Genomic DNA, 112904 nt, shown 5'->3' with positions numbered 1-112904 from the left:
CGCCTTCTCCCCGGGCGCGAGAGTCGCGGCGAGCACCGCTTCGAGGTCGTCCGCCAGGGCGTCGGTGGTGCACGCGGGGCTCGCGGGGCTGCGCCCGTGCCCCCGCTGGTCGTAGGCGATCACCCGGTGGTCGGTCGCGAGGTCGCGTATCTGCGCCGCCCAGAAGGCCGTCGAGCAGGTCCAGCCGTGGGAGAGGACGACCGGGGGCGCGTCCGCGGGCCCGTGCACCTCGACGTGCAGCCGCGCGCCGTCGGCGGAGACGGCGGTGAGGGTGCGGGCCGGGACGGGCGGGGCGTAGGGGCCGGTCGTGACGGAGGCGGTGCGGCTCACGCGGCGGCCTCGCTCTTGCGTCCGGACACCGGTGCGGGCGTGCGGATCACCTCGTACTCCGCCAGGTCCACCCGCCGGGTCGCGCGCCGGAACTCGGTCGTGGTGCCGGGCCAGACGGTGGTGTTGCGGCCGTTCTCGTCCAGGTACCAGCTCGTGCAGCCGCCGGTGTTCCACACGGTCCGCTTCATGCGCTCCTGGACCTTGCGGTTCCAGGCGTCGACGGCGGCGGGCCGGGCGACGAGGGCGGCCCGGCCGCCGAGCACGTCGAGCTGGCGCAGGTAGTCGGCCATGTAGTTCAGCTGGGACTCGATCATGAGGATCATCGAGGAGTTCCCGAGGCCGGTGTTGGGTCCGATGATCGTCATCCAGTTCGGGAACCCGGCCGCCGAGGCGCCGCGCAGCGCCTGCATGCCGTTCTTCCAGGACTCCGCGAGCGTGCTGCCCTCCGCGCCGACCACGCGCTCGGCGATCGGCATGTCCGTGACGTGGAAGCCGGTGCCGAAGACGATCGCGTCGACCTCGGCCTCGCTGCCGTCGGCCGCGACCAGTGTCGATCCGCGGACCTCGGCGAGTCCGCTCGCCACGACGTCCACGTTGGGCCGGGCCAGCGCCGGGTAGTACGTGCTGGACAGCAGGATCCGTTTGCAGCCGATGCGGTAGTCCGGGGTGAGCCGGGCGCGCAGGGCGGGGTCCTTGATGGAGCGGGCCATGTTGCGCTTGGCGAGCTGCTCGACCAGGCCGAGTTCGTCCGGGCGCTTGGTGAACGCCTGAACCTGGAGTTCCCGGATGCCCCACAGCAGGCCGCGCCGGGCCTGGGCGGTGAGGGGCAGCCGCCGGTGCAGCCACCGCTCGGCGCCGCTGATGGCGCGGTCGACGCGGGGCATCACCCAGGGCGGGGTGCGCTGGAAGAGGGTGAGCCGGCCGACCTGCGGCTGGATGGCGGGCACGATCTGGATGGCCGAGGCGCCGGTGCCGACCATGGCGACCCGCTTGCCGCGCAGGTCGTAGTCGTGGTCCCAGCGGGCGGAGTGGAACACCTTGCCGGGGAAGGACGCGAGGCCCGGGATGTCGGGGATCTTCGGGTCCGACAGCGGTCCGGTGGCGGAGACGACCACGTCGGCGGTGAGCGTGCCGCGCGTGGTCTCGATGTGCCACCACAGCTTCTCGTTGTCCCAGCTCATCAGCTTGACCTCGGAGTCGAAGCGGATGTGCGGGCGCAGTCCGAACAGGTCGGTGACGTGCTCCAGGTAGGCGCGGATGTGCCGCTGCCCGGAGAAGGTGCGCGGCCACTCGGGGTTGGGCGCGAAGGAGAAGGAGTACAGGTGCGAGGGCACGTCGCAGGCGCACCCGGGGTAACTGTTGTCCCGCCAGGTGCCCCCGACGCTGTCGGCCCGTTCCAGGACGACGAAGTCGGTGATCCCCTCGCGGCGCAGCCGTACGGCGGCGCCCAGCCCGCCGAACCCGGACCCGATCACCGCCACCCGAACATGCTCGTGCTCGGCCATCCGAAGCCTCCACGCGTCACCTAGTAACTCTGCCAGTGAACACTGGCGCAATGGGACTGTAGAGCAGCTCCGTACCGAGCGGTAGGGGCGGGGAAAGGAAAGTTACCCGCGGTACACCATAGGCTTCGGGCGTGGCAGAGGACGCAGAACACCCCGGGGCCCGGCGCGAGTACCGCATGGAGGAGCTGGCCCGGCTGGCCGGCATCACCGTGCGCACGCTGCGCTTCTACCGCGAGCGCAAGCTGCTCCCGCCACCCCGCCGCGAGGGCCGTATCGCCTGGTACGACGAGCACCACCTGGCCCGGCTGCGCACCATCGCGGCCCTGCTCGAGCGCGGCCACACCCTGAACGGCATCGCGGAACTCGCCGAGGCGCTCGACCAGGGCCGCGACGTCGCCGACCTGCTCGGTGTCGGTCCCCCCTCCGAGGAGGAGCCGGTCCGCCTCACCCCCGAGGAGCTCGCCGCCCGCTTCGAGGGCGAGGTCACCCCGGAGAACCTCGCGGCCGCCATGGAGCTGGGCTACCTCGGCACCGACGGCGACGAGATCGTCCACATCAGCCGTCGCCTGCTGGACGTCTCCTCCGCGCTGGTCCGCGAGGGCATCCCGCTGGCCGAGGTCCTCACGGCCGCCGCCCGCGTCCGCGAACACGCCGACGCCCTGGCCGGACTCTTCACCGACCTGATCCTGCGCCACGCCCCCGAGGAGGACCTCCAGCGCCTGCGCCCGCTGGCCCGCAGCGTCGTGGAGGCGGAACTCTCCCTGGCGCTGGACCGCCGGGTGAACAAGCGGCCCTGACCGCCGGCCGCGGCAGCGCCCTCAGAGGTCGTAGACGACCGTGACCGGGGCGTGGTCCGACCAGCGCTCGGCGTGGGTGGCCGCGCGCTCCACGAAGCCCTTGACCGCCTTGCCGGCGAGCCCCGGCGTGGCGACGTGGTAGTCGATGCGCCAGCCGGTGTCGTTGTCGAAGGCCCGCCCCCGGTAGGACCACCAGGTGTACGGGCCCTCGGCGTCCGGGTGCAGGGCGCGGACGACGTCGACGTACCCGCCGTCCCCGTCCGCGAACACCCGGCCGAGCCAGTCCCGTTCCTCGGGCAGGAAGCCGGAGCTCTTGGTGTTGCCGCGCCAGTTCTTCAGGTCGGCCTGCCGGTGGGCGATGTTCCAGTCGCCGCAGACGAGGACCTCGCGCCCGTCGGCGGCGGCCCGCTCGCGCAGCTCCTTCAGGTGGACGAGGAACTCGCCCATGAAACGGACCTTCTCGTCCTGCCGCTCGGTGCCGACCTCGCCGGAGGGCAGGTAGAGGGAGGCGACGGTGACCCCGGGCAGCTCGGCCTCGACGTAGCGCCCGCCGCCGTCGAACTCGGCCGAGCCGAAACCGACCCGCACCCGGTCGGGCTCGCGCCGGGTGTAGAGGGAGACGCCCGCGCGGCCCTTGGCGGCGGCCGGGGCGTGGACCACGTGCCAGCCGGCCGGCCGGCGGACCTCCTCGGGCAGCTGGTGCGGCTCGGCCCGCACCTCCTGCAGACAGACGACGTCCGCCTCGGTCCCGGCGAGCCACTCCACGAAGCCCTTCTTCGCGGCGGCCCGCAGTCCGTTCACGTTCACCGAGGTCACAGTCAGCACCAGGGCACGATACCGGCACACTGGTCGGGGTCCGCAAAATGCGGGCACCCCACCGACTGCATAGAAGTACGATACCCAGCATGATTATACGCCGTGTTCGTTTCGATCATCCCGACGCCGTGAAGCTCAACGACGAGGTCCAGGCCGAGTACCACCTGCGCTACGGCGACGGGGGCGACGCCACGGTCCTGGACGCCGCCGACTTCCTCCCGCCCCGGGGCGTGTACCTGATCGCGTACGACGAACACGACCGCCCGGTGGCCACCGGCGGCTGGCGCAGCCAGGACGAGAACGGCGAGGGCAACCAGGACGGGGACGCCGAACTCAAGCGGATGTTCGTCGTCGCGGAGATGCGCGGCCGGGGCCTGGCGCGCCGCATGCTCACGGCCCTGGAGGACGACGCCCGCGCGGCCGGCCGGACCCGCATGGTCCTGGAGACGGGCACCAAACAGCCGGAGGCCATCGCCCTGTACACCTCCAGCGGCTACACGCCGTGCGCGAAGTTCGGCTTCTACCGCGAGTACGAGGACAGCCGCTGCTTCGCCAAGCGGCTCTGACACTCCCGGGCATGGGAGGCACGGTGCGGGCCGCGACGGCCGGCCCGCACGCTGTGATCTCCGCCACCGGCCGTCCCGGCCGGGTCGTGGAGACCGTCGACACCCTTCCCCGGAAACGACGAAGATCCCGTCCGATCGTGATGATCGGCGGGATCTTCGCTCACCGTTTCCGAACTGACTCGGAAACAGTCGTGCGTGGACCTGAGGGGATTTGAACCCCTGGCCCCCTCGATGCGAACGAGGTGCGCTACCGGACTGCGCCACAGGCCCTTGCAACGAGTGAAACTCTAGCATCCCGATCGCGGTGCTCGGAAATCCGCTCCCTGACTGGTCAGGGCGTCGGTGGCCGGAATCGTCACTCGTTGGCCGCGCGCGGGCGGTCGCCGTCCTCGTACTGGTCGAAGAGAGGCGTGCGTCCGCGTTCCCGCGACCGGCGCGCGGAAGCCGCGCCGGAAGCGCCGCCGCGGGAGCGCGTGCGCGTACGCGGGACCCCGTCGCCGCGGCGGTCCGCCGGCTCCTCCCCGGGCGCGGGCTCCGGCCCGCCGGCCGCGGCCTCCGCCGCGGGGCCCGCCTCCTGCTCCGGGACGACCGCGCTGGACCGTGCCGAGCTCCAGGTGTCGGGCGCGCCCAGATCCACGTCGGAGGTGGCGCGCGGCGCGACCGGCGCGGTCACGTACGTCGGCAGGGGCACCGGCACCGGGTCCCAGCTGTCGCCGTGCCCGGGCCGCCGCTGCCGCTCCCGCTGCTGGTCGACCCACTCGGCGTGGTCGGTCTGCTCCACGAGGGCCCGCCGGTCGGCGGCGAGCGCGGACAGACCGGTGCCGGTCTCGGGGCCGCTCCCCTCCTCCGCTTCGCCCGCGGCGGGATGCGCGTCGAGGGGCGGGCGGCGGCGCGGCTGGCGCTCCCTCAGGCGCTGGGCCGCGGCCTCCGCCCGCCTGCGGTCCATCTGGTACGCGAAGCGACGGCGCTCCTGCGCCCGCAGGTAGGCGATGTAGGCGCTGAGCAGTACGGCGGGGGCGGCGGGCGCCCACAGGAAGGCGAGTCCGCCGACGGCGGCGACGACGGCGCCCAGCGTGAAGGCGAGGAAGAGCATCACGGTGGTACGCCGGCGACGGGCGAGCACCTTCGAGCGCCGGGCACGCGCCGCGGCCGCCTCGTCGGAGGGCGCACGCCGCTCGACCGGCTCACGCTGCTGCGCGGGCACGGTCCCGGACTGTTCCGGCACAAAGCTCTGGTCGGGTACCGGTTCGGCGCCGCCGGGTGCCTCGGGCCCGGCGTCCGCGCCGACCTGACGGCGGGTCGGAGGCACGGCGAAGGCCCGGACGTCCACCGAGTCGGTGACGGCGTCCGGATCGCCGGCGTCCGGCTCCCCCTCCTGGGCGGAACGCGCCCGCAGGTCCCTGGCGTACCGCCGCTCCATGCCCGCCCGTCCGGACAGCAGCCGGATGGCGGTGCTGAAGCGTTCCGTCGGACGGGCCTCGTTCAGCTCGTCCTGCCTACGGAGCCACATCGGCACCAAGTAGGCGGCCCAGGCCCCGACGATGACTGCGTAGATGAGGCCGCTGCTGCTCACGCCTCACACGGTAGAGGGGTTTGCACGAGGCCATCCGCCAATTGAGCCGGTGTGTCGCACGATCCGGCTGATATTTCCAGCATTTTTTGGGACCGATGCGATCGAGGGAGGCCATCCGCGGCGCATTTTCAACGCTTCGAGACGGTCGTCATCCGATCAATTTCGAACACATATTTCATTTACGGGCGCTCGGCGGGATTGCCCGGCACGTTCCGCGCCTCGCGCGAGGCGTCCGGCGTTCCCGGCACGTCACCGCCACCGGCCGGCGGCCCGGCGTCCCGGGCCCCCCGGGAGCGTGCCCGCCGCCACCGCGCCAGCAAACCGTCGGGCACCTCTTCCGCGGTGAGCGCGTAGACGAGGTGGTCGCGCCAGGCACCGTCGATGTGCAGATAACGCGGGCGCAGCCCCTCCTCGCGGAATCCGAGTTTCTCCACGACCCGGCGGCTCGGCCGGTTCTCGGGGCGAATGCAGACCTCGACGCGGTGCAGGCCGACGGTACGGAAACAGTGGTCCACCGCGAGCGCCACGGCCGTCGGCATCACCCCGCGCCCGGCCACCGCCTCGTCCACCCAGTAGCCGACGTGCCCCGAGCACATCGAGCCCCAAGTGATCCCGGCGACCGTCAACTGCCCGACGAGCCGACCCTGGTACTCGATGACGAACGGCAGCATCCGGCCCGCGCCCGCCTCGGAGCGCAGGTGCCGGACCATCTGGCGGTAGGTCGGCCGGTGCGTGATCGGCCCGCTCGGCGTGGGCGGCGGGATCGTCGCCTCCCAGGGGCGCAGCCAGTCGCGGTTGCGCCGGTTCACCTCGCGCCAGGCCCGCTGGTCGCGCAGCTTTATGGGGCGGAGGACGACGTCGCCGTCCGCCAGCACGACGGGCCAGGAAGGGCTGTTCAGCTCGCACCCCCGCTGCTGCCGGGTCTGGGGTGGTCACCGCCGCGGATCTGGTCGACCGCGTGGCCCAGCAGGGGCTGGAGGACGGCGAGGCCGTCGCGGACGCCGCCGGTCGACCCGGGCAGGTTGACGATCAGCGTCCGCCCGGCCACTCCCGCCAGGCCACGGGAGAGCGCGGCGGTCGGCACCTTGTCCCGTCCGTGGGCGCGGATGGCCTCCGCGATGCCCGGCACCTCGTAGTCGATCACCGCGCGGGTCGCCTCGGGGGTGCGGTCGGTGGGTGAGATGCCGGTGCCGCCGGTGGTGACGACGGCGTCGTACCCGGACTCGACGCCCGCGCGCAGGGCGGCCTCCACGGGAGCGCCGTCGGGGACGACCCGGGGGCCGTCGACCTCGAAACCGAGGCTCCTGAGGCCGTCGGCGACCAGCGGGCCGCCCTTGTCCGCGTAGACACCGGCGGCGGCCCGGTTGGAGGCGGTGATCACCAGAGCGCGGTAGCTCATGCCCGGCTCCAGTCGCCCGACTTGCCGCCCGTCTTCTCCTCCACCCGTACGTCCGTGATGACGGCCCCCTTGTCGACGGCCTTGACCATGTCGATCACGGTGAGCGCGGCGACCGTCACCGCGGTGAGGGCCTCCATCTCGACGCCCGTGCGGTCCGTGGTCTTCACGGTGGCCAGGATCTCCACGGCGTCGTCCGCGACCGACAGGTCCAGTTTCACACCGGACACCGACAACGGGTGGCACAGCGGGATCAGATCCGGGGTGCGCTTGGCACCCATGATCCCGGCGATGCGGGCGGTGGCGAGGGCGTCCCCCTTGGGCACCCCCTCACCGCGCAGCAGCTCGACCACGCGCGGTGACACGAGGACGCGGCCGCTGGCGCGGGCGGTGCGCGCGGTCACGTCCTTCCCGGACACGTCGACCATGCGGGCCGCACCCGCCTCGTCGATGTGCGTCAGTCGGTCCTGCACAGGGCGTCCGGGGGTCTCCCCCCGGGAAGGCACAGTCATGGTGTGGCGCTCCCGGTCCGGGCCCGGCGCGGTGCGGAGCGCGGGCCTGCTGTGCGCGACACGGTACCGCCAACCAGCGGGGCTCAGGCGAGCAGGACCACCTCGACCTCGGTGCCCGGCGCCACGGACTCCACGTCCTCCGGGACAACGATCAGGGCGTCCGCCTGTGCCAGCGCCGCGACCAGGTGGGAGCCGGCACCGCCCACAGGGGTGACCTCGCCCTCGGCGTAGGTCCCCCGCAGGAACTGCCGGCGCCCCCGGGGCGAGCGCAGTGCCGCGTCCGCCTTCAGGGCGGCCCGCACGCGGGGCCGGTGCAGGTCCGTGAGGCCCATCAGGGCGCGGATGGCGGGGCGGACGAACAGCTCGAAGGAGACGTACGACGACACCGGGTTGCCGGGCAGGGCCAGCAGCGGTGTGTGGTCGGGGCCGATGGAACCGAACCCCTGGGGCTTGCCCGGCTGCATGGCCAGCTTGCGGAACTCCACCCCACCGCCCGCCTCGTCCGCGTCCCCGGCGTACGACAGCGCCTCCTTGACGACGTCGTACGCCCCGACGCTCACCCCGCCCGTGGTCACCAGCAGGTCCGCGCGGATCAGCTGGTCCTCGATGGTGGAGCGGAGGGTCTCGGCGTCGTCGGCGACCGCGCCCACCCGGTAGGCGATGGCGCCCGCGTCCCGCGCGGCGGCGGTGAGGGCGAAGCTGTTGGAGTCGTAGATCTGGCCGGTGGCCAGGTCCTCGCCGGGCTGGACGAGCTCGCTGCCGGTGGACAGCACGACCACGCGCGGACGCGGGCGCACGCGCACCGTGCCGCGGCCGATGGCGGCGAGCAGCGCGATCTGCGGCGGGCCGAGGATCGTGCCGGCCTCCAGGGCGAGGTCCCCGGCCTTCACGTCGCTGCCCCTGGCCCGCACGTGCGCGCGCGCCCCGGCGGGGCGGTACACGTGCACATGGCCCTCGGCTCCCTCGGGAGCCAGGCTGCGGGCCCGCATGCCGCTCACCGGGCCCTCGCCGAGCCCCCCGTCGGTCCACTCGACGGGGACGACGGCCTCGGCGCCGGGCGGCAGCGGTGCCCCGGTCATGATGCGGGCGGCCTGTCCGGGGCCGACCCGCACCGGATCGGCCGCGCCCGCCGCGACGTCCCCGACGACCTCCAGGGCGGCGGGGAACTCCTCGCTGGCGCCCGCGACGTCCGCGACCCGTACCGCGTACCCGTCCATCGAGCTGTTGTCGAACGGCGGCAGGGAGACCGGCACCGTGACGTCGTCGACCAGGACGCAGCCCTGGGCGTCGAGCAGTTGGAGCTCGATGGGTTCCAGGGGGCGGACGGTCGAGAGGATGTCCTCCAGGTGCTCGTCCACCGACCACAGGTCGTCCGGGCCGGCGGGGCGGGTCGCGGCGCTGCTCAAGATTGCTGCATCTCCTCGGCTACGTAACTGCGGAGCCAGGCCCGGAAGTCCGGGCCCAGGTCCTCACGTTCGCACGCGAGTCTGACAATGGCACGCAGATAGTCGCCACGGTCCCCGGTGTCGTAGCGGCGGCCCTGGAAGACGACGCCGTGCACCGGGCCGCCGACCTTCTCGTCCTGCGCGAGCTGCTGGAGGGCGTCGGTGAGCTGGATCTCGCCGCCGCGGCCCGGCTCGGTCTTGCGCAGTATGTCGAAGATGTGCGGGTCGAGGACGTAGCGGCCGATGATGGCGTAGTTCGACGGGGCGTCCGCGGGGTCCGGCTTCTCGACCAGTCCGGTCACCTTCACGACGTCGCCCTCGACGGTGGCCTCGACGGCGGCGCAGCCGTACAGATGGATCTGCTCCGGCGCGACCTCCATCAGGGCGACCACGCTGCCGCCGTGCTGCTCCTGGATCTCGATCATGCGCCGCAGCAGCGGATCCCGCGGGTCGATCAGGTCGTCACCGAGGAGGACGGCGAAGGGCTCGCGGCCGACGTGCGGGGCGGCGCACAGCACCGCGTGGCCGAGGCCCTTGGGGTCGCCCTGGCGCACGTAGTGCATGGTGGCCAGGTCGCTGGACTCCTGCACCTTGGCGAGCCGGCCCGCGTCGCCCTTGCGCTGCAGCGCGGACTCCAGCTCGTAGTTGCGGTCGAAGTGGTCCTCGAGGGGACGCTTGTTGCGTCCGGTGATCATGAGCACGTCGTCGAGCCCCGCCGACACGGCCTCCTCGACCACGTACTGGATCGCGGGCTTGTCGACGACCGGCAGCATCTCCTTGGGAGTGGCTTTGGTAGCCGGCAGGAACCGGGTACCGAGACCGGCCGCGGGAATGACAGCCTTGCTGATCCTGGGGTGGGACTGAGTCATGCCCGCAACCATATCCGGTGCCTTTGAGGGGAATCTGGGGCTCCGGTTGCTTGACCCTCATATGACCTGCATTGAGAAGGGTGCGAGAACGACCAGTGGAACACGGCGGACGTACGGGCGAGCCTGACAAGCGCATGTTGCGGCGAGAGTTCCTCGCGGTGAGGAACAGGTTGACGGCGGATGACGTCGAGGAGGCCGGCCGCGCGCTGGCGGAACGCGCCCTGGAGCTGCCCGAGCTGGCGCGTGCGCGCACGGTGGCGGCGTACGTCTCCGTGGGGAGCGAACCGGGCACGCTCGCGCTGCTGGACGCGCTGCGCGCGCGGGGCGTCCGCGTGCTGCTGCCCGCCCTCCTGCCCGACAACGACCTGGACTGGGGCGAGTACGCCGGCCCCGGCTCCCTCACCCGGGTGCAACACGGCGGGAAAATGGCGCTTTCCGAACCCTCCGGCGCCCGCCTCGGCCCGGACGCCGTGACGGCCGCGGACGTCGTCCTGCTGCCCGGTCTCGCGGTGGACGCGCGCGGGATGCGGCTGGGGCGCGGCGGGGGGTCGTACGACCGCGTGCTGGCCCGGCTGGAGCGCGCGGGCGTCCGTCCCCGGCTCGTGGTGCTGCTGTACGGCACGGAGGTGGTCGGGCACGTCCCGGCGGAGGCGCACGACAAGCCGGTGCACGCGGTGGTGACGCCGTCGGGGGTGCGCCGCTTCCCGAGCCCCTGACCGGCCGCCCTCACGAGCAACGGCCCTCCACGCGCGCGTGGGGGGCCGTTGCGGTGCCGTGTGCCGTCAGCGGGTCACGGCTGGAGGACGAGCGTGTCGCTCGTGCTTCCGTCCACCGCCTTGTCCGTGAACGACCAGGGCAGCAGCTCTCCGGCGGCCCACTTGCCGGTCTGGTCCGTGTAGTGCGCGCTGAAGGCGTGCCCGGAGGCGCCCGAGAGGTTGATCCACTTGGACTTGTCGAGGTCGGCCAGGTTGACCACCATCCGCATCGACGGCACCCAGACGACGTTGTAGCCGCCGGCGGCGTTCCAGCCGGAGGCGTTCACCGTGGCCTCGCCGCCGCTGAGCTTCCAGGGGCCGCGGTTCAGGAGGTACTGGACGACCTTGGGGCCCTCGGTGCCGAGCGTCTGGTTCTTCAGGAACAGCCGGTGCAGACGGCCCCAGCTCCAGCTCTCGATGTCCTTGCCGAGCTTGGCGGTCAGCTCCCAGCGGGCGTCGATCATGGCCCGCGCGAAGAGCTGGTCGCGGTTCTCGGCGCCGGGCCGGGTGCCCGACTTGGGCGTCTTCCACCAGTCGCTGTCCGGCTTCTCCATCAGCGTGCGCACGACCTCGAACCAGCGGTCGCCGCCGTCCGGCTGCGCCTGGTCGGCATCGCGCTGACCGCACTCGCGCACCTTGGTGTCGTCGTCCACCGGGCCGGTGCTGTCGATCTTGTCGACCCACAGGCACTGCCCCTTGACGCGCACCTCCTTGGGGAGCTTGTTGCCGAACGCGAGCTTGACGATGTTGCGCCAGACGGCGTTGAAGTACGCGGCCGCCGCGGAGTCGGCGTCCTGGGTGTAGTCCCAGCCCTCCAGCAGCTTCTGCGCCTCGCGCACCTCCGGGTCGTCGAGGTCGAGCTTCAGCAGCTTGGGCACCAGCAGCTTGGCGATCTCGCTGCTGTTGTCCAGCTGCATCTGCCGCATGTCGTCGGTGGAGATCTTGCCGCCGTCCTTGATCTTGGACTCGATCAGGTCGGCGATGCGCTGGCTGCGGGTGCCGTAGCCCCAGTCGGTGGTCAGCGTGTACGGGTACTTCTCCGGGTCGACCACGGCCTGGTTGGCGGTGACGATGTAGCCGCGCTCGGGGTCGTACTCGTAGGGCAGCTCGTCCTGCTGGATGAAGCCCGTCCAGCGGTACTTCGAGTCCCAGCCCGGCGCCGGGATGGCGCCCGCGTCCTTGGCCGAGCGGGTGGGGATGCGGCCGGGCAGCGTGTAGCCGATGTGGTCGTCCGTGCTGGCGAAGATCAGGTTCTGCGAGGGCACGTCGAACTTGGCCGCCGCCGCGCGGAAGTCGCTCCAGTCCGCCGCCCTGTCGAGGGCGAACACGGCGTCCATGGTGGTGCCCGGGTCGAGCGCGGTCCAGCGCAGGGCGATGCCGTAGCCGTCACCGCGGTCGGGTGCGGCGGTGTTCACCGCGGCCTTCTTGCCGACCTGGACGAGTTCGTCGTCACGGTCGGACAGCAGCGGCATCCCGTCCTGGGTCTGGCGGACGACGATCGTCTTGGCCTCGCCGCCGGCGACCCGGATGGTCTCCTCACGGGTCTTGAAGGGCCGCACCTTGCCGTCGTACAGGTAGCCGTTCGCGCTGACCTTCTCCAGGTACAGGTCCGTGACGTCGACGCCGGAGTTGGTCAGGCCCCAGGCGATCTTCGCGTTGTGGCCGATGACCACACCGGGCATGCCGGCGAACGTGTAGCCGGTGACGTCGTACTGGCACTTGGCGGAGACGGTCCGGCAGTGCAGGCCCATCTGGTACCACACGGACGGCAGGGACGCCGACAGGTGCGGGTCGTTGGCCAGCAGCGGCTTGCCCTTGACGGTGTACTTCCCGGCGACCACCCAGGAGTTGGAGCCGATGCCCTGGCCGTTCACGCCGACGGCCGTGGGCAGGTCGTCCAGGGCCTTGTAGAGGCCCCCCAGCTGGCTCGTGAGGGCCGACCCGGTCGTGGTGGCGGCGGAGGAGCCGGCCGTGCCCGTCGTGCCGGTCGTGCCGGTCGTGCCGGTCGTGCCGGTCGTGCCGGTCGTGCCCTGGGAGCCGCCGGCCGTGCCGGCCGTGCCCGTGGAGCCGGTCGTGGTGCCGCCGGCCGTCCCCTGGGCGGCGCCGGTGGTGCCGCCCTGCCGGAACGCCTTGGTCAGCTCGTCGTACTGGCCCTCCTGCACGATCGGCTTGTGGCGGCCGTACGGGTACCTCGGGTAGAGGTCCTGGATCTGCTGCGGGCCGAGGCGGCCGGCCATCAGAGCGCGGTCGATCTCGTCCTGCATGTTGCCGCGCAGGTCCCAGGCCATCGCCTTCAGCCAGGAGACGGAGTCGACCGGGGTCCACTTCGCCGGCTTGTAGTCGTTGGTGAAGCCCAGGGCCGCGTACTCCAGGGAGATCTCCTCGCCGTCCTTGCCCTGGAGGTAGGCGTTGACCCCCTTGGCGTACGCCTGGAGGTACTTCTTCGTGGAGTCCGACAGCTTGGTGTCGTACTCCTTCTCGGCGATCCGGTCCCAGCCGAGGGTGCGCAGGAACTCGTCGTTGTCGACCTGGCTCTTGCCGAACATCTCCGACAGACGCCCGGAGGTCATGTGCCGGCGCACGTCCATCTCGTAGAACCGGTCCTGCGCCTGGACGAAGCCCTGCGCCATGAACAGGTCCTCGTCGGAGGAGGCGTAGATCTGCGGGATGCCGTAGCCGTCCCGCTTGACGTCGACCGGTCCGGAGAGGCCGTCGAGCTTGATCGTCCCCGTGGTCTGCGGGAAGGAGGCGCGCACGGTGCTGATCGACCAGTACGCCCCGTAGGCGATGCCTCCGATGATGGCCAGGACCAGCACCAGCACGACCAGCCGGGCTTTGCGCCCCTTCTTCCTGCCGGACGTGCCGGGCGTGGCACTCGCACCCGTGGTGGCGGTGTCACCCGTTGTGGCGGTGGTGTTGGGGGGCATCGCTGTCCTTGCTGTCCTAACGCGAGCGGCAGGTCGGGCTGTGACTTTGAATGAGCGCTGGAGCAACCATAGGCGCAGGGCCCCGTCCGCCTTGACGCGGAGTCGGATACCAGCGCGCACGAGCGTTCGATCTTGCCTCGGCGAACGTCAAGAAAGCGTCAAGAGTTAGGTAAGGTAACGAAGTAACCGGAAGGATTCGGAGGAGGGACGCCCACTGACTGTCCAGCACCTCAACCAGCTCCTGCTCGTCTGCTCCGTCGTCCTGCTCGTCGCCGTCGCGGCCGTCCGGATCTCCTCCCGCAGCGGGCTCCCCAGCCTGCTCGTCTACCTGGGGATCGGCGTTCTGATGGGCCAGGACGGTATCGGCGGGATCCACTTCAACAGCGCCGAAGTGACCCAGGTCATGGGATACGCGGCCCTGGTCGTGATCCTCGCCGAGGGCGGTCTCGGCACGAAGTGGAAGGAGATCCGGCCGGTCCTGCCGTCCGCCTGCGTGCTGGCGACGGTGGGGGTCGCGGTCAGCGTGGGGGTCACGGCGGCGGGCGCGCACTACCTGGTCGGGCTGGACTGGCGGCACGCGCTCATCATCGGCGCGGTGGTGTCCTCGACCGACGCGGCGGCGGTCTTCTCGGTCCTGCGCAGGATTCCCCTCCCCGCGCGCGTGACGGGCACGCTGGAGGCGGAGTCCGGCTTCAACGACGCCCCGGTGGTCATCCTGGTCGTGGCGTTCTCCACGGCCGGCCCGGTCGAACACTGGTACGCCCTGCTGGGCGAGATCGCCCTGGAGCTGGCCATCGGCGCGGCCATCGGGCTCGCGGTGGGCTGGATCGGCTCCTGGGGACTCAAGCACGTCGCCCTGCCCGCCTCCGGCCTCTACCCGATCGCCGTGATGGCGATCGCCGTCACGGCCTACGCCGCCGGCGCCCTGGCCCACGGCAGCGGCTTCCTGGCCGTCTACCTGGCCTCGATGGTGCTCGGCAACGCCAAGCTGCCCCACTGGCCCGCCACCCGCGGTTTCGCCGAGGGACTCGGCTGGATCGCCCAGATCGGCATGTTCGTCGTGCTCGGCCTGCTGGTCACCCCGCACGAGCTGGGCGACGACGTCTGGCCGGCCCTGGTCATCGGGCTGGTGCTGACCATGGTGGCCCGGCCGCTGAGCGTGGTGCTCAGCCTGGCGCCGTTCCGGGTGCCGGGGCGGGAGCAGGCCCTGATGTCGTGGGCGGGCCTGCGCGGCGCCGTGCCCATCATCCTGGCGACCATCCCCATGGTGAACGGCGTCGACGGCAGCCGCCGGCTCTTCAACATCGTCTTCGTCCTGGTCGTCGTCTACACGCTCGTCCAGGGGCCGACCCTGCCCTGGCTGGCCCGCACCCTGCGGCTGGGCGAGACGGGCGAGGCGTCCGACCTCGGCATCGAGTCGGCGCCCCTGGAGCGGCTGCGCGGGCACCTGCTGTCCGTCTCCGTCCCCGAGGGCTCCCGGATGCACGGCGTCGAGGTCAGCGAGCTGCGGCTGCCGCCCGGGGCGGCCGTCACCCTCGTCGTACGCGAAGGAAAATCGTTCGTGCCGCTGCCCTCGACGGTGCTGCGGCGGGGCGACGAGCTGCTGGTCGTGGCCACCGACCCGGTCCGCGACGCGGCCGAACGGCGCCTGCGCGCGGTCGCCCACGGCGGCAAGCTGGCGGGCTGGCTGGGGACCGACGGGGCGGGCAGCGCGCGGTAGACGGGGCCCAGGCGGCGCGCGTGGGCCCGGGGCCGGCGGCGCGTGGTGGACCGGCGGGCGGCGCGTGGTGACCGACGGGCGGCGCGCGGTGACCGACGGGCGGCGCGTGGTGACCGACGGGCGGTGCGTGGTGACCGACGGGCGGTACGTGGTGGACCGGCGGGCGGCGCGTGGTGACCGACGGGCGGTGCGTGGTGACCGACGGGCGGCGCGTGGTGGACCGGCGGGGACATCGCGTGTCAAAGGCGTGTTTCGTCCCGTTCACACCCCGTGGAATCCCAGGTCGCGGCGTGAATGGTGCTCGTTTTCACAGCCCGGCGAGGGGTGATCCCTGTACGATTGGGGCGCACCCTGATCGAACCAACTCTGCCTGACGCAGAGCTGGCGCGACCGTATGGCGGCCGGGTCGCCCCCACACCCGCAGTGGGCGCCGGCATCTACCGCAGTCCGCGCAAGAGGACAGCTCTCGGCGCCATGGCCCGCACCGGGCCGGCGCTACCAGGCGGCAGAAAGGCACGGCCGTGGGATCCACGGTCACCACCACCGCACCGGAGAAGACCTCGCCGGCACCGGCATCCTCCCGTCCGGGTTACGGACAGCTGCTGCGCACCCGCGGCGCCTGGACCTTCCTGCTCCCCGGCTTCGCGGCGCGACAGCCGTTCGCGATGCTCACGCTCTCCATCGTGCTGCTCGTCCAGCACACCACCGGCTCGTACGGCGCCGCGGGCGCCGCGGCGGCCGCCACCGGTGTCTCGATGGCGCTGTTCGCGCCGTACAGCGGCCGCCTCGCCGACCGGTACGGCCAGCGCGCCGTGCTGATCCCCGGCGTCCTGGTGCACACGCTCTCCGGCCTGTCCCTGACCGCCCTGGCGCTGGCGCACGCGCCGCTGTGGGCGCTGTTCCTCGCGGCCGTCCCGACCGGCGCCTCGGTGCCGCAGGTCGGCCCGATGGTGCGTGCGCGCTGGGGCGTGAAGCTCCAGGGCTCGCCCCTGATGACCACCGCGGCGGCGTTCGAGTCGGTCACCGACGAGCTGACCTTCGTCGTGGGCCCACTGCTGGCGACCGCCCTGTGCACCACCGTGACGCCGGCGGCGGGCCTGGTCACCGAGGCCGCGCTGACCCTCGTCGGCGGCCTGCTGTTCGCCGCGCAGAAGAGCACCCAGCCTCCGGTGACCGGTGAGAGCGGGCACGCGCGCGTGAAGCAGACCTCCGCGCTGCGCATCCCCGGCGTACGGGTGCTGATCGTGACCTTCCTGGGCATCGGGTCCGTCTTCGGCGGCATGCAGGTGTCGCTCGCGGCGTTCACGGAGTCGATCGGCGAGCCGGGTCTGAACGGCGTCCTGTACGGCGTCTTCGCCGCCGGCAACATGCTGTCCGGCATCGCCTGCGGCGCGATCGCCTGGAAGGTGGCGCCCCAGCGGCGCCTGCTCGTCGGCTACACCGGGCTCGCGCTGGCCGCGTCCGCCCTGTGGACGGCGCACTCGGTGCTGCTGCTCGGCGCGCTCGGCCTGCTGGTCGGCATGTGCATCGCGCCCGCGCTGATCACCGGCTACACGCTGGTGGAGGACCTGGTCCCGGCCGGCGCCCGCACCGAGGCCTTCACCTGGCTGACCGGCGCGGTCGCGCTCGGCCAGGCCGCCGCCGTCACGGTCGCCGGACAGCTGGAGGACCGGCTGTGGGACGGCGCCGGCTTCCTGGCGCCGATGGCCGGTACCGTCCTCGCCCTCGCGACCCTGGTGGCGCTGCGCTCGCGGCTGGTCGCGCGCCGGCCGAACCAGACGGTCGCGCGTGGCGTCGGTCACCGCGTGCCCGTCACGGTGGACTGATCCCCGGGAATACGTCACTATGGATCGTCGTTAGCACTCATCGAGTGAGAGTGCCAGGAGGAAGACAGTGCCGACCTACCAGTACCAGTGCACCGAGTGCGGCGAGGGCCTTGAGGCGGTGCAGAAGTTCACCGATGACGCCTTGACCGAGTGCCCCGGCTGCCAGGGCCGCCTGAAGAAGGTGTTCTCCGCGGTCGGCATCGTCTTCAAGGGCTCCGGCTTCTACCGCAACGACTCCCGCGGCTCCACGTCGAGCAGCAGCCCGGCGTCGAAGTCGTCCGGCTCGTCGTCGGACTCGAAGACGTCCTCGTCGACTTCTTCGTCGTCGACTTCTTCGTCGTCGGCGTCGAGCTCCACCAGCAGCTCCGCCGCCTGACACTCCTCACCCGGACCCTGCCGTCGTGCGACGGCAGGGTCCTCGGTGTTCCCCGGCACGGTCTCCCGGGCTCTTTCCGGGCCCGCTAGGGTGCTGGTCATGGCGAACGCAGAGATCGGCGTAATAGGCGGCTCGGGTTTCTACTCCTTCCTGGAGGACGTGACCGAGGTCCGGGTGGACACCCCCTACGGAGCGCCCAGCGACTCCCTCTTCCTCGGCGAGGTCGCCGGCCGGCGGGTCGCCTTCCTGCCCCGGCACGGCCGCGGCCACCACCTGCCGCCGCACCGCATCAACTACCGCGCCAACCTGTGGGCCCTGCGCTCGGTCGGCGTCCGCCAGGTCCTCGGCCCCTGCGCGGTCGGCGGGCTGCGTCCCGAGTACGGCCCCGGCACCCTGCTCGTACCGGACCAGTACGTGGACCGTACGAAGTCCAGGGCGCAGACGTACTTCGACGGGCTGCCGCTGCCCGACGGCACCGTGCCGAACGTCGTGCACGTGTCCATGGCCGACCCCTACTGCCCCACCGGGCGGTCGGCGGCGCTGAAGGCGGCCCGCGGCCGGGACTGGGAACCGGTGGACGGCGGCACGCTGGTCGTGGTGGAGGGGCCGCGCTTCTCGACACGTGCGGAATCGTTGTGGCACCAGGCGCAGGGCTGGTCGGTGGTGGGCATGACCGGCCATCCCGAGGCGGCCCTCGCCCGTGAGCTGGAGCTCTGCTACACGTCGCTGACCCTGGTCACCGACCTCGACGCGGGCGCCGAGACCGGCGAGGGCGTCTCGCACGAGGAGGTGCTGCGGGTGTTCGCGGCCAACGTGGACCGGCTGCGCGGCGTCCTGTTCGACGCGGTGGCGTCCCTGCCGGAGACCGGGGACCGGGACTGCCTGTGCGGGAGCGCGCTCGGCGGGATGGATCCGGGGTTCGAGCTGCCGTAGCCGTAGGGGGCGGGGTGGGGGGCGGCAGAGCTGGGGCCAGGGAGCTGGGGACGGCGGAGCCGTGGCCGGGGCCTGTGGAGTCGGTGAGCGGGGCGGGCGGAGCGGCTCGTTCGGGTGAGGGAGTTGTCCACAGTCCGTCGGTGATCCACCGGGCCCGGCGGGATTTGGCGCGAGGCGCCATCGTGGCAGGGCATCCCGAACTCCTCGTCGCAGGCGGTGATTCCCATGTCCACACCCCCGTCGTCCCCGGGCTCCCCGACCCCTCCCCCGGCCCGTCCGTCCGCCCGCTCCCCCGTCCCGCCGCCCCTCCGGCTGCCGCGCCCGCCGGGCACCGACGCCCCGCCGACCTGCGAGGTGCCCCCGTTCGATCCGGTGCGGCTGCGCGGCGGGCGGTACCGGCTGGAGCGACTCGTGCGGCACCGCCGGCGGGCCGTCGCGGCCGGTCTCGCGGTCACCGCGGCGGCGCTCGTGGCCGCCGGCCCTGGGACCGGGCCGGAACCGCACGGAGCGGAGCGGCCCCACGGGCACCGGGCCACGGAACCGGCCCGGCGGCAGGTGACGGCGGAGCCGGTGGACATGGTGGCGGCGCCCGTGCGGATCGCCGACGCGGCGACGGTGCGGCTGCTGCGGCCCGGCGACCGCGTCGACGTCATCGCCGCGCAGGACCCGCCGGTTGGGGGCGGTGTCCACGTGCCCGGGGAGGGTGTCCGGGTGTCCGGGGACGGTGTCCGCGTGCTCGCCCGGGGGGTCCGGGTGACGAAGGTGCCGCGGCCCCCGGACGGCTCGGCCGGGACCGGGGCGGCCGGAAGCACGGCGGGCGGGAGCCTGGTCGAGAGCGGGGCGCTGGTCGTGCTCTCCGTGCCGCGTACCGAGGCGGCCCGGCTCGTGGGTGTGGGGGCCACCGCCCGCCTGGCGGTGACGCTGTGCTGAACCGGTGGGGACCGCTTCTCGACGGCGCGCTGTCGGCCGCCCCGATCGAGCTACGGAATTGGACACGACGGCCGCACCGTGTCGTAGGTTGCGGAGCGTTTCGTTCCACACCCTGTACACGCGAGGAGAGTCCCCGAGGTGAGCGCGAAGAAGGAACCGAGCGTCTGGCACGGCTTCAAGGCCTTCCTGATGCGCGGCAACGTGGTCGATCTGGCGGTCGCGGTGGTCATCGGCGCCGCGTTCAGCAACATCGTCAACTCGGTGGTGAAGGGGATCATCAACCCGCTGGTCGGAGCGATCGGCACGAAGAGTCTCGACAGCTACAGCTCCTGTCTGAAGGACCCCTGCCAGGTGTCTGCGGACGGCACGGTCAAGAGCGGTGTGCCGATCCTGTGGGGCTCCGTCCTGGGCGCCACGCTCAGCTTCGTGATCACCGCGGCGGTGGTGTACTTCCTGATGGTCCTGCCCATGTCGAAGTACCTGGCCCGGCAGGCGGCCCGCAGGGCGGCGCGGGAGGGCACGAAGGAGATCGTGGAGGTGACCGAGCTGGAGGTGCTGAAGGAGATCCGCGACGCGCTGGTCGCGCAGCGCGGGCCCGTACGCGACGAGCGTTAGCGGCACTGCCCGCGCAGGCGCTTCCCGCGCAGGCGCTTTCCACGCAGGCGCTTTCCGCGCAGGCGCTTTCCACGCAGGCGCTTTCCGCGCAGGCGCTTTCCGCGCAGGCGCTGGCGCTGCCCGGCTCAGAGGTGGTGGGGCGGCTTCTCGTCGAGGAAGCGCCTCAGGTCGGCGGCGCTGTCACCGTCCGGGCGCTCGCCCCACCCGCGGTCGGTGTCGTCCGAGGACTGCTGGTCCAGGGGGTCGTCGAAGACCAGCGCGGGCTTGCTCTCGCGCGGCTCGGGCTCGGGGGCGGTGCTCATGCCACCAGGGTACGGCGCGCACCGGACCGGCCCCTCAGGGAGCCGGGTGGTGCGGTCCGGACATGCCGGCCGGCGTCCGGGTCCCCCCTGCCGAGCTCGGCGTTTCGCCGTACCGGCGCCCCCTCGACCACTTGTGAAGCCGTTCACAAGATATTGCGGCGGTTTTCTGCTGTCCTGGGAACCATGACGTCGAGTTCCGCTCCGCCGCCCGCCCCGCCGGGCGCACCGCAGCCCTCCGGCCCGCTGCGACGGCTCACCGCGCGCGGACGCGACGAGGCGCACCGCGTCGCCTCCCCGCTGGAGCTCTTCTTCGACCTGTGCTTCGTCGTGGCGATCGCGCAGGCCGGTGCGCAACTGGTGCACGCCGTCGCCGCGGGGCACGCCGGCCAGGGGATCCTCGACTACGCGATGGCGTTCTTCGCCATCTGGTGGGCGTGGATGAACTTCACCTGGTTCGCCTCGGCGTACGACAACGACGACGCGCTCTACCGGGTCGTCACCCTGGTGCAGATCGCCGGCGTGCTGGTGCTGGCCGCCGGGATCTCGCGGGCCTTCACGCACCATGACTTCCTGCTGGTGTGGCTCGGCTACGTGATCATGCGGCTGGCGATGGCCGCGCAGTGGCTGAGAGCCGCGAGATCGGCCTCGGGCGCCGAGCGCACCACGGCGCTGCGGTACGCGGGCGGCGTACTGCTGTGCCAGATCGGCTGGCTCGGCCTGGTGGTGCTGCCCGAGCCGGCCCGGCCCTGGGTCTTCCTGGTGATGGCGATCGCGGAACTGAGCGTGCCGCTGTACGCCGAGAAGGACCGGGAGACGCCCTGGCATCCGCATCACATCGCCGAGCGGTACGGCCTGTTCACCATCATCGTGCTCGGCGAGACCATCGCGGCGGCCACGGTCGCCGTGAAGTCGGCCGCGGACGAGCACGGCGCGCCGGCCGAGCTGCTGCCCATCGCGGCGGGCGGGCTGCTGCTCGTCTTCTCCGCGTGGTGGATCTACTTCGTGGTGCCCATCCACGGCCATCTGCGCTCCAGCGGCCGGGCGTTCGTCTGGGGCTACGGCCACTACCTGGTGTTCGCCTCGGCGGCGGCCATCGGCGCGGGGCTGGAGGTGGCCGTGGAGCAGGCGGTCGGCACGGCACACATCTCCACCCTGTCCGCCTCGGCGGCCGTCACCCTGCCGACGGCGCTGTACCTGCTGACCGTGTGGGCGCTGCACTCGCGTCACTTCAAGGTCGGCCTCGCCCAGCAGCTGGTGCTGCCGGTCACGGCCCTGCTGGTGATCTGCTGCACCTTCCTGGGCGACTGGGCGGTGCCGGCGGCGGGACTCGTGTGCTCGGCCGCGGTGGCGACCGGGGTGACCCTGACGCACCGTACGGCCACCCGGCGACGGGAGACGGGCGCCCCCGCGGCCGCCGGCTGAGTCCGCCGGGCGCCGCGCCGGGCAGGGGGCCCGGCTGGGCCACACTGGCGCCCATGACAGCTGACGGATTGACGGATGTCGCCGGGCTCCGGGTGGGGCACGCCACCCGCACCGGCGAGGGCCGGCTCACCGGCACCACGGTCGTCCTCGCGCCCGAGGGCGGTGCCGTCGCCGCCGTGGACGTGCGCGGCGGCGGACCCGGCACCAAGGAGACCGACGCGCTCGACCCGCGCAACGTGGTGCGGAAGGTGGACGCGGTCGTGCTGACCGGGGGCAGCGCCTACGGGCTCGACGCGGCGTCCGGGGTGATGGCCTGGCTGGAGGAACAGGGGCGCGGCGTACCGGTGGGGGCGGACCCGGCGCACGTCGTGCCGGTGGTGCCCGCGGCCTGCGTCTTCGATCTGGGGCGCGGCGGCGACTTCCGGGCGCGGCCGGACGCGGCGACCGGACGCGCGGCGGTGGAGGCCGCGGCGGCGAGCGCGCCGGGCGCGCGGGTGCCGCAGGGGTGTGTCGGCGCCGGCACGGGCGCCGTCGCCGGGCAGCTCAAGGGCGGGGTGGGCACCGCGAGCACGATGCTGGCCTCGGGGATCACCGTGGCGGCGCTGGTGGTCGCCAACGCGGCGGGATCGGTGATGGATCCGGAGACGGGGGTGCTGTACGGGGAGTTGCTGCAGGGGCGGGTGGAGTATCCGGAGGAGCACGTGCACGCGGCCGCGCGCCGGCGCCTGGACGAGGCCGCCGCCCGGAACGCGCCGCCACCGCTCAACACAACGCTGGCGGTGGTCGCGACGGACGCGGACCTCACCAAGGCACAGGCGCAGAAACTGGCGGGTACCGCGCACGACGGGATCGCGCGCGCGGTGCGGCCGGTGCACCTCCTGCACGACGGGGACACGGTGTTCGCGCTGGCGACCGGCGGGCTCCCGCTGCCGGCGCACCCCCTGGCGCTCAACGACATCCTGGCCGCCGGGGCCGATCTCGTGACGCGCGCGATCGTACGGGCCGTGCGCGCCGCCGAGCCGGTGACCGGGCCGGGAGGGGTGTGGCCGTCGTACCGGGAGCTGTACGGGCAGGCATAGGGGGAGGCGGGCCACGCGAGGGCGCAGCGGGGCGCGGGCACCGGGAGGACGGAGGGAGCAGACGGGCAACCCGGGCCCGCGGACGGGGTCTTGCGCGCTGGATTGTCGCGGTTCTGTCACGTGATGGCGTTCACGGGAGTCGGAGGGAACCTTCCCCGGCGTCCGTGCCCTCTTCCTCCACGCACTGGAACGGACCACGCACATCACACCAACCTGGAGCAGCCCGTGACAACGCCGGACATTGCAGCGCGGCGCGCACTCGGGGCCTGTGCCGCCCTGATGGTCGGCGCCCTCACCCTCACCGCCTGCGGCGGCAGCGCCAACGCGACGGACGACGACGGCAAGGGCGGCAAGGACTCCCCGAAGACGTCGACGGCGAAGATAGCGATATCGGCGAAGGACGGCTCGACCGGCGCGTCCATCAACGCCACCGGCGTGAAGGTCAGCGACGGGAAGCTGACCGACGTGAAGATGACCGTGTCGGGGTCGGACCAGGCCGTGCCGGGGGCGATATCGGCCGACGGCAGCACCTGGAAGCCGAAGGACCAGCTGGAGCGCGGGACGAAGTACGAGATCAACGCGACCGCCAAGGACTCCGAGGGGCGCACGGCGGCGGCCAACTCCATCTTCACCACCGTCACCTCCTCGAACAGCTTCATCGGCACCTACACGCCGGACGACGGCGCGACGGTCGGGGTGGGCATGCCGGTGTCGTTCACCTTCGACAAGTCGATCACCGACAAGAAGGCCGTGCAGTCCCACATCAAGGTCGACTCCAGCAGCGGCCAGCAGGTGGCCGGGCACTGGTTCGGGGACCGGCGCCTCGACTTCCGGCCGCAGGAGTACTGGAAGGCCGGGTCCAAGGTCACGATGACCATCGACCTCGACGGCGTCCAGGGCGCGAAGGGCGTCTACGGGGTGCAGAAGAAGACCGTCTCCTTCACCATCGGGCGGTCGCAGGTCTCCACGGTCGACGCCGACACGCAGACGATGACGGTCGTGCGGGACGGCAAGACCTTCAAGACGGTGCCGATCTCGGCGGGCAGCCCGCAGCACACGACGTACAACGGGCAGATGGTGATCTCCGAGAAGTTCGTGCAGACCCGGATGAACGGCTCGACGGTCGGCTTCGGCGGGGAGTACGACATCCCGGACGTGCCGCACGCGATGCGGCTGACGACCTCGGGGACCTTCCTCCACGGCAACTACTGGTACAACAAGGGCAACCCGCCCTTCGGCCGGGCGGGCACCAGCCACGGCTGCGTCGGGCTCGCGGACGTGCAGGGCGCACAGGGCGACACGACGGCGAAGTGGTTCTACGACAACTCGCTCATCGGTGACGTCGTGATCGTGAAGAACTCCCCGGACACGACGGTCGCCCCGGACAACGGCCTCAACGGCTGGAACATGTCCTGGAGCGCCTGGACCTCCGGAAGTGCCGCCTGATCAGCGGATTTTGACGGTACGACGGGCCGCGCGGGAATCTTTCGCGCGGCCCGCGCGTTTTCCCGGCGTACGTTTTCTCGGTTCCCGGACATGATGTCCGACCGAGGGGCTACGGTATGCACCCACAAGGTGACATGCAGCAACGCCGGGAGATGTCTTGAGCGTTCCGTACGAGACCGCAGCGTACGAACCAGCCGAGTCGCCCGAGTCTCCGGAGGAGCATCTCGCGCGACTCCTCGGTCGCGCCCTGAACTCCTTCGAGCTGCCCGACGAGGTGATAAGGCGGCTCGACTGCGCGCTGGCGTACGACAGTTCGCTGCACTCCGCGTACCACAGCGCGGGGCTGCACCGCGAGACGTACCGGCACACCTGGCTGCTCGCCGACGGGTCGGCGGTCACCCTGTGGGAGCTCGTGCACAATCCCGCGCCCGGCGCCGCCTCGGAGCACGAGCTGTACGCCGACGAGGAGGAACTGCACGCCGCCTCGGAACAGCTCGGGCTGCCGCCGGAGACCCGGGACTTCGAACTGCCCGCGCTGATGCGGCTGTGGGCGGTGCCCGAGCCCCGGCACGTGTTCGCCTCCGACGACTCGGCGGACCACGCGCGCCGGCTGCTGCGCCGGGCGGAGAATCCCGACCGGCCCGGCGCGGAGACGGCCGCGCTGCTGGCGACCGCGACCGCGCACGAGATCACACAGGCCTTCGGCCGGCCCGGCCGGGCCGGCCGGGTGGGGCTGAGCTACGCGCTGTACGAGCACGCCTTCCTGCTGCCGGACGGCACCGAGATCTCCCTGTGGGAGGTCGAGCACACGGCGACGCCCGACGGGCGGCACATGTGCGAGGTGTACATGTCGGAGAACGCGGCCCGGGACGCCATGGAGCGGCGCGCCGCACGGCAGGGGTAGCCACGGCGAGGCGGCGGAGGCGGGACGGCGCGGGAGCGCCGGGGGCGCGGGAGCGCCGGGGGCGCGGGGGCGCGGGAGCGCGTCCGCCGCGTTCGCCCTGACGCGGGGCGGGTGAGGCGGGAGCGCCGGTGGTCAGCGGGAGCGCCGCCGGTCAGCGGCCGCCGAGGCGGCGTACCAGTCCGGCGAAGGCGTCCTGCTCCGCGGGGGTCAGCTCGACCCGCTCCAGCGGGGGCCCGGCCTGCGGCTGGGCCGGGAAGGCCGGGAGGTGAGCCGTGTGAGCAGCCGGGAGCTCTCGCAGGGCCCGCGCGCGGAAGCGGCGCAGCAGGCGCAGCACCACGACCGCCCAGGCCGCACCGGCCAGGGTGAGGAAGACCGCGCCGGCCCACTGGAGAGTCGAGACATGCTCTGGCATACCCCCCAGTACACACCACGGTCCGGACGTTGAGCCCGGACCGTGATGTATCTCGCAGGTGCCGTGAACAACTCACAGCGCACCAAAGGGACAAGGCGCCGTACGCGCCGTACGCGGCGGTCAGGCCGCTATCGGCTGCCCGGTCCCCTTCCGCGCGGTGCCGGGGTCCGCGGCGGGGCCCGCGGCCGTGGGCTCGGGGGTCTGCTTGCGCATGCCCTTGAGGAGCACCACCAGGGCGGTGGTGACGCAGACACCGGCCGCGATGGCCACCAGGTACAGGAACGGGTTGCCGATCAGCGGGACCACGAAGACACCGCCGTGCGGGGCGCGCAGGGTGGCGCCGAAGCCCATCGACAGCGCGCCGGTGAGCGCGCCGCCCGCCATGGCGGAGGGGATGACCCGCAGCGGGTCGGCCGCCGCGAACGGGATCGCGCCCTCGGAGATGAAGGACGCGCCCAGCACCCAGGCGGCCTTGCCGTTCTCGCGCTCGGCCGGCGTGAAGAGCTTGCCGCGCACGGTGGTGGCCAGGGCCATCGCCAGCGGCGGGACCATGCCGGCCGCCATCACCGCGGCCATGATCTTCATGGCGGAGTCACCGGGGTCGGCGACGGCGATACCGGCGGTGGCGAAGGTGTAGGCGACCTTGTTGACCGGGCCGCCGAGGTCGAAGCACATCATCAGGCCGAGCAGGCCGCCGAGCAGGAGGGCGTTGGTGCCGGTGAGGCCGTTCAGCCAGTCGGTCAGCCCCTTCTGGGCGGTGGCGATGGGCTTGCCGATCACGACGAACATCAGGAAGCCGACGATCGCCGAGGAGATCAGCGGAATCACCACCACCGGCATGATGCCGCGCACCGCCGCCGGGACGTGCACCCGCTGGATCGCCATCACCACGCCGCCGGCGATCAGACCGGCCGCGAGGCCGCCGAGGAAGCCGGCGTTGATGGTCACCGAGATCGCGCCGCCGACGAAGCCGGGGACCAGGCCGGGCCGGTCGGCCATGCCGTAGGCGATGTAGCCGGCCAGGACCGGGACCAGGAAGCCGAAGGACACCACACCGGTCTGGTACAGCAGCGCGCCCCAGCTGTCGGCCTGCGTCCACAGGAAGTGGTCCATCACCGAGGGCGCCTTGTTGATCTCGTAGCCGCCGATCGCGAAGCCCAGCGCGATGAGGAGACCGCCCGCGGCGACGAACGGGACCATGTAGCTGACGCCGGACATCAGCCACTTGCGGAGCCGGGTGCCGTAGCCCTCGGTGGAGTCGCCCGCGCGCTCGACCGGCGTGCCGGCCGAGGCGCGCGCCGGGGCGCTCGCCTCACCGCGCGCCGCCTTCTCGCGGACCTCCGCGATGAGTTCGGCGGGGCGGTTGATGCCCGCCTTCACGCCGACGTCGACGGTCGGCTTGCCCGCGAAGCGGTCCTTGTCGCGTACGGCGACGTCGTGCGCGAGGATCACGCCGTCCGCCGCCGCGATCACCGCCGGGTCCAGCCGGGTGAAGCCGGCCGAGCCCTGCGTCTCGACGACCAGCTCGACACCCGCGTCCCGGCCGGCGTTCTCCAGGGACTCGGCCGCCATGTAGGTGTGGGCGATACCGGTCGGGCAGGAGGTGACGGCGACGATGCGGAAGGGACGCCCGCCGGAGCCGGGGGCCGCATCCGGCGCCGGTCCGGACCCGTCCGAGGCGGCCGCGCCCGGAGCCTGCTCTGAGCCCGGGGCCGCGGCCGGGGCCGGAACCGCCGCCGGGGCCTGGCTGCCCGCCGCGGCGCCGGCGGAGGCCGCCGCCGGCGTCGCGGCGGTGTCCTGTGCGGCGCCCGCGCTCGCGCCCGCGCTCCCGGCGGCGTCCGGCGCTTGCGCGCGCTCGCCGGGCGGCGTCTCGTCCCCCCGGATCAGTGCCGCCGTCGTCTCCGCGTCGTTCGCCGTCCGCAGGGCGGAGGTGAAGTCGGCGTCCATCAGCTGGCGGGCGAGGGAGGAGAGGATCGTCAGGTGGGCGTCGTCGGCGCCCGCGGGGGCCGCGATCAGGAAGATCAGGTCGGCCGGGCCGTCCGCCGCGCCGAAGTCGACGCCGGCGGCGCTGCGGCCGAACGCGAGGGTCGGCTCGGTCACATGGGCGCTGCGGCAGTGCGGGATGCCGATGCCGCCGTCGAGCCCGGTCGGCATCTGGGCCTCGCGTGCGGCCACATCGGCCAGGAAGCCCTCCAGGTCGGTCACCCGGCCCCGGGCCACCATGCGCTCGGCGAGGGCACGGGCCGCCGCTTCCTTGGTGTCGGCGGACAGGTCGAGGTCGACCAGGTCCGCGGTGATCATGTCGCTCATCGCGGGCTCCTATGCACGCGTTGTCGCCCGGGGAGAGGAGTGGGCGGAGTGGGGACGGGGGTGTGGTGGGGGGAGGCGGTGGTGCGGGGAGGGGAGGCGGGAATGGTGCGGTGGGGGGAGAAGGGGGCGGAGCGGTGGGGCGAGGGGTGGTGCGGGGAGGCGGGGCCGGGGAGACCCCGCTTCCCGGGGACCGGGCGGTGGCTCAGACGGCCGTACCGGTGCCGAGGGGGGCGGCGAGTAAAAGGGAGCCGCGCCGTTTGGGGGCTGGGGGCGTGGCCGTGCCCGGACGTGCGGGCACGGGACGCGCGCCCAGGTGGCGGGTTCCGGGGCGGGTGCCCCGCTGCACGATCGAGATCATGACACCGGCTCCATCAGTTCGCGGTCGAGGGGGAGGTCGGCCGTCACCGTCACCGCCGCCGGATCCAGGTCCGCGGGGGCCGGCATCAGGCTGCCGGGGAGCTGGACGGCGGCGGCGCCGTGGGCGACGGCGGAGGCCAGGGCCTCGGGGCCGGTGCCGCCGGCGATGAGGAAGCCGGCCAGGGAGGCGTCGCCGGCGCCGACGTTGCTGCGGACGGCACTCACCCGCGCGCTGCCGAACCACGCGCCCGTGTCCGACACCAGCAGCTGGCCGTCGGCGCCCAGGCTGGCGAGCACGGCGCGCGCGCCCATCGCACGCACCTCCTCGGCCGCCTTGAGCACGTCGCCGAGGGTCGCCAGGGGGCGCCCGACGGCTTCCGCGAGCTCCTCGGCGTTCGGCTTCACCACGTCGGGCCGCGCGCGCAGCGCCTCCCGGAGCGCGCGGCCCGAGGTGTCCAGCGCGATGCGCGCGCCGCAGGCGTGCGCCCGGGCGACGACATCGGCGTACCAGGAGGGCGCGAGCCCCCGGGGCAGGCTGCCGCAGCACGCGATCCAGTCGGCGTCCCGCGACTGCCGGCGGACCGTCTCCAGGAGCAGTTCCTGTTCCTGGGCGGACAGGTCCGGACCGGGCGCGTTGATCTTGGTGAGCACCCCGTCGGCCTCGGCGAGCGCGATGTTGGACCGGGTGGCGCCCGCGACCGGGACCGGCGCCACCTCGATGCCCTGCGCGTCGAGCAGTTCGGCGACGAGCGCTCCCGGCGCACCCCCCAGGGGCAGCACCGCGACCGTGCGCCGGCCGGCGGCCGCCACGGCACGCGAGACGTTCACGCCCTTGCCGCCGGGGTCCATGCGCTCGCCGGTGGCGCGGATCACCTCGCCGCGTTCCAGGGCGGGGACCTCGTAGGTGCGGTCGAGGGACGGGTTGGGGGTGACGGTGAGGATCATGCGCGCACTACTTCCGTGCCGCCGCGCTCGATGGCGGCGGCGTCTTCCGGGCTCAGCCCGCTGTCGGTGATCAGCAGGTCCACATCGCTCAGGTCACCGAAGCGGGCGAAGTGCTCCTGGCCGTGCTTGGCGGAGTCGGCCAGCAGCACCACGCGGCGGGCGGCGGCGACCGCCGCCCGCTTGACCGCGGCCTCGGCGAGGTCGGGGGTGGTCAGACCGTGCTCGACGGAGAAGCCGTTGGCGGCGACGAACAGGACGTCCGCGCGGATCTCGCCGTACGCGCGCAGCGCCCAGGCGTCCACGGCGGCGCGCGTACGGTGCCGGACGCGCCCTCCGACCAGGTGGAGCTGGATGCCCGGGTGGTCGGCGAGGCGGGCGGCGATGGGCAGGCTGTGCGTGACGACGGTGAGGGAGGTCTCCAGCGGGATCGCCGCCGCCACCCGCGCCACGGTCGTGCCGGCGTCGAGGATCGTCGTGCCCTCGGCCGGCAGCTCGGCGAGGGCGGCCTTGGCGATGCGGTCCTTCTCGCCGGCGGCGGTCGACTCGCGCTCGGCGAGGTCCGGCTCGAAGTCGAGGCGGCCGACCGGGATGGCGCCGCCGTGCACCCGGCGGACCAGGCCGGCGCGGTCGAGGGCCTTCAGGTCGCGGCGGATCGTCTCCGCGGTGACCTGGAACTCCTCGGCCAGCGACAACACGTCCACCCGGCCGCCGTCACGCGCAAGCCGGAGGATCTCCTGCTGCCGCTCCGGTGCGTACATGTCCGTTTCGCCTCCGCCTCGCTGTCCGAGCGTTTTCGAGTCATTGCCCGAACGTGTGGTTTCACTGCGAGAGTACGTCCGGCTATCCGGAAAGTAAACAGGTTCGGACCGCGTTCGGGCATGAACGGACTTCCGCAGCCGCCCGGACAGCTCCGGTGGGCCCCGTCACGGCCGTCCGGACGGCTCGGCTCCCTCCATGGCCGTCCGGACAGCCGCAGGGCCCGGTACCGGGTCGGTACCGGGCCCTGCTCGTGCCGGGTCAGGACACCAGCTCGGGTCGCTTCTCCACCGCCGCGGACTCCTCTTCGGCGGCACCCTCCACATGCTGCGCCGGCCGCTTCGGCAGCGCGGCCATCAGCAGGAAGATCACGCCCATGACCCCGGCCACCCACCACAGCGCGTACTGGAAGGCGTGCACGAAGGCCGGCCCGACCTGCGCCGGGGTCAGCCGGTCACCGATCTGCCCGAAGAACACGACCGAGACGAGGCCCAGTCCGAGCGCGTTGCCCATCTGCTGCACGGTGTTGATCAGTCCCGACGCCGAACCGGCGTGCTCGCGCGGCACCTCCGAGAGCACCGCGTCGGTCAGCGGGGCGACGATGAGCCCCATGCCGACACCCATCACGATCAGCGGCGGGGCCATCTGGAAGGAGGTGATGCCGAGGCCGTAGCGGTGCGCCTCCCACAGGTAGAGCAGCACGCCGGCCCCCATCACCAGCGCGCCCGCCTGGAGCACCTTCCGGCCGAACCGCGGGACCAGCTGCTGCACCGACAGCCCGGCCGCGGTGGACACCGCGATCGAGAAGGGCACCCCGGTCAGCCCGGCCCGCAGCGGGCTCCAGCCCAGCCCGATCTGCATGTACAGGGTCCAGACCAGGAAGAAGATGCCGAGCGCGACGCCGAAGACGGTCTGTACGGCGATACCGGCGGCGAAGCTCTTCACGCGGAACAGCGACAGCTCGACCAGCGGGGAGCCGTCCCGGGCCGCCTTGCGCCGCTCGTACGCCACCAGCGCGGCGAAGACGACGAGGGCGCCGGCCATCGAGAGGTGTCCCCACAGCGGCCAGCCCAGCTCGCGCCCGCGGGTGAGCGGGTAGAGCAGCATCAGCAGGCCGAGCACGACCAGGGCGACGCCGACGAGGTCCAGCTTGAGCGCCTTGGGGGCCTTGGACTCGGTGATGAAGCGGCTGCCGAGCAGCCAGGCCGCGATGCCGACCGGCAGGTTGATGAGGAAGATCGGCCGCCATCCGAGGCCGAAGAGGTCCCACTCGGTCAGCAGCGCGCCGAGCAGCGGGCCGGAGACCGCCCCGAGACCGACGATCGCGCCGAACAGGCCGAACACCTTGCCGCGTTCGTGGGCCGGGAAGGTGGCGTGCACGATCGACAGCACCTGCGGCACCATCAGTGCGGCCATGCCGCCCTGGAGGATCCGGGAGGCGACCAGCATCTCCGGGTTCACGGCGAAGCCGCACAGCGCGGAGGCGAGGGTGAAGCCGCCGATGCCGATGAGGAACAGCCGCTTGCGGCCGTGGATGTCACCGAGCCGGCCGCCGGTGATCAGTCCGGCGGCGAAGGCGAGGGCGTAGCCGGCGGTTATCCACTGGATCTGGCTGACCGAGGCGTGCTCGCTCCGCTCGATGGACGGGATGGCGATGTTGACGATGGTCACGTCCACCAGGTCCATGAAGGCGGCGGTCATGACGATGGCCAGGGCCAGCCAGCGGGATCGGTCGGCCGCCGGGTCGGTGGCCGGGCGACCGTGTGCGGTGGTGTCGTCGTTCGGGGTCATGGGAGGAACGTAGCCCCCCATTAGGCCAGGTCGTGTCCTACTCGTGCGGCATCCTCGTGTGCATGACGACGGACACACCGGCCCGGCTGCTGCAGTTGCTCTCCCTCCTCCAGACCCCGCGCGAGTGGCCCGGCGGTGAGCTGGCCGGACGGCTCGGGGTCTCCCGGCGCACGGTGCGCCGGGACATCGACCGGCTGCGCGAGCTGGGCTATCCCGTCCAGGCCACGCGAGGGGCCGAGGGCGGCTACCGGCTGGTGGCGGGCAAGGCGATGCCGCCGCTGGTCCTGGACGACGAGGAGGCGGTGGCGATCGCGGTCGGGCTGCGCGCCGGCGCCGGGCACGCGGTCGAGGGGGTGGACGAGGCCTCCGTACGGGCCCTCGCGAAACTGGAACAGGTGCTGCCGGCCCGGCTGCGTCACCGTGTCTCCGCCCTCCAAGCCGCGACGACCCCCCTGACCAGCGGGGACGGGCCGACCATCGCACCGGAGACGCTGACCGTGATGGCGTCCACGGTGGCCGGGCACGAGCGGTTGCGGTTCGCCTACCGGGACAAGGAGGGCGGCGAGTCCCGGCGGCTGACCGAGCCGCACCGGCTGGTGTCGACCGGGCGTCGCTGGTACCTGGTCGCGTACGACCTCGACCGGGCGGACTGGCGCACCTTCCGGGTGGACCGGGTCAGCGAGCCGTTCGCGACCGGAGTGCGGTTCGCGCCGCGGGAGTTGCCGACGGGCAGCGCGGCGGAGTACCTGCGCCGGTCGATCCAGGGGCGGCAGGAGACCTACGCGTTCGCGGTGCGCTTCGCCGCGCCGGCACCGGCGGTGTCCGCGCGCGTCCCGGCGTGGCTCGCGGCACCCGAGGACGACGGGGAGGGCGGCTGCGTGCTGCGCGGGACCACGGGGGATCCGATGGAGTGGCTGGCGGTCCGGCTGGCGATGGTGGGGCACGACTTCACGGTGCACGAGCCGGCCGAACTCAGGGCGTGCGTGCGGGAGCTGGGCGGACGCTTGAGCCGGGCTGCGGGCGCCGGGCGGGATGCGCCGCCATGATGTCCGCGGCCCCCGGGCACACACGCCCCACGCCCCGACGCCCCCACACCGCTACGGCGTCTCCGGCTGCCCCTCGTCGCCCGGGGCCCCGGCCCACTCGAAGTCCCGCAGCGCGCGCAGGTTGCGCAGTGCCAGGGCCGCCGGTCCCCGCGGACCGGTGGGCGGGGCGCTCGTGGACGCCCAGGACTCCACGGCCACGCGGACGGCGGCACCGGCCACGGCGGCGGCGAAACGCAGCGGAGGGGTGACCGGCGCCGGGACCGCACCGCCGGCCGTCGACCCGGAACCGGCCGCCGGCTCGGAACCGGCCGCCGGCTCGGAAGCCGCCGTCGGCTCGGAGCCCGTCAGTCGCCCCGCCAGGATCTCCCCGAGCACCCCTTCCGACGCCTGGCACACCTCCGCCCAGACCTTGCGCAGGGCAGGGCTGGTGTCGGCCAGGCGGACGAGGGTGCGCACCCATTCCCAGGACGCGGCCGAGACACCGGCGCCGGGGGTGAGGGTGTGACGGACGGCGTACTCCAGCGCCTGCGGGAGGGACAGCTCGGCCGGGGCGGTGCGGACCGCCTCCGTCCAGCGGCCGGCACCGGCCGCGTAGAGGGGGGAGACCGCTTCTTCCTTGGTGGCGAAATACCGGTAGAAGGTGCGCGGTGCGATACCCGCCGCCTGGGCGATGTCCTCGGCCCGGGTGGCCCGCAGGCCCTGCTGCACGAAGAGGGCCGCCGCCGCCCGGGCGATCTCCATTCGGGTCTCGGCCTTGCGGCGTTCGGTGAGGGACACCGGCGCAGAGGCGGAAAACGGCTGGTGGGCGGCGCTGGGGGTGGTGCTCATCCCGGCAGGCTATGCCCGTGTGGCAGAATCTGCCATCCGGCGGTCCACCCCGGGGTTCAGGTACGGGGTGGGCCGCCGCTCCAGCTTCTCGTACCGCCGGTGCCCGCCGCCCGGCCCGGCCGGGTGCCGGGCGCGGCCAGGGACGCTCACCCTCGGAAAACACGCACGCCCACCCCGGAGACGGTGTGTCCGCCCGGGGCAACGCACAGGAAAGGCCGGACTCCGGCGCCTGGGGGGGGATAGGCGCCGAAGCCCGGCTCGGGAGGTCCCGGCGCCGGGGGGGGGATTGCGTCGGGACGTGGCTCACGTGGGGTCGGCCCGCGTCGGCCGGGGGTTGATCGTGGGGGTGGGGAGTGCGGTCTTGCGTGGTTCACGCGGCCCGTTCCCGGGCCCGCAAGGGTTTTTCCCGCGGGCCTGGGACTTGAAGCGATGGGACTACGCCATGTTTGCGCCGTCTTTCGCCACCGGGCGTGCGCGCCGCGCGGGGCGCCGTAGACCCGGTACGCCGTGGCACCACGGGTGGGGCGGCCATCGCGCCGCACGCCCTCACCTGCCCCGCCGCAGGGCGACCACCGCGCCGCCGTACGTCCGGCGCACCACCCCGCCGCGGGGGCGGGGCGCGTCCCGCCGTACGGCCGCTACGGCAGGTCCGCCGCTGGGCCGCTACAGCGTGTCCGCCGCAGGGTCGCTACGGCACGTCCGCCGCGGCCGTCACGCCGCCGCGTCGAAGCCGGTGTCGCGGGCCAGCTTCTTCAGTTCGAGGAGGGCGTGCTTCTCGATCTGGCGGATGCGCTCACGGGTCAGGCCGTGCTCCTTGCCCACCTCGGTCAGGGTGCGCTCGCGGCCGTCCTCGATGCCGTACCGCATCTTGATGATGGAGGCCGTGCGCTGGTCCAGGCGGCCGATCAGGTCGTCCAGTTCCTCGCTGCGCAGCAGGGTCAGGACGGACTGCTCGGGGGAGACCGCCGAGGTGTCCTCCAGCAGGTCGCCGAACTGCGTCTCGCCCTCGTCGTCCACCGACATGTTCAGCGAGACCGGGTCACGGGCCCAGTCGAGGACGTCGATGACGCGCTCCGGCGTCGAGCCCAGCTCGGCGGCGATCTCCGCGGGCTCCGGGTCGCGGCCGTTCTCGCGGTTGAACTCGCGCTGGACGCGGCGGATGCGGCCGAGCTCCTCCACCAGGTGGACGGGGAGCCGGATGGTGCGGGACTGGTCGGCGATGGAGCGGGTGATGGCCTGCCGGATCCACCAGGTGGCGTACGTCGAGAACTTGAAGCCCTTGCGGTAGTCGAACTTCTCGACGGCGCGCACCAGGCCGGCGTTGCCCTCCTGGATCAGGTCGAGCAGCGGCAGGCCGCTGCGCGGGTAGCGCCGGGCGACCGCGACGACCAGGCGGAGGTTGGAGCGGATGAAGACGTCCTTGGCCCGCTCCCCCTCGGCGGCCAGCGCCTCCAGTTCCTCCCGGGTGGCGTCCGCGTGGGTCTCCTCGTAGCCGTCGAGGACCTGCCTCGCGAAGACACCCGCCTCGATGGTCTGGGACAGCTCGACCTCCTTGGCGGCGTCGAGCAGCGGCGTACGCGCGATCTCGTCGAGGTACATGCCGACCAGGTCGCGGTCTGCGATCTCGCCGCCATGAGCGCGAACACTGCTTGCCGAGTCGGCCGTCTCGCCGGTGGCGGACTGACGACGGGCGACGGCACGGGTTGCCATGCGTGCTCCCTTGCGATGGTGGGCTGGCGGGTGGTCCTGGTGAACGCCCGGCACTGGGAACCGTCTCTGGGACTCGCTCACCCTCTCCGAGACTCTCCGAGTGCCCTGCATCCGTGGGAAACAACGACTGGAATCCGGACAGAATTCCCAACCCACCCCCCGATTTTTCTGATCATGCAGTACCCTGTTCCGCCACCCAGGGAGGCGAGATGTCGTCGGAGCGTACTGACGTGCAGGTCAGGCCGGGCGCCGAGGGGGACCTCGGGGCCCTCACCGCGATCTACAATCACTACGTACGTGAGACGGCCATCACATTCGATACCGCGATCTTCACTCCGGAAGAGCGCCGCCCTTGGCTGCTCTCCCACCCGGAAGACGGCCCGCACCGGCTGATGGTTGCCACCGACGCGCGGTCACAGGAGATCCTCGGGTACGCCACGTCCAGCCCTTACCGGCCGAAGCCGGCGTACGCGACGTCCGTGGAGACCTCGGTGTACGTCGCCCCGGACGCCGGCCGGCGCGGGGTGGGCACGCTGCTCTACGGCGCCCTCTTCGAGGTCCTGGCCGGACAGGACGTGCACCGCGCCTACGCGGGCATCGCCCAGCCCAACGAGGCGTCCGAGCGGCTGCACGCGCGCTTCGGTTTCCAGTACGTCGGCACGTACCGCGAGGTGGGCCGCAAGTTCGGCCGCTACTGGGACGTGGCCTGGTACGAGAAGCGGCTGTGAATCAGCCGAACCGCACCGACCGCTGAGCCGCACCGCACCGACCGCTAAGCCGAACGGGACCGACCGCTTACCCGAACTGGACCGACCGCTTCGCCATCCCCATCCAGAACCCGTCGATCACCGACCGCTGCGCGTCCGGCCCGCCGCCGGCGTCCGCCGCGCCCATGGCGACGAAGAGCGGGGCGAAGTGCTCGGTGCGCGGGTGGGCGTAGCGGCCGGCCGGGGCCTTGTCCAGGAAGTCGAGCAGGGCGTCCCAGTCACGTGCCTCCAGGGCCCGCCGGCCCCAGTCGTCGAACTCCGCCGACCAGCTCGGCACGCCCGGGCCGGTGTGCCGCAGCGCGGCGAGATTGTGGGTGAAGAAGCCGGAGCCGACGATCAGCACGCCCTCGTCCCGCAAGGGGGCCAGCTTGCGGCCGATCTCCATCAGGCGGACCGGGTCCAGCGTGGGCAGGGAGATCTGGAGGACGGGGACGTCGGCGTCCGGGTACATCTCGACCAGCGGGACGTAGGCGCCGTGGTCGAGGCCCCGGTCGGGGATGTCCTGGACCGGTATGCCGGGGGCGCGCAGCAGCTTGCGCACGGAGTCGGCGAGCGCCGGCGCGCCGGGGGCGGCGTACCGGACCCGGTAGTAGTGCTCGGGGAAGCCCCAGAAGTCGTACACGAGGGGCGCGGTCTCGACCGCGCCGAGGGCCAGCGGGGCCTCCTCCCAGTGGGCGGAGACCATGAGGATCGCCCGGGGGCGGGGCAGGCCGGCGGACCAGGCGGCGAGCTGGCCCGGCCAGACCGGGTCGTCGGCGAGCGGCGGGGCGCCGTGACTGAGGTACAGCGCGGGCATGCGCTCGGGAGTGGTGGCGGACATCGCGGCAGCTCCGGGGTTCAGCAGATGCTTTAACTCTCAAGCTCTACCCGACACCCTACGCGGCACTTGTTCAAGTTTCAAGGAGGCGCCTCGTAAAGTGGATACATGAACACGGCACCGGATCCCGTCGCACGGCACCGCTGGCTCACCGAAGAGGAACAGCGCGTCTGGCGCGCCTATCTGCACGCCACCACCCTGCTGGAGGACCACCTCGACCGGCAGCTCCAGCGCGACGCGGGCATGCCGCACATCTACTACGGCCTGCTGGTCGGCCTCGCCGAGGCGCCGCGCCGCCGACTGCGGATGACCGAGCTGGCGATGCAGGCGAAGATCACCCGCTCCCGGCTCTCGCACGCGATCGCCCGGCTGGAGAAGAACGGCTGGGTGCGCCGGGAGAACTGCCCCTCCGACAAGCGCGGCCAGTTCGCCGTCCTCACCGACGAGGGCCACGAGGTGCTGCGGCGCACCGCGCCCGGCCATGTGACCGCCGTACGGCAGGCACTGTTCGAGCGGCTGAGCCCGGACCAGCAGAAGGCCCTCGGCGAGATCATGGAGATCGTCGCCGAGGGCCTCCAGCCCGATGAAGCGGGTGCGGACCTGCCCTGGCTCCGCTAACGGCTCACGGTCAGTGGACCACCACCGGCACCGGCACCTCGTCCTGGAGGCCCTCGCCGTCACCGGAGGCCACCGTGGCGGTCCCCGGGCGGCCGGCGTTGACGAAGGTGAAGGCGATCAGGGCGGCCAGGCCCAGGATGCCGACGGCCACCCAGATCGCGGCGCTGTAGCCGTGCACCATGCCCTGGAGCTGCACCAGCTCCTGCTGCGGCTTGGCCGTGGCACCGGCGATGTGGTCCTTCACGTACGAGGTGGTCGCCGAGGCGGCGATCGTGTTCAGCAGGGCGGTGCCGATCGCGCCGCCCACCTGCTGCGAGGTGTTCACCATCGCGGAGGCGACACCGGCGTCCCGGGGCTCGACGCCCTGGGTGGCCATGGACATCGCCGGCATGAACGCCGTACCCATGCCGAGCCCGAGCAGCACCATCGCGGGCAGCAGCAGCGCGGCGTACGAGGAGTCGATCTCCAGCTGGGTCAGCAGCAGCATGCCGAGGCCGGCGACCAGGAAGCCCGGGCCCATCAGCAGGCGGGCCGGGACGCGGGTCATCAGCCGGGTGCCGATCTGGGTGGAGCCGGTGATCATGCCGGCCACCATCGGCAGGAACGCGAAGCCGGTCTTGACCGGCGAGTAGCCCTTCACGATCTGCAGGTAGTAGGTCAGGAAGAGGAACAGGCCGAACATGCCGATGATGGCGAGGCCGAGGGAGAGGTAGATACCGCCGCGGTTGCGGTCGGTCACCACGCGCAGCGGCAGCAGCGGGGCCTTGACCTGGGACTCCACGACCACGAACGCGACCAGCAGCACCACGGACGCGACGAAGGTCGCGATGGTCGTGGTGTCGCCCCAGCCGTCGGACTCGGCGCGGGTGAAGCCGTAGACGAGGGCGACGAGGCCGAGGGTGGACAGCAGGACGCCCGGGATGTCGAGCGGGTTGCGGTTGCGGCCGCCCTCCGGCTCACGGATGACGAAGTAGGCACCGGCCGCGGCGACCACGGCGAACGGGACGTTCACGAAGAAGGTCCAGCGCCAGTCCAGGTACTCGGTGAGGAAACCGCCGAGGATCAGGCCGACGGCACCGCCGCCGCCCGCGATGGCGCCGTAGATGCCGAACGCCTTGGCGCGCTCCTTGGCGTCGGTGAACATCACCGCGAGCAGGGACAGCGCGGCCGGGGCGAGCAGCGCGCCGAAGACGCCCTGGAGGGCGCGGGCGCCGAACATCATCGCGCCGGTGGTGGCGGCACCGCCGAGCGCGGAGGCGGCGGCGAAGCCGGCCAGGCCGAGCACGAAGGCGCGCTTGCGGCCCCACAGGTCGGCGATCCGGCCGCCGAAGAGCAGCAGACCGCCGAAGGCGAGGGCGTAGGCCGTGACGACCCACTGCTTGTTGCCCTCGGATATGCCGAGGTCCTGCTGGGCGGAGGGCAGGGCGATGTTCACGATGGTGGCGTCCAGGACGACCATCAGCTGGGCGAGCGCGATGAAGACGAGCGCCTTCCAGCGGTTGGCGTCACCGCTCGGGGCGGCGGCGCCGGGAGCCTTGAGGGCTGTTTCGGACATGGGGATACCCACTTCGGGACTTCGTGACGGAAAAGTGGCGAGAAAACGGTGTGAAGCAGAACAACCAGTGACAAGCCGGAGAGCGGCGGCCGGGAAGGCTGCCGTTCCCGAGGGGGACCTGCCGTTGGTGAACTCGTCGGTGGTGGACTCGTCGGTGGTGGACTTGCCGTTGGCGGACTTGCCGTTGGTGGACTTGCCGTTGGTGGACTGGGGTCGGGCGCCGAACTGATCGGTGGGGCGGGCTGCTCGGCGGGTCGGGGCCGGACCGCTCGGTGGGGCCGAAGTGGCCGGCGCGGGGCGGACCGCCCGGCACCGGCCGGCTACTCGGTCAGGAGTCGCGCAGCTCCTCCATGCTCATGGCCTTGCCGGGCAGGACCGAACGGGCCGGGGCCCGCAGGCCGTCGAGGAACAGCTGGAGGTGGCGGTGGACGAAACGGTCGCCGCGCAGGCAGTCCGTGCCGGCCGGGGGCCGGCTCAGCTGGGCCACGACGATGAGCAGATCACCGACGCCGACGTCCGGCCGGAGCTGCCCGGCCGCCCTGGCCCGGTCCATGACCTCCTCCACCAGGTGCTCGACGCGCCGACGGGACGCCTCCAGGTCGGGGTGGTGCTGGTCGAAGGTGCTGGACACCATGGGGCACAGCGCGCTGATCCGCTCGTCGGCGGCGGTGTGCGCGAAGCGCTCCAAGGCGGCGAAGGCGTCCCCGGTCTCCGCGAGGGCCAGCTCGGCCGCCTCGGCCGTACGGTCCATGACGGAGCAGACGACCTCGCGGACGAGGGCGTCGCGGTCGGGGAAGTTGCGGTACACCGTGGCGTTACCGACGCCGGCCCGGCGGGCGATCTCGTCCAGCGGCACGTCCGGACCGTGCTCGACGAACATCTCGCGGGCGGCGGTGACGATCCGCTCCCGGTTGCGCACGGCGTCGGCGCGCGGCCGGGGCACCTTGCGCACTGCGGGGGCGGTCATGGCCTGCACGGCGTACTCCTCTGCGGTGAAGGGGGCGTTGGGCGATCCGGGGAGCAGGTCCCCGTTTCGCTCGGACACAGGGCTAAACGGGGAGAGCGTCCCCGGTTATTTCCCGGACGCAGAAAGAAAGCGTGTGACCTGAGACACAATCAGCACCCGCCCAGTTTCACCCGTGTGCGGACCGGCTTTCCCACGATCGGTCGCCCCAGCGCGCGCCCACCGCCCCGCCGACACAGGGTGAGCGCAAGGGTGCAGCCGGAGACCGGCGGCTGCCGTGGCGCGAAAGGTCCCTGCATGCAGCCGCAGCCCCGCCGCCGCATACGCCCGCGCCGGGCGGCCGGCCTCGCCGTGGTGACCGCACTGACCCTCGCGGTCAGCACCTCGGCCGGGACCGGACACCTGACGGCGCCGACCACCGCCGGGCCGATCAGCCTGGCCCGCTCCTCCGCACTCGTACCCTGTTTGATCCGTGGCGGCTTGGACGTGCAGATGACCGAGGGCCTGCCCACCCCGTCGGGCTACTCCCGCTCCACCGGCACGGTCCGGGCCCTGACCCTGATGGTCGACTTCCCCGACGCGCCCGGCAAGGGCAAGGCGATGGACCGCTTCCACGAGTTCTTCCCGCAGACCCAGGAGTGGTTCCGCACCGCGTCGTACGGCCGTCTCGACTACCGCCCCGAGACCCCCGTCCCCGACTGGCTGCGCATGCCGAAACGTTTCCGGGCGTACGGCATAGAGCGCGGTGCCCCCTTCGACCCCGGCTACCGGCGCCTGGTGCAGGACATAGTGGCCGCCGCCGACCCGACGGTGGACTTCCGCGACTACGACCTGCTCAACGTGCTCGTCACCCCGAATGCCGGTCCTTCCGCCCTGGACACCGTGCTGTCCGTGACCTTCGCCGGCAACGACGACGCCCCGGTCGCCGACGGCGTCCGCATCGCCAACGCCTCCTTCGTCTACTCCCGCCAGGACGACGGTTCCGGCTCCTACGACCGCACCGGCTACCGGGTGCTGCCGCACGAGAACGGCCACACCTTCGGCCTGCCCGACCTCTACACCCAGGAGGGCGGGGGCGCGGTCGGGCACTGGGACATCATGAGCGAGGACTGGGGCGCCAACAACGACCTGCTCGGCTGGCACAAGTGGAAGCTGGGCTGGCTGGACGGCGGCCAGGTGGGCTGCGCGGCGAAACCGGGCAGCGTCGAGTACACGCTGTCGCCGCTGCACAAGGAGGGCGGCGGGAAACTGATCCTGGTGCCGGTCACCGCGCGCACCACCTACGCGCTGGAGGTGCGCGCGCAGGGCGGCAACGACGAGGCGGTGTGCCGGCCGGGCCTGCTCATCTACAAGGTCGACGCCATGGTGGACACCGGGCGCGGCCCGATCACCGTCTACGACAGCCACCGCGGCAGCGGCGGCTGCACCCGCAGCCCCAACGTCCACGCGGAACTCTCGGACGCCCCCTTCTCCCCCGGCGAGACCTTCAAGGACCCGAAGCACGGGATCAGCGTGCGGGTGATGAGCGCGGACGAGGAGGGGAACCACCGGGTGCGGATTACTCGGGGGTGAGGGGGGTGGGGGGTGAGGGAGGTGGGGGTGAGGGGGCGAGGGTGAGGGGATGCGGGGGTGACGGGGCGAGGGTGAGGGGGCGAGGGTGAGGGGATGCGGGGGTGACGGGTGAGGGGGCGCGGGCGTTTGGATGCGAACGTGCGGATGTTGTGCGGGCGTACGGGCGTGCGGGCGTGCGGGCGTGCGGGCGTGCGGGCGTGCGGGCAGAGGATCTCCTCTCCACCCCCGCTTCCGGCCTCCCGGTCTCCGGCGCCGCGCGCACCCGTGCCCGGCCCGAGGCGGGACCGAGAGGCGGGACCAGGACGTCGGGGCGAGAGGCGGGACCAGGACGTCGGGGCGAGAAGCGGGGCCAGGACGTCGGGGCGAGAAGCGGGGCCAGAGGCCTGGCCGGGAGGACCGGTGGGGTCGCGGTCCGGTTTACCGTAGGCGTGCCCCGACGCCGTACCGGAGAGACGATGCCCGCCAAGACCGCAGTGGATGCCGACACCCAGGCCGGGGCCGGGGCCGGGTTCGCGGCCGGGGTGCCGGCGGAGGTGGTCGGGCCGCTGGTGCGCGGAGTGGGTGTGCTCCGGCGGCTGACCGAGGCGGGCGGCACGCTCAGCCCCGGCGCGTTGGAGCGGGCCACCGGACTGGCGCGGTCCACGGTCGACCGGATCACCGCGACCCTGGCCCGTATGGGCTACGTCCGCTTCGACGGCCGGGACGTCGTCCTGGGCCCGCGCGTGATGGAGCTGGGCAACGCGTATCTGGCGGCCCTGCGCCTGCCCACGCTGCTCGGCGCGCGCGCCGAGGCCCTCGCCGACGAGCTGGACGAGTCGGTGTCGCTCGCGGTGGACGACCTCGACGGCATCCGCTTCGTCCACCAGGCCACGCGCCGCCGCGCGCTCTCCGTCAGCTTCCGCGTCGGCGACCTGCTGCCGGCCGAACGGACCGCGCCGGGCGCGCTGTTCGCCACGGAGTGGACGGAGGCGGAGTGGCAGCGGTGGCGTACCCGGCGGGCTCAGGACCCGTCGGACGCCGCCTTCCCCGCACTGCCCCCGAGCCCCGAGCCCACGGCGTCCACCGAGAGGCCGGAGCCCACCGAGCCCACTGACGGTGGCTTCGGCGCGGCGTCCTTCACGAGGCGCACCGCATCCTTCACCGAGCCGGCCGCACCCTTCACCGAGCGAGCCACGTCCTTCACCGAGCGCACCGCACCCCCTTCTGGACGCACCGCACCCTCCGCCCCGCGCGCGGCGTCCTCCTCCGCCCCGCGCGCGGCGTCCTCCTCCGCGCCCGCAGCGTCCGTCACCGAGCGGGCCGCGTCCTTCGCCGAGCGGGTGGAGCGGGCCCGCCGGGACGGCTGGGCCCTGGACGACCAGCTCATCGAACCGGGCCTGGTCGCGGTGTCGGTCCCGGTGCGCGACCCCGGCACCGGCCGCCCGGTCTGCGTGGCGAGCGTGGTCAGCCACACCAGCCGGCATCCGGCGGCGGAGCTGCGCACCAGCCTGCTGCCCCGGCTGCGTACGGCGGTGGCGGCGATGGAGGCGGACCTGCGGGCGGCGGAGCCGGTGCCGCCGGGACCGGCGCCGGTGGGGCTCGCGGCCTGGACGACGGCGTCCAAGCACGAGCTGGGCCGGGAGTTCGTGGAGTCCCTGGCCCGGGGTCTGACCGTACTGACGGCGTTCGGCGAGGGGCGCTCGGCGCTGAGCCTCACGGAGGTGGCGCGGGCGACGGGGCTGGCCCGGGCGACGGCCCGCCGGGCCCTGCTCACCCATACGCACCTGGGACTGGTGACGGCGGCTCCCGACGGCACCTTCGCCCTCACCCCGCGCGTCCTCGACCTCGGCTTCCCGCCCCTCACCCGCACCACGCTCCCCCGCCTCGCCGAGCCCCATCTGCGGGCCCTGGCGGACCGGTTGCACGAGCCCGCGGCGCTGGCGGTGCTGGTGCCGGGTGCCGAGCCGGAGATCCAGTTCACGGCCCGGGCGGGGGCGCGGCGGGTGCTGACGGTGGACATCGCCGTGGGCGCACGGCTGCCCGCGCGGGCGACATCGCTGGGCCGCGTCCTCCTGGCCGGCGCCGACGGTCCCCTGCCCGGCGATCTCGCCGAGATCCGGGCGCGGGGGTACGCGCTGGCCGACGAGGAGCTGGAGTCGGGGCTGCGCTCCGTCGCCGTACCGGTCCGGGACCGTACGGGCAAGGCGGTCGCCGCGCTGAACGTCGCCACCCACGCGGCCCGCCGCACGCTGGCGGAGTGCGTGGAGGACGTCCTGCCGGCCCTGCGGGAAACCGCCGACCGCATCGAGGCCGACCTGCACACCGCCTCCCGCTTCACCCGGGTGCCGCCGTCCTGAACGGGACCCGCCCCCGCCGGAATCCTGATCCGGTACCCTGTGGACCGAGTGCTCCGGTCCCCACCACCGGACCACTCAGGGCTCCACCGAGCCCCGCCTTCGTAGCTCAGGGGATAGAGCACCGCTCTCCTAAAGCGGGTGTCGCAGGTTCGAATCCTGCCGGGGGCACAGACCTAAGCAGCAGGTCAGAGAGGTCACAGGCCCTCCGTTCCATTCGAACGGAGGGCCTTTCTCATGATCGAATGCCACATAGATGCCACACCGCCACACGATCTTGCTTGGCCTTCACCCGTAAGAGGGACTGGACTACGTTCAACAGACACGTAGTGTCGGCGTCGGGACGGGCAGGTGCGTCTCCCCACGCGTGCCTGAGACGCGCGTCCCGTGGAACCTGCGAGGTGTCCGGCGGGGAGGCCGGCCCTTGCAGGCGGAGGGCCCCCGTCGTCTATATCGGCGGGGGCCCTTCTGCGTCCCAACGTAGACCGCCCCGGGGCCAGCGGCACCCGGGGCGGGACGCCTTGACTGAGTCATGGCGTCCAACAGCCGAAAGGGGCGGAGACGCGTACGCCCCACCGACCGCTCTTGGTCCGCCGCGCCCGCTGGTCAGCAGCGGCGCAGACGGCATCTCACGGATCCCCGCACCCGAGATCATTAAATTCGCCTGGTCGGGCAAAGACAATGAGACAAGATCCATACAGCGTGTGCTGGTGCCACTCGATCCGATGCCCGCATGGGTACTCACCCGCCGCCGGGAAATCGGGGCACGCATCCGTGACGCACGCCTACGCGCCGGCCTTACTCAGATACAGCTCGGTGAGCGCATCGGCCGGGACCACCGCACGATTCACCGGTGGGAGTACGCGCAGCGCGTGCCCAACCTGGAAGACCTCCTGCTGCTCGCCGACGCGCTGGCATTACGGCCTATCGACCTCATCGGCGACGAGGCGGCGAGGCGGCGAGGTAAAGCCCCGGCCAACTCGGGAGCTGACCGGGGCCGGACCACTCAGCCCTCGGCTCGCGGCACGATGAACGCCCGCATCGGCTTGGGCTCCGGGTCACGCGAGTCCGGCTGCTGCGCGCGTCGCCACGCCGCCACCAGCTCCGCGTACTTCGGGTCGATCCACTCGGACATGCGGCCTCCCTTCACCCGGGAGGCTAGCCGTTGGGCTTGGGCCTGGGCATGGTCACGATGGGTCCCGAGTCGTCTGAATGCTGGCACTTCGCGGCGACCGACACGAGCGTCTCGTCCGACGGCGCCACCCACAGCTCCGCGTCCGCGAACCAGCCGAGCTCGCCGATCGCCTCGCGGGTGCGGTCCAGGATCGCCGGGTCGTAGTTCTCCGGGCCGTAGCCGGGGGCGTGGTGCACCATCCGACCGCCGAGCCGCTGGCACAGCTCGGCGTACATCGCGGTGTGCACGATGAGCGCGTGCCAACCCTCGTCCACGATCCGCGACGGGACCAACCCGTCGCCCGGATTCGCCGAGCAGGCGGCCACAAACTTGAGGGCCTCTTCCACGATCCGGCCCGCCAACTCTGAGGACATATCCGGGTTGGCGTCCATCACTGCGCGGCGGCAGCTCTCGAACTGCTCGTCAGCGATGAGCATCCGCGGGATGACCGCCGGCGGCTTGGGGTCGACCGGGCCGCCGTCCGGCGTGGGTCCGGGAGGTACTGTCATCAGATCTCTCCTTCGCTGGTTGCGGATGGGGGTGGCCCGGGCCGGGCTTCTTCGCGGGATGCCGGCCCGGGCAGTTGTTTCTGTACGGGTCCGCCGCCGGTTCAGGGGCGATCCGGCAGCGGACCCTGTGGCCGCCCGTTCACCTCCGCCGGGGGGCCGTCCGGCGCCCTCAAGGCGCCGGGGTCTGGTGTCACACGCCGAAGCGGCGCGACGGATACCTCTGCTGCGGGGCTGGCTTGCAGGGCTTCTCATGCACGTGCAGCGTGACGCCGGGGCCGGAGGCGGCGTGGTGATCGATGGTGCGGTACCGCTCGCCCTGGCGGATCGGCTCGTCGCAGCGGGCGCACCTCATCGCCGCGCCTCCCGGACCGCGCGGACCAGCTCCAGTCCCACCGGGCAGCGCGTGTGATCGGCCAGGCACTGACCGCACGACTGGCCATGAGCTACGAGCGCGTCCATCGCCTTCTGGAGAGCGCACGGCCGGCACGCGCGGGGGAAGTAGGCCGTGCCGTCCGCAGCCTTCCGTTCGCCGAGGTCCACGGCCGCCGCTGTGTCGAGAGGCGCGCTGTCCCAGACGCAGGCAGCGCCGCGGGCCTGATCCGTGGTGAGGTCATCGCGACCGGGAAGGGGCAAGCTGTGCAGGCCCGCGAGTTGTGTCGATGCGCTCATGGCTGTTGCCCGTCCTCCACCTCGGCCCAGATCTTCGGCGTGCCGGTCGTGTCGGTGCTGCCCCAGACATCTGCGCCCCGCAGAACCTCGATCACCGCACGCCATGTGGCGACGGACAAGCCGGGCGGGGCGGCGACGTGCATCCGGATGCCGCGCTCGGTGGCGAGTAGTTGCACGGGCTCATCGAGGGCCCGCTCCAGGGCGGTCCGCAGTGCTGCTGCTCCAGGCTGACGGGCACGACAATCCTCACTCTCGTGCGAGAGAATGACTCTCGTACGAGAGTAGCCCTGAGCTGGCTAGTCTGTCACGCAAGTCGCACGGAAGGGAGGCGGACAGTGACCACCGAGCCGCCGCTGTACCTGCGCGTCGCCGATGAGCTGCGTGCCCTGATCGAGTCCGGAGAGCTCCCACCCGGACACCGCCTTCCCTCCGTCGCCGAGATCTCCCGCCAGCACGGCGGCGCGAGCAACTCGGTGGCCACCCGCGCTTACCGACTCCTCGTGGACGAGGGACTCGTCATTTCCCGGCACGGCGCCGGCCACTACGTCCGCGGCAACGAGACCCCTGAGCTGCTCGTACGTAGGCACCGACGCCGCAGCGAGGACAGCCCGTTCGCGCAAGGCGCGGCAGAGCAGGGCGCGGTAGGCAACTGGCGGCACGACAGCACCACCGAGAAGGCGAGTGAGCCGGTGGCCGCTCGGCTCCGCATCGAGCCCGGTGACCCGGTGATGCACACCTCGTACGTCTACCTCGCCGACGAACAGCCAGTGCAGCTGGCCGAGTCGTGGGAGCCACTCGCCCTCACCGGGCAGTCCCTCATCGCGCTACCCGAGGTCGGACCGTACGCCGGCGTCGGCGTGGCCGCGCGGATGCGCGTCCTCGGGATCGAAGTCGGCGAGCCGGTCGAACGAGTCCGCGCCCGTACGGCTACCCGGCATGAGGCGCAGGGACTGGCCATGACCTCACCCGGGCCGGTCCTCGCCATCGAGCGCACTTACTACGACCAGGCCACCGGCCGCCCGGTCGAGACCGCGAACATCGTGATGCGCGGCGACCGGTGGGTCGCGGTGTACGGGCAGACGCCCGCCACCTGACCCCGGGCATGACGAAGCGGCCCCGCCCCTCCTGAAGCGGGTGTCGCAGGTTCGAATCCTGCCGGGGGCACCAGTGCAAAGGCCCCGAACCACCGATCATGGTCCGGGGCCTTTGACATCCGTTTCTGACATCAATGGGGGGCGGCCGTCGGGCGCCGCTTCCTGAGCAGTCGGTCCATGTGGCTCATGGCGAGAACGTGGTGCGCCGTGCGCAGGAGCTGCTGTTCTCCCAGGGCGTGCTGGAGGGACGGGCCGGATCGGGTACGTATGTCGCCGCCCCCCGTTGTGACCACTCGCATCATTCACCGGTGGGAGTACGCGCAGCGCGTGCCCAACCTGGAAGACCTGCTGCTGCTCGCCGACGCACTGGCCTTACGGCCTGTCGACCTCCTCGGTGACGAGGCAGCCAGGAAGATCCCCGGCCGGCTCGGCAGCTGACCGGGGCCGGAATACTCAGTTCTCGGCTCGCGGCACGAGGAACGCCCGCGTCGGCCTGAGCTCCGGGTCACGCGAGTCCGGCTGCTGCATGCGTCTCCACGCCGCCACCAGCTTCGCGTACCGCGGGTCGATCCACTCGGCCGCCGGCATCAGCTACCGCAGACGTTGCACGGTTCCGAGTTCGACTATTACCCCGGCGTATCGCCTTCGTGCATCTCGGCTCAAGGCGTACGGCTGTCGGTGCGATGGTCCCCTCGCAGCGCAGCCGCTCGGTCGTCGCCGCGGGGCCGAGCGGCCTCGACGGACAGGACACAGGGGGGCGGAAGGAGGAGCCGGCCGCAGGTAGGCAGCCCGACCCGGCCGGGCCCGCGTGACCGGCGGGCCCGTCAGCCGGACGGACCGTGCCCGCTCCCGGTCTCGATGAGGATCTGCTCCGCCTGGCTGACGTTGTCCGCCCGGACCGCCTGGGCCATCGCGGCGCGGGCCGCGTCCGGTGCCGCGTCCGGCGGGACCACGAGCAGCGAGTAGAGGTCCCGGTCGCCCCGGGTGATCAGGACCGTGTCGTCACCGACCGGGAAGGAGTCGATGTGCACCACGCGGTCGTCCACGACGATGCGTGTCGGGAGACCTTCCCAGGCCGCGGTGTCCAGCCCGACGCGGGTCACGGGGCCGAGGTGGGCGACGAGGGCCCTCAGCAGGGCGGGCAGCTCAGCCCCGATGTCGCGCGAGCGCGGCCACCACGCACCGTCGAGGACGCCCTCGCGTGAGCCGGTCGTCTCCAGCCGGAGAAGCGCACACCCGGGCCGCACGGCTTCGTGGACGCCGCTGGGCAGACGGGGAACAGGTGGTGTATCCGAGCTGGTCATGATGACCCGTCCGTAGCGCCGGTGGGACGACGGGACTCGCCCCGCAGCTCCCACGCTACTCCTGGTGCTGCGGGTGCCCACGTCCGTGAGCTCGCTGCCTCGTGTGGAAGATCCTCGCGGGTCCGATCCCGCCGGGACACCGGGAGAACGGCTTGGAGCAATCCTGGTCGGGGCCGTTTCGGGACACCGGGAGAACGGCTTGGAGCAATCCTGGTCGGGGCCGTTTCGGTGGCGCGGGCGGGGCGGCCCCCGGCGTTTCCACAGGGGGCATGAGGGGCGCGGGCGGCTGGTTACGCTGTGCCTCATGGCAGTGGAGGCGACAGTGGTGGCGGCGGAGCTCGTGGTGCGGACGGAAACGCGCAGGCAGGAGTCGTCTTCGGCGCTCGCCCCGAAGGAGCGCGCCAAGCGCGGCCAGTACTTCACGCCGGCCCCCGCCGCCGAGTTCATCGCCTCGCTCGCCCGGTTGGACGGTGAGGAGCCGATCCGCGTGCTCGATCCCGGGGCGGGGGTCGGTTCGCTGACGGCGTCCCTCGTCGCGCGCATCCTGCGGGAGCGGCCCGGCGCGCGGGTCAGCATCACCGCCTGCGAGAACGACCCGCAGCTGCACGCCGCTCTGTCGGCGACGCTTCAGGACTGCTCGCGCACGGTGCGTGCGGCCGGTGGGCATCTGGAGACGACGCTGGTGAGGGAGGACTTCATCGCGTGGGCGACCCGGGACCGGGACGCGTCCGGTGAGAGCCGGGCGCCGTTCGACGTCGTGATCATGAATCCGCCGTACAAGAAGCTGGCCGCCCAAGCACCCGAGCGGAAGGCGGTGCGGGAAGCCTGTACGGAGACGTCCAATCTCTACTCGGCGTTCATGGCCCTCGGGGTCCGTCTCCTCGCCCCCGGCGGCCAGCTCGTGGCCATCACCCCGCGCAGTTTCGCGAACGGCCCGTACTTCCGTCCGTTCCGCAAGTACCTGCTGGACCGGATGCACATCGATCACGTGCACGTCTTCGAGGCGCGGAACAAGGTGTTCGCCGACACGGACGTCCTCCAGGAGAACGTGATCTTCTCGGCGACGCGCACCGATTCACCGAACCGGGGCAAAGCAGTCATCTCCTCCAGTCACAGCTACGGTGACGACATGAGGAGCCGCACGGTGGACTACCGGGACATCGTGCAGCCGGAGGACGGCGAGCACTTCATCCACATCAGCGCCGACGAGGAGGACGCCCAGCTCGCCGCCGCGCACGCGAACCTGGCCGCCACCCTCACGGAGATCGGCTGCCAGGTGTCGACGGGCCGTGTCGTGGACTTCCGTTCCCGGGAACACCTTCGGCCCGATCCCGAGGACGGAGCGGTTCCGCTCATCTATCCCCTGCACATGCGTGACGGCCGGATCACCTGGCCGGTGCCGGGCGCCAAGAAGAACAACGCCATCATGCTCAACGGCGAGACCGAGAAGATGACCTTCCCGGCCGGCTATTACGTCGTCGTCAAGCGCCTGTCCTCCAAGGAGGAAAAGCGTCGCGTGGTCGCGGTGGTCTTCGACCCCGAGGTGACTCCGTGCCCGCGGATCGGCTTCGAGAACCACGTGAACGTCTTCCACCACGCCGGGGCGGGGCTGCCGAAGGAGGTCGCACGGGGGCTGTGCCTCTGGTTGAACTCCACGCTGCTGGACCGGTTCATCCGCCGGTTCAGCGGTCACACCCAGGTCAACGCCACCGACTTGCGGAACCTGCGCTACCCGAGCACGGAGCAGCTCCGGGCCATCGGCGGCGAGTGGATCGAGGGGGGCTGGCCCGACCAGGACAAGCTCGACGACCTGATCGAACGTCACCTGGAGCCGACGGCGACCGCCTGAACGGCACGGGCCCCGCCGTCATCCGGGCGGCCCGGCCTTTCGGGGCGTGGGGAAAAGCGAGGGCCGCCTCGCGGAGCGAAGCGGCCCTCAAAAAGACATCGGCGACGACCTACTCTCCCACGAGGTCCCCCTCGCAGTACCATCGGCGCTGGTCGGCTTAGCTTCCGGGTTCGGAATGTTGCCGGGCGTTTCCCCACCGCTATGGTCACCGAAATTCTTGACACAAGCCCTTAAGGCCAGCGTCTTTGTGCGATGAGTATACAGGGAGCTTGATCCGCCACACCCGGACGTCGGGAGGGGCAAGCACCGGGGGCGGACCGCTGTCCGGGGCGAGAGCCCGTGTCGGTCGCGGCGTTGCTCCAGGATGCAAAGGGAGTGCCCCGCGTCGGGGTCGCCGGCGTACGGCCAGAGCTTCAGTGTCCTGCCGTCCCGGCGCGGGGGCGGGAGCCGGGTGGGGCGGGGGCACGGGGGCAAGTGGGGTGCGGCCTTTCGTGGGGGGTGGGGGTGGTGGTCATCCGGCTGGGGGATGCCGGGGTGCGGTGCGTGCGCGGGTCCGTACGGTCGGTCTCAGGACCGGGATGCGCCTGGCCTGCACGTCGGGAGGTTCGTCATGCGTCGCATCGGCTCCATACTCGGCACGCTCACCGTCGCCGGGGCGCTCGCGGTCGCCGTCCCCTGCTCGGCCTTCGCCGCGAACGGGTTCCTCGTCGTCAACGGGGTCCGTATCGACAATCCGAAGGGCTGCATCGAGATACCCACACTGTCGACCGTCTTCAACCTCACCGACATACCCGTCAAGGTCCACAACGTCCCGGGCTGCGCCGGCGGGTTCGTCCAGCTCATCCCTCCCGGGCAGGCCGTGCAGGTGCCCGGGACGCACAGCCTCTTCATGGGGTGACCGGCACTCGCCGGGCCGGCAGCCATTTCACCACCGCGTCGCCGCACTCGGCCGTCCGCGCGTAGAACGTCCTCAGCTCCCGGTGGACCGCGGCGAACGCGCCCCGCGTCTCGGGCTCCGCGGTGGGGCCGCCGTAGCGCGGCAGCAGTGCGTCGCGGGCGGAGAGCCAGAGCGCGTCGAACTCCGCCGTGGCCAGGAAACCGGCCACCCGGCGGGTCTGCGCCGCCGTCAGCACCCGCAGGTGCGGCTCGTGTCCGCGGGGGCGCAGCAGCGGGCGGCCGCCCAGCACCACCTGGGCCCGGGGCCCGTCCTCGATGCGGTGGGGGAACGCACCGGCGTAGATCCGCTCCTGGTCCGGGTACCGCTCGTCCAGCACCTCCTCGCGGTGCCGGCCGCCCTGGTACCGGGCCGCCGCCTCCCCGCCGTCGTCGAACTGTCGTTCCAGCCAGGCCGGGCTGTTCCGCAGCGCCGGAGGCGGCACCGCTCGCAGCCGTAGGTACGCGCTCATGCCAGAAGGAGCGCACGGCGGTGGGGAAGTATTACGCGGCCGGACGAGGGTGGGGGTGCGGAGGGGGCCGGGGCCAGGACAGGCAGGGGGCAGGAGGAACAGGGGCAGGACAGGCAGGGGGCCGGAGGAACAGGGGCAGGACAGGCAGGGGGCCGGGGGTCAGCGCGCGGAGGGTCGGGGCCGGCAGGGGCCGGGGGCGGCCGGAAATCCCTGCAGTGGGCGGGGTTCCGGCCGCCCCGTCCCGCTCCGCGCCGCTCACGGGGGGAGTGGGCGGCGGCGCGGAGGGGGTCCGGCGGTGCCGGTCTCGGCGGGCGTTCGGACCCGGCCGGTACCGACCCCGTACTCAGCCAGCGCACGACCGGTGCGAAACGTCACCGGAGCGGGGCGGCACCGGTCGCATACCCGCACAGACCTCCCCGTTCCGTCCCCTTTCCCGGCCGGGTGCCCCTGCCGTCCCCGGAGGGGGCCGCCGAGGCGTGGTGACACTTCCGTGACGGCGGACGCTGTTCACGACAGGGCCGTCGGTGCGACCGGAGCACGGCGGACGACATGGACTTCCGATGAACCCGGCACACACGAGGACGGTCTTGGGCCAGGTACGGCAGCCCCGGCGGGTGCAGGAGCGCGACGGGGAATTGGGCGCTGCGGTCAGGCGGGCCCAGGACGGCGACGAGGCCGCTTTCTCGGTGGCCTACCGGATCGTGCAACCCGGCCTGCTCGGCTACCTGCACGGGCTGGTCGGCGAGGACGCGGAGGACGTCGCCTCCGACGCCTGGCTGGAGATAGCCCGCGACCTGGGACGATTCAAGGGAGACGGCGCCGGGTTCCGCGGCTGGACCGCGACCATCGCCCGGCACCGGGCGCTGGACCACCTGCGCCGCCAGCGGGTACGGCCCCGGGCGGGCGGAACCGAACAGGACCTCCTGCACCTGCCCGGCCCGCACGACACCCACGACCAGGCCCTGGAGTCCCTCTCCACCGAGCAGGCCCTGGCCCTGGTGCGCGGGCTGCCGCCGGACCAGGCCGAGGCCGTGCTGCTGCGGGTCGTCGTGGGTCTGGACGCCCCCGCCGCCGGACGGGTGCTCGGCAAGCGGCCGGGAGCGGTACGCACGGCCGCCCACCGCGGTCTGAAACGCCTCGCCCGGCAGCTGGGTGTCGGCGGCGAGGCGGGCGAGGGTGTGACGGATGGGGCTTCCGGAACGCTGGGGAAGTCGAAATGAACGACGAGGGCGACAGGGGCGGTCGCGCAGCGGCAAGCCCGTCACCTCGGATGAAGCAATGCCGAATCAATACGGTCGGACAGGAACGGAAGCGAACATGGGTGAACGACTGAGCGGCGACGGAATTCCGGTCCGTCACCGCCATGGGCACCCTGACGGCGCCTGGTCCGGCCCACGGGACACGGACGATCCCGCCGCCCTGGAGACGGCGCTGGCCGCCGCGATACGCGCGGACCGTCTCGACCCCGAGGCGGAGCAGCGGGCCCTCGCGGCCTTCCGGGCCGCCGCCCACGGCACGGGCGCGCGCCTGCCCCGCAGCCGGCGCCGGGACGACTGGCGGCCGCCCGCGCAACGGCGCTTCCGGCGTCCGGCGCGGATGACGTTCGGGGTGGTGTTCGCCAGTCTCACCCTCGGCGGTGTCGCCGTCGCGGCCATCGGCTCGGTGGGCTCCTCGACGGACGGGACCGGTACCGGCCGGGAGACGGTGCGCCCTTCGGCCACCCGGCCGGGCGGTCCGGCCTCGCCGGCGTCCTCCGGCCGCCCCGGACCGGCGGACCGCCCCTCCGCCGCCCAGGACACCGAGGCGCAGTGCCGCGCCTACGAGCAGACCGGCGAGCGCGGCCGGGCGCTGGACGCGACCGCCTGGCAGCGGCTCGTGGCGGCCGCGGGCGGCAAGGACAAGGTCTCCGGGTACTGCGCCGAGGAGTTGGCGCGGGCGACGGCCGCGCCGAGCGGGCCGGCCGGCACGGGCGGGTCCGGCAAGCCCGCCGCGGGGGCCGGCAACGGCACGTCGGCGAACGCCGGCGCACCGGCCAACGGCGGAACCGGCACGTCCGGCACCAACCCGGGCAGCACGTCCGGCGCGGGCGGGAACAGCCGGACGACCGGCGGGGACGGCCAGGCGGGCGACGGCGGGACGGGCAGCGGCGGAACGAGCGGGACGAGCGGCAGCGGGACAGGAACCAGCGGGGCGGACACCGGCGGGGCCAGCGGCGGGACGGCCGGCGGCACCACCGGCGGCACGACCGGCGGCAAGCGCCCGTAGCCCGGCTGGAAGGACGGCGGAGGCCGGGAAGACGGCGGAGGCCGGAAAGACGGCGGAGGCCGGAAAGACGGCGGAGGCCGGAAGACGGCGGAGGCCGGAAGACGGCGGAGGCCGGAAGACGGCGGAGGCCGGAAGACGGCGGAGGCCGGAAGACGGCGGAGGCCGGAAGTACACCGGAAGCCGGGAAGACGCCGGAAGCCGGGAGGACGCCGGCCTCACCGCATGCCGGGGTTCAGTCGGGTGCGGGGACCGTGATGGCCGCGGACAGTACGGCGCGTTCCAGCCGCCACCGGCCGTGGAGGGTCTGGAGGCGGTCCGGGCCCAGGACGGGGCCGGGAAGTTGGAGTAGGGCGGTGAACGTGGGGGCCCCGGGGGCGAAGGTGACCAGGGCGTCCTGGAAACCCAGCCAGGTGCCGGCCAGCGGGTACCAGGTCTTGTAGACCGCTTCCTTGACGCAGAACAGCAGGCGGTCCCAGTGGACGGCGGGGTGCGCGGCGCGCAGGCCGGGCAGCTGTTCCCGCTCCCCGGGCAGGCTGATGACGTCCAGAACGCCGGGGGCGAGCGGCTCGTTGGGCTCGGCGTCGAGGCCGAGGGCCGCCACCTCGGTGCGGCGGGCCAGGGCTGCGGCCCGGTACCCCGCGCAGTGCGTCATCGTCCCGACCAGCCCGGCCGGCCACAGCGGTTCGCGGCGCGGGCCGGGCAGGACGGCGGCCTCCGGACAGCCGAGGTCGCGCATGGCCGCCCGGGCCAGATGGCGTACCGTGCCGAACTCCCGGCGGCGGCCCTCGGACGACGTCTCGACCAGCGCCTGTTCGGCGGGGAACAGGCGGGCGTCGTCGATGTCGCCGAAGTGTTCGTGCGCCGCCACCGGGGCGGTGAGCAGCCGGTCGATCAACCCCGTCGTCCCCGTTGTTCTCGTCGTTCTCGTCGTTCTCGTCGTTCTCGTCGTTCTCGTCGTTCTCGTCGTTCTCGTCGTTCTCGTGGTTCCCGGCGTCGGTGCTCCGCGCTCACGGGCAGCGGACGACCTGGCCGGCGTACGCCAGTCCGCCGCCGAAGCCGAACAGCAGCGCGAGGTCCCCGCTGTTCACCTCGCCCCGGTCGAGGAGCTTGGCGAAGCCCAGGGCCACGCTCGCCGCCCCGGTGTTGCCGGACTCCACCACATCGCGGCTCACCACCCGGTCGGTGAGGCCGAGTTGCCGGGCCAGCGGCTCGACGATGCGCAGGTTCGCCTGGTGCGGCACGAACGCGGCGATCTGGTCGAGCTCCACGCCCGCCACGGCGCACGTCTCCCGGGCGCACTCGGCCAGCTGGGTCGTCGCCCAGCGGTAGACGGCCTGGCCCTCCTGGCTGAAGCGCAGCGGCGCGCCCTCGATGAGCACGGCCCCCGACTTCTCCGGCACCGAGCCCCAGTGCACCGGCCCGACGCCCCACTCCTCGTCGGGGCAGGCCTCCAGCACCACCGCTCCGGCGCCGTCACCGACCAGGACGCAGATGCTGCGGTCGGTCCAGTCGGCGATCTGGGACATGGCATCGGCGGCCACCACCAGCGCGCGGCGCGCCCGGTGGGTACGGATCGCCTGGTCGGCCACGGCGAGGGCGTGGTTGAAGCCGGAACAGGCCGTGCTGACCTCCAGCGCGGCCGGACGGTTGCCGAGGCCCAGTTCGCGGGCGACCCGGTTGGCGAGGTTGGGGCTGCGGTCGGGCACGGTCGACGTCGCCGCCACCACCAGGTCGATGGCGTCGGGGTCGGTGCCCGCGGACGCCAGTGCCTTGCCGGCGGCGGTCACCGCCAGGTCGGGGACGGTCTCGTGCTCGATGATGTGGCGCGTCTCGATGCCGACCCGGCTGCGGATCCACTCGACGGAGGTGTCGACCATGGTCTCCAGCTCCTCGTTGGTCAGCAGCTTCGGCGGCTGGTGGAAGCCGGTCGCGATGATCCGGGAGGCGGTCATGATGCACCTTTCTCGCTGTACGCCGGTACCAGGGCCCCGCGGCACCTGTCGATCTCCCGTACGATCTGGCCGATCACCTGCGCCGGCCGTTCCCGGAGGTAGAAGTGGCCGCCGTCGTGCAGGTGGCAGCCGGTGAAGGTACCGCTGTGCCGCCGCCAGTCCGCCAGCTCGCGCGGTGCCACCAGCGCGTCGCCGGTGCCGCCGAACACGGTCAGCGCGGCGTCGAGCGGAGGCCGGCCGGCCTCGGGCCGCCAGGACTCGATCACCCGCAGGTCGCCGCGGAGCGCCGGTTCGAGCATCCGCCACACCAGCGGGTGCCGGGCCACGTCCCGGTCCGTCCCGCCCGCCGCGACCAGCCAGTCCTGCAGCTGCTCGGCGGCATAGCGGGAGCGGGCCTCGGGGACGTGGCCGGGACGGGGCGCGGCGCACGCGGACAGCCCGAGCCAGAACGGCCCCGGCTCACCGGCCCGCTGCAGCCGGAGGGCCAGTTCATAGGCGACGCACGCGCCCATGCTGTGCCCGAAGAAGGCGAACGGCACGTCCGACGCCGGCGCCAGCTCCTCGTGGAAGTGGGCGACCAGCGCCTCGACGTCGTCCCGCGGCGGCACGCCGAGCTTGCTCCCGCGGCCCGGGGCATCGCAGCGCACGATGTCCCAGTCCGCGGGGAAGCGTTCCGCCCAGCCGTCGTACAGGGCGGACGACCCTCCGGCGTGGTGGAAGAGGAACAGCCGCAGCGCGGGCCGGTCGGCCGCGGCCGTCGTACCGTTCACCGGCCGGGCTCCTACTGGGCCGTGTTGGCCACGTCGCTGGACCGGCGGATCCGCAGCCTCGGCTCGAGCTCCAGGTAGAGGCCGCCCACGGCGCTGCGCGCGTCGGTGGGCATGGAGTTCAGGGCCTCGTTGTGCCCGGCGGTCAGCTTCTGCTGGGTGGCCAGGTTCTCCGAGACCTCCTCCAGGGCCTCCTCGCCGTCGGTGGAGTCCTTGATGTCCTCCATGCCGGTGACGATGTGCAGGAAGGACTCGTACAGGTGCAGCATGTGCCGCTCGCGGCGGGTGAGCTTGTTCGCCTCGAAGAACTGCGACTGGCGGTTGTAGCTCTTGTAGAAGAACGAGACGACGACGAGGAGGCGCTCGTAGGCCTGGTGGTAGGCCTTCTCGTAGAAGTTCATGGCCTCGTCCTCGGACAGCTCGCCGTCGATGATCGCGGAGATCGCGGCGGCGCCGAGCAGCGCGGAGAACGTGGACAGGTGGACGCCGGTGGACAGCAGCGGGTCCAGGAAGGCGGCCGCGTCACCGACCATGACGTACCCCGGACCGCACTTGCGCTCCGAGACGTAGGAGTAGTCCTGCTCGGTCTTGAAGTCGGTGAGCCGCGTGGCGCCCTTGGTCATCTCGGCGATGCGCGGAGCCTGCGTCATCGCGTCCTCGTAGACCTCCTGGATGCCGCCGAGCCGCTCGCGCTCCTCGTTGAACGTCGTGCGCTTGGCGACCAGGCCGACCGAGTAGGTCCCGTCGTGCAGCGGGATCGCCCACCACCAGCCGTAGGGCACCGAGCAGACGGCGATGGCGCCCTTCGGGCCCACCTCCAGCGGCTTGATGTCCTTCCAGTACGCCCAGGTGGCGACGTTCTTGAACGCCTCGTGGTAGCGGCGGTTCTTGAGGTACTTGGTCGCCATCACGCCGGCCCGGCCGGAGGCGTCGACGAGGAAGTCGAAGTCGATACGGCCTTCCTTGCCGTCCGCGCTCCACTGCGCGCCGACCGGACGCTCGCCGTCGAAGAAGACCTCCTTGACGCGGGTGCCCTCGAAGACCTGGACACCCTTCTCCTTGGCGTTCTCCAGCAGCAGCTGGTCGAACTCGGAGCGGATCACCTGGTAGCTGTGCCGGTTGGCGCCGCTGAGGTGGTCGAAGTTGAGGTCCCAGTTCTCCGGGCCCCACTCGAAGTAGGCGCCGTCCTTGCGGACGAATCCGTACTCCTCCACCTTCTCGCGGATGCCGAGCAGGTCCAGGACCGGCAGTACGGACGGGAGAATGGATTCCCCGATGTGGTAGCGCGGGAAGACCGCGCTCTCCAGGAGCGTCACCTCGACGCCCTGCCGGGCGAGCAGGGTGGCGGCGGTGGAGCCGCCGGGGCCGCCGCCGATGACCAGCACCCGCGTCCGGGACGGAGGAGCTTCAGACATGTTTCGGGCCTTTCCTTGTGGTTGCCGTGCGGCGTTGTCGCGAGGTGGCGCCGCCGGGCGGCGCCGGGGAGGTCACCAGTCGGCCGCGGCCCTGATCCGGTCGGGCAGATCGGGGGCGTCGCCGAAGCGGTCGTGCAGGGCGTGCAGCCAGCGCTCCAGGCCGAAGGCGAAGCAGCCGGTGAACGCCGGGCTGCCGTCGGCCAGCTGGATGTCGCAGCGCTCGCCGAAGAAGTTCCGGTGGAAGTTGGCGGACCCGATGGCGAGGCCGTCGCCGTAGATGAGCTCCTCCTTGACCGGGAAGAGCTGCTGCATCAGGGTGCGGGCGGCGTCCTTCTGGAAGAAGGGGTCGGTCGCCGGCTCGAAGCGCAGCGGCAGGTCGAGGCGCTCGGCGAAGGTGCTCAGCCGGTCCTTGTAGCTGCTGAGGTGCTCCAGGACGGACTCGCGGTCGCCGACGCAGACGATCTCCCGCATGGAGAAGCCCATCAGGCGGCGCAGGCCGTCGTAGTAGTCCTCGCGCCGAAAGCAGGTGCCGACCGCGGTGATGCGGGCCGGGGTCTCCAGCCTGCTGCCCGCCAGGTGCAGGTAGACGGCGTAGCAGGTCGCGGACGGCAGCGCGAAGCGGGCCGGGGCGAGGAGGTCGGTGCCGATCTCCTCGTGCGGCCCCTTGGACAGGTCCTCGGCGCGCTCCGGGCGGGCACCGGTGGCCACCAGGCCCAGGTGCGGGAAGTTCGTCCAGTAGTCGAACTTGGCCAGGTCGTCGGTGCTCAGCAGGGGCGGGAAGGACATCTTGTCGGCGCCGCCCGCGACCCCCCAGCCGCTGAAGACGGTGTCGAGGGTCTCGCGCAGCGCCACGGCGGCCGGGCCGAGGGTGGCCAGACCCCCGGCCGGGGCGGCCGGCTCAGTCGGCATCGAAGAACCTCTCCCGGATCCGTCGCAGCGTCCGAAAGTCCTCGGGCGACACGGTGTCGAGGCTGATCTCGCGGCCGGTCTGCTCCTCCAGCACGTAGAGGAAGTTGACGAAGCCCAGGGAGTCGAGCACCCGGTTGTCGATCAGGTCGTAGTCCGGGTCGATGGTGCCCAGTTCCGGCCGGCGGGCCAGCAGGAAGTCGAGCACCAGGTCACCGGTCCCACCCGGAGCGGCCGCGGCCGATTCGGTCGTCATAGCGGGGGGATCCTTCCGTTGGAGAATATGTTTTCGCTGGTCATGAAGGTGAGGGAACGCTTGAGGGTGCGGTGCACGAAGTCGTCGAAGGCGGGGTCGGCGACCACGGCACGGCGCAGCGCGTACGGCTCCGGCAGGCCCGCGTCGCGGAACGCCGCCGGGTTGCACAGCTTCTCGACCGAGGCGCGCATGTACCGCTTGACGTACGCCTCCAGGTCGCTGAGCTGCTCGCTGTCGAGGCGCCGGCGCAGGTCCCGGTGGAGCAGGGCGACGATCTGCCGTCCGAAGGCGATGTGCCGGGACTCGTCCTGGTGGTGGACCTTGTTGATCTGCCGGACGGTGGGGTCGAGCCGCTCGTCGTCACCCATCTTCTGGTTGAAGACGTCGACGAGCTCCTCGAAGATCAGCAGGCGGGCGAAGAGCAGGAAGGTGTCGGCCTCCGGGACGCCCGGCGCGGTGAACACCATGCCGCGGTCGGGGTAGAGCCTGCCCGCGTACTTGAGGCAGAACTTGGCGAAGAACCACATGTGGTCGTTCTCTTCGCCGATGATGTGGTGGAAGTACTCCGACGCCACCTCGTAGCCGGGCATGTGGATGCGGGCCACGATCGAGGTCAGCAGCTCGCGGATGCCGTGCACGTTGAGGCTGTAGAAGTTGACGGACTCCCACTTGCTCAGGGCGCGCAGCTGGGCGTCGTCCAGCTTGGCCCCGGCCTCGGTGCCGTGGACGGTCATGAGCTCGGGGCTCATCCAGTACCCGTCCTCGTCGATCGACTCGGGCCACTGGAAGAGCTTGTACGGGTCGTAGTAGTCCCGCTCCGACATCGCGGTGAGCCGGCCCAGGATGTCGATGAAGCGCTGGTCACTGCCGAGGATGTCCGGCAGCTCGGCCAAGTAGCCGGCGGCGCGCGCGGCGGTCTCTGCCGTTGCCTGGGTCATACCGCTCCTTTCTGGGTTGAGCTGGTTCTGCGGATGATCGTCGCGCGCTTGGGTTCGCTGTCCCGGTGCCCGCAACGGTGGGTGGCCATCAGTCCGTCGGCCGCGAGCGCGGCGGGGAGCTGACGGTTGAGCCAGGAGCCGATGGCCGCCTTCGCGAACTCCGGATCCGGTCGGTCGGCGTACTCGGAGAGCCACCCGGCGATCGGGTCGACGGGCTTGACGACGCCGTCGTCGTCCTCCACCTCGACCCAGGAGTGGGCGAGGTCGAGGATGCCGAGCAGCCAGCCGCGCCGGGCGAACGCCTTGTAGCCGGCCTTCTCGAACTCGTCGGCCAGGAACAGGCTGGCGGAGATGCACGGGGCGACCCCGGCCGACATCATCCGCTTGTGGTCCCACTGGAGCCGTTCGGGCACCCGCACCCAGCGGTATCCGGCGGCGAGGAAGTCGTCCACGATGCGGCGCAGCGCCGGCGACTTCAGTTCGGAGACCCGGCCCCGGGTGGCGAGCTGCGCGGAGAAGCTCATCGGTCCGGGGCCGTCCAGGGTGAGCCGGCCGTCGACGTCGCGGACGCCGTCCGGCTCGACGCTCCAGGACAGCAGCTCGCCGCCGACGAGGTCGGGCAGCATGCGGGCGTGGCTGAAGGACGGGTCCGCGCCGCACTCCTCGTGCGGGCACTCCATGCTGACCGAGAAGGTCCATTCCAGGCCGGACGTCCAGGACGCGGGGCCCTGGTTCATCCAGCGCAGCGCGTAGCCGATGGCCTTCTCCGGCACCGACGCCTTCGAGCCGGAGGCGAGCGCCAGGTTGAACAGGTCGTACCGGTCGTAGCGTTCCGCACCCGGTTCCCCGGTGTGCCGCAGGCCCGCCGCGACGAGTTCGTCGAAGACGTCCTCGCCGCAGCGCAGCAGGTCCACGGCGCCCGCCCGGTCGAAGTAGCCGACGCGGAAGTCGTCGGGCACCTGGTACAGCCCCTCCAGCGCGGCGAGCCAGCGCTGGGCGGTCGCCGTGGTTGCCGTCATGCGATCACTGCTCCTTGGCGGCGGCCGTGGCCTGGGTCGGCTGCCCCTGGGCGGCGGCCGGCTTGGGCGCGAAGTGCACCGCCAGTCCGGTGAGCGCCGCCACGACCGCGGTCACGGCGCAGAAGCCGAAGACCGTCAGCATCGGGTCCAGCGGGTCGTCGCGGTGGATGCTCAGCAGGATGGCCATGGCCGCGACGCCGATGGAGCCGCCGAGCTGGCGCGCGGTCATCGTCAGGGCCGTGCCGGAGGAGAACCGCAGCGGCGGTACGGCCGCCGCCGACAGCGCGGTCAGACCGGTCAGCGCGGCGCCGACACCGAGGCCGCCGAAGATGGAGACCCACAGCCAGATCTTCATGAACTCCGGCTCGGTGCCCAGCGTGAACGCCATGGCCGCACACACCACGGCGAAGATCGAGGCGCCGATGAGCACGGCCATGCCCTGGTGCTGCGGCTTGACCTTGCGGCCGACCACGATGGAGCTGATCGCCGAGGTGAGGGCACCCGGGGTGACCGCGAGGCCGACCTCCAGGACGTCGTAGTGCCAGAACGCCGCCAGGAAGATCGGGCCGGAGAGCAGCCAGGTGTACAGCGAGGCGCCGAGGAACGCGGAGCCGAGGCCGGACAGGGCGTACCGCGAGTTGCGGTACAGGTCCAGCTCCAGGGCCGGCGGGCGCTTGTGGTTCTCACCGCGCCGGGCCGAGGAGGCGATCGCGAACACGGTGAGCACGCCGCCGCCGATCAGCAGGGCGAGGACGCGGCCGCTGTCCCAGCCCCAGGTCTCGCCCTCGGACAGGCCGAGGACGACGGAGGCGATGCCGATGGTGAAGGCGGCCGTGCCCAGCGGGTCCGGCAGCGGGCGGCCGGACGGCTCGTCCGCGTGCACCGAGCGCACCGTCCCGAGCAGCATCAGGATGCCGAACGGGATGTTGATCGCGAAGATCGCGCGCCAGCCCGTCGCCTCGATCAGTCCGGCGCCGAGCGACGGGGCGACCGCCGCGGCCAGCGAGCCCGCGGCACCCCAGGTGCCGATCGCGGCGGCACGCCGCTCCGCGGGCGTGTTGAACAGGATGAGTCCGAGCGCCGCGGGGATCATGCCCGCCGCCGCCGTGCCCTGGACGGCACGGGCGACGATCAGGGTCGCGAAGTTCGGCGCCGCCGCCGCGAGGGCGGAGGACAGCGTGAACGCACCCACCGAGAGCAGGAACAGCTTGCGGCGTCCGATGACGTCGGCGAGCCGTCCCGCCATCGTGAGCAGCGCCGCGAAGAACACGCCGTACGCGGTCACCAACCAGGTCATGTTGGCGATGGACTCGCTGGGGAAATCGCTCTGGATCTCGTTGAACCCGACGTTGACCACGGTCGTGTCGAGGAATGCGACGAAGGTCGCGCCCGAGGCGATCAGCAGGATCGCCCCGGGGTTCACCGGCCGGGCGGTGCCCGCCGCTGAGGTAGTCATGACTCTCCCTATTCAGCCGGAGCGGGCTTGACCGCCACGCCGCCGAGGTAGTGCACGGGGCCGAGGAGGTTGGCGTAGCGGCTGCTGAACGGGGACGGGTCGGGCCGCCAGTCCGGCAGCTTCACCACGCCGGGCTCCACGAGCTCGAAGTCGCCGAACAGCTCGGTCAGCTCCTGCTCGTTGCGCATGGTCGCGAAGCCGAAGGCGCGGGCGTAGACGTCGTACGCCTCGCCGGCGCTGGCGTCCGTGCCGGCGCCGTGGCTGACGCCGATCATGCTGCCCGGGGCGAGCGCCTCGCGGTAGACGCGCATCGCCGGCAGCAGGATTTCCGACGGGATGAAGTGCAGCACGCCGAGGAACATCACGGCGATCGGCTTGGTGAAGTCCAGCTGCTGCACCTCCGGGGTGGCGAGCAGCTCCTCCGGCTTGGTCAGGTCGGCCTTGACCACCCAGGCGTTCGGGACGTCCTCCAGCATCTCCTTGTAGCGCGCGATGGCCACGTCGTTGATGTCGGCGTAGACGACCTTGATGTCCGGGTTGACCGCGTGGGCGATCTCGTGCACGCGGCCGCGGGACGGGATGCCGGCGCCGATGTCCAGGATCTGGGTGAAGCCCTGGCGGGCGTAGAACCGGACCAGCCGCTTGATGAACTTGCGGTCCTCCCAGACCAGCACCTTGATGCCGGGCACGGAGGCCAGGGCGCGCTCGGCGACCTTCCGCTCGTCCTCGGAGTGGTCCTTGCCGCCGAGGAGGTAGTCGTACACGCCGGAGATCGCCGACTCGTCGCCGAGGCCCTCGGGCTCCGGCGCGGCCTCGCCCCAGTTCTCGGGCAGCGCGGCCTCGTTGCCGAGGTGCCGGCCGAGCGCGGCGAGCGTCTCGGAGGCGATGATCGCGTGACCGCGCGCCGACATGTGCAGCATGTCGGAGCTGTAGGCATTGCGGTCGCCGGCGGCGGGGTGCTCCCAGCACGGCACCCAGATGGCGCCGTACTTCTCGGCGACGGCCAGGGTGGCGGCGTTCAGCTGCTCCATCCGCGGGCGCATCTTGCCCAGCTCCGGGATGGCCCGGGTGATGTCGATCAGGCTGTACACGAACACCGTCGTGCCCGCCTCGACCAGGGGGGCGACGATGGCCTCGAGGTTGTCCTGGTAGACGGAGACGTCGAACTCCGGGGCGAGGAAGTCGTTGCCGCCGCAGATGACGCCCGCGAGGTCGGGTTTGAACTCCAGCGCCTTGGGCAGCTGATCCGCACGCACCTGGGCGGAAACGACTCCGCGCCAGCCGGTGTTGAGGAACTCCAGCTCCGGGTTGGCCCGCTTGAGCGCGGCGTGGACCCGCTCGGCCCAGGGGGCGTGCTCGTAGCCGGCGGTGGCCTCCATGATGCCTTCGGCCATGGAGTCACCGAGGACGGCGAACCGGCTCCACGTCGCTCCGCGCAGCAGCTCGTCTGCCTGCTGCGCGTTCAGGACGTGCTGGTCGGCCAGTTCCGCCTCGAAGGGGGGTGTCGTCATGGTGTGGTCGCCCCTCAGCCCGTGGTGGCCAGGGTGGCGATGGCGTTCTCGATGTCGCCGACGGTCACCAGGTCGACGGTGTCGCCACCGGCGATGTCCTGGAGGTCGAACTCGACCTCCAGCACCAGGGCGAGCTCGATCATGGTCACCGAGTTGTAACCGAGGTCCTCGATCAGACGGTCGGTGGAGCTCACCTCCCGGGCACCTGCGGGGACCATCTCTCCGACCAGCTGACGGACGCGGCTTGCCACATCGTTAGTCATGGTGTTCTCCAGCTCCTTAAGCGGTTTCGGCAACGAGGGCAACGGGGTGCTTGACACCCCAGTTGTTGGCGTATTCGTCCATGGCTCGGTCGATGGCCTCTTCCCAGGCGACGGCGATGGCGTCGTGCCGGTCGGGGAGGCCGATGAGGCGCAGCTGGCGCAGCGCACGGTCCTTGGAGGCGTTCCACTGGCCGCGCACCAGGGCGGCGCGCTGGACCAGGGCCGCCCGCAGCGCGGGGGCGACGGCCTTGTGGGTGGGGTTCACGAGCACCTTGGCGGCGAGTCGGACGCCGTCGAGGTACACGTCGTAGACGGCCTCGGCCTGGCCCTCGTCGACGAAGCGGCGGGTGGCGGCGAGTCCGTAGGTCAGGTGGCGCGACTCGTCGCGGGCCACGTTGCCGAGGCCCTCCTCGAGCGCGGCGAGTTCGAAGCGGCGGGCCAGCTGGCGGGTGCTGTGCAGCGCGGCCGCGGCGAGCACGCCCTCGGTGACGAGGTGGTACTCGATGACGGCGGTGTGCCAGGCGAGGCGGTCGCCGTCGAGGTCGTAGACCTTGTCGATGCTGGCGCGCAGCTGGGGCTCGAAGAACCGGCCGTAGGCCGACTCGGAGTCCTGCTGATCGGCCTCGCTGATGGTCTGCTCCTCGCCGACGGCGAAGTGCAGGTAGTCCTGGAAGAACTGGACGTGCCGGGCCTCGTCGGCGACCTGGGTGCTCAGGTAGATGCGGTCCTCGTCGGAGGGGGCGTGCGTCACCAGTCCGCTCAGCGTGCGCGAGACGCAGACCTCACCGACCTCCAGTTCGGCCAGCGCCTCGAAGAGCTGACCGCGGGCGTAGGGCCGCATGGCCTCCCACTTCTCGCGGTCGCGCTCCACCTTGACGTCCGCGATGGCCCACTGCTGCTTCTCCCAGCGGTCGTAGAGCCGCCGGGGGCTGGGCAGGCGGCCGGCCCGGGCGGGCTCCGCGGTGTACGACTCCTCTTCGAGGATGTCGACGATGTGCTCGGCTGTCACGGTCATGCTGCGTCTCCCTTACCGGTCCCTGCATCTGCGTGCGGCGCGTCGGCCGTGGACGTGCTCGGCGGCGTGCCGTGCACCGGCGTCCAGCCGGTGGCGTCGCCGCGCAGCAGGCGCTGCCACAGGACGCGGCGGCGCGGCTTGCCGCTGGACGTGCGCTCGATCGCTCCACGGCGGCCGAGCAGGACGGTGAGGCTGATCTCGGGGCCGGTGGCGGCGCGCAGCGTGTTGACCGCCGGCTCCAGCCAGCCGTCCGCGGCGGAGGCCTCCACCAGCAGCACCGCGTGGTCGGTGCCGTCGACGCTGCCCAGGAGGGTCACCAGGCGGCCGCCGTCCAGGCCGTCCAGGCGGGCCAGTTCGGCCTCCAGGTCCTCGGCGAACAGGGCGGCGCCGCGGACCTTGAGCGAGTCGGCGACCCGGCCGATCACGTAGAGCTGGCCGTCCCAGAGGAACCCGCCGTCACCGGTGTGCAGTCCGGCCGGGTCGAACGTGGTGAGCTGCCCGTCGCTGAGCAGGTAGCCGTCGGCCAGGGAGGAGCCGGACACCGAGATCTGGCCGAAGTGGCCCTCGGGGAGCGGGTTGCCGTCGTCGTCCACGATCTCCACGCGCAGGTCGCCGACCGGGCGGCCGCAGCCGACCAGCCAGTTGGCCGCGACCCGGTCCCGGCCGAGGGCGCCGTGCTCCGCGGCCTCGACGGGGGTGCCGAACTCGGAGGCGGCGTTGGCGATCCGCAGCAGCGGCGAGCCCTCGCCCGGGCGTACGCCGGTGACCGCGAGCGTCGACTCGGCCAGGCCGTAGGCGCCCATCAGGGCGCGGTCGTCGAAGCCGTGCGGCGCGACCAGCGTGGTGAAGTCGGCGACGCCCTGCGGGTCGATGCGCTCGGCGCCGAGGATGGCCACGCGCCAGGCGGAGAAGTCGGTGCCCTCCAGCTGGGCCGGCTTCACGCGGCGGGCGCAGTAGGAGTAGCCGAAGCTGGGGGCGGTGGTCACGGTGGCGCCGTGCCGGCCGAAGCACTCGAGCCAGCGTTCGGGAGAGCGGATGAACTGCTCCGGGGTCATCAGCCACAGGTCGACGCCGCTGGTCACCGGCATGATCATGGCGCCGACCAGGCCCATGTCGTGGAAGAGCGGCAGCCAGCTGGCGAAGATGTCGTCCGGGACCATGCGCAGCCAGGTGCGGATGGCGCTGACGTTGGCGGTGAGCGCGCCCCAGCTGACCCGGACGCCCTTGGGGTTGCCGCTCGAGCCGGAGGTGAACTGGAGCAGCGCGAGGTCCTCGGCGGCGCGCTCGACGGGCGCCGGGCCGGGCTCGGTCAGCCGCTGCGGCGCGTCGGCCGTGGGCGCCGGGACCAGAACGGCCTTGGCGCCGGTCTCCTGGCAGACGGTCTCGGCGGCGGCGTGCGTGTCCTCCTGCGTGACCACGATGGCCGGGCGGGCCGCTTCGATGATCCGGGCGAGGTGGGCACGGTAGCGCTCGGTCGTCCGGTACGAGCGGGGCGGAGCCACCGGGGACGGGGTCAGGCCGGCGGCCAGGGTGCCCATGAACGCCACCACGAAGCTCTTGACCTCGGTGGCGAGCAGCGTGACCACGGCGCCGGGCGCGGCGTCGGTCGCGCGCAGCGTCGCCGCGAAGTGGCGCACCTCCTCGGCCAGGTCCGAGTAGGGCGTGTAGGACCAGCCGCCGCCCGGCTCGGCCACATGCAATCCCTTTTCCGTGCTCGGTGATTGCAGCCAGGACAGAAGACGGAAATTCTCTGCTGTGGATACGTCGCTCACTGAACCGGTTGTCCGTTCTCTTGCTGGCCGTGCTTGCGGCGTTCGAAACGGATTCCAGACGTTACGCGGCAGTAGCACTCCAGGCGACCACAACCATGTTTTCTCATGCCCGAATCGAAGTTGCTCATACACATTGACAAGGAGAACATCCCTGCTCAGGCTGGTTGTTCGCTACCGCCGGAAAAGGCAGACAGGGGTGGGGAGTCACATGAAAGCCGCGGTCGTCAGGACACCGGACGGCGAATGCGAGATCACCGACATCAGCATTTCTGAGCCTGCCCCGGATCAGGTAAGGGTACGCATTTCCGCGGCGGGCGTGTGCCGTTCGGATCTATCGATCGCCAATGGCACCATTCCGCACCGGCTGCCGGCCGTGCTCGGGCACGAGGGCGCGGGCACGGTGGTCGCGGCCGGTTCCGAGGTGACCGGCGTCGCCGTCGGCGACACCGTGGTCCTCAACTGGATGCCGGCGTGCGGCACCTGCGGCTACTGCGTCCGGCAGCAGCCCTACCTGTGCGGTGTCGCCTCCGCCGCGGGCAGCGCCGACTACGCCCGGACCGGCGACGGCACGGTGCTCGCGGCCGCCCTCGGCACCGGCGCGTTCGCCGAGGAGGTCGTGCTCCCGGCGCGGGCCGTGGTGCCCGTCGGGGACGGCATCCCGCCGGAGCAGGCCGCGCTGCTCGGCTGCACGGTGCTGACCGGGTACGGCGCCGTCCGGCACACGGCGGCGGTCCGGCCCGGCGAGACCGTGGTGGTGCTGGGCACCGGCGGTGTCGGACAGGCCGTCCTCCAGGCGGCGCGGCTCGCCGGGGCCGGCGCGGTGTTCGCCGTCGACACCGACCCCGCCAAGGAGGAGTCGGCGCTCGCGCACGGCGCCACCCACTTCCACGCCGACCGCACCGGGGCGCTGCGCACGGTCCTGAAGGAGACCGGCGGCATGGGCGCCGACCACGTCCTCGACTGCGTCGGCGCGCCCGAGACCCTGCGCCTGGCCTGGAAGTTCACCCGCCGCGGCGGTGTCACCACGGTGGTGGGCATCGGCGGCCGGTCGCAGACCGTGGAGTTCAACGTGCAGGACCTGTGCACCTCCGGCCGCACCCTGCGCGGCTGTGTGTACGGCAACAGCGACCCCGCCCGGGACATCCCGCTGCTGGCCGAGCACGTGCGCGCCGGCCGGCTGGACCTGGGCTCCCTGATCGGGGCGCGCATCCAACTGGCCGACCTGCCGGAGGTGTTCCGCGCGGGAGGCTTCGCGGGCCCCGGGCGCGCGGTCGTGACGATGGAGGCGGCGGCATGATCCAGTCGACGGAACAGCAGACGGCGACCGTGGCACCGGACGCGGCGGGCGTGGACCCGTACGGCCCGGAGGAGGTGGCGCCCGCCGAGGTCTTCACGCGGATCAAGCAGCACTTCTCCCCGCGCACCTCGGTGAGCCTGCGGCTGTTCGGCCGCAACGCGGTGGAGACCTCCGCCAGCGGGTGCCGGGTCGAACTCTCCGACGGGCGCACCCCGCTGGACTTCGGCGCCTACGCGGTGGGCCTGCTCGGGCACCGGCCGCCGGAGGTCGTCGAGGCGGTACGCCGCCAGCTCGACGTGATGACCATCAGCACCCGCGTCCTGGGCAACCCGGTCACCGCGCGCGCCGCCGCCACCCTCACCTCGTTCTTCGCCGGGCAGCCGGGCGGCGCCGACCTGCACCGCGTCTACTTCGGCCTCAACGGCTGCGACGCCGTGGAGGCGGCGGTGAAGCTGGCCAGGCTGGTCACCGGCCGCCCGCGCGTGCTGGCCGTGAACGGCGCCTACCACGGCAAGTCCCTGGGGGCGCTGTCCCTGACGCACCACCCCGGGTTCCGGGCCGGGCTGGACGAGAGTCTGGCCCCCACGACCCATGTCTCCCCGGCGGATGCCGATGTAGTGGCGCGGGAGTGCCGCCGGGGAGACGTGGCAGCTCTGATCTTCGAGCCGGTGCAGGGCGAGAACGGTGTCCGGCCGCTGCCCGCCGACGTCCTCGCCGCCTGGTGCGAGGCCGCGCGCGACAGCGGGGCCATGGTCATCGCGGACGAGATCCAGACCGGTCTGCGGCGCTGCGGCGAGCCGTCGCTCGCGCTCGCCCAGGGCCTGCCGGTCGACGCCCTGCTGCTCGGCAAGGCGCTCGGCGGCGGTGTCATGCCGATGTCGGCGATGCTGTGCACCGAGGCCCTCTACGAGCCGATCGCCGAGAACCCCTCGGTGCACACCGCCACCTTCAGCGGCCACCCGCTGTCCTGCGCCACGGTGCCGGCCACCCTCGGCCTGGTGGACCGGTACGCCGAGCGCGGCCGGGTCGTCTCGGCCGCCGTCGAGCGCGGGCTCACCGAACTCGCCGGACGGCACGGCGCGCTGGTGAGCGAGGTGCGCGGCCGCGGGCTGCTGTGGGCGCTCGAACTGCGCTCGGAGTCGCTGCTCGGCCCGGTCACGACCGGACTGGCCCGCCGGGGCCTGCTGGTCTCGCCGTGCGTCAGCAACCCCACGACGCTGCGGCTGCTGCCGCCGATCGTGGCCACGGACGACGAGGTCGCCGAGGCGCTCTCGATCGTCGACACGGTGCTCGGCGCCACCAAGCCGGCCACCTGAGCACAGATCCACCCGAGTAACGGAAGGCCCCGTCCCGTGTCCAAGGTGTTCCCGGAGATAACCGACGAACTGCGCCGTTTCATCGAGGCACAGCCGATGTTCTTCGTGGGCACGGCGCCGTCCGGCGACGAGGGACGGGTCAACGTCTCGCCCAAGGGCTACAGGGACACGTTCGCCGTGGTGGACGAGCACACCGTCGCCTACCTCGACCTGTACGGGTCGGGGGCGGAGACCATCGCCCACCTGCGGCAGAACGGGCGGATCGTGGTGATGTTCTGCTCCTTCGACCGCCGTTCGCGCATCGTGCGCCTGCACGGCCACGGCAGGGTGCTGCGCCCGGACGCACCCGAGTACGCCGGGTACGCCGCCCGGTTCGGGTCCGGCCACCCCGGGGAGCGGGCCGTCATCGTGATCGACGTGACCCGGATCTCCGACTCCTGCGGCTGGACGATCCCCTACATGGAGCTCAAGGGGGAACGGCCGGTGCTCGACAAGGTGCAGTCCACCCATTCCATGGACGAGTGGGACCGCCGGGCCAGGGGCAACGTCGAGAGCATCGACGGACTGCCGGCCCTCGACGCCGACCACCCGCGGCCGGTACCGGCCGGCGGCTCGGGCGGGCCGATGACGGCCCTGCTGCGCCGCGGGCGGGACAGCTGAGGCCCGCGGGCATGGCGGGGGGCGCGCGGGCGCGGACCCGTCGCCGGGGGCGCGCCATGCGGGTGACCGAGGTCGCCGTGGCCGACGGCGAGCCGCCGGTGCTGCTCGCCGTGGAACCGGCCGGCACCCGGGACCCGGACGACGACTGGGCGGAGTTGTCCGGGCCGGAGCGGGCGGCGACGGCGGCCATGGACGCCGTGCGCGCCGAGGAGTTCGTGCGCGGCCGGTCGCTGCTGCGCCGGCTGGCCGGGTCCGTGCTCGGCCTGCCGGGGCCCCGGGTGCCGCTCGCGCTGGAACCGGGCGGGCGGCCGTATCTGGAGGGGCTGGCGGCCGGTGTCTCCCTGTCCCACACCGAGGGCTGCACCGCGGCGGCCGTACGGCCGTGCGGTGCCGTCGGCGTGGATGTGCAGCGCCCGCCGGAGAGCGTCGACGACCGGCTCGTCCGGCGCTGCTGCGGCGTCTGGGCCGAGCGGGTGCTGAGCCTGCCCGGACCCGCGCGCGCCGCGGCCTTCGCACGGGTCTGGGCGGTCCAGGAAGCCTGCGTGAAATCGCTGGGCCAGGGCATCTTCGCCGAGCCCTGGCGTATCGCCGTACCGCCCGGCGCCGGGGGCGGGCGCTGGGGCGAGGTGTCCTGGCGGTCCCTCCCCGAGGTGGCCTCCGCGGCCCTGGCCGTCGCGGCACCCCGTCTGATCTCGCCGGTTCCCCACACACCCGCTGGAGTTGACGATGTCTGCCCCTGATCCGCTGCCCGACCTGCTCCTGGCCGTACCGGCGGTGATCCTCGCCTGTGGCGCGGGCGCTCGGCTGGCGCGCCGGGTGGGACAGCCGCCCGTCGTCGGTGAGATCGCCGCCGGTATCGCGCTCGGGCCGTCGCTGCTCGGCTGGCTCGCGCCCGACGCCCAGCACTGGCTGTTCCCCGCCTCGGTGATGCCGTACCTGTCGGCCCTGGGCAATCTGGGGCTGCTGGCGTTCATGTTCCTGATCGGCCTGGAGCTCGACCTCGGCACGCTGCGCCGGGCCCGGGGCGTGGCGGTCGCGGTGAGCGTGTCCAGTCTGGTCGTGCCCTTCGCCCTGGGCTCCCTGACCGCCCTCGCCATGTACGACCGGCTCGCCGCCGCGCACCAGGACCGGCTCCCCTTCCTGCTGTTCATCGCGATCGCCATGAGCATCACGGCGTTCCCGGTGCTGGCCCGCATCCTGATCGACCGGGGGATGTACACGACTCCGCTCGGGACGGTCGCGATGGCCTCCGCGGCGGTCAACGACGTGTGCGCGTGGTGCCTGCTGGCGGTGGTGGCCGCCGTCAGCACCAGCAGCTCGCCCGACCAGGCGCTCGTGACGGTGGCCGAGGCCGTGGGCTTCGCCCTGGTGATGGGCTACGTGGTGCGGCCGGTGCTGGCGCGGCTGGCCGGCCGCGCCGGCCGGGTCTCGGAGTCCATGGTGCTGGTGCTGGTGTTCAGCGGGGTGTGCCTCTCCTCGCTGGCGACCGACCGCATCGGCGTGCACGCGGTCTTCGGCGCGTTCCTGTTCGGTGCCGTCACCCCGCGCGGTTCCGTCCCGATCGAGCGTGCCGCCGGCCGCATGCAGACCTTCGCGGTGCCCGTGCTGCTGCCGCTGTTCTTCGTGGGCACCGGCATGAACACCGACCTCACCCGGCTCGTCGGGAGCGCGGAGCTGTGGGGCTGGACCGCGCTGCTGCTCGCCGTGGCGATGCTCGGCAAGTGGGGCGGCAGCACCGGGGCCGCGCGGCTCGCCGGACAGTCCTGGCGGGACGCGATGTCCATCGGCGCGCTGATGAACTGCCGTGGCCTGACCGAGCTGGTCGTCCTCAACGTCGGCCTCCAGCTGAAGGTGATCAGCATCGAGGTGTTCTCGATGCTCGTCGTCGTGGCCCTGGTCACCACGGCCGCGACCACGCCCGCCCTGGAGTGGTTCGGCCGGATCGGGCGCGGCGGCGGGGACGGCGCGCCCGGCTCCGCCGTGAGCGCGGAGCCGGACGACGAGCCCGCCGCGAGCACCGCGGTCGGCGACGAGCCCGGCGAGGGCACCGCGGTGGACGACGAGCCCGCCGGGAGCACCGCGCGGGGCCGGCGGCCGTGACGCCCGCGGCACCGTCCCGGGGGAGGTTTCCGGACAGGAGGCCGCCGCGGAGGCGTGGTCGCCCGCCGGGGCGGCCGCGGCTTCGGGGCGGCCCCTCGGCCGTCCCGCCGGAGGGCCGCGCGGCCGGGTGACGGCGGCCGGCTCCCCCGGGCTCCGGGCCGCGGCGGCCGGTGTGCATGCTGTTCACACCGAGGCGGGGGCGTTCGCGCTGTCGCGGGCGGAGTGTTCGACCACCGTCCGCCGGCACGTCGGGAACGGCACGCCGTCCCCTGCCGCGGCGACGGTTTCCGGCCGTCCCGCCCTGCCGTGACGGCGAGTGGTGCGGCAGGATCGATCAGGGGCGGCCGGCCGGCCGCCCGACCCATCATCAGGGGAGACGAATCAGTGGCGGAGATCCCAGACCACACACCGATGATCCAGCTGCTCACCCCCGAGGGTGAGCGCGTCTCGCACCCCGACTACCCCCTCGACACAACGGCCGAGGAACTGCGGGGCCTGTACCGCGACATGGCGCTCACCCGGCGCTTCGACGCGGAGGCCACGGCGCTACAGCGCCAGGGCGAACTGGGTCTGTGGGCCTCGTGCCTGGGCCAGGAGGCGGCACAGATCGGCTCCGGCCGGGCGACCCGGCCCGAGGACTACGTCTTTCCCTGCTACCGCGAGCACGGTACGGCCTGGACGCGCGGGGTCGACCCGCTGCGGCTGATGGGCCTGTACCGCGGTGCGAACAACGGCGGCTGGGACCCGAACGAGAACAACTTCCACCTGTACACGCTGGTGATCGGCCCGCCGCTGCTGCACGCGGTCGGCTACGCGATGGGCGTGCAGCGGGACGGCGCCGACATGGCGGTGCTCTCCTACTTCGGCGACGGCGCCTCCAGCCAGGGCGATGTCGCCGAGGCGTTCACCTTCGCCACGGTCAACAACGCGCCGGTGGTGTTCTTCTGCCAGAACAACCAGTGGGCGATCTCCACGCCCACCTCGGTGCAGACCAGGCACCCGATCTACCGCCGCTCGGCCGGCTGGGGCTTCCCCGGGGTCCGGGTGGACGGCAACGACGTGCTGGCCTGTCTGGCGGTGACCCGGCACGCGCTGGAGCGGGCGCGCGCCGGCGAGGGCCCCATGCTGATCGAGGCGTTCACCTACCGCATGGCCCCGCACGCCACGTCCGACGACCCGACGCGCTACCGCACCGACGCCGAGCGGGCCGAGTGGGAGCGCCGCGACCCGGTCGAGCGGCTGCGCCTGTACCTGGTCGCGTCGGGCCAGGCCGACGACGCGTTCTTCGCCGAGGTCGCCGAGGAGGGGGAGAAGCTCGCCCGCCGCGTCCGCGAGGGCGTCCGCTCGATGCCGGACCCGGCCCCGACGGACCTCTTCGACCACGTCTACGCGGAGGAGCACGCCGTGGTGGCCGAGGAGCGGGCCGACTTCCTCGCCTTCCAGGAGTCCCTGGCGGCGGAGGGCTGAGACCGCCGGCCGGCCGCCGGCGGCCGTCACATCCGGACCTTGACCGGGTCCACGCCGCCGGCGGCCGTCACACCCGGCTCTTGACCGGGTCCGCGCCGCCGGCGGCCGTCACACCCGGACCTTGACCGGGTCCGCGCCGCCGGCGGCCGTCACACCCGGACCTTGACCGGGTCCGCGCCGCCGGCGCCCGTCACATCCGGCTCTTGACCGTGTCCGCGTACGTGTCGACGTACTCCTGACCGGACTGGGCCGCGATCGCGTCCGTGATCTCCCGGGTCACGGCGCGGCGGGCGCGGCGGTCGTCCTCCTGGCCGCGCCGGTCCGGGAAGGTCAGCGGGGCGCCGAAGCGGGCGTCGAACGAGGCGACGTAGAGCCGCTTGGCGCCGGTGGGGTGCACCCGCTCGGTGCCGGTCAGGCCGCAGGGGATCACCGGCACCCCGCTGCGCATCGCCAGCCACGCCGTGCCGGTGGTGCCCTTGTAGAGGCGGCCGTCCGGCGAGCGGGTGCCCTCGATGTGCACGCCGACGCCCTTGCCCTCCGCCAGCAGCTTCAGGGACAGCTCCAGCCCGGCCATGGTGCCGGTTCCGCTGGTCTTGTCCACCGAGATCATCCCGACGCTGCGGAAGAACAGCCGCTGGAGCCGCCCCTTGAGGCCGGGCGACTCCAGCCAGCCCTGCTTGCCGATGAAATACAGCGGGCGCGGCACCAGCAGCGCGATGAAGATGGAGTCGAAGAAGGAGAGGTGATTGGCCGCCACGATGAACGGCCCGCTCCGCGGTATGTTGCGCAGTCCCGCTACCCGGGGGCGGAGGATGAGTTTCAAGGGGACCAGGAGGACACGCCTCACCAGCATCCGAAACATGCACATGTCCTGTCTGCGTCAAGGCCATATCAGCGGTTTCCGATTTTAACCCGGCCCGCTTAAGGAATACTTAGCGACGGCTTTCGAATCGGGGGACTCGACGCTTTCTCCGGTTTTCCGGCTAAACTCCGCTCGTCTTCTGGCAGTTCTTTCTTACCCGACGTGAGAGACGAGGAAAGCCGTGTCCGAGGTCGTGACCCCTGATTCCGTACGAGCCTTCATAGAGCAGGAACTGATCGATTTCGGCGCCGAGCCGGAGGCCGTTTCGGACGATGTCTCGCTGGACGAGCTCGACATCGACTCGCTGGCCGTCGTCGAGCTCGTCGCCTCCGTCAAGCGGCGGTTCGCCGTGGACATCCCCTTCGAGGACATCCCGCGCTCCAGCACGGTGGCGGCGGTGTGCGACCTGATCCGCGCCCGGGCCCAGGCGGCCTGAGCCCCGCGGCGCGCACCGCCGCCGTCCGTCACGGGCGCGCGTCGGGCGCCGCCGGCGCGCAGCGGCGCCGCTCCCACGGGTACGCGGGCAACGAGATGACCCGGCGCGGCAGTTCGGCGAAGCCGCGCGGCGCCGCCGCGTCCACGGGGGTGACCTGCGGACACTCCCGGTCGGCGGCGAGGGCCAGCAGGGCCGCCCGCGCCTGCGCCCGGTCGGCGGCCGCGACCCGCACCCGGGTGGCCAGCGCCGCCCGCCCGTGGGTGAGGGTGTAGGCGAAGGCCGGGTAGTCCTCGTCCTCGACCGTGGCCAGCCGGTCCGCCAGCAGGGCCGCGTAGGCGCGCAGCGCGGCCGGTGTCCGGGCGGACACCTCGAACCCGGCGACCGCGACCGTCTCCGGCGCGGCGGGGGTCTCGGCGGGGCCCAGGATCACATGGGTGTTGGTGCCGCTCATCCCGAACGAGCTGACGCCGGCGTACGCGCCCGCCCCGGCCGGCCAGGGCTCCAGCTTCCCGGGGACCCGGAAACCGGTGCCGCCCAGGTCGATCCGCGGATTGAGCGTGGTGAAGTGCGCCACCGGCGGTACGGCCCGGTGCCTGAGGCTGAGCACCGCCTTGAGCAGGCCGAGCACACCGGCGGCCGACTCGGCGTGGCCGAGGTTGGCCTTGGCCGAGCCCAGCAGCACGGGGGCCGCGCCCGCCGGCCGGCCCAGCGCCTCGGCGAGCGCCTCCACCTCGATGGGGTCGCCGAGCGAGGTGCCGGTGCCGTGCGCCTCCACGTATCCGACGTCCCCCGGGGACAGCCCGGCGTCGGCGAGCGCCCGCTCGATCAGCCGGGTCTGCGCCAGCACGTTCGGGGCGGTGAACCCCGAGGCGGCGCCGTCGTGGTTGACGGCCGACCCGTGGATCACCGCGAGCACCCGGTCCCCGTCGCGCACCGCGTCGGCCAGCCGCTTCAGGACGACGACACCGCAGCCCTCGGCGCGGGTGAAGCCGTTGGCCGCCGCGTCGAAGGGACGGCACACCCCGTCCGGGGAGAGCGCCCCGGTGCGGGCCACGAACTCGGTGCCGCGCGGGGACAGCATCAGGTTGACACCGCCGGCCAGCGCGAGGTCGCACTCCCCCGCGGCCAGCGCCTGCCGGGCCATGTGCACCGCCAGCAGCGACGAGGAGCACGAGGTGTCCAGCGCGGCCACCGGCCCGGTGAGGTCGAGGGTGTGCGCGAGCCGGCCGGCCGCGAAGCAGTGGCCGTTGCCGGTGGCCCAGTACGCGTCGGGCTCGCCGGGCATCCACTCGCGGTAGTCCTGCCCGGTGACGCCCACGTACAGCCCGCAGTTCCGCCGGGCCGCGTCGGCCGCGGGGATGCCCGCGTCCTCCAGCGCCTCCCAGGCCACCTCCAGCAGCAGCCGGTGCTGCGGGTCGAGGGAGCGGGCCTCGCGCGGCGCGATGCCGAAGAACGGGGCGTCGAAGTCCAGCACCTCGTCCAGGAACCCGCCCCGGTGCGGCACCTCGTCCCAGGCCGCGCCGAAGGGGTGCCGGCGCTGCTCGGGGATCGGCCGCACCGCGTCCGTCCCGTCGGCCAGCAGCCGCCAGTAGCCGTCCAGGTCGCCGACGCCGCCCGGGGCGCGCAGGCCCGCCCCGACCACCGCGACGGTCCGCCCGCCGCGCAGCGCGGCCAGTTCCTCGCGCAGAGCGCGGATGGTCTCCATGGCCCGGCTGATCGGCGTCGGCCGGCGGCCGGTGTCCCCGGCCGCGGCCGTCGTCTCCGGCGCGGTCATCGCTTCTCTCCTTCCGCGGCCTCGGCGAGCCGCTCGGTGAGCACCTGGGCCAGGGGCCGCAGGCTGGAGTAGGTCCACAGCAGCGTCGGCGACAGCCGCAGCCCGAACTCGGCCTCCAGGCGGTTGCGCAGTTCCAGGCTCATCAGCGAGTCCAGGCCCAGGGACTTGAACGGGGTCTCCCGGTCCATGGAGTCGGCCGCGATGCGCAGCACCCGGCCGGCCAGCTCCCGTACCCGCTCCTCGACGAGCGCGGCGCGGTCCTCGGGCGGGCAGGCGGCGAACCGTTCCGCGAAGCCGCCGCCGGCCGGACCGGTGTGCCGGCCGGACGTCAGCAGCCGGCTCCAGCTGGGCAGGCCCGCCACCGCCGGGTAGGTCTCCACCCAGCGCCGGGGGTCGAGCGACAGGTGCCCCACGACCGTCTCCCCGTCCCGCAGGAAGCCCTCCAGCGCGCGCCAGGCGTCGGCCGCGGGGAAGGCGGCCATGCCGCGGTCCGCGAGGCGCGCGCCCCGGGCCTCGCTGCGGGCGGCCAGGCCGATCGCGTCGAAGGTGCCCCACTGCACGCTCAGCGCCGGGCGGCCCGCGTGCCGGCGGGCCACCGCGAGGGCGTCCAGGTAGGTGTTGGCCGCCGCGTAGGCCGCCTGGCCGACGTTGCCGACCAGGCCGGCGGCCGAGGAGAACAGCACGAACAGGTCCAGCGGATCGTCGGCGGTCAGCCGGTCCAGGTGCCGGGCGCCGTCCGCCTTGGGGGCCAGCACCCGTTCGACCTGCTCGGCGCTCAGGTTCTCCACCACACCGTCGTCGAGCAGCCCGGCCGCGTGGAACACACCGCGCAGCGGCGGCAGTTCGGCGCGCACCCGGTCGAGGGCGCGCTCCAGCGCGGCCGCGTCGGACACGTCCGCCCGCTGGACGCACACCGTGGTCCCGGCCGCGCGCAGCGCCTCGATGCGCGCGGCGGCGTCCTGGCCCGGCTCGGAACGGCCCAGCAGGGCGAGGGCGGTGGCCCCGCGCCCGGCCAGGTGCTCGGCGAGCGAGAGACCGAGGTCGCCCAGGCCGCCGGTGATCAGGTAGCCGCCGTCGGCGCGGAACCGGCCCTCGGGCAGCGGGTCCGCGACCACCCGGCGCACCCGGTGCGGCTCGTGCAGCACGAACTTGCCGATGTGGTCGCCGCGTGACATGGCGCGCAGCGCCTCGGCCGCCCGGTCGAAGCCGTACGCCGTGACGGGCAGCGGCCGGACGCGGCCCGCGGCGACCTCGTCCCACACCGCGTGGAAGATCCGCGCGAACCGCTCCGGGCGGCGCATGACCAGGCCCTCCAGGTCGACGGCGGCGAAGCCGATGCCCTTGCGGAAGGCACCGAGCTCCAGCCGGCGGCCGCCGTGGATGTCCTTCTTGCCGACCTCCACGAACCGGCCGTCCTCGGCGAGGACGTCGAGGCCCCGGGTCAGGGCGGCGCCGGTCAGGGAGTTGAGGACGACGTCGACGCCCCGGCCGCCGGTGACCTCCAGCACCGCGTCGGCCCAGGCCAGGTCGCGGGAGTCGAAGACGTGCCGCACGCCGAGGCCGCGCAGGTGGGCGCGCTTGTCCGGGCTGCCCGCGGTGGCGATCACCTCGGCGCCCAGCAGCTGGGCGACCTGGACGGCGGCGAGGCCGAGGCCGCCGGCCGCGGAGTGGATCAGGACGTGTTCGTCGCGCTCCACCCGGGCCAGGTCGTGCAGCGCGTACCAGGCGGTGGCGGCGACCAGCGGCAGGGCCGCCGCGTCCGCCGCGGCCATCCCCTCGGGGATGTGCCGGGCGTGCGCGGCGCCGACGGTCAGGTGCGAGACCATCGCGCCGAACTTGCACGCCACGACCCGGTCGCCGACGCGGAAGCCGTCGGTGTCCGGCCCGACCGCGACGACCCGGCCGGCGCAGTCCCCGCCCAGCAGCTCCTTGCCGCCGGAGTCGTCGGGGTAGGTGCCCATCGCCTTCATCACGTCGATGAAGTTGAGGGAGGCGGCGTCCACCTCGATCTCGATCTCGCCGGGGCCGGGCGTGCGGCGCACGAGCGGCAGGAAGCGCAGGGACTCCCACTGGCCCGGCCGGGGGCCGGGGTGCAGCCGGAACGGCTGGTCGGCGGTGTACGCCGCCCGGGCGCCGGCCTCGGCATCCGGTGCCGCGATCCGCTCCAGCCGGCCGGCGAGCCGCCGGCCGCCGCGCAGCGCGACCTGGTCCTCGCGCCGTTCCAGGCGCAGTTCACCGGCCACGGCCGACGCCCAGCCGTCCTCCTCGGTCCGGTCGACGAGGGTGGCGGCCAGCCCCGGGTGCTCGCTGCGCAGGACCCGGGTGAAGCCCCAGTACAGGGCCGCGCCGGGGTCGCACGGCTCGTCGGCGGCCGCGGCCTGGGCCCGGGTGGTCAGCACGGTCAGGCGCGGTGCCGCCGGCCGGTCCAGGCTCGCGCCGGCCAGCGCGGACAGCGCCGTCAGCCCGGCCCGCTGCGCGGGCTCGCCGGCGGCGGCCGCGGGGGCGGCGAACACCACGTCGGTGACGGCTCCGGCCCGGCGCAGCACCTCGGCCCAGGCGGCGCGCGCGCCGGCGTCCGCGGCCGGCAGGGTCACCGCGTCGGCGCCCAGCGCCGCGGCGAGTTCGGCGGCCTCGGCGGCGGCGGGCTCGGTCCCGCACACCAGCCACCGTCCCGGGGTGCCGGCCGGCTCGGCCGGTCCGGCCTCGTGGAAGGCGAACCGGTGCACCCGCTCCAGGGCGGGGTCGGCTTCGCCGTCCAGGTCCAGCGGGCGCAGCAGCAGTCCGGCCACCCGGATCAGCGGGCGCCGCCCGGTGTCGTACAGCCACAGGTCGTAGCGGCCGTCGGGGCGGCGGCGGGCGTGCGCCCACAGCTCGGTGACCGCTTCCGGCAGGCCGGGCAGCAGGTCGACGCGGTCGACGGCGACCGGGACGACCGTTCCGGTGTCGCCGCACAGCGGGAGCGTCAGCTGCAGGGCGCCGTCCCACAGCGCCGGGTGGAGCGTGAAGCGGCGGGCGCCGGGCCGGCTGCGCTCGTCCAGCCGGAGCAGGCCGAGCGCCTCCCCGTCCGAGGCGTGCAGCTCCCGCACGGTCTGGAACGCGGGCCCGTAGTGCAGGTTCCGGCCGGTGCAGGCGGCGTAGAAGGCGTCGGCGTCCGAGGCGGCGGTGTCCAGCAGGTGCTCGGGGAACGCGGCGGCGTCCGGCGCCTGCTGCGCGTAGGAGACGCGGACCGTGCTGTGCCGGGTCCAGCCGTCGGAGCCGGACGGCAGCGACAGCAGGTCGAGGCCGGCGCCGTCGGCGGCGTCCTCGCGCCAGACGGCCCCGAGGCGCAAGCCGTCGTCGGCGAGCGTCATGTCCCGTTCCAGGGAGAGACCGCGCAGCGCGGCCGGCAGGCCGCCGGTGCGGCCGGCGGCGGTGCCCAGGCACAGCTCGATGGCGGCCGCGGCCGGCACCACGACGGCGTCGTGCACCCGGTGGTCGGTGAGCCAGGGGTGGGTGACGGTGTCCAGGTCGAGCGTGCCGTGCCAGGTGCCGGCCTCGTCCGGTGCCGGCGCGAGCGGGAAGGCGAAGGCCGCGGCGCGGCCCGCGGGGCGGCGGGCGGAGTCCACCCAGTGCCGCTGCCGCTGCCACGGGTAGGGCGGTACGTCCGTCTCCCGGTCCCGGGGCGGCGGCCCGAAGGGGGTGAGCCCCGACACGTACGCGCGGGCGAAGGACTCGGCGAGGTCGGCGGGGGCGCCGCGGTCGCGGTGCAGGGTGCCCTGGACGGCGGCCGGTTCGGGGCGGGCGGCGACGAGCTGCTCCAGCGCCGGCACCAGCACCGGGTGGGCGCTGATCTCCACCACGTGGGTGACGCCCTGGTCGAGCAGGGTGCCGATGGCGTCGGCGAACAGCACCGGGCGGCACAGGTTCTCCACCCAGTACGCGGCGTCCATCTCGGGGCCGCCCAGCAGCTGGGTGCGCACCGTCGACATCAGCGGCGTCTCGGCCCGGCGCGGGCGGACGGGGGCCAGGACGCGGTGCAGTTCGCCGGTCAGGTCGGCCATCAGCGGGCTGTGGGAGGCGTAGTCCACGTCGACCAGGCGGCAGAACGTGCCGTCGGCCTCCAGGAGTTCCTTCAGCAGCAGCACGGAGTCGGTGTCGCCGGACAGCACGCAGGAGCGGGGCCCGTTGTGCACGGCCAGCGCCACGCTGTCCTCGAAGCCCTCCAGCGCGGCCCGCGCCGCCTCGGCGTCCAGGTCGACGGCGAGCATGCGGCCGGTGCCCGCGCTGGTGCGCAGCAGGACGGCGCTGCGCAGCGCCACGATCAGCGCGGCGTCCTCCAGGGAGAGGATCCCGGCGACGGTCGCGGCGGCGATCTCGCCCTGGCTGTGGCCGACGACGACGTCCGGTTCGACGCCCGCGGCCCGCCAGGTCGCGGCGAGCGCCACGGAGACGGCCCACAGGACCGGCTGGACGATGTCGACGCGCTTCATCCACGCGTCCCCGGCGCCCCCGGCGACGACATCGGTCAGGTCCCAGTCGACGTGCGGGGCCAGGGCCGCGGCGCAGCGGTCCAGGGTGGCCGCGAAGACGGCGTCGGCGGCGTACAGCCGGCGGCCCATCGCCGCCCACTGCGACCCCTGTCCGGGGAAGACGAACGCGGTACGGCCGTGCTTCCGGGCCCGGCCGGTGACGACGCCCGGCAGATCGCCGTCCGGGTCGGCGGCGAACTTCTCCAGCAGCGCGGCGAGTTCACCGGCGTCGGTGGCCACCGCACCGGCCCGGAAGGCGAAGTGGTCGCGCTGGTGGCCGAGGGCTCCGGCCAGGCGGCGCGGGTCGGCGCCGGGCCGCCGGAGCGCCTCGCCCAGTTCACGGGCCCGCTGTGTGAGCGCGGCCTGGGTGTGGCCGCTGAGCGGCAGGACGACCGGCGACGCCGGGTCCACGGACGGGTCCGGGCCCGCGGCCGGGGCGGGCGGCGGACCGGTGATCACGGCATGGGCGTTGGTGCCGCCCCAGCCGAAGGAGCTGACGCCCAGGTAGACGGGGCCGTCCTCGGGCAGCGGCAGGGGTTCCCGGACGACGTGCAGGCCGAGGTCGTCGAAGGGGATGTCCGGATTGAGTTCGGCGGAGTGCAGGCCGGGCGGGATCACGCCGTGCCGCAGCGCGAGGACCGCCTTGAACAGTCCGGCGAGCGCGGCGACGGGCTCCAGGTGGCCGATGTTGGACTTCACGGAGCCGACGGCGAGGGGGCGGCCGGCGCGCTGCGGGGCCTGTCCGAGCACCTTGCCGAGGGCCGCCGCCTCGGTGGGGTCGCCGCGCCGGGTGCCGGTGCCGTGGGCCTCGACGTAGGCGACGCGGTCCAGCGGGATGCCGGAGCCCTCGTAGACCCGGCGCAGCAGGTCCTCCTGGCCCTGCGGGCTCGGCGTCACCAGGCTCTCGCCGCCGCCGTCGTTGTTGGCGGCGGTGCGGACGATGACGGCGTGCACCCGGTCGCCGTCCCGCCGGGCGTGGTCGAGCCGCTTGAGGTAGACCGCGGCCACGCCCTCGCCGCGGACGAACCCGTCGGCGGTGGCGCCGAAGGCGCTGCACCGGCCGTTCGCGCCGAGCCCGCCGAAGTGGGTCAGCCCGATCGTCACGTCCGGGGTGAGCATGAGGTTGGCGGCGCCGACCAGGGCGCCGTCCACGTCACCGGAGCGGATCGCCTGGCAGGCCAGGTGCAGCGCGACCAGCGAGGAGGAGCAGCCGGTCTCCAGGGTGAGGCTGGGGCCGGTCAGGCCGAGGAAGTAGGAGATGCGGGCCGAGAGCATGTCCAGGGCGTTGCCGGCCGTGGAGTGCTGGGTGGGGGCGGCGCCGCGCTCGGTGCGCAGCAGCTCGTAGTCGTGCCAGAGTCCGCCGAAGTAGACGCCGGTGCGGGAGCCGCGCAGCGCGGAGGCCGGGATGCCCGCGTCCTCCAGGGTGCGCCAGGTGGTCTCCAGCATCAGCCGCTGCTGGGGGTCCATCACCTCGGCCTCGCGCGGCGAGATGCCGAAGAACGCGGGGTCGAACTGGTCGACGTCCTCAAGGAATCCGCCGACGTCCTGGATCTTCTTCTCCGGGTCGAGGACGTCCTGGGCGTTCCAGCGGTCGGCCGGGACGGGGCGTATGGCGTCGACGCCGTCCATCAGCAGACGCCAGAACCGGTCCACGTCCGGGGCTTCGGGGAAACGCCCGGCCATCCCCACGATGGCGATCGGCTCTGCCGGTTCCTGCTTCATTTCCTACCTCTCGTCACCCGGCGGCCGGTGCCCGGTCCGGGACGTTCGTCAGTTGCCCGCGGCCGCGGCACGGGTGTCCGGCCGGCGCAGCAGCACGGCGGCCGCGGCGGGCCGCCGGTCCGTGGTCAGGACCAGGGCGGCGGTGGTGCCGGGGCGCCGCTCGGGTGCGGCGGTCACCGCGAGCCGGGGCAGCGCGGGGTCCCGGTCGGCGGCCCCCGGGGTGGGCGGTGTCAGGTCGGTGTCCAGCGCCCGCGCGGTCAGGGCGAGCTGGAGCAGGGTGGTCGCGCCGGCGCAGTCGCCCAGGGCGCCGCCGGCCGCGAAGACGGGGGTGTCCGCGCCGAACACCGTGTGCAGGGCGTGTGCCTCGGCCCGGTCGACCAGCTCGCAGCCGGCCGCCGAGGAGCTGAGCAGCCCGATGTCACCGGGGCCGAGTCCGGCCTCGGCGAGGACGGCGTCGACGGCGCGCACCGCGGCCCGGCCGTCGGTGTCGTCCGGGTCGCCGAGCCCGGTGCGGACGGCGGCGACCTCGGCGTGGACGCGGGCTCCGCGCGCGCGGGCCCGCCCGGCGTCCTCCAGCACGAGGACCACGACGGCCTCCCCGGGCAGCGCGCCGGTACGGCCGGCCGCGAACGGGCCGGGCGCGTCGGCGTCCCGGCCGGCCCCGGCGTCCAGGGTGAGCGGATCCAGTACGTCCACCACCGCGGCCAGCACCACCTCGGCCTGGCCGGTGCGCAGCAGGTCGGCCGCCGCCGTCAGGGCCTCAGCGCCGGAGCACCGGCCGGCCGTGACGGTGACGACGGGCCCCTGGGCGTCCGCGGCGATGGCGAGGTCGGAGACGGCGGCGTTCAGGCTGCCCTGCGGCCCGGCGTAGGGGCTGACCAGGTCCACGCCGAGGGTGAGTCCGTCGTGGAGGACCTGGAGGTAGCCCGTCAGGCCGGCGCCCGCGGTGCCGAGGACGACGCCCACCTCCTCGGGTGCGGGTCCGCCGCCCGCCGTGCGGGCGGCGTCCAGGCCCGCGTCCCGCCAGGCCAGCAGGCCCGCCCGGGACACCAGCAGCGACTCGCGGCTGAGCGCGCGCAGCCGGCGCCGGGCGAAGGCGGGCACGTCGGACAGGTCGTCCTCCAGCGCGGCGGCCGCCGCGGGCCGCGGCCCGGGGTACAGCCCGGCCGCCGGGACGGCGGTGGTGCGGGCCGTGCGGCCCGCCAGCAGTGCCTCCCAGGTGGCGTCCAGGCCGGCGCCGAGCGCGCTCGCCAGCCCGATGCCGGTGACGGCGACCGGTGTGCTCATGCCGTGCTCCTTCCGGTGCCCGGACGGGTGAACACGGTGCAGGCCGTGTTGCCCCCGAAGCCGAAGGCGTTGTTGACGACGACGTCCAGCGCCGCTTCCCGTGCCGCTCCGTGGACGAGGTCGACGGCGCACTCGGGGTCCGGTTCGACGAGGTTGGCGGTGGGCGGGACGACACCGTCGCGCAGCGCCAGCACACAGGCCACCGCCTCGATCGCGCTGGCCGCTCCCTGGGTGTGCCCGAGCGCTCCCTTCAGGGAGGAGACGGCGGGGCCGCGCTCCCCGAAGAGGGCGCGTACGGCCGCCGCCTCGACGCTGTCGTTGGAGGGGGTGCCGGTGCCGTGCGCGCTGATGTAGCCGACCCGGTCGAGCGGGGTGCCGGCCAGGGCCAGGGCCCGTTCCATGGAGCGGCGGGCGCCGCGGCCGTCCGGGTGCGGGGCGGTCATGTGGTGGGCGTCGCAGGCGGACGCCCAGCCGGCGAGTTCCGCGTAGACGCGGGCCCCGCGCCGGCGGGCGTGCTCGTACGACTCCAGGACCAGCGCGGCGGCGCCCTCGGAGACGACGAGCCCGGACCGGTTGCGGTCGAACGGCCGCAGGGCGTCGTCGGTGAGGGAGCGGAGGCTGGCGAACATCATCATGATGCCGGCGGACAGCTCGTCCGCGCCGCCCGCGATCATCACGTCGGCCCGGCCGGCGCGGATGGCCTCGGCGCCGTGGGCGAGGGCGCTGTTGCCCGACGCGCAGGCGGTCGCCACGACCGTGCTCGGTCCGAGGAAGCCGTGCTGCCGGGCCACCGCGTCGGCGAGCCCCACGACCGGCCGGGGCCGTGCGGCCCGGGGGCCGGCGCCGGCCGGGGCGGTGCCGCGGTGGAACCGCGTCACGTCCGGCTCCAGTCCGGCGCGGTTGCCGAGGAGCGTGCCGAAGCAGACGCCGGAGCGGGCCGGGTCGGACGGGAACGGGTCGAGTCCGGCGTCGGCGACCGCCGCCGAGGCGGCGGTCACGGCCAGCCGGGTGACGCGGTCGCCGGTGCCGCGCGGGGCGGCGACGTCCCGCACCTCGCCGGCCAGCCGGCCGGGGAAGTCGGCGGCATCCGGCCGCGTCAGCGGCAAGGTGCCCACGTCGCCCCGTACCGCGGCGTCCCAGAAGCCCTCCAGCGTCGACCCGATCGGGGTCAGCACGCCGAGGCCGGTCACCACCACGCGGGTGGGGCGGTCCACCACTGCCATCACCTGTGCTCCGTACTCCCTCAGATGCCGATTCCGCCGTCGATCCGGACGACCTGGCCGGTGATGTAGGCGGCGCGGTCCGAGGCGAGGAAGGCGACCGCGTCGGCCACCTCCTCGGCCCTGCCGGTCCGGCGCAGCGGGATGTCGGCGACGACCTTGCGGCGTGCCTTGTCGTCCAGTCCGGCGGTCATGTCCGTCTCGATCAGGCCCGGCGCGACCACGTTGACGCGGATACCGAAGCGGGCCACCTCCTTCGCCAGCGACTTCGCGAAGCCGACGATCCCGGCCTTGGAGGCGGCGTAGTTGGTCTGTGTGGCGTTGCCCCGCAGACCGGCCACCGAGGACACGGCGACGATGGAGCCGCCGCGGCGGCGCATCAGGGACATGACCGCCGCCTGGCACACGGTGTACGTCCCCGTCAGGTTGGTGCCGACGACCGCGTCCCAGTGCTCCCGGCCCATCACGGCCAGCGGCATGTCCCGGACGATGCCGGCGTTGGTGACCAGCGTGTCGAGGCCGCCGAGGCGTTCCTCGGCCTGCTCCAGCCACGCGCGCACGGCCGTGCCGTCCGTCACGTCCACCGCGGTGCCGTGCACGCGCACGCCGTGCTTGTCCGCGAGCCGCTCCAGGTCGGCGGCGTCGGCGGGCATGGTGCGGCAGCAGTAGCCGACGTCGTACCCGTCGGCCAGCAGGCGCTCGACCACCGCGCGGCCGATGCCGCGGGAGCCGCCGGTGACCAGGGCCGTGCGAGGGCCGGCGGGCATCAGGCGGCCTCGAGCTGCTCGGCGAGCAGGTCGTAGGTCTCCTTGAGCGAACGCACCTTCTGCAGGTTCGACTCGGACAGCTTCACCTGGTACTTGCGCTCCAGGCGGACCAGGATCTCCAGCGCCAGCAGCGAGTCGACGTCGAGGTCCTCCTTGAAGTCCGCGGTGTCGGTGACCTCGTCGACGTCGACGTCCACGATCTCGGCGATGGTGGCGCGCAGGTCTTCCAGGTCCAGGGTGGTGGGCTCGGGCATGGTGGGTTCCTCCGTCGTGCTGATGGGGCGGGGTGGTGCGGGGCCGGGGCCGGCCGGTCAGACGAGGCCTTCGCCGCCGTCGACGTCGATGACGTTGCCGGTGATCCAGGAGGAGTCACTGGCGGAGAACATGACGACCGCCTCGGCGACGTCCTCGGGGGTGGTGATCCGGCCGTGCGGGTTGGACTCCCGGGCCCGCTGGGCGAGCGCGTCGCTGCCGGGGATGCGGATCAGGGCCGGGGTCATGGTGAGCCCGGCGCGCAGCGCGTTGACGGCGATGCCGGACGGCGCCAGTTCGACGGCCAGCTGCCGGACGTGGGAGGCGAGCGCGGACTTGGCCGCGGACACGGCGCCGTAGCTGGGCATGACCCGCCCGTCGCCGCGGCTGGTCAGCGCGAACACCTTGGCGCCGCGGCCCAGCAGGCCCGCGGTGTACAGGTCGCGCACCCAGTAGACGAGGCTGTGGCCCATGACGTCGACCGTCATGTCCATCTGCCGCGGCGTGATGACGTCCGGCTGTCCCTCGGTGGGGATGAACGGCAGCAGGCTGCCGAAGGCGAGCGAGTGCAGCACCACGCGCACCCCCTGCGGCCCGGTCAGCTCGGCGAGGTGCGCGGTCACCTCGGCGCGGGCGTCGGCCTTCGCGGCGTTGACGTTGTGGAAGGACGCCTGGACGCCGAGGGCGCGGACCTCCTCGGCGAGCGCGTCGGCCTCCTCCTGCTGGGCGGCGGTGCCGAAGTAGACACCGCAGACGTGGGCGCCCTCGCGGGCCATGGCGAGCGCGGTGGCCCGGCCCATGCCGCTGGAGGCGCCGAGTATCAGGCACCACGAACCCTTGACGGATGACAGCATGCTCTTCCTCTTGCTCGGGGTTGCTCGGTGGGTGGTTCGGTACGGCTCAGCGGGCGTCGACGGCGGCGAAGGCGAGGTTGCCCTCCCCGGAGGCGACCACCACGGCCTCGGGTGCCGGCCGGTCCGGGCGCAGCGCGTGCGCCAGCAGCCGCAGCGGGGCCAGCGCGCCGGCGTGCACCGCGGTGACCGCGTCCGTCACCCGGGTGGCGGCGCCGCACCAGTCCCGCACCGCGTCCGCGGCCGTGCGGGCCGTCGGCGAGCCGTCGGTGACGAGGTGGACGGCCGCCGGGGGTGCCGGGCACACCCCGTCCAGCGCGGCCCGCACCATGCGTCCGGCACGTTCCCGGCCGGCCGGGGTGCCGGTGGCGCGGGGCGGCAGGAAGCGCAGCGCGGTCCTGACCACCGTGCCGCCCTCGGCCCCGGCGGGCCGCAGGAGCAGCAGCACGGCGCCGGACTCGGGCACGGCGTCGCCCGCCCGCGGGTCGGGTGCCTCGGCGCCGCCCGCCAGGACCACGTCGCCGCGGCCGGCGGCCAGCGCGCCGGCGGCCAGGTGCACCGCCTCCAGGCCGGCCACCCGCGGTGATGTCACGGTCAGGTTGAAGCCCTTGAAGCGGTGCTCGGTGGACAGCTTCGCGGCGACCAGGTTCACCGAGAAGAAGGGCACGGTCATGGGGCTGAGCCCGTCGATGCCGTCGCCGCCCACGGCCCGCACGATGTCGGCGTGCAGCCCGGCCACGGCGCTGTTGGTGCCGACCACGACGCCGCGCCGCTCCTCGGCGTGCCGCTCCGGCTCGTCACCGGAGGCGGCGAGCGCGTCCCGGGCGGCCGCCAGCAGGTAGTGGCAGGACTCGGGCAGGTACCGGTAACCGCGGCGCCCGAGCCGGGCCTTGACGTCGAACCACTGTCCGTCCGCCGGCAGCGGGTCGGGCGGCAGGACGATCCCGGCCGAGGCGACGACCGCCTCGGCCACCGTGTCAGGAGCCGTCACGCTGCTCACGGTTCTCACCCCCGAACACCAGCGACACGTTGCTGCCGCCGAACGCGTAGGCGTTGACCAGGACCTGGGGCCGCTCCAGCGGCACGGGCGCGGCGGTGGGCAGCCACACCGGGCAGTCCGGGTCCTGCCGGTCGGGCGCGATGTTCGCGGGGACGATCCCGTGCCGGGTCATGAGGGCGGCGGCGGCGACGGCGAACGCGGCGGCGGCGCCCGCGGTGTGCCCGATGAACGCCTTCAGGCTGAACAGCGGCACCCGGTCCAGGTCCGCGCCGAACACCTCACGCAGCACGCGGGTCTCCACGACGTCGTTGTGCGCGGTCCCGGTCCCGTGCGGCACCACGCAGCCGACGGCCGCGGGACCGGCCGCCGCCTGGGCGAGGGCCTCGCGGGCGGCGCGGACCAGCTGGCCGCCCTCCGGGTCCGGGGCCGTGAGGTGGTGGGCGTCGCAGCTCCACGCCGTACCGCGCAGCCGGCCGTACGACGCTCGGCCCGCGGCCGCCCGCGCCGACTGCACCACCAGCATCGCGGCGCCCTCGCCGAACACGGTGCCCCGGCGGTCTGCGTCGAACGGGCGGCACCGTTCGGGGTCGTTGGCCCCGAGCCGGCTGAAGCTCGCCAGCGGCGCCCAGGCCAGTGCCTCGGCGCCGCCGACCAGCACGGTCTCGGCCTCGCCGCGGGCCACCAGGTCCATGGCGACCGACAGGGCGTAACCGCTGGCGGCGCAGGCGTTGCCGATGGTGATGTTGGTGCCGAAGGCGCCGAGTTCACCGCCGACCGCGGAGGCGAGGCGGAACACCGGCGTCCAGTGGTCGGCGGGCCCGGTCAGCGTGTCGCGTGCCCCGCTCTCACCGGCCGCGGTGCCGATCACCACCGCCATGTCGGCGATCTCGTCGTCGGTCAGCCCGGCGTCGGCGACGGCCTGCCGGGCCGCGTGCAGCGCGAACCGGGCGGCGCGGCCGTCCGGTTCACCGGCCGGCGCGGACCACCGCGGTCCGTCCGGCACCTGGTAGGCGAGGACGCCGGGGACCCGCTCGGTGAGTCCGGCCACCGGTGCCGGGCGCGGTACGGCCGAGGTCAGGCCGTGCCAGTAGGCGTCGACACCCGTGCCGAGGCAGCTGACCGTGCCCAGTCCGGTGACCAGCACCTCGGGGGTGGGGGTGGCCGTCATGCTCCGCTCACCTCCGTGGGCGTGGCGTGCCGCGGGAGGCAGTCGGCGGCGAAGGCGTCGACGGCGTCGGCGAAGAGCCGCGGCTGTTCGGTCATCGGGAAGTGGCCGCAGTCGTCCCACAGGCGCAGCCGTCCATGCGGCAGGGCACCGGCCAGGGCGACGGCGTCCTCGGGCGGCGCGAACCGGTCGGCCCGGCCGGCCGTCACCAGCACGGGCAGGTCCAGTGCCGCCGTGTCGAGGAACGGGCTGCGCAGGTAGCTGTCGTAGAAGCGGAGCCAGCCGTAGGGGCCGACCTGGTCGCGGATGAGCAGCGCCATGTCCCGGCGCAGCCCGGCGTCCAGCGGCCGGGTCGAGCCGAGGCCCAGCGCCTCGTCGAAGACGTCCTGGAAGATGCCCAGGTAGTGCTGGGCGGTGTCCCAGTGGAAGTGCGCGGGGTCGCGGCGGTGGAAGGGCGAGACCACGACGAGGGCGCCGGGGCGGGCCTCGCGGGGGGCGGCGGCCAGGTGTTCCAGGGCCAGCAGCGCGGAATAGGAGTGGGCGATCAGCAGGTCGACACCGCCGGGCACCTGCTCCAGGGCGGTGCCGATCGAGTCGGCGGGGTTGCCCCGGCGGCTCCACTCCGGCCCGCCGCCCTGCCCCCAGGGGAGGTCGGCGGTCCACACCTCGGCGGCGGGGGCGGCGTGTTGCGCGTAGGCGCGCCAGGTCGTCGCGGTGGCCGCCAGCCCGTGCAGGGCCAGGACGCGCACCGGGCGGCCGGACGCCGCGTCCCGAGCCTTCCGGACGACGACATGACTGGCGCTCATAGGTACCCCGCTCACGATTCATAGGCGAGCCGGGGGCTTTTGTCGTACGACCGCTGAGCGCCCGGCCGTTGGAGCATAAAGAATTGCGGTTAACCCTCACTTAACGACTGATTGGCATGACGGGAGCGGCCCCGCCGACGAGCGGCCGGCCACCTCCGAAAGGAATTCGTAAGCCAGTCTTAAGAGGCCCGAATTACGGTTCCGTAAGAACCGAGGAGGAGCCCCGATGCTCGACAGAGTGATAGACCGGCTACACGATCCCGCGGTGTACGCGCTCCCAGCCATGGCACTGCTGATCGTCATCGAACTGCTGGCGATCAAATACGGCGACGACCCGGACGACCGCAAGGGTTACGACCTGCGCGACCACCGGGCGAGCATCCTCACCGGCATCGGGGCGCTGGTCTCGTCCACGCTCCTGCGGACCGTGGCGCTCGCGCTGTACCTGCTGGTCTACGAGTACGTGGCGCCCTGGCACCTGTCGTCGACGGCGTGGACGACCTGGTTCATCGTCTTCTGGGGCGTGGAGTTCCTGCTCTACTGGTACCACCGCGCCGCCCACGCGATCCGGCTCATCTGGGCCGGTCACCAGGTGCACCACTCCAGCCAGTACCTGAACCTGTCGACGGCGCTGCGCCGCAAGTGGGCGCAGTGGTTCGAGAAGATGGTCTGGCTGCCGCTGCCGCTGCTCGGCGTCCACCCCGCCCTGGTGTTCACGATGCACTCCGTGCACCTGCTGTGGGGCCTGTTCGCGCACACCGAGAAGATCGGCAAGCTGCCCCGCCCCATCGAGTACGTCTTCGTGACGCCCTCGCACCACCGGGTGCACCACGGCAGCGACCCGGAGTACCTGGACAAGAACTTCGGCAGCATCCTGATCATCTGGGACCGTATCTTCGGCACCTTCCAGCCGGAGCTGCACCGGCCGACGTACGGTCTGACCAAGCAGATCAACACCTACAGCATCTGGAAGATCCAGCTGCACGAGTTCGCGAACATGGTGCGCGACGTGCGCGGGGCCAGGACGTTCCGGCACAAGCTCGGTTACGTCTTCGGTCCGCCCGGCTGGCAGCCGGCCGAGGACACCGCTTCCGGCCCGGCCGGACGCCCCGAGCCGGGTGCCGCACCGATGGAAGTGCCCGGGGCCGCCACGTGACAGGCTCACCCGCCGCGCCGGACGCTCCGGCCGAGCCGGCGACGGCGCCGGCCGTCCGGCGCGGCCTGCGCGGCCACCCCTGGCTGACCGTGGTCACCCTGTCGGTGGGCGCGATGATGGTCTCGCTGGACGGGACCATCGTCACGGTCGCGCAGCCGGCCATGCAGGCGGACCTGCACACGGACCTCACCGGGGTGCAGTGGGTCACGGACGGCTACCTGCTGGCCGTCGCCGCCCTGCTGATCGCCGCGGGCCGGCTCGGCGACCGCTTCGGGCACCGCACGGTGTTCCTGGTGGGCGCCGCCGGTTTCACCGCGTCGTCGGTGGCCATCGGCATGGCCTCGGAGCTCGGCTGGGTGGTCGGGCTGCGGGTGGTGCAGGGCGTGTTCGGTGCGCTGATGCAGCCCGCGACGCTGGGGCTGCTGCGCAGCGCGTTCCCGCCCGACCGGCTCAACCTGCCGATCGCGGTGCGCAGCGCGGTCATCGCCGCGTCCACCGCGGCCGGCCCGGTGGTCGGCGGCCTGCTCGTCGAACACGCCCACTGGGGCTGGGTGTTCTTCCTCAACGTCCCGCTGGGCGCCCTCGCCCTGGTGCTGGGCGTCACCGTCCTCGGGGACGTGCGCGACGAGGCCGCGGGCGGCCGCCTCGACCTGGCCGGCATGCTGCTGGCGGCCGGTTCCCTCGGCTCCCTGGTGTGGGGCCTGGCCGAGGTGGCCGACGCGGGCGGTACGGCCTCCGGGGCGCTGCCGTTCCTCACGGCGGGCGCCCTGCTCGGCGGCTGCTTCGTCTGGTGGGAGCGGCGCGCCGGGCAGCCCCTGGTGCCGCCGCGGATGTTCCGCTCGGCGGCGTTCACCTCGGGTGTCGTCACGATGGCCGTGATGGGCTTCGTGATGGTCGGCGCGCCGTTCGTGCTGATCTTCTACCTCCAGCACGTGCTCGGCCTGTCCCCCGCCGGCTCCGGTATCCGGGTCCTCGCCCTGACCCTGCTGATGATCGTGGGCGCGCCGCCCGCGGCCATCTGGATCGGCAAGGCGGGCCCGCGGATCCCGGTGGCGGCGGGCCTGGCCGTGATCACCGCCGCCATGTGCGCGCTGGCCGGACTCGACGCGGACTCCGGCACGCTGCACACCACCCTGTGCTTCCTGCTGCTGGGTGCCGGCTTCAGCCCGGTCATGGTGGGCGGCACCAAGCTGGTCATGGCCAACGCCCCGAAGGAGCTGTCGGGGGTGGCCGGCGGGCTGCAGCAGACGGCCATGCAGATCGGCGGCAGCCTCGGCATCGCGGTCGTGAGCGCCGTCGTCACGACGTACACGGCGGACCGGCTGCCGTCCCGGCTGTCGGCCGCGGGGTTCCCGCTGCCGGCGGGGCGGACCGAGGACGCCGTGCGGTCCGCGGCCGTCGGACTGCCGCCCGACCTCGGCACCGGACCGGCCGCCCGCACGGCCGTGGAGCGCGTCGCGCAGTCGGTCTTCCTCGACGGAATGCAGTACGCGCTCCTGGCCACGGCCGTGGTGGCGGCGCTCGGGGCCGTCGTCGTGGTGCGGGCCCGGCGGGACTGAGCCCGCGTTCCACACAGGATTCCGGACGGTATTCCCGTTCGGAATTCCCATTCGCCAACCACTGTTTTCAGGGCTGCCCCAATGGTGCTGCGCCGCCCTGTCCCCCGCTAGGAGAATTCGGCATGGGTGCCGCTACCACCACAGAAAACCATCGGGCGCCGGAGATCTCGGCCGCGCGCCGGCTCCGCGAGCTCTTCGCCCGCCCCGGGGCGGTCCGGCTGGCCGGCGCCCACAACCCGCTGGGCGCCCGGCTCGCCGAGCGCGCCGGGTTCGACGGCGTCTGGTCGAGCGGCCTGGAGGTCTCGGCCTCGCAGGGCGTGCCCGACACCGACATCCTGACGATGAGCGAACTGCTCGGCGTCGCCTCCTCGCTGGCCGCCGCGGTGCGCGTACCGGTGGTGGCCGACTGCGACGCCGGCTACGGCAACGCGCACAACGTGATGCACATGATCCGGCGCTACGAGGCGGCCGGCATCGCCGCGGTCTCCATCGAGGACAAGCGGTTCCCGAAGGTCAACAGCTTCATCCCGGGCCGTCAGGAGCTCGCCCCGGTCGGTGAGTTCTGCGGGAAGCTGGCCGCGGCCAAGGAGGCGCAGCGCACCGAGGACCTGGTGGTGATCGCCCGGATCGAGGCGCTGATCGCGGGCTGGGGCATGGACGAGGCGCTCTCCCGCGGCGAGGCGTACGTCCGCGCGGGCGCCGACGCGGTGCTGATCCACGCCAAGGGGTCCTCGCCGGAGCCGATCCTCGAGTTCCTCTCCCACTGGAGCCTGCCGGTCCCGGTGGTCGTGGTCCCGACGACCTACCACACCATCACGGCCACCGAACTCGCCGAGGCCGGCGCCAAGATGGTCATCTACGCCAACCACGGGCTGCGGGCCGGCATCACGGCGATGACCGACACCTTCGCCCAGATCCTGCGGGACGACCGGACCACCGGCCTGGAGGACCGCATCGCGCCCCTGGCCACCGTCTTCGACCTCCAGGGCATGCCCGTGCAGAAGCGGCACGAGGCCGAGTTCATCACCTCCTACGAGAGCCGTCCGCGCGCCGTCGCCCTGTCCGGCCCCGCCACGGCCGCGGCGCCGGCACTGCGCGAGCACCAGATGGCGGCCCTGCGCGGGGCCGGCGCCGAGGACGTCACCGTGGCGGGCGCGCCGCAGGGGCCGTCCGCCGTGGAGGCCCTGCTCGCCCTGCCCGAGACCCACCACGGACCCACCCTGGTCGTCTCCGGTGACGTGCTCGTGGAGAGCGAGCCGCTGCGGCTGCTGGCGGAGTCGGGCGCCGACATCGCCGTCCTCGCGGACGTGTCCGCCGCGCCCCGGCGCGATGACGCGGTGCCGCTCGCGCTGGGCTCGGTCGCGCACGGCGGCCGCCGGCTCCTCGGCGACGCGGCCGGCGACGTCGTGGCGGTCGGGGGCCCGGGGGCGGACGCGGAGTTCGCGGGCGCGGCCGTCTTCTCCGCGCGGGGCCTGGCCGCCCTGCGCGAGGCGGCCGAGAAGCGGCGCGCCGACGCCGCGCCGGCCACCCTGGGGGAGCTGGTCGCCGACCTGATCGACGCCGGTGTGCGCGTCCGCGCGGTCGAGATCGCCAGCGGCTGGCTGGAGCTGCGCACCGCGGACGACGTCAGCCGCGCCACCGCGCTGCTGCCGGGAACGGAGGCATGACGGTGAGCGCTCCCGCCCCGGGCGCCCTCCCGGCGGACGGTGTCGTCGCCCTGCTCAAGGAGCGCGGCCTCGGACCGTTCACCGGTGTGCCCTGTTCGTTCCTCGGCCCGGTCATCAGCTGCCTGGAACAGGACCACCCGCAGGACTACGTCATCTGCGCCAACGAGGGCGAGGCGGTGGCCATCGCGGCCGGTGCCCGCCTGGCCGGCCGCACCCCGGTGGTCATCCTCCAGAACTCCGGGCTCGGCAACGCCGTCAACCCGCTGACCTCGCTGTGCCACACCCTGCGGCTGCCGGTGCTGCTGCTGGTCACCTGGCGTGGCCGTCCCGGGCAGCCGGACGAGCCGCAGCACGAGCTGATGGGCGCGATCACCCCCGAGATGCTCACCTCGATGGGCATCCGCAACGAGGTGCTGCCCGGCAGTCTCCCGGAGCTCGCCGAGCGGCTGGACGCGGCGCTCGCGCACATGGCCGGCACCCGGCTGCCGTTCGCGTTCGTCGTGCCCAAGGGCGCCATCGCCCCGCACCCGGCCGCCGCGCCCGCCGGAGCGGACCCGCGCGCGGACCTCATGCTGCGGGCCGACGCCATCGGCCAGGTGGTCGAGGCCATGGACCCGGCGACCCTGCTGGTCGCCACCACCGGCAAGACCGCGCGCGAGCTGGAGCGCGACTTCGACCGGCCGGAGAACCTGTACGTCGTCGGGTCCATGGGCTGCGCCTCCAGCGTGGCCCTCGGCGTGGCGCTGCACACGCCGGACCGGCCGGTCGCGGTCCTCGACGGCGACGGGGCCGCGCTGATGCGCCTGGAGGCGATGGCGGCGATCGGCCGGGAGACCCGGACCGGTCTCGCCCACATCCTCCTCGACAACGAGGCGTACGAATCCACCGGCGGCCAGCCCACCGCCTCGGCGGGCGTGGACTTCTGCGCCGTCGCCGCCGCGAGCGGCTACCGCGCCACCCACGACGTGACGGACGCGGAGCAGCTGCGCGCCGCGGTGCGCCGCGCCCAGGCGGAGGGCGGCGCCCAGCTCATCCGGGTGCGGATCAGGCCGGGTTCGGACCCGGGCCTGGGCCGGCCCGCGCTCCGGCCGCCGCAGTCGGCGGCCCGTTTCATGGAGGTACTCGCGTCATGACCGCTTCCGTACCCCCGCTGCCGGCCGCGGCCGTCGGGCAGCCGGTGCTGATGAACCCCGGGCCGGTCGTCCTGGACGACCGGGTCCGCGCCGCGCTCGCCGGGCCCGACCTGTGCCACCGGGAGCCGGAGTTCTCCGACCTGCTCACCCGCATCCGGCACAAGACGACCCTGGTGGCGGGCGGCGGCCCGGCGCACACCTCGGTGCTGCTGACCGGGTCGGGCACCTCGGCCGTGGAGGCCGCGATCGCCTCGGCCGTCCCCGCGGACGGCGGGCTGCTGGTCCTGGACAACGGCCACTACGGCGAGCGGTTCGCGCACATCGCCGCCGCGCACGGCATCCGCGCCCACCGGCTGGAGCTGGGCTGGGGCACGCCGCTGGACACGGACCTGATCGAGCGGGCGCTGGCCGCGGACCCCGGTCTCACGCACGTCGGCGTGGTCCACCACGAGACCAGCACCGGCATGCTCAACGATGTCGCCGCGGTGGCCCGGATCGCCCACGCCCACGGCCGTGAGGTGATCGTCGACGCGGTCAGCAGCGTCGGCGCCGAGCGGATCGCGCCGGCCGAGGACGGCGTCGACTGGCTGGCCGGTTCGGCGAACAAGTGCCTGGAGGGCGCCCCCGGCCTGGCGTTCGTCACCGCCACCAGGGCGGCGTTCGAGGCACTGGCCGGCCGGCCGCGCCGTACCTACTACCTGGACCTGCACCGGCACTACACGGCCCAGGAGAAGGGCCTGCCGGCGTTCACGCCCGGCATCCCGGCCTGCTACGCCTTCGAGGCGGCGCTCGATCTCGCGCTCGCCGAGGGGCGGGAGGCCCGGCACGCCCGGTATGCGGCGCTCGCCGGGCAGCTGCGCGCGGGCCTCGAGGCACTCGGCCTGGAGCTGCTGCTGCCGCCCGCGCAGCGGGCGGTGGGGCTGACCGCGCTGCGGCTGCCCGCGTCGGCCGGCTACGAGGAGCTGCACCGGCGGCTGCGCGCCGCCGGGTTCGTCATCTACCGCGCGCAGGAGCGGCTGGCAGCGGACCACTGGCGGCTGTCGACCATGGGCCGGATGACCTCGGCCGACATCGACCGCTTCCTGGCCGCGCTGGCGGACATCCTGCGAGACAGCTGAAGGGGTACGAGTGACCACCGCACAGGCCGACCCGACGCGACCGACATCGGCCGGGGCACGTCCCTACCGGCTCGCCCTGATCGGCGGCGGCCCCCGGGCGACGTACGCCGTCGAGCGGCTGTCGGCGACGCTCGGGCGGCTCGGGGGACGCGGGCTCCAGGTGCGTGTCTTCGAACGCACCGGTGACTTCGGGGCGGGCCAGGCGCACAGCCCCGGGCAGACCCGCACCAGTTACCTCAACCGCATCGGCTGCCAGGTGAGCTTCGCCGCCGACGAGACCGTCTCGGGCGCGGGTCCGCTGCGCCCGCGGGAGGAACGGCCGACCCTGCACGAGTGGTGCCGCCGCCGGTTCGAGGAGACCGGGGACCCGGACTTCGACCTCCAGCCGGAGGACTGGCCGCGCCGGTACGTGCACGGCCTGGCGCTCAGCGACATGTTCCGGGCCTTCGCGGCGGACCTGTGCCGGCACCCCGGCGCGGAGCTGCACCTGCACCGGGAGGAGGTCGTGGACGTCGAGCCCCTCGACGACGGGCTGCGGGTGGTCACCGCCTCGGGCGCCGCCTATCCGGCCGACGAGGTGCTGCTGCTCACCGGGCACTCGCACCACGATCCGCGGCTGTCCGCGCAGGGAGCCCGGCTGGCCGAGGCGGCGGTGCTCGGCGGCGCCGTGCACGTGCCGCACCCCTACCCGCTGGACCGGGTGCTCGGCCCGGACGTGGCCGGCCCGGGTGCCGTGGTGGGGCTGGCCGGCATGGGGCTGACCGCCATGGACGCCGTCCTGCACCTGACGGAGGGCCGGGGCGGCTCCTTCGAGGAGGTGCCCGGGCGGGGGCTGCGGTACAGGCCGAGCGGTGACGAGCCCGCCGCGATCGTCGCCTTCAGCGGCTCCGGCCTGTTCACCTTCGCGCGGCCCGACAACCGCAAGCCGGGCGACGGCTCGGGCGACCACCCGGGCACCTTCCTCACCAGGGAGGCGGTGGACCTGGTCCGGGCGAACAGCGGCCGGCCGTACCCCACCACGGACCGGGTCAGGGCGCAGCTCGACTTCGACCGGGACGTCCTGCCGCTGGTGGTGCTGGAGATGGCCCACCTGTACTACACGACGCTGTTCGGGCCGGGTGCCGCGCTGCTGCTGACCCAGCGGGCGATGCCGTCGTACGTGGCCTTCCTGGCCGGTGCGCGGCCCGGGGGCGAGGACGGTCTGCTGCCCGCGCTGGAGGGCGCGGTGGCGGAGCTGACCCGCACCCTCGGGCCGGTGCTGCGCGGCGAACAGGCCCTGTTCGAGGCGCAGAAGGCGGTCGTGTGGCCGGTGCGCGAGGTGCTGCTGCACTGGGTGCGGACGGTGTACGGGGCGCCGGCGCAGTACGAGGTGCGCGGCTGCCTGGACCGCTCGCTGCCGCCGGCCTGCGTCCTCGAGGGGCGTACCTCCCCGAGCCGTCTGGACACCTCCCTCGAAGGCAACCGGTTCGACTGGCACACGGCCGTGCGCCCGGTCGGCCCGGCCGGCTCCGCCGAGAAGTACCGGGACGAGCTGCTGCGGTTCATGGCCCGCGACCAGGCCTGGGCCCGGCAGGGCAACCTGGACAACCCGCACAAGGCGGCGTCCGACGGGGTCTGGCGCGACCTGCGGTCGGTGATCTCGTACGCGGTGGACGACGCCGGGGTGACCGCGGCCTCCCAGCGGACGTTCCTGCGCCGGCACACCGGCCACCACAACCGGCTGGCCAACGGGGCGGCGCCCGAGGTGATGGCGAAGATCACGGCGCTGATCGAACACGGCCTGCTGGACGCCGGGACCGGCCCACAGGCCCGGGTGCGCTACGACGCGGGCAGCGGCCGTACGGTCGTGGAGGGGCCGCACACCGGTGCCCGCCGCGCCCTGGACGTGGTGGTCGAGGCGCGGATGCACCCCTTCGACCCGCGCGCCGACGTCCGGCCGCTGTACCGCAACCTGCTGGACCGCGGACTGGTCCGGATGTGGCGGAATCACGCCAGGGGGGACGAGGACGACTTCCTGCCCGGGGGCCTGGAACTGACCGCGGACTTCTCACCCCTGCGCGCCGACGGCAGCGTCGAGTCCCGTCTCACGGTCCTCGGGGCACCGGCCGAGGGGGCGCGTTCGTTCCTGCTGTCGGCGCTGCGGCCGGACGCCGACCACTACGTCATGCGGGACGTCCTGGTCTGGCTCGAAGGATTTTGGGCGAGACTCGCGCGAGGCGGTGAAATTGGCCGATTCCCGGCTTCCTCCTCGGAAAGTCCTGTCATAGAATGCGGACAGGTTGAAAGATGAAGCAAGAGTGGGACAAAGCCGCGCACGCCCCCCGTTGTCTCGACTTGTCGCGCTTACCCTTGGGTAACATCAAGTCATGCTCAAGTGCCTTGACGTCCAGGCACCGTTTCGTTGATCATGAAACGGTCACGGCGCTTCAGTATGCAGTTTTTACCGCGACAAACCAAAATGGGGGGAAGAATGGCCATGCTTTTTCGTATTCTAGGTCCACTCGAAATAGAGAAGACCAACGGGGAAAGCGTGAGCCCCTGGGCCCCTAAAATTCGCGCTCTGCTGAGCTATCTGTGCTGTCACAACGCCACGGCGGTCTCGCCGGAAAGGCTCATCAACGCCATCTGGGCGGGCACTCCTCCGCAGAGCGCTTCCACCGCGCTTCACGTCTACATCTGCAACCTGCGCAGCCGCTTCCGCGAACTCGGTCTGGACGCCTCCGTCCTCACCACCCGGCCGACCGGCTACGAACTGCGGCTCGACCACTCCAGCCTCGACCTCAACCTCTTCGAGGCGCACCTCACCCACGCGTGTGATCTGCAAAAGCGTGGGGAACTCGAAGCGGCCTCCGAGGCGCTCGCCGCCGCCGTCAGCCTCTGGCGCGGACCGGCGCTGGAAGGCTTCCGCGACCTGCCCGCCTTCGAGGGCATCGGCCGCCTGCTCGACGAGAAGCGCGTCTACGCGCACGAGCGCCGCCTCCAACTCGAACTGGACCTGGGCCGCCACCAGGCGCTGATCAGCGAGCTCTACTCGTTGATCGAAAGCCACCCGACCTGGGAATCGCTCTACGGCTACCTCATGATCGCACTGTACCGCAGCGGCCGCACGGCCGACGCCCTGCGGGCGTTCGACCAGATCCGCACGGTGCTGGTCGAGGAGCTGGGGATCGAGCCGGCGCGGCGCCTCCAGCACATTCAGCGGTCCATTCTCGTACGTGACTCCTGGCTGGAACCACAGGCCGACAAGGCAGTCGCCTACGCTTTTTAATTCTGCACACCACGATCGTCCCTCGCAGTGCCTAAGCAAGACACTAAGAGTCCGTCTGCACCGACGGATGTGACGCATGAGGCGCACCGCCCAGCGCCGGAGTGGAAAACACAGAATGAAACTCTCCCAATGCAGAGCTTTCGTGTCGGTGGCTGATGCCGGCACGTTCACCGGCGCCGCGAAGCTCATAGGCGTCAGCCAGTCCGCCGTCAGTCACGCCATCGCCGCCCTGGAGAAGGAGCTCGGCACCGAGCTCCTCAACCGTGAGCACGGCCGGATCACGCTCACCCCGGCCGGCCGCCGTGTACTGCAGAGTGCCCGGATCATGCTCAAACATGCGCAGGAGATCGCCTCGGTCAGCTCCCGCGTGGTGAGCATCGCCAAACCCCGGCTGCGCGTCGGGGTCGGCCGCAGCTTCGGCAAGCGCGCGCTGCCCCGGCTGCTGAGCGATCTGCGCGTCCGCTACCCCGACATGGCCCTGGACGTCCGGGTGGGCCCGTGCACCGACGTCGAGGACTGGCTGCGGCGCGGCCTCGTGGACGTCGGCGTCGGCACCCTGGCCGGCAGCGGACTGCCCGCGGAAACGGTCTTGCGCGACACCATGCACGTCGTCCTGCCCGCCGGTCATCCGCTGAACGCCGGCACCACCGTCCACGTACGGCAGTTGGCGGGCGAGTCGCTGCTGATGCCCGGCGAGGCCCCGGAGCGGGAGCTGTGCTCCTTCCTGCAAAGTCACGGGGTGACCCCGCGCATCGGGTTCCGCGTGGACGACCTGGGGACCTTGATGACGCTGTCGGCGAACGGCCACGGGCTGACCGTGCTGCCCGGCATCGCCATCCCGGTCAAGGCCCCCCGGCTGCGGGCGCTCCCGCTGATCCCGGTCATGCCCGCCGACCAGCTCGTGTCGGTGAGCAAGGCGGGCGAGGCCAACCCGTTCGCGGAGGAGTTCATCGAGCTGCTCAAGAGCTCCCTCCACGCGTGCGAATGGCAGGCCCCGGTGTCACGTCCCTCCGCGGTGCCGCTCACCGTCATGCCGGGCGGACTGGCGGCGCCGCCGCGCCGGCCGCCGCGGCCCGCGGTTCTGGCCGAGGCCGAGTGACCGGCAGCCGCACCCGGCGGCGCTGCTCGAAGTCGGCGATCTCGTCCTCGTACCGCAGGGTCGCGGCGATGGGGTCGAGGCCGAGCAGCAGCCGGGTGCGGATGTCCTCGTCCAGGTCGAACGGCGCCACCAGACCGGCGCACCGGATCTCCTTGCGTTCCAGGTCCACCACGACGGGGACGGCCGGGTCGCGCTCGGTCGCCTCCCACAGCTGCGTCACCACCGACGCGGGCTGGACGATGGTGAGCAGGCCGTTCATCAGGGAGTTGCCCCGGAAGATGTCGCCGAACCGCGGGGCGATCACCACCCGGAAGCCGTAGTCCTGGAGCGCCCAGACGGCGTACTCCCGGGACGAGCCGGTGCCGAAGTCGTTGCCCGCGATCAGCACCGTCGCGCCCGCCCGCTCGGGCTGGTTGAGGACGAAGCCGGGGTCCTCGCGCCAGTCGGCGAAGAGCGCGTCGGCGTGGCCGTCCCGGGTGGTGCTGGCGCAGAAGCGGACCGGGATGATCTGGTCGGTGTCGACGTCGGTGCGGCGCAGCGGTACGGCCGTGCCGGTGTGGACGGTGAACTTCCTGGTGTCGGTCACGTCGGGTACCTCACAGATCGGCGGGGGCGGCGAGGCGGCCGGCCACGGCGGTGGCCGCGGCGACGGGCGGGGAGACGATGTGCGTCCGGGATCCCTTGCCCTGGCGTCCCTCGAAGTTGCGGTTGTTGGTGGACGCGGCGCGCTGCCCCGGCCGCAGCCGGTCCTCGTTGAGCGCGGCACACATCGAGCAGCCCGCCCCGGCCCGGAAGTCGGCGCCGGCCGCGGCGAACACCGCGTCCAGCCCCTCCTCGACCGCCTGCCGGCGCACCGCGGCCGACCCCGGCACGATGATCATGTGGACGCCGTCGGCGACGCGCCGGCCGGAGAGCACGTCGGCCGCCGCGCGCAGGTCCTCGATACGGCTGTTGGTGCAGGAGCCGAGGAACACCGTGTCGACGGCGATGTCACGCATCGCCGTACCGGGCTTCAGGTCCATGTAGTCCAGCGCGCGGGTCGCCGCGGCCCGCTCCTCGACCGTGTCGAAGTCGTCGGCGGAGGGCACGCACTGGTCGAGCGCGACGCTCTGCGCCGGGTTGGTGCCCCAGGAGACGTACGGGCTGAGCGTGCTGCCGTCGAGGGTCACCTCCTTGTCGAACACCGCGTCCTCGTCCGTGCGCAGCGAGGCCCAGTAGGCGACCTCCTCGTCCCAGTCGGCGCCGGTGGGCATGCCGGGACGGTCGCGCAGATAGGCGAAGGTGGTGGCGTCGGGGGCGACGAGCCCGGCGCGTGATCCCGCCTCCACCGACATGTTGCACAGCGTCATCCGGGCTTCCATGGACAGGGCCTCGACGGCCTCGCCGCGGTACTCGATGGCGTGCCCCTGGCCGCCGGAGGTGCCGATGTGCGCGATCAGCGCCAGCACCAGGTCCTTGGCGGTCACGCCGGCGGGCAGGGTCCCGCGGACGGTGACGGAGAGGTCCTTCAGCGGACGCATCGGCAGTGTCTGGGTGGCCAGCACGTGCTCGACCTGGCTGGCCCCGATGCCGAAGGCCAGGGCCCCGAAGGCGCCCAGCGTGGTGGTGTGGGAGTCGCAGCACACGACGGTCATGCCGGGCCGCACGAGGCCCTGCTCCGGCGCGATCACGTGGACGATGCCCTGCCCGGGGTCGCCGAGGCGGTGCAGCGGGATGCCGAACTCGGCGCAGTTGGCGCGCATCAGCTCGGACTGCCGGCGGCCGGACGGATCCGCGATCCGGCGCCGGATGTCGATCGTCGGAGTGTTGTGGTCCTCCGTGCCCAGCGTCAGCTCGGGCCTGCGGACCGTACGGCCGGCCGCGCGCAGCCGGTCGAAGGCTTGCGGGGTGTTGACCTCGTGCAGCAGCTGCAGGTCGACGTAGAGGAGGTCCTCACCCGAACTGCTGGTGCGCACGGTGTGCTCGCGCCAGATCTTGCGGGCCATGGTCGAGGGCATGTGGGTGTCTTTCACGAGGGGCGGGATCAGGCCGGGGCGGCGGCCGGCAGGAGGGCGGCGCGGGTGGCCTCGGCCACCGGTGCCAGCGCGTCCCCGGCGATCGCGTCGGCGTCCCGGATGAAGTCGGTCCAGAATCCGGGGCGGCTGCTGCCGCCCTGCATGAACCAGCGGGTGTGCTCGGTCGGGATGCCCAGCACGTACAGCCCGTGGTCCGGCCGGCCGGTGCGGCCGACGGGGTGGAAGGGGCTGTGCGTCACGGCCACACCGCCGGTGTCGAAGGCGTCCGGGCCGCTGCCGTTGACGTAACTGGTCAGCACGCCGCGCTCGACGAGCGCACGGGTCAGCGGGGCGGGGTCGCGGTGCAGCGCCGGGGTCGGGATGCGGGCGTCGACCACCGCGGTGGCGGCCGTGCGCGAACCGCGCACCCACGGCGAGGAGATGGCGAACGTGCCCCCCTCGGGGTCGGTCTCGTAGCGGGTCTCCGGGCCCGCCAGCCGCAGCACACCGGCCTCGATCAGCGCGATCACCTGGCGCAGCCTGATCCGCGGCGGTCCCGCGGCCAGGAACGAGGTGCGCGGCACGAACCACTCCAGGAACTCGTCCCGGTGGGAGTCCGGGGCGAGCCCGCCGAAGTCGACGAGGTCGCGGATGACGGCGCGGGTGTCGCGCAGCACGTCCAGGGCCGCCTTGAGCGGCGAGTCGACGTTGCCCTCCTCCGCGTGCTCCAGGTCGGCGTGGACGGCGGCGACCACCTCGGCCGTGAAGGCCTCCGGGTCGGGGTACTCACGGCCGGCGAACGGCCGCGCCAGGGCGTCGATGTCCAGGGGCGGCAGGGTGTCGCCGCCGTGCCGCGCGGCCAGGGCGCGCACGTCCGGCACACCGGCCTCCGCGGCGGCGACGACGTCCGCGGTGAACGCCTCGGCCGCGGCCTCGCCCTTGGTGCGGCGCAGCCCGGTCGCGTAGTAGACCAGGTCCATCTCGGCCCGCAGCCAGGGCCACGCCTCGGTCCGGAAGCGCACCGGGGCGTCTCCCGAGCGGCGTATTCGCTCGGTCGTGAACAGCCGGGTGGCGTAACGGAAGTTGATGTCCTTCTGGTGGCGGCCGCGGCCGGGCAGCGGCATGGAGCTGCGCGAGCCCGCCACCAGCAGCGGCTCGCGTCCGCTCGGCACGTACCGCAGCGCGCCGTCCGGGCCGTCCGGGCCGGTTTCGAAGCGTCCGCCGCGGCCTTCGGTGAGCGCCGCCATCACGTCGTAGAACGACAGGCCGAGGCCCAGGATCCCCACCGTGGCGCCGGCCGGGATCTCGTCCAGCGCCATGTCGGCGGCGGAGTCGCCGCGGTAGTAGTGCAGGCCCGGGTGGGCGGCGGCGAAGTCGGCGAGGCGCTGCTGGTCCGGGGAGAGCTCCGGCCGGGTGTGGCCGGTGGTGATGACCACCCGGTCGGCGGTGAGCGTGCGGCCGTCGTCGAAGGTGAGGAGGTAGCCGTCGGAGCCGGGCTCCAGGTCCGTCACCTCGGCCTGGGTGCGGTGCAGCCGCACCCGCTCGGGCAGGCCGGCCTCGACCGCGCCCAGCACGTACTGCATGTAACGGCCGTACACGGCGCGCGGCGCGTAGCCGAGCGGGTCCGCGTGCTCGGGGTCGACCGTCTGCCACCACTCGGCGAGCGAGGGTCCGGCACCGGGACGCACCGGGCCGCCGTCGGGGCGCCCGGAGAACGCGGACACCTCACCGGCGATCGTGTTCATCAGGAACCACATCGGCTGGTCGGTGCGCCACACGCGGCCGGTGCCGACCTCCACCGGGTCGATGAGGTGGATGTCGACCGGCACCGCCGGCGGGTCGGCCAGCAGGCGTGCGGCGAGCCGTTCGACGACGCTCAGGCCGCGTGGCCCACTGCCGATCACGGCGATGCGGTGAGGGAACCGGCCGGAAGGCCTGCGGTCGTGCACCTGACGTCCGTCCTTTCGGAAGTGCCGACGTACGGATGTGCGGCAATCGCGGTCAATTTATGTGCACGGAGCCGAGAAAACCGAAGCCGAACAAAAGCGCTCATGGCGATATGAGCAGCTTTCATCGCGGTTGACCCGCCCTTCGGCCCCATGGTCGGCTGAATTGGCCGTCTGGGTGCGGCACATGGAGCCAAGGAGCTGAGGAGCTGTGGTGAGAAAACCGGCACTGCTGATGCTGGATCTCATTAACGACATTGTTCACCCCGACGGCAGATACGGCCGCGAGGGCTATGCCCGCCAGGTCGCCGAGCGTGGCGTGCTGGAACGCGCGGCGGTGGCGCTGGAGACGGCGCGGGCCCGGGACATTCCGGTGATTCATGTCGTCGTGGGATTCAGCGCGGGATACCCGGAGTGGCCGGCCTCGTCCGATGTCTTCCGCAGCGCGAAGGAGGACGGCCGGATCCTGCTCGGCACCTGGGCCACCGAACCGCACGACGCGGTCAAGCCCGTCGACGGTGAGCCCGTCGTCGCCAAGCACCGCATCAGCCCCTTCTACGGCACCGGTCTCGACCTGACGCTGCGCGCCCTCGGCGTCGACACGCTGCTGCTCACCGGCGTCTCCACCGACATGGTGATCCTCGCGACCGCACGTGACGGCCACGACCGGGACTACACGGTCGAGGTGCTGGAGGACGCCACCGCCGCCGACGGTGACGAGATGCACGCGGCGGCCCTGAAGGTGATCGGCCGCACCGCGCGGATCTCCTCGGTCGCCGAGGCGTTCGGTCTGGGGAGCACGGGATGAGGAAGCGCGCCGCGAGCCGTTTCTCCCGCATTCAGCCGTCGGCGACCTTCGCCGTTCTGGAGCGTGTGCACGCGATGCGTGCTGAGGGCATCGATGTTCTCGATCTCGGTGGCGGGGAGCCGGACTTCGACACTCCGGCCCATGTTGTCGAGGCCGCTTCCGCGGCGCTGCATGCAGGGCACACGCACTACGCTCCGAGCCGGGGCCTCCCCGAACTGCTGACCGCTATTTCGGAGAAGCTGGAGCGGGAGAACGGGATCGTCGCCCGGCGTGACAAGGAAATCATCGTCACGCCATCGGCGAAGCATGCTCTGTTCATTTCTCTGATGGCGCTGCTCGAACCGGGCGACGAAGTCGTCATTCCCACGCCGAGCTGGGTCAGTTACGCCTCCATGGCCCATCTGATCGGTGCGGTGCCCGTCTCCGCGCCGCTGGACCCGGGCACCGGGTTCCGCATCACCCGCGAGGCGCTGGAGCGGCACGTCACGCCGCGCTCCAGGGTGCTGCTGCTCAACACGCCCAACAACCCGACCGGGCGGGCGCTCAGCCGCGAGGAGGCGGAGGTCGTCTCCGCCTTCGTCCAGGAGCACGACCTGCTGGTGATCGCGGACGAGATCTACGAGAAGATCATCTACGACGGGACCCGGCACGTCAGTCTGGCGTCCCTGCCGGGCTGCGCCGAGCGGACGCTGACGGTCAACGGGTTCTCCAAGGCCCACGCCATGACGGGCTGGCGGCTCGGCTACGTCGCCGGGCCCGACGACCTCGTCCGCGAGGTCCTCAAGGCGCAGCAGCACTCCGTGGGCTGTGCGGGCACCTTCATCCAGCACGGCGGCCTCGCGGCCCTGACCGGTCCGCAGGACGAGGTCACGGCCATGACGCGCGAGTACGCCGCCCGCCGGGACCTCATCGTGGCCGGTCTGAACCGGCTGCCCGGCGTGGAGTGCGCCCGGCCCGAGGGCAGTTTCTACGTCTTCCCCGACATCCGCGGCACCGGCTTCGCCACCTCGGCGGAGTTCGCCGCATGGCTGCTGGACGAGGCCCGCGTCGCGGTGACTCCCGGCAGCGCGTTCGGTCCCGGCGGCGAGGGGCACGTCCGGCTCTCCTACGCCACGTCCCGGGACGTCATCGACCAGGCGCTCGACAGGATGGGTGACGCGCTCGCCCGGCGTGCCAACGGGTACGCCGGCACGGCAGTCACGGCCACCGCCGAACCGGTCGCCCCACTCACCAGAAAGCCGAGCTGACATGCGCCGTGTTTCCTTCTTCGACACCTCGCTCCGCGACGGTGAACAGGCCCCGGCCAACGCCATGGGTCCCAAGGACAAACTCGAACTCGCCCTGGGCATCGAGTCCCTGGGCGTGGACCGGATCGAGACCGGGTTCCCGGCCTCCTCGCCCAGCGACTTCGAGGCGACCCGGCTGATCTCCCAGCACCTCACCACGGCCAGCTTCACGACGTTCTGCCGGGCCGTCCCGAAGGACATCGAGACGGCCGTGGAGGCCGGCGGCACCGCCCGCCACCAGGTCCAGATCGCCGCGACCGGCAGCGACATCCACCTGGAGCACAAGCGGCGCATCACCCGCGCCCAGGGCCTGGCCGAGGTCCTGGAGGCGATCGCCTTCGCCCGCTCGCTCGGCGTGGAGGACGTCTCCGTCGGCATCGAGGACGCCAGCCGCGGCGAGGAGGACCTGCTGCGCGAGCTGACGGAGCGCTCCGTCGAGGCGGGTGCCAGCTGCTTCGTGGTCGCCGACACCTCCGGTGCGCTGACCCCGGAGGAGTACGCCGGTCTCATCACCAAGTTCCGCGCCTGGGCGCCGTCCCCGGTGCGCATCGCCACCCACTGCCACGAGGACTTCGGCCTGTCCACCGCGAACGCGCTGGCCGGTCTCGTGGCCGGCGCCGACGAGGTGCAGGCCACGCTCGGCGGCATCGGCGAACGCGCCGGGAACACGGCGCTGGAGGAGATCGCCGCGCTGCTGGCGTACAAGCAGGACGTCACCGGCCTGTACAGCGAGATCCGGCTGGACCGCATGTACGAGGTCTACACCGAGCTGCGCCGCATCATCCGGCTGGAGGAGCCCCGCAACAAGGCGATCTTCGGCACGTACGCCTTCGGTACGGCCGCCGGCATCCACCAGCAGGGCATCCTGCGCAACCCCGCCACCTACGAGTACGTCGAGCCCGCGCGGTTCGGCCGGGAGCGCAGCGTGCTCGTCGGCCGCCACTCGGGGCGCACCGTCCTGCGCCACCTGCTGGACGAACTGGGCGTCACCGTCACCGACGCCGAGCTGAACGAGCTGTACCGCGTACACATCGCGGAGCGGACCGGCGGCGACTGCGAAGACCTCGCGGTCGTCAAGGCCCGGCTCGCCGCCGAACTCGTCCCCGGGTCCGCCGTCGCCGCGGCCTGAGGCCCGACCGAAGCACCAGATTGAGGACCACCACCGTGGAACCTGTTTACACCTTCACCGACACCGAGCGGGACGCGCTGCGCGAGCTGCTGCGCGGCGTCACGAAGAACCCCTACGAGGACCACAGCGCGTTCAGCGCCGCGATAGCCGACCTGGCCGACAGCGGCGACGTGCCCGGGTACTTCGTGGACCTGTGCCGGCGCATCCGCGACGAGCGCGCGGCGGGCGGCACGCAGGCCCACGTGCTGCGCAACTGCCCGCTGGACGAGGACATCCCGCTGCTCGACCTGGACGACCCGATCGCGGACAAGCACGCCAAGAAGCACACCTTCATCGGCGAGGCGTTCCTGGCCCTGTTCGGCCGGCTCGTCGAGACCCCGCTGCTGTCCTACGGCACCCGGTTCAACGGGGCGTTCTTCGTGGACGTCATCGCCATCAACAAGTACAGCGGGATGCAGACCGGCTTCAGCGACAGCGAGCTGGTCTACCACAACGACCGGACGGCGCACCCGGTGCGGGCCGACTTCATCTGCCTGCTCGGCATGCGCTGCCCCGACGGCGCCGACTACATCTACACCGGTTTCGTGGACGGCCGGGACCTGCTGGCGCACCTCACCGAGGAGCAGCAGGCGGTGCTGCGCAAGCCGTACTTCATCACGCCGTACGACGTGTTCTCCCGGGACAACAACGGCGCGCTCAGCGTCTCCGAGGACCACGCGATCCTGGAGAACGAGCACAGCTTCCGCTACCTCGACACCACCACCACGGTGACCGAGACGGCCCCGCCCGAGGCCAAGGACGCGCTGCTCGCCCTGAAGAACGCGCTGGTGCGGGCCAACAAGACCCGGCACCGGATCCAGACCGGCGACCTGTTCACCTTCGCCAACCAGGACGGTCTGCACAGCCGGGACAAGATGGAGATCAACGACCCGGAGCGGGCCCGTCAGCGCTGGCTGCTGAAGACCTACGCCTTCCGTGACCAGGCCGCCGCCGACCGGTACGCGGACCGGTGGATCGACGGCGTGCCGGGCCGCGTCGGCGACGGCACCTGACGCTCCGCCCCTTCCCCCTTCATCCTCAGTCATCACTGCCCCGGCCGCGGCCGGACCCCTGAGAGGCCGACATGTCTGCTGTCCAGTCCGAAAACCTCCCCCTGCTCTTCGCCAAGCTGGCGTCCGGTGAGTTCGGGGTCGCGGAACTCGACTTCCAGCCGCTGACCGCGGACGGGCGTACCAACGCCGAGATCCACCGGCTCTACGGCCCGGAGCAGACCGGCGAGGGGGGTCCGGCCGCCGCCGTGGTCCGCTACCTGCCCGGGGCCGCGGCCCGGACCCACCGTCACCCCGGCTACGAGCTCATCTACGTGCTCGACGGTGAGCTGGAGACGGAGGCCGGGGTGCACCCGGCCGGCAGCCTGCTGAGCATGGAGCCGGACAGCGTGCACACCCCGCGCAGCCCCAAGGGCTGCCTCGCGCTGGTCGTGTGGGAGCAGCCGGTCCAGCCGGTCTGACCCACGCCCGCGTTCCCCCCACTTCCCCCGACGCCCCACAGGAATCACCGTGTCGACCTCGCCCACGTCCACTCTCCCCCCTCGGCAAGCGGCCCGTTCGTTCGGTCCGCGCCACCGGTGGACCATCCTCGGGATCGGGGTGGCCGCCCAGGCCAGCTTCTCCGCTGCCTTCGCGGGCATCCCGGTCACCGGTACGGTCATGCGCTCCGAGTACCACCTGAGCACGAGTGAACTCGGTTTCGTGCTCGGCGGCGTGCTGCTGGGCGTCGCCATGTCCGAGATCGTCTGGGGTCTGCTGACGGACCGGTACGGAGACCGCAGGATCCTCCTGACCGGGCTGCTGTCGACCGGATCGGTGCTGGCCCTGATGGCGGCGTTCGTCGTGCCGTCCGGGGGCGCGGTGCCCTCGGCCGTCCTGCTCGCCGTGTGCATGCTGTTCGTCGGCCTGCTGGGCGGCAGTGTGAACGGTTCGTCCGGGCGGGCCGTCATGCTGTGGTTCCACGACCGGGAACGCGGTTTCGCCATGAGCATCCGGCAGACCGCGATCCCGGCGGGCGGCGCCGTCGGCGCGGCCCTGCTGCCCTGGCTGGCCACCGCCGTGGGCTTCCGCGCGGTGTTCGCCGTGCTCACCGCGTTCTGCTTCGTGACGGCCGCCGCGGCCTGGCGCTGGCTGCACGAGCCGGAGGCCCTGGTGAAGCCGGCCGCCGCCGGGGCCGCGAGCGCCGCCGCCACCGAGAGCGTGTCGCCGCTGAAGCGGTGGGACTGCTGGCGGCTGGCGCTGGCCAGCGCCCTGCTGACCATGCCGCAGATCGCGGTGCTCTCCTTCGCGGGCATCTTCCTGCACGACGCCAAGGACGCCGGCCTGGTCGTCGGCAGTGTGACGATCCTGGTGGTGCAGATCGGCGGCGCGGCCATCCGCGTCTGGTCCGGCCGCTACACCGACCGCAACGGCAACCGCCGTGCCTACGTCCGGACGATCGGCGCCGTCACCGGTGTCGCCATGGCCGGTGCCGCCGCGCTCAGCCACGGGCCCGTCCTGCTGGTGGCCGCGGCTCTCGCGATCGGCGGCATGCTCGCCAACGCCTGGCACGGCGTCGCCTACACGGAGATCGCCTCGATGGCCGGGGCGCAGCGCGCCGGTGCCGCGCTCGGCATGGAGAACACCACCGCCTTCGCCGGCGCGTTCGTCACCCCGCTGATCATCCCCGCCGTCCTCTCGGGCACGTCCTGGACCGTCGTCTGGTCCCTGGTCGCCGCGGCCTCCCTGCTCGCGGTGCCCCTCGCACCGGGCGGCGGCAAGCCGGGCCGGGTGTCCTGACCGAGCGGAGAGGAGTGGGCGTGGAGCGCGAGGACGCCTGGCTGCTGCACACGCTTGAAGACGCCGTCACGGCGGAGATCGACCGGCACCTGGCGACGGCACAGGAGTGGATGCCGCACGAGTACGTGCCCTGGGACCGGGGCCGCAACTTCGGCGGTGTCCTGGGCGGCGAGGAGTGGTCACCGGAGCAGTCGCGGCTCTCCGAGATCGCCCGGACCGCGCTGGTCGTCAACCTGCTGACCGAGGACAACCTGCCCAGCTACCACCACTCCCGGGCCGAGCTGTTCGGCCTGGAGGGCACCTGGGGCGAGTGGCTGCACCGGTGGACCGCCGAGGAGGGGCGGCACTCCATCGCCATCCGCGACTACCTGCTCACCAGCCGGGCGGTGGACCCGGTCGAGCTGGAGCGCCTGCGGATGACGCAGGTGTCCAAGGGGCACGTGACCGACGCGAGCGCGAGCATCCTGCACTCCATGGTCTTCCTGACCGTGCAGGAGCTGGCCACCCGGATCTCGCACCGCAACACCGGCAAGCTCGCCGGTGACCCGGTGTGCGACCGGATGATGGCGCGCATCGCCAAGGACGAGAACCTGCACATGCTCTTCTACCGGAACCTGCTGGGCGCCTCGCTGGAGGTGTCCGCGGACCGGACCGTGGTGGCGTTCCGGGACGTCGTCAAGGGCTTCCGGATGCCCGGGCACACCATTCCCGGTTTCGCCCGGGCGTCCCGGAAGATGGCGCTGGCGGGTGTCTACAACCCGCGGATCCATCGTGACGACGTTGTCATGCCGGTGCTGCGCACGCTGGGCGTGCTCGACGTCGGCGGCCTCGGTCCCGAGGGCGCCGAGGCGCAGGAGGACCTGGGCCGTCACCTGGCGGAGCTGGACGCCGCCGCCACCCGTTTCGACGAGGTCGCGGCCGCCTGGCGGGCCCGGCGGCGGGACACCGGACGGCCGGCCGCCTAGCCAGGCGGTGGGCAGCGGGAATGCGCAGGGGCCCCGGCCGTCGGCCGGGGCCCCTGCGCATTCCGTGTACCTGCCGGGGGCCGTCAGGCGGGT

Annotated in this window: 100 protein-coding genes, 2 tRNA genes, 1 rRNA gene and 2 pseudogenes (2 of these 105 running past the window's edge); 48 read left to right on the top strand and 57 right to left on the bottom strand. The window is 73.0% G+C overall.

The window, feature by feature from the left end; all coding sequences use genetic code 11:
• Both ABZ576_RS05900 and ABZ576_RS05895 read right to left on the bottom strand, forming a co-directional pair.
• Positions 1-330, bottom strand: the 5' portion of a protein-coding gene (locus ABZ576_RS05900) for an alpha/beta hydrolase (protein ID WP_360736261.1). 606 nt of this gene lie to the left of the window's left edge; only the first 330 of its 936 coding nucleotides appear in the window; it begins with the start codon at positions 328-330; its stop codon lies beyond the left edge, outside the window.
• Complete coding sequence (locus ABZ576_RS05895) at positions 327-1835, bottom strand: NAD(P)/FAD-dependent oxidoreductase (RefSeq protein ID WP_360736259.1); 1509 nt, start codon at positions 1833-1835, stop codon at positions 327-329. The genes ABZ576_RS05900 and ABZ576_RS05895 overlap by 4 nt, the downstream gene beginning before the upstream one ends.
• 176 nt (positions 1836-2011) lie before the next feature.
• On the opposite strand from ABZ576_RS05895, the gene ABZ576_RS05890 reads away from it, so the two are divergent.
• Positions 2012-2632, top strand: coding sequence for a MerR family transcriptional regulator (locus tag ABZ576_RS05890; RefSeq protein ID WP_360736674.1), 621 nt, complete (start codon positions 2012-2014; stop codon positions 2630-2632).
• Between the two features lie 21 nt (positions 2633-2653).
• Here ABZ576_RS05890 and ABZ576_RS05885 read toward each other — a convergent pair whose 3' ends face one another.
• Positions 2654-3457 carry an exodeoxyribonuclease III gene (locus ABZ576_RS05885; protein ID WP_360736257.1) on the bottom strand — a complete coding sequence of 268 codons (804 nt, stop codon included), beginning with the start codon at positions 3455-3457 and terminating at the stop codon, positions 2654-2656.
• A gap of 80 nt (positions 3458-3537) precedes the next feature.
• On the opposite strand from ABZ576_RS05885, the gene ABZ576_RS05880 reads away from it, so the two are divergent.
• Positions 3538-4014 carry a GNAT family N-acetyltransferase gene (locus tag ABZ576_RS05880; RefSeq protein WP_360736254.1) on the top strand — a complete coding sequence of 159 codons (477 nt, stop codon included), beginning with the start codon at positions 3538-3540 and terminating at the stop codon, positions 4012-4014.
• Positions 4015-4210: 196 nt separating this feature from the next.
• Here ABZ576_RS05880 and ABZ576_RS05875 read toward each other — a convergent pair.
• From ABZ576_RS05875 to galU, 7 genes are all read right to left on the bottom strand, one after another.
• A tRNA-Ala gene (locus tag ABZ576_RS05875) sits at positions 4211-4284 on the bottom strand.
• Positions 4285-4369: 85 nt separating this feature from the next.
• Positions 4370-5587: a gephyrin-like molybdotransferase receptor GlpR gene (glpR, locus tag ABZ576_RS05870; RefSeq protein ID WP_360736251.1), complete on the bottom strand. Its 1218-nt coding sequence runs from the start codon at positions 5585-5587 to the stop codon at positions 4370-4372.
• A 179-nt stretch (positions 5588-5766) separates the two neighbouring features.
• Complete coding sequence (locus tag ABZ576_RS05865; protein ID WP_360736249.1) at positions 5767-6462, bottom strand: GNAT family protein; 696 nt, start codon at positions 6460-6462, stop codon at positions 5767-5769.
• A 20-nt stretch (positions 6463-6482) separates the two neighbouring features.
• Complete coding sequence (locus ABZ576_RS05860; protein ID WP_360736247.1) at positions 6483-6986, bottom strand: MogA/MoaB family molybdenum cofactor biosynthesis protein; 504 nt, start codon at positions 6984-6986, stop codon at positions 6483-6485.
• Entirely contained in the window at positions 6983-7495 is a 513-nt protein-coding gene (gene moaC, locus ABZ576_RS05855) for a cyclic pyranopterin monophosphate synthase MoaC (RefSeq protein ID WP_360736244.1), read from the bottom strand. The genes ABZ576_RS05860 and moaC overlap by 4 nt, the downstream gene beginning before the upstream one ends.
• 83 nt (positions 7496-7578) lie before the next feature.
• The gene (gene glp, locus ABZ576_RS05850; RefSeq protein ID WP_360736241.1) at positions 7579-8901 is read right to left on the bottom strand and encodes a gephyrin-like molybdotransferase Glp; all 1323 of its coding nucleotides are present in this window, start codon (positions 8899-8901) and stop codon (positions 7579-7581) included.
• Entirely contained in the window at positions 8898-9809 is a 912-nt protein-coding gene (galU, locus tag ABZ576_RS05845; RefSeq protein ID WP_360736238.1) for a UTP--glucose-1-phosphate uridylyltransferase GalU, read from the bottom strand. The genes glp and galU overlap by 4 nt, the downstream gene beginning before the upstream one ends.
• 134 nt (positions 9810-9943) lie before the next feature.
• Between galU and ABZ576_RS05840 the strand changes: the two genes are divergently transcribed.
• Complete coding sequence (locus tag ABZ576_RS05840) at positions 9944-10525, top strand: 5-formyltetrahydrofolate cyclo-ligase (RefSeq protein ID WP_360736236.1); 582 nt, start codon at positions 9944-9946, stop codon at positions 10523-10525.
• Between the two features lie 74 nt (positions 10526-10599).
• Here the strand turns inward: ABZ576_RS05840 and ABZ576_RS05835 are convergent, their stop codons facing one another.
• A complete protein-coding gene (locus ABZ576_RS05835) occupies positions 10600-13491 on the bottom strand; it encodes a penicillin acylase family protein (protein WP_360736234.1) in 2892 nt (963 codons plus the stop codon).
• A 214-nt stretch (positions 13492-13705) separates the two neighbouring features.
• Between ABZ576_RS05835 and ABZ576_RS05830 the strand changes: the two genes are divergently transcribed.
• The 6 genes from ABZ576_RS05830 to mscL all read left to right on the top strand — a co-directional run bounded on the left by ABZ576_RS05830 (position 13706) and on the right by mscL (position 19891).
• Entirely contained in the window at positions 13706-15211 is a 1506-nt protein-coding gene (locus tag ABZ576_RS05830) for a potassium/proton antiporter (protein WP_360736672.1), read from the top strand.
• Positions 15212-15732: 521 nt separating this feature from the next.
• Entirely contained in the window at positions 15733-17037 is a 1305-nt protein-coding gene (locus ABZ576_RS05825; RefSeq protein ID WP_360736231.1) for an MFS transporter, read from the top strand.
• A 67-nt stretch (positions 17038-17104) separates the two neighbouring features.
• Complete coding sequence (locus ABZ576_RS05820) at positions 17105-17413, top strand: FmdB family zinc ribbon protein (protein ID WP_360736228.1); 309 nt, start codon at positions 17105-17107, stop codon at positions 17411-17413.
• A 99-nt stretch (positions 17414-17512) separates the two neighbouring features.
• The gene (locus ABZ576_RS05815) at positions 17513-18346 is read left to right on the top strand and encodes an S-methyl-5'-thioadenosine phosphorylase (protein WP_360736226.1); all 834 of its coding nucleotides are present in this window, start codon (positions 17513-17515) and stop codon (positions 18344-18346) included.
• A gap of 225 nt (positions 18347-18571) precedes the next feature.
• Positions 18572-19276: an RcpC/CpaB family pilus assembly protein gene (locus ABZ576_RS05810; protein WP_360736224.1), complete on the top strand. Its 705-nt coding sequence runs from the start codon at positions 18572-18574 to the stop codon at positions 19274-19276.
• 138 nt (positions 19277-19414) lie between these two features.
• Entirely contained in the window at positions 19415-19891 is a 477-nt protein-coding gene (mscL, locus tag ABZ576_RS05805) for a large conductance mechanosensitive channel protein MscL (RefSeq protein ID WP_360736222.1), read from the top strand.
• A 125-nt stretch (positions 19892-20016) separates the two neighbouring features.
• Here the strand turns inward: mscL and ABZ576_RS05800 are convergent, their stop codons facing one another.
• On the bottom strand, positions 20017-20193 hold the full coding sequence (locus ABZ576_RS05800) for a hypothetical protein (protein WP_360736219.1): 177 nt from the start codon (positions 20191-20193) through the stop codon (positions 20017-20019).
• 183 nt (positions 20194-20376) lie between these two features.
• Here ABZ576_RS05800 and ABZ576_RS05795 point away from each other — a divergent pair, with 183 nt between their 5' ends.
• The 4 genes from ABZ576_RS05795 (at position 20377) to ABZ576_RS05780 (ending at position 25044) form a co-directional block, all read left to right on the top strand.
• A complete protein-coding gene (locus tag ABZ576_RS05795) occupies positions 20377-21615 on the top strand; it encodes a low temperature requirement protein A (protein WP_360736216.1) in 1239 nt (412 codons plus the stop codon).
• Positions 21616-21668: 53 nt separating this feature from the next.
• Positions 21669-22694, top strand: coding sequence for a P1 family peptidase (locus ABZ576_RS05790; protein WP_360736213.1), 1026 nt, complete (start codon positions 21669-21671; stop codon positions 22692-22694).
• Positions 22695-22973: 279 nt separating this feature from the next.
• A complete protein-coding gene (locus ABZ576_RS05785; RefSeq protein ID WP_360736211.1) occupies positions 22974-24140 on the top strand; it encodes an Ig-like domain-containing protein in 1167 nt (388 codons plus the stop codon).
• Between the two features lie 157 nt (positions 24141-24297).
• Complete coding sequence (locus ABZ576_RS05780; RefSeq protein ID WP_360736208.1) at positions 24298-25044, top strand: DUF6227 family protein; 747 nt, start codon at positions 24298-24300, stop codon at positions 25042-25044.
• Between the two features lie 151 nt (positions 25045-25195).
• Here the strand turns inward: ABZ576_RS05780 and ABZ576_RS05775 are convergent, their stop codons facing one another.
• The 5 genes from ABZ576_RS05775 to ABZ576_RS05755 form a co-directional block, all read right to left on the bottom strand.
• On the bottom strand, positions 25196-25456 hold the full coding sequence (locus ABZ576_RS05775) for a hypothetical protein (protein WP_360736206.1): 261 nt from the start codon (positions 25454-25456) through the stop codon (positions 25196-25198).
• Positions 25457-25576: 120 nt separating this feature from the next.
• On the bottom strand, positions 25577-27766 hold the full coding sequence (locus ABZ576_RS05770; RefSeq protein ID WP_360736203.1) for a fructose-specific PTS transporter subunit EIIC: 2190 nt from the start codon (positions 27764-27766) through the stop codon (positions 25577-25579).
• 354 nt (positions 27767-28120) lie between these two features.
• Positions 28121-29068, bottom strand: coding sequence for a 1-phosphofructokinase (gene pfkB, locus ABZ576_RS05765; protein ID WP_360736200.1), 948 nt, complete (start codon positions 29066-29068; stop codon positions 28121-28123).
• A complete protein-coding gene (locus ABZ576_RS05760) occupies positions 29065-29826 on the bottom strand; it encodes a DeoR/GlpR family DNA-binding transcription regulator (RefSeq protein ID WP_360736198.1) in 762 nt (253 codons plus the stop codon). Before ABZ576_RS05760 ends, pfkB begins: the two co-directional genes overlap by 4 nt.
• Before the next feature lie 259 nt (positions 29827-30085).
• A complete protein-coding gene (locus ABZ576_RS05755) occupies positions 30086-31615 on the bottom strand; it encodes an MFS transporter (RefSeq protein ID WP_360736196.1) in 1530 nt (509 codons plus the stop codon).
• A 62-nt stretch (positions 31616-31677) separates the two neighbouring features.
• Between ABZ576_RS05755 and ABZ576_RS05750 the strand changes: the two genes are divergently transcribed.
• Positions 31678-32661, top strand: a complete 984-nt coding sequence (locus ABZ576_RS05750; protein ID WP_360736194.1) for a YafY family protein — start codon at positions 31678-31680, stop codon at positions 32659-32661.
• A 51-nt stretch (positions 32662-32712) separates the two neighbouring features.
• Here ABZ576_RS05750 and ABZ576_RS05745 read toward each other — a convergent pair whose 3' ends face one another.
• Positions 32713-33402: a TetR family transcriptional regulator gene (locus ABZ576_RS05745; RefSeq protein ID WP_360736669.1), complete on the bottom strand. Its 690-nt coding sequence runs from the start codon at positions 33400-33402 to the stop codon at positions 32713-32715.
• Positions 33403-34200: 798 nt separating this feature from the next.
• Complete coding sequence (locus ABZ576_RS05740; RefSeq protein ID WP_360736192.1) at positions 34201-35199, bottom strand: sigma-70 family RNA polymerase sigma factor; 999 nt, start codon at positions 35197-35199, stop codon at positions 34201-34203.
• Positions 35200-35408: 209 nt separating this feature from the next.
• Here ABZ576_RS05740 and ABZ576_RS05735 point away from each other — a divergent pair, with 209 nt between their 5' ends.
• Positions 35409-35927 (top strand): N-acetyltransferase family protein, encoded by a 519-nt coding sequence (locus ABZ576_RS05735; RefSeq protein WP_360736189.1) that lies wholly within the window; start codon positions 35409-35411, stop codon positions 35925-35927.
• Positions 35928-35994: 67 nt separating this feature from the next.
• On the opposite strand, the gene ABZ576_RS05730 is transcribed toward ABZ576_RS05735, so the two are convergent.
• Positions 35995-36786: a class III extradiol ring-cleavage dioxygenase gene (locus tag ABZ576_RS05730; RefSeq protein WP_360736187.1), complete on the bottom strand. Its 792-nt coding sequence runs from the start codon at positions 36784-36786 to the stop codon at positions 35995-35997.
• 105 nt (positions 36787-36891) lie between these two features.
• On the opposite strand from ABZ576_RS05730, the gene ABZ576_RS05725 reads away from it, so the two are divergent.
• Positions 36892-37401 carry a MarR family transcriptional regulator gene (locus tag ABZ576_RS05725; protein WP_360736184.1) on the top strand — a complete coding sequence of 170 codons (510 nt, stop codon included), beginning with the start codon at positions 36892-36894 and terminating at the stop codon, positions 37399-37401.
• 10 nt (positions 37402-37411) lie between these two features.
• On the opposite strand, the gene ABZ576_RS05720 is transcribed toward ABZ576_RS05725, so the two are convergent.
• The gene (locus ABZ576_RS05720) at positions 37412-38956 is read right to left on the bottom strand and encodes an MFS transporter (protein ID WP_360736182.1); all 1545 of its coding nucleotides are present in this window, start codon (positions 38954-38956) and stop codon (positions 37412-37414) included.
• 328 nt (positions 38957-39284) lie between these two features.
• Complete coding sequence (locus ABZ576_RS05715; protein ID WP_360736666.1) at positions 39285-39923, bottom strand: helix-turn-helix domain-containing protein; 639 nt, start codon at positions 39921-39923, stop codon at positions 39285-39287.
• Between the two features lie 294 nt (positions 39924-40217).
• Between ABZ576_RS05715 and ABZ576_RS05710 the strand changes: the two genes are divergently transcribed.
• The 4 genes and pseudogenes from ABZ576_RS05710 to ABZ576_RS05695 all read left to right on the top strand — a co-directional run.
• Positions 40218-41492: a M6 family metalloprotease domain-containing protein gene (locus ABZ576_RS05710; protein WP_360736179.1), complete on the top strand. Its 1275-nt coding sequence runs from the start codon at positions 40218-40220 to the stop codon at positions 41490-41492.
• A 455-nt stretch (positions 41493-41947) separates the two neighbouring features.
• The gene (locus ABZ576_RS05705; protein WP_360736177.1) at positions 41948-43828 is read left to right on the top strand and encodes an IclR family transcriptional regulator C-terminal domain-containing protein; all 1881 of its coding nucleotides are present in this window, start codon (positions 41948-41950) and stop codon (positions 43826-43828) included.
• A gap of 95 nt (positions 43829-43923) precedes the next feature.
• Positions 43924-43996 (top strand) — tRNA-Arg (locus ABZ576_RS05700).
• A 74-nt stretch (positions 43997-44070) separates the two neighbouring features.
• Positions 44071-44739 (top strand): annotated as a pseudogene (locus ABZ576_RS05695) (helix-turn-helix transcriptional regulator); the annotation flags it as partial.
• A gap of 92 nt (positions 44740-44831) precedes the next feature.
• Here ABZ576_RS05695 and ABZ576_RS05690 read toward each other — a convergent pair.
• The 4 genes from ABZ576_RS05690 to ABZ576_RS05675 form a co-directional block, all read right to left on the bottom strand.
• Positions 44832-44960, bottom strand: coding sequence for a hypothetical protein (locus ABZ576_RS05690; RefSeq protein ID WP_360736174.1), 129 nt, complete (start codon positions 44958-44960; stop codon positions 44832-44834).
• 23 nt (positions 44961-44983) lie between these two features.
• Positions 44984-45508, bottom strand: a complete 525-nt coding sequence (locus ABZ576_RS05685; RefSeq protein WP_360736172.1) for a hypothetical protein — start codon at positions 45506-45508, stop codon at positions 44984-44986.
• A gap of 348 nt (positions 45509-45856) precedes the next feature.
• Positions 45857-46177 (bottom strand): hypothetical protein, encoded by a 321-nt coding sequence (locus ABZ576_RS05680; RefSeq protein ID WP_360736169.1) that lies wholly within the window; start codon positions 46175-46177, stop codon positions 45857-45859.
• Positions 46174-46353: a hypothetical protein gene (locus tag ABZ576_RS05675; RefSeq protein WP_360736166.1), complete on the bottom strand. Its 180-nt coding sequence runs from the start codon at positions 46351-46353 to the stop codon at positions 46174-46176. The genes ABZ576_RS05680 and ABZ576_RS05675 overlap by 4 nt, the downstream gene beginning before the upstream one ends.
• A 159-nt stretch (positions 46354-46512) precedes the next feature.
• Here ABZ576_RS05675 and ABZ576_RS05670 point away from each other — a divergent pair, with 159 nt between their 5' ends.
• Positions 46513-47271: a GntR family transcriptional regulator gene (locus tag ABZ576_RS05670; protein WP_360736164.1), complete on the top strand. Its 759-nt coding sequence runs from the start codon at positions 46513-46515 to the stop codon at positions 47269-47271.
• A 134-nt stretch (positions 47272-47405) separates the two neighbouring features.
• A pseudogene (locus tag ABZ576_RS05665) lies at positions 47406-47555 on the top strand (GntR family transcriptional regulator); the annotation flags it as partial.
• Between the two features lie 540 nt (positions 47556-48095).
• On the opposite strand, the gene ABZ576_RS05660 reads toward ABZ576_RS05665, so the two are convergent.
• The gene (locus ABZ576_RS05660) at positions 48096-48575 is read right to left on the bottom strand and encodes a DUF5994 family protein (protein WP_360736162.1); all 480 of its coding nucleotides are present in this window, start codon (positions 48573-48575) and stop codon (positions 48096-48098) included.
• 304 nt (positions 48576-48879) lie between these two features.
• Between ABZ576_RS05660 and ABZ576_RS05655 the strand changes: the two genes are divergently transcribed.
• On the top strand, positions 48880-50424 hold the full coding sequence (locus ABZ576_RS05655) for an Eco57I restriction-modification methylase domain-containing protein (RefSeq protein ID WP_360736160.1): 1545 nt from the start codon (positions 48880-48882) through the stop codon (positions 50422-50424).
• 96 nt (positions 50425-50520) lie between these two features.
• Here the strand turns inward: ABZ576_RS05655 and rrf are convergent.
• Positions 50521-50637, bottom strand: a 5S ribosomal RNA gene (gene rrf, locus ABZ576_RS05650).
• A 397-nt stretch (positions 50638-51034) separates the two neighbouring features.
• Between rrf and ABZ576_RS05645 the strand changes: the two genes are divergently transcribed.
• On the top strand, positions 51035-51322 hold the full coding sequence (locus ABZ576_RS05645) for a hypothetical protein (RefSeq protein WP_360736157.1): 288 nt from the start codon (positions 51035-51037) through the stop codon (positions 51320-51322).
• Here the strand turns inward: ABZ576_RS05645 and ABZ576_RS05640 are convergent.
• Positions 51312-51830, bottom strand: coding sequence for a DUF1877 family protein (locus ABZ576_RS05640; RefSeq protein WP_360736155.1), 519 nt, complete (start codon positions 51828-51830; stop codon positions 51312-51314). The genes ABZ576_RS05645 and ABZ576_RS05640 overlap by 11 nt on opposite strands.
• 587 nt (positions 51831-52417) lie before the next feature.
• On the opposite strand from ABZ576_RS05640, the gene ABZ576_RS05635 reads away from it, so the two are divergent.
• Both ABZ576_RS05635 and ABZ576_RS05630 read left to right on the top strand, forming a co-directional pair.
• Positions 52418-53050, top strand: a complete 633-nt coding sequence (locus ABZ576_RS05635; RefSeq protein WP_360736663.1) for an RNA polymerase sigma factor — start codon at positions 52418-52420, stop codon at positions 53048-53050.
• Between the two features lie 97 nt (positions 53051-53147).
• Positions 53148-54095 (top strand): hypothetical protein, encoded by a 948-nt coding sequence (locus ABZ576_RS05630; RefSeq protein WP_360736152.1) that lies wholly within the window; start codon positions 53148-53150, stop codon positions 54093-54095.
• Between the two features lie 232 nt (positions 54096-54327).
• On the opposite strand, the gene ABZ576_RS05625 is transcribed toward ABZ576_RS05630, so the two are convergent.
• The 13 genes from ABZ576_RS05625 to ABZ576_RS05565 form a co-directional block, all read right to left on the bottom strand.
• Positions 54328-54990, bottom strand: a complete 663-nt coding sequence (locus tag ABZ576_RS05625; RefSeq protein ID WP_360736150.1) for a 4'-phosphopantetheinyl transferase superfamily protein — start codon at positions 54988-54990, stop codon at positions 54328-54330.
• A 112-nt stretch (positions 54991-55102) separates the two neighbouring features.
• Positions 55103-56047 carry a beta-ketoacyl-ACP synthase III gene (locus tag ABZ576_RS05620; RefSeq protein ID WP_360736145.1) on the bottom strand — a complete coding sequence of 315 codons (945 nt, stop codon included), beginning with the start codon at positions 56045-56047 and terminating at the stop codon, positions 55103-55105.
• Complete coding sequence (locus ABZ576_RS05615; RefSeq protein ID WP_360736143.1) at positions 56044-56817, bottom strand: thioesterase domain-containing protein; 774 nt, start codon at positions 56815-56817, stop codon at positions 56044-56046. The genes ABZ576_RS05620 and ABZ576_RS05615 overlap by 4 nt, the downstream gene beginning before the upstream one ends.
• 11 nt (positions 56818-56828) lie before the next feature.
• Entirely contained in the window at positions 56829-58229 is a 1401-nt protein-coding gene (locus tag ABZ576_RS05610; RefSeq protein ID WP_360736140.1) for an NAD(P)/FAD-dependent oxidoreductase, read from the bottom strand.
• A gap of 72 nt (positions 58230-58301) precedes the next feature.
• Entirely contained in the window at positions 58302-59138 is an 837-nt protein-coding gene (locus ABZ576_RS05605; RefSeq protein ID WP_360736137.1) for a hypothetical protein, read from the bottom strand.
• Positions 59128-59391 (bottom strand): acyl carrier protein, encoded by a 264-nt coding sequence (locus tag ABZ576_RS05600; protein WP_360736134.1) that lies wholly within the window; start codon positions 59389-59391, stop codon positions 59128-59130. Before ABZ576_RS05600 ends, ABZ576_RS05605 begins: the two co-directional genes overlap by 11 nt.
• Positions 59388-60329, bottom strand: coding sequence for a diiron oxygenase (locus tag ABZ576_RS05595; RefSeq protein ID WP_360736131.1), 942 nt, complete (start codon positions 60327-60329; stop codon positions 59388-59390). Before ABZ576_RS05595 ends, ABZ576_RS05600 begins: the two co-directional genes overlap by 4 nt.
• Positions 60326-61348, bottom strand: coding sequence for a hypothetical protein (locus ABZ576_RS05590; protein WP_360736129.1), 1023 nt, complete (start codon positions 61346-61348; stop codon positions 60326-60328). The genes ABZ576_RS05595 and ABZ576_RS05590 overlap by 4 nt, the downstream gene beginning before the upstream one ends.
• A gap of 4 nt (positions 61349-61352) precedes the next feature.
• A complete protein-coding gene (locus tag ABZ576_RS05585; RefSeq protein WP_360736127.1) occupies positions 61353-62804 on the bottom strand; it encodes a DHA2 family efflux MFS transporter permease subunit in 1452 nt (483 codons plus the stop codon).
• Between the two features lie 8 nt (positions 62805-62812).
• A complete protein-coding gene (locus ABZ576_RS05580; RefSeq protein ID WP_360736125.1) occupies positions 62813-64315 on the bottom strand; it encodes an SAM-dependent methyltransferase in 1503 nt (500 codons plus the stop codon).
• A gap of 14 nt (positions 64316-64329) precedes the next feature.
• Positions 64330-64578: a hypothetical protein gene (locus tag ABZ576_RS05575; protein ID WP_360736122.1), complete on the bottom strand. Its 249-nt coding sequence runs from the start codon at positions 64576-64578 to the stop codon at positions 64330-64332.
• Between the two features lie 16 nt (positions 64579-64594).
• On the bottom strand, positions 64595-65593 hold the full coding sequence (locus tag ABZ576_RS05570) for a ribonucleotide-diphosphate reductase subunit beta (RefSeq protein ID WP_360736120.1): 999 nt from the start codon (positions 65591-65593) through the stop codon (positions 64595-64597).
• On the bottom strand, positions 65590-67287 hold the full coding sequence (locus ABZ576_RS05565; RefSeq protein ID WP_360736118.1) for an AMP-binding protein: 1698 nt from the start codon (positions 67285-67287) through the stop codon (positions 65590-65592). Before ABZ576_RS05565 ends, ABZ576_RS05570 begins: the two co-directional genes overlap by 4 nt.
• 286 nt (positions 67288-67573) lie before the next feature.
• Between ABZ576_RS05565 and ABZ576_RS05560 the strand changes: the two genes are divergently transcribed.
• From ABZ576_RS05560 to pdhA, 6 genes are all read left to right on the top strand, one after another.
• The gene (locus ABZ576_RS05560) at positions 67574-68662 is read left to right on the top strand and encodes an alcohol dehydrogenase catalytic domain-containing protein (RefSeq protein ID WP_360736116.1); all 1089 of its coding nucleotides are present in this window, start codon (positions 67574-67576) and stop codon (positions 68660-68662) included.
• The gene (locus ABZ576_RS05555; RefSeq protein ID WP_360736114.1) at positions 68659-69978 is read left to right on the top strand and encodes an aspartate aminotransferase family protein; all 1320 of its coding nucleotides are present in this window, start codon (positions 68659-68661) and stop codon (positions 69976-69978) included. Before ABZ576_RS05560 ends, ABZ576_RS05555 begins: the two co-directional genes overlap by 4 nt.
• Before the next feature lie 36 nt (positions 69979-70014).
• The gene (locus ABZ576_RS05550) at positions 70015-70638 is read left to right on the top strand and encodes a pyridoxamine 5'-phosphate oxidase family protein (protein WP_360736112.1); all 624 of its coding nucleotides are present in this window, start codon (positions 70015-70017) and stop codon (positions 70636-70638) included.
• A 56-nt stretch (positions 70639-70694) separates the two neighbouring features.
• On the top strand, positions 70695-71378 hold the full coding sequence (locus ABZ576_RS05545) for a 4'-phosphopantetheinyl transferase superfamily protein (RefSeq protein WP_360736109.1): 684 nt from the start codon (positions 70695-70697) through the stop codon (positions 71376-71378).
• The gene (locus ABZ576_RS05540) at positions 71365-72738 is read left to right on the top strand and encodes a cation:proton antiporter (RefSeq protein ID WP_360736106.1); all 1374 of its coding nucleotides are present in this window, start codon (positions 71365-71367) and stop codon (positions 72736-72738) included. The genes ABZ576_RS05545 and ABZ576_RS05540 overlap by 14 nt, the downstream gene beginning before the upstream one ends.
• A gap of 363 nt (positions 72739-73101) precedes the next feature.
• The gene (pdhA, locus tag ABZ576_RS05535) at positions 73102-74205 is read left to right on the top strand and encodes a pyruvate dehydrogenase (acetyl-transferring) E1 component subunit alpha (RefSeq protein ID WP_360736661.1); all 1104 of its coding nucleotides are present in this window, start codon (positions 73102-73104) and stop codon (positions 74203-74205) included.
• A 190-nt stretch (positions 74206-74395) separates the two neighbouring features.
• Here the strand turns inward: pdhA and ABZ576_RS05530 are convergent, their stop codons facing one another.
• Positions 74396-75028, bottom strand: coding sequence for a lysophospholipid acyltransferase family protein (locus ABZ576_RS05530; RefSeq protein WP_360736104.1), 633 nt, complete (start codon positions 75026-75028; stop codon positions 74396-74398).
• Between the two features lie 220 nt (positions 75029-75248).
• Here ABZ576_RS05530 and ABZ576_RS05525 point away from each other — a divergent pair, with 220 nt between their 5' ends.
• Positions 75249-75503, top strand: coding sequence for an acyl carrier protein (locus ABZ576_RS05525; RefSeq protein WP_360736102.1), 255 nt, complete (start codon positions 75249-75251; stop codon positions 75501-75503).
• 28 nt (positions 75504-75531) lie between these two features.
• On the opposite strand, the gene ABZ576_RS05520 is transcribed toward ABZ576_RS05525, so the two are convergent.
• The 10 genes from ABZ576_RS05520 to ABZ576_RS05475 are packed head-to-tail and all read right to left on the bottom strand — an operon-like array spanning position 75532 to position 90855.
• Positions 75532-77277, bottom strand: a complete 1746-nt coding sequence (locus tag ABZ576_RS05520; protein WP_360736099.1) for a polyketide synthase — start codon at positions 77275-77277, stop codon at positions 75532-75534.
• Positions 77274-83507 (bottom strand): type I polyketide synthase, encoded by a 6234-nt coding sequence (locus tag ABZ576_RS05515; protein ID WP_360736096.1) that lies wholly within the window; start codon positions 83505-83507, stop codon positions 77274-77276. Before ABZ576_RS05515 ends, ABZ576_RS05520 begins: the two co-directional genes overlap by 4 nt.
• 48 nt (positions 83508-83555) lie before the next feature.
• Complete coding sequence (locus tag ABZ576_RS05510; protein ID WP_360736094.1) at positions 83556-84794, bottom strand: beta-ketoacyl synthase N-terminal-like domain-containing protein; 1239 nt, start codon at positions 84792-84794, stop codon at positions 83556-83558.
• Positions 84791-86017 (bottom strand): beta-ketoacyl-[acyl-carrier-protein] synthase family protein, encoded by a 1227-nt coding sequence (locus tag ABZ576_RS05505; RefSeq protein WP_360736092.1) that lies wholly within the window; start codon positions 86015-86017, stop codon positions 84791-84793. Before ABZ576_RS05505 ends, ABZ576_RS05510 begins: the two co-directional genes overlap by 4 nt.
• Before the next feature lie 20 nt (positions 86018-86037).
• On the bottom strand, positions 86038-86781 hold the full coding sequence (fabG, locus tag ABZ576_RS05500) for a 3-oxoacyl-ACP reductase FabG (protein WP_360736089.1): 744 nt from the start codon (positions 86779-86781) through the stop codon (positions 86038-86040).
• Positions 86781-87035 carry an acyl carrier protein gene (locus ABZ576_RS05495; protein WP_360736087.1) on the bottom strand — a complete coding sequence of 85 codons (255 nt, stop codon included), beginning with the start codon at positions 87033-87035 and terminating at the stop codon, positions 86781-86783. Before ABZ576_RS05495 ends, fabG begins: the two co-directional genes overlap by 1 nt.
• Positions 87036-87092: 57 nt before the next feature.
• On the bottom strand, positions 87093-87887 hold the full coding sequence (locus tag ABZ576_RS05490) for an SDR family oxidoreductase (protein WP_360736084.1): 795 nt from the start codon (positions 87885-87887) through the stop codon (positions 87093-87095).
• 46 nt (positions 87888-87933) lie between these two features.
• Positions 87934-88875, bottom strand: a complete 942-nt coding sequence (locus tag ABZ576_RS05485; RefSeq protein WP_360736081.1) for a beta-ketoacyl synthase N-terminal-like domain-containing protein — start codon at positions 88873-88875, stop codon at positions 87934-87936.
• The gene (locus ABZ576_RS05480) at positions 88862-90052 is read right to left on the bottom strand and encodes a beta-ketoacyl synthase N-terminal-like domain-containing protein (RefSeq protein WP_360736079.1); all 1191 of its coding nucleotides are present in this window, start codon (positions 90050-90052) and stop codon (positions 88862-88864) included. The genes ABZ576_RS05485 and ABZ576_RS05480 overlap by 14 nt, the downstream gene beginning before the upstream one ends.
• On the bottom strand, positions 90049-90855 hold the full coding sequence (locus tag ABZ576_RS05475; RefSeq protein ID WP_360736077.1) for an alpha/beta hydrolase: 807 nt from the start codon (positions 90853-90855) through the stop codon (positions 90049-90051). Before ABZ576_RS05475 ends, ABZ576_RS05480 begins: the two co-directional genes overlap by 4 nt.
• A gap of 265 nt (positions 90856-91120) precedes the next feature.
• On the opposite strand from ABZ576_RS05475, the gene ABZ576_RS05470 reads away from it, so the two are divergent.
• From ABZ576_RS05470 to ABZ576_RS05435, 8 genes are all read left to right on the top strand, one after another.
• A complete protein-coding gene (locus tag ABZ576_RS05470; protein WP_360736075.1) occupies positions 91121-92011 on the top strand; it encodes a sterol desaturase family protein in 891 nt (296 codons plus the stop codon).
• Entirely contained in the window at positions 92008-93570 is a 1563-nt protein-coding gene (locus tag ABZ576_RS05465; RefSeq protein WP_360736073.1) for a DHA2 family efflux MFS transporter permease subunit, read from the top strand. The genes ABZ576_RS05470 and ABZ576_RS05465 overlap by 4 nt, the downstream gene beginning before the upstream one ends.
• A gap of 122 nt (positions 93571-93692) precedes the next feature.
• Entirely contained in the window at positions 93693-95237 is a 1545-nt protein-coding gene (locus ABZ576_RS05460; protein WP_360736071.1) for an isocitrate lyase/phosphoenolpyruvate mutase family protein, read from the top strand.
• Positions 95238-95239: 2 nt separating this feature from the next.
• Positions 95240-96370: a phosphonopyruvate decarboxylase gene (gene aepY, locus ABZ576_RS05455; RefSeq protein ID WP_360736068.1), complete on the top strand. Its 1131-nt coding sequence runs from the start codon at positions 95240-95242 to the stop codon at positions 96368-96370.
• Entirely contained in the window at positions 96367-97488 is a 1122-nt protein-coding gene (locus ABZ576_RS05450) for an aminotransferase class V-fold PLP-dependent enzyme (RefSeq protein ID WP_360736066.1), read from the top strand. Before aepY ends, ABZ576_RS05450 begins: the two co-directional genes overlap by 4 nt.
• Before the next feature lie 10 nt (positions 97489-97498).
• On the top strand, positions 97499-99778 hold the full coding sequence (locus ABZ576_RS05445) for an FAD/NAD(P)-binding protein (RefSeq protein WP_360736063.1): 2280 nt from the start codon (positions 97499-97501) through the stop codon (positions 99776-99778).
• 240 nt (positions 99779-100018) lie between these two features.
• On the top strand, positions 100019-100756 hold the full coding sequence (locus tag ABZ576_RS05440) for an AfsR/SARP family transcriptional regulator (protein WP_360736061.1): 738 nt from the start codon (positions 100019-100021) through the stop codon (positions 100754-100756).
• A gap of 76 nt (positions 100757-100832) precedes the next feature.
• Positions 100833-101855, top strand: a complete 1023-nt coding sequence (locus ABZ576_RS05435; RefSeq protein ID WP_360736058.1) for a LysR family transcriptional regulator — start codon at positions 100833-100835, stop codon at positions 101853-101855.
• Here ABZ576_RS05435 and leuD read toward each other — a convergent pair.
• Genes leuD through ABZ576_RS05420 form a run of 3 tightly spaced genes read right to left on the bottom strand, consistent with a single transcriptional unit; the run spans position 101785 to position 105798 of the window.
• Positions 101785-102441 carry a 3-isopropylmalate dehydratase small subunit gene (gene leuD / locus ABZ576_RS05430; protein ID WP_360736056.1) on the bottom strand — a complete coding sequence of 219 codons (657 nt, stop codon included), beginning with the start codon at positions 102439-102441 and terminating at the stop codon, positions 101785-101787. The two genes, ABZ576_RS05435 and leuD, sit on opposite strands and share 71 nt — an antisense overlap.
• Before the next feature lie 10 nt (positions 102442-102451).
• Positions 102452-103852 (bottom strand): 3-isopropylmalate dehydratase large subunit, encoded by a 1401-nt coding sequence (gene leuC / locus ABZ576_RS05425; protein WP_360736054.1) that lies wholly within the window; start codon positions 103850-103852, stop codon positions 102452-102454.
• Positions 103853-103878: 26 nt separating this feature from the next.
• A complete protein-coding gene (locus ABZ576_RS05420) occupies positions 103879-105798 on the bottom strand; it encodes an FAD/NAD(P)-binding protein (RefSeq protein WP_360736051.1) in 1920 nt (639 codons plus the stop codon).
• Positions 105799-106009: 211 nt separating this feature from the next.
• On the opposite strand from ABZ576_RS05420, the gene ABZ576_RS05415 reads away from it, so the two are divergent.
• The 7 genes from ABZ576_RS05415 to ABZ576_RS05385 all read left to right on the top strand — a co-directional run bounded on the left by ABZ576_RS05415 (position 106010) and on the right by ABZ576_RS05385 (position 112811).
• A complete protein-coding gene (locus ABZ576_RS05415) occupies positions 106010-106603 on the top strand; it encodes an isochorismatase family cysteine hydrolase (RefSeq protein ID WP_360736048.1) in 594 nt (197 codons plus the stop codon).
• Positions 106600-107850: a pyridoxal phosphate-dependent aminotransferase gene (locus ABZ576_RS05410; RefSeq protein ID WP_360736045.1), complete on the top strand. Its 1251-nt coding sequence runs from the start codon at positions 106600-106602 to the stop codon at positions 107848-107850. Before ABZ576_RS05415 ends, ABZ576_RS05410 begins: the two co-directional genes overlap by 4 nt.
• Before the next feature lies 1 nt (position 107851).
• Positions 107852-109018, top strand: a complete 1167-nt coding sequence (locus ABZ576_RS05405; RefSeq protein ID WP_360736042.1) for a pyruvate carboxyltransferase — start codon at positions 107852-107854, stop codon at positions 109016-109018.
• 35 nt (positions 109019-109053) lie between these two features.
• Complete coding sequence (locus ABZ576_RS05400) at positions 109054-110070, top strand: TauD/TfdA family dioxygenase (RefSeq protein WP_360736040.1); 1017 nt, start codon at positions 109054-109056, stop codon at positions 110068-110070.
• A 71-nt stretch (positions 110071-110141) separates the two neighbouring features.
• Positions 110142-110528, top strand: a complete 387-nt coding sequence (locus ABZ576_RS05395) for a cupin domain-containing protein (RefSeq protein WP_360736037.1) — start codon at positions 110142-110144, stop codon at positions 110526-110528.
• Positions 110529-110667: 139 nt separating this feature from the next.
• Complete coding sequence (locus ABZ576_RS05390) at positions 110668-111846, top strand: MFS transporter (protein WP_360736035.1); 1179 nt, start codon at positions 110668-110670, stop codon at positions 111844-111846.
• A 20-nt stretch (positions 111847-111866) separates the two neighbouring features.
• Positions 111867-112811: an acyl-ACP desaturase gene (locus ABZ576_RS05385; RefSeq protein WP_360736032.1), complete on the top strand. Its 945-nt coding sequence runs from the start codon at positions 111867-111869 to the stop codon at positions 112809-112811.
• An 83-nt stretch (positions 112812-112894) separates the two neighbouring features.
• Here the strand turns inward: ABZ576_RS05385 and ABZ576_RS05380 are convergent, their stop codons facing one another.
• Positions 112895-112904, bottom strand: the 3' portion of a protein-coding gene (locus tag ABZ576_RS05380; protein ID WP_360736030.1) for a TetR/AcrR family transcriptional regulator. Its footprint extends 605 nt past the window's final position; 10 of the gene's 615 nt are visible here — the last part of the coding sequence; its start codon lies beyond the right edge, outside the window — the gene reads right to left on this strand; it ends in the stop codon at positions 112895-112897.

Origin of the sequence: Streptomyces sp. NPDC013455, from assembly GCF_040632975.1 — a bacterium.
GTDB lineage: Bacteria > Actinomycetota > Actinomycetes > Streptomycetales > Streptomycetaceae > Streptomyces.
This window is presented reverse-complemented; position numbering and strand designations above follow the sequence as displayed.

What these genes read in the sequence shown, in the direction of transcription:
- ABZ576_RS05895 (WP_360736259.1), bottom strand. Translation starts at nt 1,835, where the DNA reads ATGGCCGAGCACGAGCATGTTCGGGTGGCGGTGATCGGGTCCGGGTTC.
- ABZ576_RS05890 (WP_360736674.1), top strand. Translation starts at nt 2,012, where the DNA reads ATGGAGGAGCTGGCCCGGCTGGCCGGCATCACCGTGCGCACGCTGCGC.
- ABZ576_RS05880 (WP_360736254.1), top strand. Translation starts at nt 3,538, where the DNA reads ATGATTATACGCCGTGTTCGTTTCGATCATCCCGACGCCGTGAAGCTC.
- ABZ576_RS05860 (WP_360736247.1), bottom strand. Translation starts at nt 6,986, where the DNA reads ATGAGCTACCGCGCTCTGGTGATCACCGCCTCCAACCGGGCCGCCGCC.
- moaC (WP_360736244.1), bottom strand. Translation starts at nt 7,495, where the DNA reads ATGACTGTGCCTTCCCGGGGGGAGACCCCCGGACGCCCTGTGCAGGAC.
- galU (WP_360736238.1), bottom strand. Translation starts at nt 9,809, where the DNA reads ATGACTCAGTCCCACCCCAGGATCAGCAAGGCTGTCATTCCCGCGGCC.
- ABZ576_RS05840 (WP_360736236.1), top strand. Translation starts at nt 9,944, where the DNA reads ATGTTGCGGCGAGAGTTCCTCGCGGTGAGGAACAGGTTGACGGCGGAT.
- ABZ576_RS05835 (WP_360736234.1), bottom strand. Translation starts at nt 13,491, where the DNA reads ATGCCCCCCAACACCACCGCCACAACGGGTGACACCGCCACCACGGGT.
- ABZ576_RS05815 (WP_360736226.1), top strand. Translation starts at nt 17,513, where the DNA reads ATGGCGAACGCAGAGATCGGCGTAATAGGCGGCTCGGGTTTCTACTCC.
- ABZ576_RS05810 (WP_360736224.1), top strand. Translation starts at nt 18,572, where the DNA reads ATGTCCACACCCCCGTCGTCCCCGGGCTCCCCGACCCCTCCCCCGGCC.
- ABZ576_RS05800 (WP_360736219.1), bottom strand. Translation starts at nt 20,193, where the DNA reads ATGAGCACCGCCCCCGAGCCCGAGCCGCGCGAGAGCAAGCCCGCGCTG.
- ABZ576_RS05795 (WP_360736216.1), top strand. Translation starts at nt 20,377, where the DNA reads ATGACGTCGAGTTCCGCTCCGCCGCCCGCCCCGCCGGGCGCACCGCAG.
- ABZ576_RS05790 (WP_360736213.1), top strand. Translation starts at nt 21,669, where the DNA reads ATGACAGCTGACGGATTGACGGATGTCGCCGGGCTCCGGGTGGGGCAC.
- ABZ576_RS05785 (WP_360736211.1), top strand. Translation starts at nt 22,974, where the DNA reads ATGGTCGGCGCCCTCACCCTCACCGCCTGCGGCGGCAGCGCCAACGCG.
- ABZ576_RS05775 (WP_360736206.1), bottom strand. Translation starts at nt 25,456, where the DNA reads ATGCCAGAGCATGTCTCGACTCTCCAGTGGGCCGGCGCGGTCTTCCTC.
- ABZ576_RS05770 (WP_360736203.1), bottom strand. Translation starts at nt 27,766, where the DNA reads ATGAGCGACATGATCACCGCGGACCTGGTCGACCTCGACCTGTCCGCC.
- pfkB (WP_360736200.1), bottom strand. Translation starts at nt 29,068, where the DNA reads ATGATCCTCACCGTCACCCCCAACCCGTCCCTCGACCGCACCTACGAG.
- ABZ576_RS05760 (WP_360736198.1), bottom strand. Translation starts at nt 29,826, where the DNA reads ATGTACGCACCGGAGCGGCAGCAGGAGATCCTCCGGCTTGCGCGTGAC.
- ABZ576_RS05755 (WP_360736196.1), bottom strand. Translation starts at nt 31,615, where the DNA reads ATGACCCCGAACGACGACACCACCGCACACGGTCGCCCGGCCACCGAC.
- ABZ576_RS05750 (WP_360736194.1), top strand. Translation starts at nt 31,678, where the DNA reads ATGACGACGGACACACCGGCCCGGCTGCTGCAGTTGCTCTCCCTCCTC.
- ABZ576_RS05745 (WP_360736669.1), bottom strand. Translation starts at nt 33,402, where the DNA reads ATGGAGATCGCCCGGGCGGCGGCGGCCCTCTTCGTGCAGCAGGGCCTG.
- ABZ576_RS05740 (WP_360736192.1), bottom strand. Translation starts at nt 35,199, where the DNA reads ATGGCAACCCGTGCCGTCGCCCGTCGTCAGTCCGCCACCGGCGAGACG.
- ABZ576_RS05735 (WP_360736189.1), top strand. Translation starts at nt 35,409, where the DNA reads ATGTCGTCGGAGCGTACTGACGTGCAGGTCAGGCCGGGCGCCGAGGGG.
- ABZ576_RS05730 (WP_360736187.1), bottom strand. Translation starts at nt 36,786, where the DNA reads ATGTCCGCCACCACTCCCGAGCGCATGCCCGCGCTGTACCTCAGTCAC.
- ABZ576_RS05725 (WP_360736184.1), top strand. Translation starts at nt 36,892, where the DNA reads ATGAACACGGCACCGGATCCCGTCGCACGGCACCGCTGGCTCACCGAA.
- ABZ576_RS05720 (WP_360736182.1), bottom strand. Translation starts at nt 38,956, where the DNA reads ATGTCCGAAACAGCCCTCAAGGCTCCCGGCGCCGCCGCCCCGAGCGGT.
- ABZ576_RS05715 (WP_360736666.1), bottom strand. Translation starts at nt 39,923, where the DNA reads ATGACCGCCCCCGCAGTGCGCAAGGTGCCCCGGCCGCGCGCCGACGCC.
- ABZ576_RS05710 (WP_360736179.1), top strand. Translation starts at nt 40,218, where the DNA reads ATGCAGCCGCAGCCCCGCCGCCGCATACGCCCGCGCCGGGCGGCCGGC.
- ABZ576_RS05705 (WP_360736177.1), top strand. Translation starts at nt 41,948, where the DNA reads ATGCCCGCCAAGACCGCAGTGGATGCCGACACCCAGGCCGGGGCCGGG.
- ABZ576_RS05690 (WP_360736174.1), bottom strand. Translation starts at nt 44,960, where the DNA reads ATGTCCGAGTGGATCGACCCGAAGTACGCGGAGCTGGTGGCGGCGTGG.
- ABZ576_RS05685 (WP_360736172.1), bottom strand. Translation starts at nt 45,508, where the DNA reads ATGACAGTACCTCCCGGACCCACGCCGGACGGCGGCCCGGTCGACCCC.
- ABZ576_RS05680 (WP_360736169.1), bottom strand. Translation starts at nt 46,177, where the DNA reads ATGAGCGCATCGACACAACTCGCGGGCCTGCACAGCTTGCCCCTTCCC.
- ABZ576_RS05660 (WP_360736162.1), bottom strand. Translation starts at nt 48,575, where the DNA reads ATGACCAGCTCGGATACACCACCTGTTCCCCGTCTGCCCAGCGGCGTC.
- ABZ576_RS05655 (WP_360736160.1), top strand. Translation starts at nt 48,880, where the DNA reads ATGGCAGTGGAGGCGACAGTGGTGGCGGCGGAGCTCGTGGTGCGGACG.
- ABZ576_RS05645 (WP_360736157.1), top strand. Translation starts at nt 51,035, where the DNA reads ATGCGTCGCATCGGCTCCATACTCGGCACGCTCACCGTCGCCGGGGCG.
- ABZ576_RS05640 (WP_360736155.1), bottom strand. Translation starts at nt 51,830, where the DNA reads ATGAGCGCGTACCTACGGCTGCGAGCGGTGCCGCCTCCGGCGCTGCGG.
- ABZ576_RS05630 (WP_360736152.1), top strand. Translation starts at nt 53,148, where the DNA reads ATGGGTGAACGACTGAGCGGCGACGGAATTCCGGTCCGTCACCGCCAT.
- ABZ576_RS05620 (WP_360736145.1), bottom strand. Translation starts at nt 56,047, where the DNA reads ATGACCGCCTCCCGGATCATCGCGACCGGCTTCCACCAGCCGCCGAAG.
- ABZ576_RS05610 (WP_360736140.1), bottom strand. Translation starts at nt 58,229, where the DNA reads ATGTCTGAAGCTCCTCCGTCCCGGACGCGGGTGCTGGTCATCGGCGGC.
- ABZ576_RS05605 (WP_360736137.1), bottom strand. Translation starts at nt 59,138, where the DNA reads ATGCCGACTGAGCCGGCCGCCCCGGCCGGGGGTCTGGCCACCCTCGGC.
- ABZ576_RS05600 (WP_360736134.1), bottom strand. Translation starts at nt 59,391, where the DNA reads ATGACGACCGAATCGGCCGCGGCCGCTCCGGGTGGGACCGGTGACCTG.
- ABZ576_RS05595 (WP_360736131.1), bottom strand. Translation starts at nt 60,329, where the DNA reads ATGACCCAGGCAACGGCAGAGACCGCCGCGCGCGCCGCCGGCTACTTG.
- ABZ576_RS05590 (WP_360736129.1), bottom strand. Translation starts at nt 61,348, where the DNA reads ATGACGGCAACCACGGCGACCGCCCAGCGCTGGCTCGCCGCGCTGGAG.
- ABZ576_RS05585 (WP_360736127.1), bottom strand. Translation starts at nt 62,804, where the DNA reads ATGACTACCTCAGCGGCGGGCACCGCCCGGCCGGTGAACCCCGGGGCG.
- ABZ576_RS05580 (WP_360736125.1), bottom strand. Translation starts at nt 64,315, where the DNA reads ATGACGACACCCCCCTTCGAGGCGGAACTGGCCGACCAGCACGTCCTG.
- ABZ576_RS05575 (WP_360736122.1), bottom strand. Translation starts at nt 64,578, where the DNA reads ATGACTAACGATGTGGCAAGCCGCGTCCGTCAGCTGGTCGGAGAGATG.
- ABZ576_RS05570 (WP_360736120.1), bottom strand. Translation starts at nt 65,593, where the DNA reads ATGACCGTGACAGCCGAGCACATCGTCGACATCCTCGAAGAGGAGTCG.
- ABZ576_RS05560 (WP_360736116.1), top strand. Translation starts at nt 67,574, where the DNA reads ATGAAAGCCGCGGTCGTCAGGACACCGGACGGCGAATGCGAGATCACC.
- ABZ576_RS05555 (WP_360736114.1), top strand. Translation starts at nt 68,659, where the DNA reads ATGATCCAGTCGACGGAACAGCAGACGGCGACCGTGGCACCGGACGCG.
- ABZ576_RS05545 (WP_360736109.1), top strand. Translation starts at nt 70,695, where the DNA reads ATGCGGGTGACCGAGGTCGCCGTGGCCGACGGCGAGCCGCCGGTGCTG.
- ABZ576_RS05540 (WP_360736106.1), top strand. Translation starts at nt 71,365, where the DNA reads ATGTCTGCCCCTGATCCGCTGCCCGACCTGCTCCTGGCCGTACCGGCG.
- ABZ576_RS05520 (WP_360736099.1), bottom strand. Translation starts at nt 77,277, where the DNA reads ATGACCGCGCCGGAGACGACGGCCGCGGCCGGGGACACCGGCCGCCGG.
- ABZ576_RS05515 (WP_360736096.1), bottom strand. Translation starts at nt 83,507, where the DNA reads ATGAAGCAGGAACCGGCAGAGCCGATCGCCATCGTGGGGATGGCCGGG.
- ABZ576_RS05510 (WP_360736094.1), bottom strand. Translation starts at nt 84,794, where the DNA reads ATGAGCACACCGGTCGCCGTCACCGGCATCGGGCTGGCGAGCGCGCTC.
- ABZ576_RS05505 (WP_360736092.1), bottom strand. Translation starts at nt 86,017, where the DNA reads ATGGCAGTGGTGGACCGCCCCACCCGCGTGGTGGTGACCGGCCTCGGC.
- fabG (WP_360736089.1), bottom strand. Translation starts at nt 86,781, where the DNA reads ATGCCCGCCGGCCCTCGCACGGCCCTGGTCACCGGCGGCTCCCGCGGC.
- ABZ576_RS05495 (WP_360736087.1), bottom strand. Translation starts at nt 87,035, where the DNA reads ATGCCCGAGCCCACCACCCTGGACCTGGAAGACCTGCGCGCCACCATC.
- ABZ576_RS05490 (WP_360736084.1), bottom strand. Translation starts at nt 87,887, where the DNA reads ATGCTGTCATCCGTCAAGGGTTCGTGGTGCCTGATACTCGGCGCCTCC.
- ABZ576_RS05480 (WP_360736079.1), bottom strand. Translation starts at nt 90,052, where the DNA reads ATGACGGCCACCCCCACCCCCGAGGTGCTGGTCACCGGACTGGGCACG.
- ABZ576_RS05475 (WP_360736077.1), bottom strand. Translation starts at nt 90,855, where the DNA reads ATGAGCGCCAGTCATGTCGTCGTCCGGAAGGCTCGGGACGCGGCGTCC.
- ABZ576_RS05460 (WP_360736071.1), top strand. Translation starts at nt 93,693, where the DNA reads ATGGGTGCCGCTACCACCACAGAAAACCATCGGGCGCCGGAGATCTCG.
- ABZ576_RS05450 (WP_360736066.1), top strand. Translation starts at nt 96,367, where the DNA reads ATGACCGCTTCCGTACCCCCGCTGCCGGCCGCGGCCGTCGGGCAGCCG.
- ABZ576_RS05435 (WP_360736058.1), top strand. Translation starts at nt 100,833, where the DNA reads ATGAGGCGCACCGCCCAGCGCCGGAGTGGAAAACACAGAATGAAACTC.
- leuC (WP_360736054.1), bottom strand. Translation starts at nt 103,852, where the DNA reads ATGCCCTCGACCATGGCCCGCAAGATCTGGCGCGAGCACACCGTGCGC.
- ABZ576_RS05410 (WP_360736045.1), top strand. Translation starts at nt 106,600, where the DNA reads ATGAGGAAGCGCGCCGCGAGCCGTTTCTCCCGCATTCAGCCGTCGGCG.
- ABZ576_RS05405 (WP_360736042.1), top strand. Translation starts at nt 107,852, where the DNA reads ATGCGCCGTGTTTCCTTCTTCGACACCTCGCTCCGCGACGGTGAACAG.
- ABZ576_RS05395 (WP_360736037.1), top strand. Translation starts at nt 110,142, where the DNA reads ATGTCTGCTGTCCAGTCCGAAAACCTCCCCCTGCTCTTCGCCAAGCTG.